Raw genomic sequence first — 112542 nt, 5'->3', positions numbered from 1 at the left:
CGCGTCCATCGAGATCGTGTGCGCGTAGTTGTCCTTCACCGCCTTCTTCCACGCCGAGCCCCACTGCGGCGTGCCCGGCGGCGTCGCGATGCCGCTGATCGGCTTCACGCCGGACTGGTTCACCCACAGCGGCGAGCCGCCGACGAAGCCGAGCGGGCCGTGGTCGAAGTTGTCCGAGTTGAAGTCGTCCACCGCGACGCCGTTGCCGCCCGCGCCGATGAACGGGTTCGTGTAGGTGTCCTTGTCGAAGAACGCCTTGATCGTCGACAGGTTCTGGTACGCGAAATTGCGGCCCACGACGCCTTCGCCCGAGATCAGGTCGTACGGCTTGCCGATGCCCGACAGCAGCAGCAGGTGCACGTTGTGATACTGGAACGCGGCGACGATCACGAGATCGGCCGGCTGATGCACTTCACGGCCGGCCGGGTCGACGTAGGTCACGCCCGTCGCGCGCTTCTTCGTATCGTCGAGGTCCACGCGCAGCACGTGGCACTTCGAGCGCAGCTCGAAGTTCGACACCTGCTTCAGCGCGGGCAGGATGTTCAGGTTCGGCGATGCCTTCGAGTACATGTAGCACGCGTAGCCGCTGCAGTAGCCGCAGAAGTTGCACGGCCCCATCTGCACGCCGTACGGGTTCGTGTACGGCCCCGACGTGTTCGCCGACGGCAACCGGTACGGATGCAGCCCGAGCGACTTCGCGGCATCGGAGAAGCGTTGTGCCGAATAGGTATTGAGCTGCGCGGGCAGCGGGAAGTTGTCGCTGCGGTTCGCCTCGAACACGTTGCCGTCGCCGACCACCTTGCCGCCGACCTTGTACGCCTGCCCCGACGTGCCGAACACCTTCTCGGCGAAGTCGAAATACGGTTCGAGCTCGTCGTAGCTGACGCCCGTGTCCTGGATCGTCATCCCTTCGGGGATGAACTTCTTGCCGTAGCGCTCTTCGTAGTGGCTGCGCAGGCGCAGCTCTTCCGGCGTGATCCGGAAGTGCACGCCCGACCAGTGCAGCCCCGCGCCGCCGACGCCCTCGCCCGGCAGGAACGCCGCGAGTTGCCGGTACGGCAGCGCGGTGTCCTGCACGCCGTGGCGAATCGACACGGTCGTCTTCGACAGGTCGAGAAACAGCTTCTTGCGGATGTTGTAGGTCAGCTCGTCGATCGTGTTCGGATACGCGCCGTCCGGATAGGTGTCGCGATACTCGCCGCGCTCGAGCGCGACCACGTTCAGGCCCGCTTCGGTCAGTTCCTTCGCGAGAATCGCGCCGGTCCAGCCGAAGCCGACGATCACCGCATCGACGTGCGGCTTCTTTTCTGCGGCCATCAGGTGCGCTCCCCGTTGATTGAAACCGGACCGTACGGATACGGCTTGCCGTTCTGATTGACGAAATCCATGAAGTCGGCGCGTGCCCCCGGAAAGCCGATCATCTTCCACGCGGCCATGTCGTGATTGCCGCCATGCACCGGATCGCAGAAGTAGCCTTCGCGCGTGTTCTGCAGCAACTGGCCGAAGAACACGGTGGACGGCACGTCGTCGATCTGCACGCTGCCCTTCTCCAGCCCGCCGAGCACCGTGTCGCGGGTCGGCGCGTCGAGCTCGGCGAACGCCTTGCCGTGCGCCTTTTCGCAATAGCGGTTGACCGCCGCGATGCCGAGCCGGTAGATGTCGCGCGGCACGAGCTTCAACTGGTAGCCGAGTTCGGGCACGCCCTGCTGGAACGGTCCCTGCATGTACCACGTCGCGCCGTGCGCGTACGGGGTTTCCATCTGGCGATCGATGAATTCGGGCGCGCCGGCGTCGAGCGCGCCGGGGCCTTCGGCGTCCGCCGGAATCAGCCGGTCGACGGCGGCCTGGACGAACGCCCACTCCTTCGCATCGAAGAAGGTCGGCTTGTACGGCGTGCGTTCGGCGCCGGCCGACGCGTTGGAGGCATTGCCGGCCGTGGTGGCGGACGATGACGGCGCGCGCAGGTCGCAACCGGCGACCGACGCGATCGGCACGAGCGCGACCGACGTGCGCAGGAAGCGGCGACGCGAATTGGGTTTGTCGGGTGGCGTGGACATGGTCGGATGTTGATCGTTGGGGAGCGTAGCGGGCATTCCACATGCGGCATGCCCGACACGGCAGCCATGCCGCACGCGGCCGGCCGTCCTGTTCTTGCTGTGTTGCGCACAAGCTCGCTGCGGATGCCGGCCGCGCAACGCGCGGCGGCGCCGTCATGCAACCGCGTTGGCGCCGATTCCTGCGCTGAGCGGTGTCGACCTCTTCACGGGTCTGATCGTCGGACAAAACCAGGCACTCGGCCCGCCTCTGCCCGTCGTCGCCATGACCCCTGTTCAACTTAGATGCCGCGCCCGCCGACGGCAAGCGCAACGTGCACGACCCTCATTCGGGAGCTGGCGACAAAGTGGCGCCGATTATAGATGGAACCGGTTCCAGTTCCAAAGGGTTCGGCGCAATTTATTGCATCGAAAAACGCAACAATTGAAAAATCCGGGCGCCGATATGCACAACGATGGTGCAACGGTCGGCCAAGGCACCCGCGAAACCTGCGATTGTTCTGCAGCCGACGCGGGCCGCCGGCACGCGCGACGGCCGAAGGCGTTGTCCGGATCGACGCCGCTGCATGCGGCGCCCCCGCTCGTCACGCCCGGAACATCGACGCAATGGCGAATGCCAGCATCGCGCAAAGCGGCGAGTAACAGAGCGTATCCATTCGCGCGAACCGCGACCCGCGGATTCGCTTGAAGAAGCCGACGTAGCGGAAATCGCCGACCGCCCGCACCGCGAAGATCAATGCGAGCGCAACGATCGCGAACGCGATCGCGGCGGGATACCGGTTCGGCCACCACCAGCCGGCACGCGACGCCACCGCGCACGCGCCCGCCAGCAACGCCACCGCGACGCCCAGCGTGCCGAGCGCGGTCGGCCGCAGCAGCGGTACGCCGTCGTGTTCCGGAATCGCCGCACGTTTGCCGCGCTGTCCGCCGAACGCCCAGTAGACGTGAACGAGTGCGATCGCACAAAGCGTCGGCACGCTGAAGTACGCGCCGGTCATGTCGGTAAGGCTCCCCGTCTCATCGTGTCTCCGTCAGTCTTGTCGTGATTCGGCCGGCACGATACCGGCGCGCGGCCCCGTTCCGCGCCACGCAAGACGATACCGAAAGCGCGTGCGGCATGCATTGCGACGTCCGGTCGCAATGCGCCGCATGGCGTGTTGCGGTGCGGNGCACCGCAACACCGGGCCGCCGCTTGACTTCCCTCCGGCCACCGCTACCCTTTTATTCCGATACGGCAATCGGACCATGCATGCGCAACGCCCCCGTCCGCACCGTCCAGGGCGCGCGGGCACGACAAGCGATAACGATGACGATTCCCCATGGAGGCGACTCATGCTGATCGGCGTGCCGAAAGAGATTAAGAACCATGAATACCGCGTGGGCCTCACCCCGGCCGGCGCACGCGAGCTCGCGCGGCATGGTCATCACGTGCTCGTGCAGCACGGCGCGGGTGCCGCGATCGGCCTGCACGACGACGACTACACGGCCGCCGGCGCCGCGCTGTGCGACGACCCGCGCGACATCTTCGCGCGCGCCGACATGATCATCAAGGTCAAGGAACCGCAGCCGGCCGAATGCGCGATGCTGCGGCGCGGGCAAATCCTCTATACCTACCTGCATCTCGCGCCCGATCCCGAGCAGGCCGCCGCGCTCGTGAAATCCGGCGCCGTCTGCATCGCGTACGAAACCGTGACGGGCGCCGGCGGCGGGCTGCCGCTGCTCGCGCCGATGAGCGAGGTCGCGGGACGCATGTCGATCCAGGTCGCGGCGACCCACCTCGAAAGCCCGCGCGGCGGCCGCGGCGTGCTGATGGCCGGCGTACCCGGCGTGCCGGCCGCGCACGTCGTGGTGCTCGGCGCGGGCGTGGTGGGCACCGGCGCGCTGCAGATGGCGGTCGGCCTCGGCGCGCGCGTCACCGTGCTCGACACAAACGTGGGCCGGCTGCGCCAGCTCGACCTGATCTTCGCGAACCGGATCGCGACCGTCTGTTCGAACGCCCATACGATCGACGAAGCCGTGCGCGACGCCGACGTCGTGATCGGCGCCGTGCTGGTGCCGGGCGCGTCGGCGCCGCGGCTCGTCACGCGCGACATGATCGCGACGATGCGCACGGGCGCCGTCGTCGTCGACGTCGCGATCGATCAGGGCGGCTGCTTCGAGACCTCGCATGCGACGACGCACGCGCAGCCGACCTTCGTCGTCGACGGCGTCGTGCACTACTGCGTCGCGAACATGCCCGGCGCGGTCGCGCGCACGTCGACGTTCGCGTTGAACAACGCGACGCTCGGCCATGCGCTCGCGCTCGCCGACAAGGGCTGGAAACACGCGATGACCGACGACCCGCATCTGCGCGCGGGACTCAACGTCTGCAACGGCCACATCACGTACGAGGCGGTCGCGCTCGCGCTCGGCCTGCCGTACGTGCCGGCCGAGGCCGTGCTGGTCTGACCGCGGCGCGCGCACCGTCGAGCACTTGCACCGTCACGCGCCCTTCGGGTGGCCGCGCTTCGACGCGCCGTGCCCGCCCATCGTGCGCGCCAGCAACGGCCGCAATTGCGCGAGCGTGCGCGTGTTGAGCACGTCCTGCCGCGTGAGCCAGCCGCGCCGCGCGTGGCCGACGCCGTCGCCGAGACGATCGAGATCGTCCGCGCACGGCGCATCCGAGCCGATCGCCACCAAGACACCGGCTTTCGCGGCTTCGCGGCACCACACGTCCGGCAAATCGAAGCGCCGCGGGTCACTATCGAGTTCGACGAAGCAGCGGCGCGCGGCGGCCGCGGCGATCACGCGCGGCACGTCGAGCTCGCACGCGTCGCGTTCGCCGAGCAGCCGGCCGGTCGGATGCGCGAGGATCGTGAAATACCGATGATCCATCGCACGCAGCAGCCGTTCGGTCTGCGCGTCGCCGGCCAGGTCGAAGCCGTCGCGCACCGCGCCGACGACGAGATCGAGCCGGCCGAGCACGTCGTCGGACAGGTCGAGGCTGCCGTCCTCGCGAATGCCGGCCTCGACGCCCTTCAGCAGCACGAAGTCGTCGAACGACGCATTCAGGCGGTCGATCTCGTCGATCTGCCGCACGAGCCAGTCGCAATCGGCGCGGCCGCCGTCGCGATCCGGCGTGCGGTCGGTGACGGCCAGATACGCGAGCCCGCGCGCGCGTGCGGCGTCCGCCATCACGCGCAGGCTGTCGCGTCCGGCTGACGCGTCGGTATGCGCATGCAGATCGCCGTGAAGGTGCTTGCGTTCGACCAGCGCCGGCAGCCTGCCGACGCGCGACGCATCGATCTCGCCGCGATCCTCGCGCAGTTCGGGCGGCACCCAGTGAAGGCCGATCGCCTCGTAGACGGACGCCTCCGTCGTGCCCGCGATCCGCTCGTCGCCGCGAAACACGCCGTATTCGTTGATCTTCAGCCCGCCGGCTTGCGCGATCCTGCGCAGCGCGATGTTGTGCGCCTTCGATCCGGTGAAGTAGACGAGCGCCGCGCCGAACGCGCCGGCGTCGACGACGCGCAGGTCGACCTGCAGTCCGTTGCCGAGCATCACGCTCGAACGCGTCTTGCCGTTCGCGAGCACCCGCGCGACCTCGCCGTAGCCGACGAACGCATCGGCCACCGCGGCCGGATCGCGTGCGGTCACGAGGATGTCGAGATCGCCGACCGTCTCGCGACAACGGCGGACACTGCCGGCCGGCACCGCTTCGCCGACGCCCGGCACCGCGCGCAGGCGGTCGAGCAACGGCAGCAGCGAGTGCGCGGCGGCCGGCAGCAGGAAACGCTGCGGTTCGCGTTGCAGGCGGTCGTCGATCGCGTCGAGCAGATGCGTTTCGGTCTTCGCGCCGAAGCCCGGCAGTGCGCGCACGTGTCCGCTCTTCGCTTCGGCGCGCAGCTGTTCGAGCGAGTCGACGTGCAGCGCATCATGCAGCGCCTTCACGCGTTTCGCGCCGAGGCCCGGCACGTCGAGCAGTTCGACGATCGCGCCCGGCAATGCGTGGCGCAACGTTTGCTGCAGTTCGCAGGTGCCGGTCGCGGCGATCTCGCGCAGCTTCGCCGCGAGATCGGTGCCGATCGATGGAATCTGGCCGAGATCGCCGCCGTTGGCGATCATCGTTGGAATGTCGCGTCCGTAGTCCGCGATCGTGCGGGCCGCATTGCGATACGCGCGCACCCGGAACGGATTCGCGCCCTGGATTTCGAGCATGTCGGCGATTTCGGCGAACACGGCCGCGCACTCGGCATTGTGGATCGGCATGATCGGCGTGGCTCCCTTCCACGTGGATGGCGCCGTGCGCTGGCGCGACGGCGTCTGCCGGCCCGGCGCCGCCTGTCGACGGCGGCGGGCACCCGTTGGTCATCCTGCGCCGACTGCCCGTATCGGGTCGCGCGGAGCACGCCGATCGCGCGGCCCCGGTGCCGATGTCAGAGCGATGCGCGTGGCGTCGTCGCGTACCGCCGCTCGTACACCGACTGGCAATGCGTGCAGCGCTCGGCCGTCGGCCGTGCGAGCAGCCGTTCGTAGCCGACCGCCGCATCGCAATCGATGCATTCGCCGTAGCTGCCGTCGCGCATGCGCTGCTGCGCGCGCCCGATCGCGCGCAGTTCGGCCAGCTTCATGCCGATCAATGCATGGTCGACGTCGACGAACAGATCGGCGTTCGCCTCGTCGCCCTCGTCCGGCGCCGCGCCGGCGAGCTCGGCATAGGACTCGGACGCGCGCTGGTCCTCGCTCGTCCGGATTTCCGTTCGCAACGCCTGCTCGCTGTCGGTCAGCCGCCGCTGCAGCGTCTGACGTTGTTGTTGGTCGAGCGCCATCGCCGTTTCTCCTTTTCCGGGTTTCGCGCAATCAGGCATGCGGTGCGCGGTTGTCGCGCCGCATGCCTTCGACGCAGGATAAACCCATTGAACGCGCATGTGTTGACCGGCGTCGGCCCCTGCGCCGATGCGCGAAAAGCGGGGACCGACGCGAAAAGGCCGCGGCGCCCATTCGTCTGACGCGGCGGCCGTTGAGGTCGATCAATCCCCTGCACAAAGTTGCGTCATAGATTGAACGCATGCGCGGCATGCCCGCGGCTTTCCGGGAGAACATCATGTTGTTCGGCGTCGTCATCTGGGTGGCCCTCGCGGCCCTGTTCCCGACGATGGTCGTGCCGACGATCCAGCACGCGGTGCAGCCGTCGAGCGTGCAAGCCGCGCCCGCGGCCAGCCCTGCCGTCGCGCCGGCCGCGTTGCCGGCGGCCGGCCAGCCGCCGGCGGACAGCTGACCCGCGGTTCCGCGTGCGGTGTGGCGACGCGCGTCGTATCGCGGCTTCACTCCGTCCCGTCGATACTTCGCAATCCTCTTCGACATGATCAGAATGCATTGCGCCCGATGAAGCCGCGCATGACCGTCAACAGAATGATCTTCATGTCGAACCAGAAACTCCAGTTCTGCATGTAGAACAGGTCGAACTTCACGCGCGCGGCCATTGCCTCGACCTTGCGCGTCTCGCCGCGATAGCCGTTCACCTGCGCCCATCCCGTGATCCCCGGCCGCACGCGATAGCGATACATGTAGCAGTCGATCAACTGCCGGTAGAAGTCGTCGTGCTCGATCGCGTGCGGACGCGGGCCGACCACCGACATCTGGCCGAACAGCACGTTGAAGAATTGCGGCAGCTCGTCGAGTGACGTGCGCCGCTATCGCTGCCCCGCTCCGTTCGAAACGCGCGGCCGCAGGCACTTCTTACCTTTTCGCACGCACGCAGCCGGCAACGATGACCGCCTTTTTCGCGCGCCGCGCAAGCGCGCCGAAAAAAGATCATATGGATCGGTAGAAACACCGATGCTGTAGTCAAACTACATTCGTACGATTAATCGCTGCAGAGAATCGCTACATCCGATTCGGCATTGTCGGGCGGTCCGCGTCGCCGCCCGCATCGACCGGTCGAGCCCAACCGGCCGTAACGATTCCCCGCCTGGCCTGGCATGCCGACGCGCAACCACCCTGCATCGCCAGCCGAATGCGTCCGGTGCGAATCCACCGGACGCGCGCAGCTCCAGACCTCATCCGAACAACCGGCAATACGATCATGGAGAGCAACATGCGGGACACACTCTGGCCGGCCGCCGTGCTGGCAGCGACCCTCTGCACCAGCGTCTATGCAGGCAACGCCGATTTCGATTCGCAGGGCGATGCCGCCAATACGTTCGCGTCGTCCGCCGCGCAGCAGCGCGCCGATCGCCTCGTGCGCAAGATGACGCTCGACGAGAAACTTCAGTTCATCCATTCGCAATACGAAATGTCCAAAGTGCCGGGCGGGGGTGCCGGCTACATCCAGGGCGTGCCGCGGCTCGGCATTCCCGACCTCGACATGGTCGACTCGGCAACCGGTTCGGGCAGCACGTCTCAAGCCAGCACGACCTTCCCCGCGACGCTCGCCGTCGCCGCGAGCTGGGATCGCCGGCTGTCGTACGACTACGGCAAGCAGGTGGCGATCCAGTTGCGCGCGCAAGGATTCGGCATGGGTCTCGGCGGCGGCACCAACCTCGCGCGCGAGCCGCGCGGCGGGCGACTGTTCGAATATCTCGGCGAGGATCCGCTGCTCGCCGGCGACCTGCTTGCCGAACGCACGCTCGCGACGCAGCACCAGAAAGTCATCGCGACCATCAAGCACTATGCCGGCAACGAACAGGAACACGGCCGGATGGGCGGCAACACACAGATCGACGAACGCACGCTGCGCGAGCTCTATCTGCTGCCGTTCGAGATCGCGGCGAAGCGCGGGCAACCAGGCAGCGTGATGTGCAGCTACAACCGCCTGAACGGCGCGTATGCCTGCGAGAACAGTCACCTGCTGAACGACGTGCTGAAGAACGAATGGGGCTTCCAGGGCCAGGTGCAATCCGACTGGGGCGCGACGCACAGCACCGCCGCCGCGATCAACGCCGGGCTCGACGAGGAGGAGGATGTCGGTTCGACCGTCTACCTCACACCGGCCGCCGTCAAGCAGGCGATCGCGAACGGTTCGGTGTCGACCGCGCGTCTCGACGACATGGTGCGCCGCAAGCTCGCCGTGATGATCCGGGTCGGCGTGATGGACGATCCGGCCAGGGGCGGCGGCACGATCGATTTCGCGGCCGCGAACCAGTTTGCGCAGCGCGTCGCCGAGCAGTCGATCGTGCTGCTGAAGAACGACGGCAACCAGTTGCCGCTGGCGGCGTCGGCACTGTCGCGTATCGCCGTGATCGGCGGCCATGCCGATGCGGCCGTGCTGTCGGGCGGCGGCTCGGGCAACACGCGCGATCCGGTCAGCGGTGCGTTCGCCGGCTGCGGCGGCCTGACGTTCGGATCGTCGACCGGCTGCAGCTGGTGGCGCAATCCGTGGCTCAAGGTCGACGTGCCGATCGTCGCGGCGATCCGCGCGCTCGCCCCGGCCGCACAGGTGACCTTTGCCGGCAACAGCGACCAGCAATCGCCGTTTCGCGCGTACACGCAGCAGGAAATCGACCAGGCCGCGGCGCTCGCGGGCCGCTCGGACGTCGCGATCGTCGTGGTCGCGCAGCCGGCCGGCGAGGACTTCGGTGACCTGCAAAGCCTGAGCCTCGCGAATCCGTCGAACCAGGATGCACTCGTCGAAGCGGTCGCACGCGCGAATCCGCATACGATCGTCGTCGTGCAGAGCGGCAATCCGGTGCTGATGCCGTGGAAGGACAGCGTGTCGGCAATCGTCGAGGCGTGGTATCCGGGCGAAGGCGGCGGCAAGGCAATCGCGAACGTGCTGTTCGGCGCGGTCAATCCGTCCGGCAAGCTGCCCGTCACGTTCCCGGCACGCGACCAGGACACGCCGACGTGGGGGCAAGGCGGCGCGTTCGAGAACGATCCCGTCTATGCGGAGAAGCTGAACATGGGCTATCGCTGGTACGACGCGCGCAACATCAAGCCGCTGTTCGAATTCGGCTACGGCCTGTCGTACACGCACTTCGCGTATTCGGGGCTGTCGGTGTCGCGGCAGCGGGACGGCTCGCTGAGCGTCGCGTTTACCGTGCGTAACGACGGCCGCGTCGCCGGCGCGGAAACGCCGCAGGTCTATCTCGGCGTGCCGTACAAGGACGAACCGCCGAAGCGGCTGGTCGGCTGGGAAAAGATCCGGCTGAGCCCGGGCGAGGCGCGGCACGTCCGCGTGACCGTGTCGCCGCGGATGCAGAGCGTGTGGGACACGTCGCGCAACGGCTGGAAGGTCGTGCCGGGCGGGACGGTGTATGTCGGCGCGTCGTCGCGCGACATCCGGTTGCAGGGTAGCTGAGCAATCGGTCCGGCGCTGGCCGAGCGTCAGGCGGACCTCGCCCGACGCTCGCGCGCGGCGCCGATGCCCGCGACGAATGATCCGCCACTGGCCGGGCGGGAATCAGGAATCGCCGCGCGACTTTCGTATTTGCCGACCCGATGTCGGCAATCCGAGAGAAGCGCGCACACGCATGAAAATCCGGAACGCCATCCATTCCCGGATTGACTTGTTCGTCGCTCCCGTTCAGGTACGATATGAACGTTCGATTTACCGGAGCCGGTGCCGGCCAGCCATCGCCCGCATGTCATGGCGTGGTGAAACAGCGGCACGATCGCTAGCGTGCTTCGTCGTCAGTTGTCATTGCAAAGGAGTTCCCCCATGTGGACCAAGCCTGCCTACACTGATCTGCGTCTCGGTTTCGAAGTCACGATGTACGTGTCGAATCGCTGATTCGGGCATGGCATCCTGAAAGGAAAGCCTCGGCCTGCCGAGGCTTTTTCTTTGTCTCGCATCGCGGCCTCGCGCCGGACAGCCATGCTCATACATATCCTCGGATCGGCCGCGGGCGGCGGCTTTCCTCAATGGAACTGCAACTGCGCGAACTGCGCGGGGTTTCGCGCCGGCACGGTCGACGCGCACGCGCGCACCCAGTCGTCGATCGCCGTGTCGGACGACGGCACGAACTGGGTGCTGTGCAATGCGTCCCCCGACATTCGCGCGCAGCTGCAGGCCTTCCCGTCGTTGCAGCCGGGCCGCGCGCCGCGCGACACCGGCATCGGCGCGGTCGTGCTGATGGACAGCCAGATCGACCATACCGCCGGCCTGCTCAGCCTGCGCGAAGGCTGCCCGCTGCAGCTATGGTGCACCGACATGGTCCACCAGGACCTGACCAGCGGCTTTCCGCTGTTCAACATGCTCGAGCACTGGAACGGCGGGCTGGCCTGGAACCGTATCGCGCTTGACGGCGGCTTCGTCGTGCCGGCCTGTCCGAACCTGCGCTTCACGCCGCTGCCATTGCGCAGCGCGGCACCGCCCTACTCGCCGCACCGTTTCGATCCGCATCCCGGCGACAACATCGGCCTGCTCGTCGAGGACTGCCGCACCGGCGGCACGCTGTTTTATGCACCGGGGCTCGGCACGGTCGACGACGCGCTGCTGCAACGGATGAACGACGCGGACTGCGTGCTCGTGGACGGCACGCTATGGGATGACGACGAGATGCGGCGACGCGGCGTCGGCGTCCGTACCGGTCGCGAAATGGGTCACCTCGCGCTGCACGGTCCGGGTGGCATGCTCGACGTGCTGGCCCGGGTGCCGCGCCCGCGCAAGGTGTTGATTCACATCAACAACACCAATCCGGTTCTCGACGAACGTTCTGCCGAACGCGCGGAGTTGCGGCAGCGCGGGATCGAGGTCGCCTTCGACGGGATGGACATCGTGCTATAAGCATCCATGGTTCCGCCGTCACGCTGCCGCGACGCGCATCGCGCTCGCACGACGTCGACAGCGGTGTGTCGCGCGCCCCTCCACCGTCCCCAACGTCACGGAACCGTCGATGAGCCAACCCGCTCTCACTCCCGCCCAGTTCGAACAGGCACTGCGTGCCAAGGGCGCCTTCTATCACATTCACCACCCGTATCACGTCGCCATGTATGAGGGCCGCGCGACGCGGGAACAGATCCAGGGCTGGGTCGCGAACCGCTTCTACTATCAGGTCAACATTCCGCTGAAGGATGCGGCGATCCTCGCGAACTGTCCGGACCGCGAGGTTCGCCGCCAGTGGGTCCAGCGCCTGATCGACCATGATGGCGCCGCGGGCGACGACGGCGGCATCGACGCATGGCTGCGGCTCGGTCAGGCAGTCGGGCTGGACCCCGCGCAGTTGCGCTCGCAGGAACGCGTGCTGCCCGGCGTGCGCTTCGCCGTGGACGCCTACGTCAATTTCGCGCGCCGCGCGAGCTGGCAGGAAGCGGCCAGCAGCTCGCTCACCGAGCTCTTTGCGCCGCAGATCCACCAGTCGCGTCTCGACACCTGGCCGCGCCATTACCCGTGGATCGATCCGGACGGCTACACGTATTTCCGCACGCGCCTCGGCCAGGCGCGCCGCGACGTCGAGCACGGGCTCGACATCACGCTGCGGCATTACACGACCTACGAAAGCCAGCAGCGGATGCTGGAGATCCTGCAGTTCAAGCTCGACGTTCTGTGGACGATGCTCGACGCGATGTCGATGGCTTACGAACTGCATCGGCCGCCCTATCACACCGTCACCGGCCAGCCGGTCTGGCACAAGGGAATCCCGCTATGAGTTTCGACCGGAATCGCGTGCCGCGCTGGCGGCCGGGTTTTCGCTTTCAGTTCGAGCCGGCCCAGCATGCGCACGTGCTGCTGTACCCCGAAGGCATGGTCAAATTCAACGAAAGCGCGAGTGCGATCGGCGGGCTGATCGACGGCACACGCACCGTCGCGGACATCGTTGCGCATCTCGAACGGCAATTCCCCGACGTGCCCGAGCTCGGTGTCGACGTCGAAGGCTTCATGGAGACCGCCTGTGGCCAACGCTGGATCGAACTCGCGTGAACCGGTGACGCCCGACGCGGCACGGCCCGCAACCGGGTTGCCGCTGTGGCTGCTGGCCGAACTCACGTACCGCTGCCCGCTGCAGTGCCCGTACTGCTCGAACCCACTCGATTTCGCCCGCCAGGGCGAGGAGCTCGACACGGCACAGTGGTTCAGGGTCATGGCCGAAGCACGCGAGATGGGCGCCGTGCAGATCGGTTTCTCGGGCGGCGAACCGCTCGTCCGGCCGGATCTTGCCGCGTTGATCGGCGAGGCGCGCCGCCTCGGCTACTACACGAACCTGATCACGTCGGGCATCGGCCTGACCGAGCAGAAGATCGTCGAGTTCCGCCGCGCCGGCCTCGATCACATCCAGATCAGCTTCCAGGCAAGCGACGCGACGGTCAACAACGCGCTGGCCGGATCGGAAAAGGCCTTCGCGCAAAAGCTCGCGATGGCCCGCGCGGTCAAGGCGCACGGCTATCCGATGGTGCTGAATTTCGTCACGCACCGGCACAACATCGACGACATCGACCGGATCATCGAGCTGTGCATCGCGCTCGACGCCGACTATGTCGAACTCGCGACGTGCCAGTACTACGGATGGGCGTACCTGAACCGCCACGGGCTGCTGCCCACCCGCGCGCAGCTCGAACGCGCGGAGCGCATCACGAACGAATACCGCGCCCGGCTCGCGGCCGCGAACCATCCGTGCCGGCTGATCTTCGTCACGCCCGACTACTACGAGGAGCGGCCGAAGCCCTGCATGAGCGGCTGGGGCAGCCTGTTCCTGATCGTCACGCCGGACGGCACCGCGCTACCGTGCCACGGCGCACGACAACTGCCGATTGCCTTTCCGAACGTGCGCGAACACGATCTGCGACACATCTGGTACGAGTCGTTCGGCTTCAACCGCTTCCGCGGCGACGACTGGATGCCCGAACCGTGCCGGTCGTGCAACGAGAAAAAGAAGGATTTCGGCGGCTGCCGATGCCAGGCATACATGATGACGGGCGATGCGAGCCTCACCGATCCGGTGTGCGGCAAGTCGCCTCACCATGACTTGATCCTGAACGCGCGCGAAGCGGCGCTCGAGCCGCTGCAACCCGTCGCGCAACTCGTGTTTCGCAACCCGCGCAACTCGCGCGACCTGACGAAGACCTGAACCGCTCCCCACGGCGCGACGCATTGACCGGGACGACTCCAGCGCACGGAACGCTACTTCGACGTTCGGCCGGCGAGAACGTCGTGTTCTGCGTCGTTCAGCCCGCGTCCTTCGAACGACAGATCTCGGCCAGGATATCGAGGCCGCGTGCCGGTTCCCGGACGAACGGATTCGTCTCGTCCCACGCGTAGCCGGCCAGAATCGAGCAGACCATGCGCTTCACCTCGGACGCCTTGTCCTCGTGAAACACGATGTCCTGCAACGCACCTGAATACCAACGCTCGACGAACGCCCGGAAGGTGTCGATGCCCTTGCGCAACGCGACGTCGTAATCGCGCGCCCAGTCGACCGCCTCGCCACGCAACTGCCGTTCGAGCGCGGCGACCGCCAGATGAGCCGAGCGCATCGCGATCGTCACGCCCGACGAAAAGATCGGATCGAGGAATTCGCCCGCGTTGCCCAGCAGCGCATAGCCGCTGCCGTGCAGGCGTTCGACATTCGACGCATAACCCGCGATACGACGCACTGGCATCACGAACGGCTTGCTGCCGACCAGCCGCGACAGCGTCGGCTCGCTCTGCAGCAATTCGCGCAACAACGATTCCTGCCGCGGTTCCGGCACGTCCAGAAACGCCGCATCGGCCACGCAGCCGACCGACGAGCGCCCGTTCGTCAGCGGGATCATCCAGAACCATACGTCGCGCCGCTCCGGATGGACGGCAATGCAGATCTTGTCGCGATCCGTCGATCCGGCCGGCAGGCTGTCTTCGACGTGCGAAAAGAGGGCCGCGCGCGTCGGCAGCCCGGTCGGCGCCTCGAGACCCAGCAGTCGCGGCAACACGCGAGCGAACCCGCTCGCATCGAGCACGAACGACGCTTGAACCGCATATTCGTGACCGGCTTCGTCGACGACGTCGAGCCGCGGCGACGCGCCGGGATGGAAGGCGCGCACCGCATGACCGAATCGCACGTCCGCGCCCTGTCCGGCCGCGCAGCGGATCAGCAGGTCGTCGAATGCCGCGCGTTCGACCTGATAGGCCGTCCCCCAGCCCTCGGAAAACTTCTCGCGAAAGTCGAACGACGACATCCTGTCGCGATGAACGAAATACGCGCCGTTCTTGAACTGGAAACCGGCCTCGACGACCGCCTGCAGCATGCCCGCTTCTTCGAGGTACCGCATGCTCTGGGGCAACAGGCTTTCCCCGATCGAAAAGCGCGGAAAATGCTGGCGCTCGAGCACCAGCACCGAGCGGCCGGCCTTGCGCAGCAGTGCGGCCGCGACCGCACCCGAGGGTCCTGCCCCAATGATCGCGACGTCGATGGAATTCGATTTCATTTCACTCATGCTTGCCAATTCAGTTCGATTGATTGGGTATCTTACGTTTCTCACGCCACGATCGGGCGTTGCAAACTACAATAAGCGCTCAACAAATCCAAGATTCCGACGAGAGGCCCATGACGTCCTGCCGCACGCACGCCCCCGCCTATGTTCCCGAAACCCGGTTCGGCATCTGGTTTCTTCGCACGCATACCTGGGAACATCACGTGCTTAGGGTGGCCATCGACGATCTGAAGCGGCTCATCGCGGCGCCGCTGCCGAAGGCCCCCGTCATCCTCGATGCAGGATGCGGTCAGGGCAAGTCGTTCCGCCTGCTGAGCGACGCGTTTTCGCCCGACCGGATCATCGGCATCGATTGCCACGACGACTCCCTCGTGCATGCATCGGACGCCGCGCAGCACTGCGCAACGCCGGTCGAGCTGCATCATGCCGACTGCACGCGGATTCCGCTCGCCGATTCGAGCGTCGACATCGTGTTCTGCCATCAGACCTTTCACCATCTCGTCGATCAGGAACGTGCGCTGGCCGACTTTCGTCGTGTACTGAAACCCGGCGGGCTGCTGCTGTTCGCCGAATCGACCGACGCGTACATCAAGTCGTGGGTGATCCGGCTGCTGTTCCGGCACCCGATGGAGGTTCAGAAAAGCGCCGACGGCTACCTTGCGATGCTGCGCCATGGCGGGTTCACGTTCGACACCCGCAACGTGTCGTTTCCCTACCTGTGGTGGAGCCGCGCGAAAGACTTCGGGCTCCTCGAGCGCATCGGCCTGTACGCACCGAAGCCGGGCAAGCGGCGCGAGACGCTCGTCAACGTCGCCGCGCGCAAGCCCGCCTGAGCGAGCCGGGCCGCCCGCCGGCGGCCCCGGCGCGTGCGGCTTAGCGCTTCAGCGTCACGACCTCGCCCGTCAGTGCCGCGCCGGCCACGATCGCGCCGGCGCCACACGTGTACTCGGTCGTGCTGGAGCGCAACACGTTGCGGTAGTTGCTCTTGATGCCGACCACCGCATTGCCGCCCTCCTTGCGCGCGCGCGCCTGAAGTTCGATCACGGCCGACAGGAACACGTGCTGGCACGCCGCCTCGTCGCTCTTGCCGAACGAATTGGTCTTCTTGTTGGTCGCGAACGTGCCGTACGACTTGAGTACGCGCGGATGCGACTGATCGCCGAAATAGAGCGCGACGCCGTCGTCGAGCTTGCCTGCCTCGCTCTTCAACGCGCTCTCGATCGGATAGTCGTTGATCGTGTCCCGTGCGTGCGCGGCCGAGGCCGCGAACGTCGCGCCGAGCAGTGCCAATGCAATGCGATATTTCACGTGCTCTCCCGTTATTGCGCGTTCAGCTGGACGACGTCGCCCGACACGCCGATCGCGCCGGCACTGCCGCTCACGCCGCACGTATATTCGGTCGTCGAATTCGAACGCTTTTCATGAAAACGCGTCGTCACGTTGATGACCGCATTTCCGCCGTGATTCTTCGCATAGAGGCGAAGACGGTTCAGCGCTTCGGCCAGCGCCTGCTCGCACGTCGGCTGTTCCGCTTGCGTCCCGCGCGACACACGTACCGACTCCGAACGCGGACCGATGCTGGTCTTGACGGCCGGGTGCGGCTGCGCACCGAAATAGAGCGCGATACCGCTCGCATCCTGTGCCGTCGCCGTCGCCGGCAGCGGCAGCGAACGGACCACGGTGCCGCACCCCGTCAGCAACGATGCGGCGATCAACATGCCGGCCAGATGTCCTTTGTGCTTCATTGTTATCGTCCTCTCAGCTCAGTAAGTTCACTTCAATCGCCCTTCCAGGCGTCCAACAACACACTTGCACAGCTGCCGCCGAACCCGAACGACACCGACAGCGCACGCTCGATCGCGAATTCGCGCGCATCGCGCACGAGCGGCATGCCGGCGATCGCCGGATCGGGCTCGTGGCCGACGGCCGTGCCCGCGACGAAACCGTCGCGCATCATCAGCATCGTGTAGATCGCTTCGTGCGCACCGCTCGCGCCAAGCGGATGCCCCGTCATGCCTTTCGTCGACGAAAATGCCGGCACGTCGCCGCCGAATACGTCGCCAAGCGCCTTCAGTTCCTCGATGTCGCCGAGCGGCGTCGACGGCGCATGCGTATTGACGTAGTCCGGACGCCGTCCATGGCCGTCGAGCGCACCGCGCATCGCCCGCGCGATCCCCGGCGCATGCGGCATGGCCATGCCGGCGCTGTCCGTACCTTGGCCGAACCCGCTGATCTCCGCATGAATTCGCGCGCCGCGCGCGCGGGCATGCTCGAGCGATTCGAGCACGAGGATGCCCGCACCGGACGCGATCACGAAGCCGTCGCGACCGAGCGCATACGGGCGGGACGCGCGGTCCGGCGTTTCGTTGCAACCGCTGGATAACGCCCCCATCGCGTCGAACATCAACGTCATGTTGTCGTGCAGCGCCTCGCTGCCGCCGGCCAGCACGATGTCCTGACATCCGGAGCGGATCAATTGCGCCGCTTGTCCGATCGCGAGCGCCCCGCTCGTACAGGCGGACGACGGCGAATACGACACGCCTTCGATGCCGAACAACTGCGCGACGCATGCCGACGCCGTGCTGCTCATCGCTTTCGGCACGACATAGGGCGGCGTCTTGCCGATGCCGCGCTGCCGCGCGATCGCCATCGCGTCGTCGTAGTCGGCCATCGAGCCGATGCCGGACCCGACGATCGCGCCCGCCCGCGGCGAACGGAGCAGGTCGACATCGAGGCCCGCATCGTCGAGCGCCGACGCAGCCGCATGCGCGGCGAAGCGCGCCGTATCGCCCATGAAGCGCTCGTGCTTGCGCGCGAACCGCGCCGTCGCGGCGACGGATGCCACGCCGGCGACCTGACTGCGAAAGCCACGCTCGCGCCATGCGTCGATGCGCGTGATATGCGAACGGCCGGCACGCAGCGCGGCCGATACTTCGTCGAGCGAATTGCCGACGCACGACACGATGCCGAGCCCCGTGACGACGACGCGCGACGTCGCGCTCCGAAGCACCGTCATGCGGCGATGCGCCGGAAGATCAACGACGTGTTGATCCCGCCGAACGCGAAGTTGTTGCTCATCACGAATTCCGCATCGATCCGGCGGGCGTCGCCGATGATGTAGTCGAGCGGCGCGCAGGCAGGATCGACCGTCTCGAGATTGAGCGTCGGCGCATACCAGTTACGCTTCATCATCTCGATCGTCCACCACGCCTCGAGCGCGCCGCATGCGCCGAGCGTGTGCCCCACGTAGCTTTTCAGCGAGCTGATCGGCATGCGTTCGCCGAACACGGACGCCGTCGCGTGACTTTCCGCCACGTCGCCGCGGTCGGTCGACGTGCCGTGCGCGTTCACGTAGGCGATCGCGCCCGCATCGAGTCTGGCGTCGCCGAGCGCGAGACGCATCGCGACCGCCATCGTCCCGGCAGTCGGCTGGGTGATGTGCGCACCGTCGGAATTGCAGCCGAAGCCGACGATCTCCGCATGGAGCGTCGCGCCGCGCGCGATCGCGTGCTCGTATTCCTCGAGCACCAGCGTCGCCGCGCCCTCGCCGACCACTAGGCCGTCGCGCGCGGCGTCGAACGGGCGCGGCGTCAGGTGCGCGGCATCGTTGCGCGTGCTGGTCGCATACAACGTGTCGAACACGGCGACCGCCGGGCCGGACAGTTCTTCCGCGCCGCCCGCGAGCATCAGCGCCTGCCTGCCCGTCGCGATCGCCTCGTACGCATAGCCGATCGCCTGGCTGCCGGACGCGCAGGCGGACGACGTCGGCACGATCCGGCCTTTCAGATCCCAGAACAGGCTGACGTTGACGGCCGTCGTATGCGGCATCATCTGCACATAGCTGTTCGAGGTGACGTCCCGCATCGAACCCGTCTCGATCATCGTGCCGAATGCCCGGATCGGCTCGACCGATCCCGACGACGATCCGTACGCGACCCCCATCCGGCCGTCGCTGATCGACAGGTCGTCGGCCAGCCCCGCATCCGCGAGTGCCAGCTCGCTTGCGCGCACCGCATACATCGACACCGGCCCCATCGAACGCGTCTTCTTGCGCGGATACCCGGCCGGCAGCTCGAACGACGGCAGCGGGCACGCGAGCCGCGTATGCAGCGCTTCGTAGCAATCCCATTCCGGCATGCGCCGCACCGCGTTGCGCCCGTCGCGCAGGCGCGCCTCGATTTCCGGCCAGCCTTGACCGAACGCGGTCACGCCGCCCATCCCCGTCACGACGACTCGCTTCATCACACCATCCCGCCGTTCACGCCGATCACTTGCCGGGTGACGTAGCTCGCCGCATCCGACATCAGGAAACCGACCACCGCCGCGACTTCGTCGGGCTGGCCGACGCGGGCCATCGGTACCGCCTTCAATGCATGCTCCAGCGGCACGGCGTCGAGCATGCCGGTGTCGACCAGTCCGGGCGCGACGCAATTGACGGTGATCTTGCGCGACGCCAGCTCGACGGCGAGCGCCTTGGTCGCGCCGATCAGGCCGGCCTTTGCTGCGCTGTAATTGACCTGGCCGCGATTGCCCGTCACGCCCGACACGGACGCGATCGTCACGATGCGGCCGCCGCCGCGCAGGCGCACCATCGGCATGGTCAGCGGATGAACGACGTTGTAGAAGCCATCGAGCCCGGTTTCGATCACGATGTCCCAGTCCTCGTCGGACAGCGCCGGAAACGCGCCATCCCGCGTCACGCCCGCATTGCAGACGATCCCGTAGTACGCGCCGTTCGCTTCGACGTCGGCCTCCAGTTCAGCCCGGCACGCCGCGCGGTCGCGCACGTCGAACTGCAGCACGCCGGCCGTGCCGCCCTGCGCGCGAATCGTCGCGACGACCGCTTCCGCTTCGTCGCGGCCGGTGCGGCAATGCACCGTCACGGCGAAACCGTCGGACGCCATGCGCAGTGCCACGGCGCGGCCGATGCCGCGGCTCGCCCCTGTCACGAGAACTCGCCGAGTCATGAGTTGAAGCTCCCTTCGATAAAAGATTGAAAATCGTTCGGTTGGTACACCTTGACGACGGCTTCCGCGCAACATGTGCCGTCGGCATGAATCGCGCACTCGTACGCGCCGTGCCCCTCGTCGCCGCGCAGCAGTTCCCGCGCGACGATGCGCAGCGTCGTCTCCGCGGCGAACGCGGTGCGATGCGCGACATAGCGGTTCGCACCGAGCAACACGCCCGGCTTCGCGCGGCCGCCCGCATGCGCGGCGAGCAGGCCGACATGCGCGGCGATCGCCTGCGCCATCAGCTCGATGCCGATCCATGCCGGCATCGCACCGTTGCCGTCGGCGTACCACGCATCGCGTCGCGCGCGTGCGCTCGCCTCGATACCGGTTTCCGAGCAGCGCTCGATTGCGTCGAGCAACAGCATCGTGCCGCGATGCGGCAACACGTCCCGCACGTTGCCGACGGGAATATCCGCGCCGCCGTGCAGCGCGTCGATCAAGGGTCCGGCATCCATGTCAGGTTCCCAGAATCAGGCTGGCATTGCTGCCGCCGAAAGCGAACGAATTGCTCATCACGTAACGTCCCGTTGCGTCGCCGGCCAGACGGCGCTCGCCGACGACGAGGTCGAGTTCCGGCAGCGCNCGCGCGCCAGCGTCAGCCAGCCGAAGCCGAGTTCGGTCGCGCCCGCCGCGCCGAGCATGTGCCCCGTCAGCGGCTTGGTGCCGCTCGCCGGCACGCCGTGCGGAAACACGCGCGCCGTCACGTTCGCTTCCATCTCGTCGTTCAGGCGCGTCGCCGTCGCATGCAGATTCACGTAGCCGATCGCGGACGAACCCACGCCGGCATCCGCGAGCGCGGCACGCAGCGCGTCCTCGGCGCCGTATCCCGCCGGGTCCGGCGCCGAGATGTGATGCGCATCGCTCGACTCGCCGACGCCGGCCAGGCGGACCGCCGCTTCGTCGCGACTCATCACGAACAGCGCGGCGCCTTCGCCGATGGTGATGCCGCTGCGGTTCCGGCTCAGCGGATTGGTCCGGCCCGGGCTGACCGATTCGAGCGACGCGAAACCCTGCAGCGTCAGCTCGCACAGCGAATCCGCACCGCCGACCACGACCGCGTCGCACAGCTTCAGCCGCAGCAGGCGGCGTGCCGCCGCGAACGCCTTCGCGCTCGACGTGCAGGCCGTCGACAGCGTGTAGGCCGGCCCGCCGACACCCAGCACCGCACGCACGAACGGTGCCGCCGTGCCGATTTCCATCTGCCGATAATCGAACCCGGCGGGCAGCGCGCCGGTCGCGGCACGCTGCGCGAGCGCCTGCTCCGCGGCCTGGATCCCGGACGTGCTCGTGCCGATCACGACGCCGACCCGGCGCGGGCCATGACGCGCGATCGCCGCGTCGACGACGGATCCGATCTGCGCCAGCGCGGCGAGCAACAGCCGATTGTTCCGGCAGTCGAAATGCGCGAGCGCGGCAGGCGGCGCGAGGTCGAGCGCCGATCGCACGCACCCGACCCAGCCGCCGCCGGCACCATCGGCACGCGGCGCCATGCCCGGTGCGACGCCGCTGCGCATGGCGTCGACGATCTCGTCGGTCGTCGCGCCAAGCGCGTTGATCATGCCGGGCGCGGACAGGTAGACCGGCGTCTGTTTCGCATTCATGCGCGACACTCCTTCGCGGATGGCGTGGCGAGCGGCGCGAACAGCACCGACAAGACGATGCCCATCGCGAGGGTCGTGCCGAAGCTGCGCAGCGCCGGCATCGCGCTCGCGCCGAGCATGCCGAACGACAGCAACGTCGTGGCCGCCGACAGCAGCACGCCGGTCCACACTGCGCCGATCCCGGCCGGGTCGCGCAGGCATCCTTCACGGAGGAACACCGCGTAATTGGCGCCCACGCCGAGCACCAGCATCAGGGCCAGCCAGTTGAACAGCGTGAGCGGCACCCGCGCATAGCCGAACGCGGCCAGCGTCAACACGATGGCGAACACGACCGGCAACGTGGTCGCGATGCCGCCGCGCATGCCGTATCGCCACATCAGCAGTGCGGCGACCACGATCAATGCACCGATCAGCCACAGGCCGCTGTCGACCCGATAGGCCCCGAACAGGCGCGATACGCTCGCGGCCTTGTCAACCCACGACACGCCCGGCAGCGTGCGCGCGAGGGCCGCGAACGTCGCCGCGTTCGTCGCATCGACCCGCTCCGGAATCGCGAGTGCCGCATCGACGGGACCGGCGCCGCCGTCCACGCGCCCGAGCCACAGATGCCGGAACGGCGCCGACCAGCGCGCCGCCAGCCAGGTGTCGACCGACAGCGTCGTCGGCGCATGGCGGGAAAACGCCTGAATCCATGCGTCGGCAACGTCGTCGCGGAAACCCGCCTTCGTGAGCGTCTCGCGCAGCGCGGCGACATCGGCAAACACGTGCGTGTCGAGCACGGCGCGGTCATAGGCCTGCTGCTTCGCCGACGGCACGAACGTCGCGATCGACTGCACGCGGCCCGCCTGCTGCCGACCGAGCGCCCCGACGAGCGCCTCCGAGCGCTCGAGCACCTGTTCCTGCGACGCACCCTGGATGACGAAGAACTGCGCCGTGTTCGCCAGTCCGACCGCCGCCCGGATATTGCCTTCCTGTCGGGCAAGACTCGCATCGCGCTCGACCAGCAGATGAATGTCGTCGTCGCTCGTCAGGCGTGCCCAGCCCGGAATCGCAACCAGCGCGACGAGCACGGCGGCGGCCACCGCGCGCCGGCCGGCGAGCAGCGCCTGCCATCCGCGCAGCAGCCGGGCAGCGCCCGAGAAAACGCCGGACGGGACGCGCCGGGGCACTTGCGTCAACCTGAGCGGCAGGAATCCGGTGACGGCGGCAAACGCGCAGACGATCCCGACGATCGCAAAGCATGCGATCTGTTTCAGCGCCGGAAACGGCACCCACATCAGGATCGCGTAGCCCAGCAGACTGGTCGCCAGCGCGACCGCCAGCGCCGGCCGGACCGCCGCCGCGCCGCGCCGCGCGTCCCATTGCCGCCCCGCAGACAAATACGCGACGAAGTACTGGATCGAATAATCGACGGCCTCGCCGATCAGGCTCACGCCGAATACCAGCGTCAGCAGGTGCAGCTTGCCGAACACGAGCAGCGTCGCCGCCAGCGCGCAGACGATGCCGAAAGCCGTCGAGGCAAACGCCAGCACCAGCAGGCGCGGCGAACGAAATACGCTCATCAGCAGCAGCGCGATGCCGGCCAGCGACACCGCGCCGATCACGTGCACGTCGCGCTCGGCACTGGCACGCGCCGCTTCCGCATAAAACACCGCGCCGGCCCGGTCGACGCGAACGCCGCGGAAGTCGGCCGCGAGCGCACGCTCCGCATCGGCCGTCGCGACACGCACCGCGTGCTGGACCTTCGATTCATAGGCCGAGCCCGGCAGCGACGTCATCACGAGCACGCCGGTTGCGCCGCCGCGATGCGACACCAGCATCCCGTCCTCGAGCGACAGGTTCGATGCCGCGAGCGGCAGTTCGCCGAGCCAGTGCTGCAGCCAGCCGAACGGATCGTCGGCCACGGCCGTCTGCAAGCCGTCGACGGGCGGCGCATAGAGCCGCCGGACCAGCTGTGCGCCGAGCGCGGCATCGCCCTGTTCGAGCGACCTGCGATCCTCGGCCGTCAGCAACCCGAAACGGGCCGGCAGGTAGGTTGCCGCGATCTGCGACAGGTCGAACGGCGGCACCTCGACCGTCACCGAACGGAAGGCACCGCTCGCGTCGAGCCGCGCACCGAACTGCTTTGCCGCAGCCTTCGCGCGGGCGGCATCCGGATCGGTCACCAGGTAGACGGTGCGATTGCCGAGCGCATCGCCGAGCAGGTCGACGGCCCGTTCGGCAACCGGATTGGCTTCGGTGGCCGGCAGCAACGCGAGCAGGTTCGTCTGCAGCGGCGCCGGCCCGCTGAAGCGCCACACGCTGTACGCGAGCGCGACCAGCGCGACGAGCAGCCATGCCGCGCACAGCATGCGCCGCCGGGTGCGCTCGCCCGAGGTGCCGATCACGTCGCGGGCCATATTCATTAGCGCGCCTCCAGCCACGCGCGCTCGGCCGGCGCAGGCGCGTCGACCGGGGTCGGCCGCGCAAACTCCAGCGCGGTCACGTTGCCGTTGGCGAACGTCATGTCGAGCCGGCCGAGATACATGCCGCCGCTCATTTCGAGCACGCGGACGGCCTGCGCGAGCTGCGGCTGATTCGGCCGCAACACCATCCGCCACCGCTCCGGCGTGCCGCTCGCCTCGACGTCGAACTGCGCGTACAACGCCGACAGGTCGCCGCCGAGCATGTCGCGCATCATCCGCGATACCTGCGCGACGCCCCGGCTGCCACTGCGGGACGCGACGAGTTGTCCGTCCGTGCCGGCTTCGCGCACGCCGCCGTCGGTGATCACGTAAGTCGCCTTGTACGGCGTGTCGATGCGCCAGATGACGCCCGACTTGCGATCGAACAGCATCGATCCGGTACTGACGAGCGGCTGCTTCATCGCCGCCAGTGTCTGGGTCTGCCGAAAATCCGCGCGAATCGCGCCGACCCGCGCGAGCCGCGCCGCGATGTCGGCCACGAGTGCGGCGTTCGCCGGCCGGGGCGCCGCTGCGGCCGCGGCCGGCACCGGGGCGGCCGTCGCGGCGCCGCCGGCGAGCGTCATGCAGGCCGCGAGCATCGTGGCCGCCATTCTTCCGGTGTGCGAAATCAGGCCCATTGCGCATGCACCCTTTCGATCAGCGCCGGCGGCGACACGAACTGCAGTTCGCGCGTCGTCGCGTCGACAGCCAGTTGCGTCGTATAACCCTTCGTCAAGCGCTCGCCGGAGGCCGCGTCGACGATGTCGTAACCGATCTTCAGCCGGTTCTCGAATTCGAGCAGCGTGGCGCGCACGTCGAGCCGCTGGCCGTAAAGCGCCGGGCGAACGTACTTCAGATGGACCTCCACGACCGGCCACATGTAACCCGACGCCAGCATCGCCGGATAGTCGTAATCGATCATGCGCAGCAATGCCGCGCGACTGCTTTCGAAGTACTTCAGATAATGGCCGTGCCAGCAGACGTTCATGGCATCGACATCATGAAACTGGACCTCGACGCGAGCCGTCGCGCTCAGCGGCGCACGAGCCGCGTTCATGCGGCCTCCCCGTGCAGGAGGCCACCGGATGCGCCGCCGATCGGTTCGCATGCGGCCAGGCGCGCGGTCAGCGCGCGCAGCTCCGCTTCGAGCGGGCGATCCTCGACCACCAGCGGCGATTGACGACCGATGTCGTCGATGAACGCGCGCAGCGCAGGCGACAGCTGGGCCCGCGGATCGTCGCGCAGTCGCAGACGGACGGCCTGCACGGTCGCGAGCACATGCGCGGCGGCGACCTGTTCGGTCAACGCCAGCACGCGCAGGCAATCGCGCGCGGCGATCGTGCCCATGCTGACCTTGTCCTGATTGTGCGACTCCGTCGAGCGCGAGAACACGCTCGCCGGCATCGTGTGCTTCAGCGCCTCCGCCGTCCACGCGGAAGACGAGATCTGCACGGCCTTGAACCCGTGATTGATCGCCGCCCGTTCCGGGGCCGCGCCCGTCAGGTTGCGCGGCAGTCCGTTGCTGAACTTGTCGTCGACCAGCAGCGCAAGCTGGCGATCCATCAGGTCCGCGAGGTTGGCCACCGCCGTCTTCAGCGCATCCATCGTGAACGCGATATGGCCGCCGTAGAAGTTGCCGCCGTGCAGCACGCACCCTTCGTCCGGATCGATCAGCGGATTGTCGTTCGCGCTGTTCAGCTCGTTCTCGATATCGCGGCGCATCCACGACAGCGCGTCGCGCGCCACGCCGATCACGTGCGGCGCGCACCGCACCGAATAGCGATCCTGCAGGCGACGCCCGGGCAATTCATCGCGCCCGGCCAGGTCGGCGCGAATCCAGGCGGCCGCCTCCGCCTGCCCCGCATGCGGCTTCGCCTCGAACAGGCGCGCATCGAAGTGTCCCGCTCGCCCGTCGAGGGCGACGGTCGTCAATGCCGTCAGGCGCGTCGCGATCCGCGTCAGGTGATCGGCGCGCGCAAACGCGAGACAGGCCAGCCCCGTCATGACCGCCGTGCCGTTCATCAGTGCGAGCCCTTCCTTCGGCGCGAGCGTCAACGGCACGCGATCGATCGCATCCCATACGTCCCGCGCGTTCCGTTCGTCGCCCTCGAACACCACGGTGCGCTCGCCGACCAGCGCCGCGGCGACATAGGACAGCGGTGTCAGGTCGCCGCTTGCGCCGACCGACCCTTCCGACGGAATGCGCGGCAGGATGCGGTGATTCACCAGGTCGGCCAGCCGTTCGAGCAACGTGAACCGCACCCCCGAGTAGCCGAAGGCCAGCGAGTTGAGCCGTGCGACGATGATGGATAACGTTTGCGTCGCGTCGAACCAGTCGCCCATCCCGCATCCGTGATAACGGGTCAGCTGCAGCGGCAGCGCTTCGACGAGCGACGGCGGCACCTCGACCACGCAGGCATCGCCGTATCCGGTCGTGACACCGTACAGCGTGCCGCCATGCGCGAGATAGTCGCGCAGCCAGGTTGCGCCGCGCTCGATCCTCGCGCGCCATTCGGCGCCGTCATTCAATGCAAGCGGCGCGCCGTCGCGGGCAATCGCGACGACGTCCTCGATCGTCAGATGCCGGCCGCCGATCACGACGGCCGGCCGGTTCGCGTTCGTGTCGCCGTCCGCGGTTGCCGCGACGTCGTTCATGTCATGCTCCGCCACGCGGACCTCCATCGGGCCGCGCCCAGAAATCGAAGAAGTTGAACCATTGATAAGGTGCCTTGCCGCAATAGTGTTCGAGCCGCGCGGCATAGCGCTGCGCCCATGCCGCGACGTGTGCGGCGCGCTCGCGCCGCGGCAGCGCGATCCGCTCGGCGAACGGCTCGAAATAGAGCCGGTAGCCGCGCGACTCCTTCAGGCAGAAGAACAGGTAGACCGGGCAGCCGAGCGCGTGGGCGAGGATGTACGGACCCTGTGCGAACGGGGCCGTCGCGTCGAGAAAACGCGCGTCGACCGTCTTGCCGGAATCGTGCGGCGGCACGCGGTCGCCGACGATCACGAGCAGTTCGCCCGCGTCGATGCGCGACTGCATCATCATCGCCGTATCCGGCCCGAAGTCCGACACCTCGACGAGCTGCTTGCCGAATGCCTGGTTGACGCCGGCCAGCAGGCCCGTAAAGCGCTTCGCATGTTCGGTGTAGACGATCGCCGTCACCTTCGTGTGCGCATCGCGCAGCGCGAGCGCCCGCGTCATCTCCAGATTGCCCAGATGCGCGCCGATCACGAGCGCGCCGCGCCCGCTCGACGCGAGCGCATCGAACGCGGACGCGTCGTCGAAACGCACGTCGAGTTCGTCGAGGCGGCCGGACCATGCGACGAACTTGTCGAATCCCGCCTGCGCGAAGGCCAGCATGTGCCGGTAGGCACTGCGCCATCCCGGCTTCGGCACGGCCGCGGCCTGCGCGTCGCGCAGTCGCGCGAGATACGCATGCGACGCGGTGCGCGCCGAGCGATTCGTCAGCACGAAATAGCCGACGATCGGATACAGCCAGAACGATGTAAAGCCCTTGCCGAACCAGCGGCAGCTGAGGGCCAGCAACGCCATGCCGATCCGGCTGCCGCGTTCCGGCATGCGCCACCATGCGCGCGTGCGCTCCGTCGGCGCCGCGCCGCGCCGTCCGATGACCCGGCGGGTCAGCAGCATCGGCGCGCGCGCGAGCATCCCCGCGACGAGCCGCGTATGACTCGCGCTGATGCGCACGTTGTCGCGCCACACGTCGAAATGCGACACGCCGTCGGTCGGGTAGATCACGCGCGTCGGAATCGTCCTGAACGCCAGGCCGCGCCAGTGCAGCCGGACCAGGATTTCGCTGTCGAACGCCATCCGCGTCGGCAGCGCTACCGCGTCGATCAGTTCGCAGACGGCGTCGACCGGATAGAGACGAAACCCGCACATCGCATCGGGAATGTCGAGCGACAGCGTTTCGACCCAGACCCATGCATGCGTGAGGTAGCGGCCGTACAGGCGCGCCTTCGGCACGCTGTCGTCGAAACGCGGCCGACCGAGAATCACGGCATCCGGCTCGGCCTGCGCGGCCGCCACGAACTTCGGCACGTCGGCGGCGTCGTGCTGGCCATCGGCGTCGATCTGGATCGCATGCCGATACCCACGCGCGCGTGCGGCGCGCAAGCCTTCCATGACCGCCGCGCCCTTGCCGGCGTTGACGGGCAACCGCAGCAGCGTCACGGCGTTTGCATACCGCGCCGCCTGCGTGGCCAGCTCCTGTTGCGTCGGCTCGTCGCTGCCGTCGTCGACCACGAGGATCGGCAGGTCGTGCACGGCAAGGCGCGCCAGCGTGCCGCCGATCGCCGCGCGATGGTTATAGATCGGAATGACGATGCAGGTATCGCTCATCACGCCGCCGCGCCGTAGACCAGCACGCCGGACGTGCATTCGCGTCCAGCGCAGCGGAACGTGAAACGCGCGCAGCCGCGTACCGGGTCATGCGCGATACGCAGCGCCAGCACCGCACCCGGCGGCACCGGTGCCTTGAATTTCAGGTGTTCGATGCAACGGATGTCGCGCGCGGCCGGCATCTCGCGGCCGGCAAGACGCGCGGCCCAGTCGATTTGCACGACCCCGGGCAGGATCGGCAGCCCCGGAAAATGCCCTTCAAAATGCGCGAGCGCGGCCGGCACGCGCAGCTCGTAATGCAGCGCGTCGTCGCTGCGCCATGACGCGAGCAGTTCGAAACCTTCCGGCGTGGCCGTGAAGGCGGCCGTCAGCGCGGCGGCCGGCAGTTTGCCGCGCGCATCGAACGGCATCGCATGCCGGAATCGCCAGTAGCGCGGCAATGCGGCCGCGTCGACATAATCGCCGAGCGCATGCCGCAAGGTCGTGGCAACGGCCACCCGTCCGTCCGCGACCAGCGCGTCGCGCCCCGCCGCGGTCAGGACCGCGACGACGCCCACGTGCGTGCGCGTCGTGCCGTCGACCACCACGGCCGCCGCCTGTTCGACGTATGCGTGCGCGAGCAGCCGCGCCTCGAGTTCCGGCAGCGAAACCCGCTTGCCGTCGAGCTTGACGACGCGATCGCGCCGGCCCGCGAGTACGAAGCGACCGTGCGCGTCGAACCGGGCGGTGTCGTCGGTGCGATGCCAGCGATCGTGACCGAGATGGGCCGAGCGAACACCCAGCACGCCGTCGTCGTCGCAGCGCACGTCGACGCCCGTCAGCGGCTGCCATGCGGACGAGACATCCTGACGCCGCCACGCGATGCCGCCGGTTTCGGTACTGCCGAAGATCTCGAGCGGTGCCGCGCCGAACGCGCTCGCATAGGCCGACGCCGCATCGGCCGACAGCGGGCCGCCCGACGAAAAGAACGCGCACGGCGCGGGCGCGTGCATCGGAAAGCCGGGCAATGCCGGCCAGCGCATCAGCTGCGATGGCGTGGAAACCACCACACCGCCTCCGTATTCGGCCAGCCGCTGCTGGAGTTGCAGTGGCTCGAGCACCGTCGTCCGGTCGAATGCCCGGCCGGCCGCCAGCGGCCACAGAATCCTGAACAGCAGCCCGTAGATATGGTGATGCGGCACGCTCGACAGCGTCACGGCCGCACCGACCTGGCCGGCCCATTCGCGCTGCAGCGTGCGCACTTCGGCATCGAACTGCGCGAGCGACTTGCGCACGGGCTTCGCGGTGCCGCTGCTGCCCGACGTGTAAAGCGTCACCGCGGCAGCCGCGTCGATCGGGCGGGCGGCGACGGTCGATTCGCGTTCCGTGTCGCGCACGCACGCGGCCAGTGCCGGTGCATCCAGCATCAGGTCGTAGGCATGCGCGAGGTCGCCGAGATAACCGGGCGCGTTGCTGGCCGGCATCACGATTTCCGCGTGCGCCGCCGCCACCGCGAAGAACGCGCACGCGAACGCGTACGGATCGTCCGTGCAGATCGCCACCCGTCGCGCACCGCTCGCCACGACCGCCTGCGCAATCGCGTCCGCGCGCGCCTGCAGATCGCCGAGCGTCAGCACGTCGGCGCCATCCCGGCAGACCGCCACGCCGCGATCCGCTTCGGCACCCAGCATGTCGTGCAGCGCGATCATGCGACCCCTGCCCGTTTCTGCCTGGCGGCGATGAAGACGCTGCGCCACAGCCACTCGCCCGCGAGCAACGCGCCGATCAGCACGTAGGCGATCAGCCCGTTGTAAAGCGCCCATGCCGCACTGCTCCAGCACAGCGCCGTATAGACCGAGAAGCCGCCGTTCGCGATGAAGAACGCGCACCACACCTGGGTGACACGCCGCGTGTACCGGACGATTTCCGGGCTCGGCTCGGGATGGGTCAGCCGTGCGAATTTCTCGACCATGGTCGGACCGCCCCGCAGCGTCGCGCCGAACGCGACCAGCAGGCCGGCACTCACGCATGCGGGATAGAGACGAAGAAGCCGTGCGCTATCGGTCATGGCAATCGCGACGGACATCGCGGTCAAGGCGCCGGCCACGCACCAGTCGAGCGTCGTGAGCCGTTTGAGCGCCTGCGCCAGCGGGCCCTTGCCGATCGTGCGCTGCAGCCACAGCAACGCAACCAGCAGGCAACCGACATAGCGCGGCGACAGGCTTTGCCACGCGAACAGGATGACGAGCGGATAGGCCACGCGCAGCGCCGCCCTGGCCGCGACGCCTGCCCAGCGCGGCAAGCCGGTGCCGGTGGTCGCCCGCATGCCCGTCACCGCCGTCGTCACGCGCGCGCGAGCAGCGTGTGGACCGCGGCAATCACGTCGCCGACGGTCCGCACGGACTTGAACTCTTCGGGCTTGATGCGCTTGCCCGTCATTTCCTGCAGCTTGATGGCAAGATCGACCGCGTCGATGCTGTCCAGGTCGAGCGCTTCGAACAGGTGCGTGTCGGGTGTCACGCGCTCCGGCTCGATCGCGAAATTCTCTTGAAAGATGGCGCGGATGCGCTCCAGGATTTCTGCGTCGGTCACGAATGACTCCCTTTTTCCAGCACGGTTTCTTGCGAGGCCTGATGAGATTGCTGGTCGGCGATGAAAGCCGCCAACGTGTTGATCGAGCGGAAATGCGCCTTCGTGCCCGCGTCGTTCGCGGCGATCGTCAGCTGAAACTTCTTGCGCAGCATGATGCCGACTTCCAGCGCATCGACGGAATCGAGCCCGATCCCGTCGGTCGAGAACAGCGGCGCATCGTCGTCGATATCGTCGGCCGTCATGTCGCTGAGATCGAGCATCTCGATCAGAAGCTGCTTAATTTGCAGTTTTAAAGTATCCATGCTGAAACAGGCTTTGAGTAATGTGCACTTCCACTTCGCGGGCAATGCTGCGAGCGGCAATCGAGGGCGACGTCATGCTCGACGCCAGCCGGTTCAGGTCCATCGGCTCGAGCACGTCGATCCGCATGCGAAACGCACGAGTCGGCACGTGATACCAGCGCAGGGTCTTGGTGAATACCGGCGGATCGCAGTCGATCAGGACCGGCTGGATCCGGCTGCGCGACTGCAGCGCCATATGCGCGAAGCCGCGCGAAAACGCATGCAGACGATTGCCGCCGGGGCTGCGCGTGCCTTCCGGGAAAATGATCATCGTGTAGCCCGCCGCCAGTTGTCGTGCGCCGGCCTCGACGAGATCGACGGCATCCGCATTGCTCACGTACTCGGCGGCACGGACGATGCCCCAGAAACAGGGGTTGCCCCAGTGACTGCGCTTGACGACGCAGCATGCCTTCGGCGTCAGCGACAGCAGCACCATCACGTCGAGCCAGGTCGGGTGGTTGGCGACCACGATGGCCGGGCCGTCCTGGGCGAGACGGTCGACCCCGCTCAGCTCGAGCCGCATCACGCCGATACGCTGCAGCAACGCGACCAGCGCGCGGAAGAAATAATGAATGACCAGCGTCACGCCCCGCTGGCGCGAGCGCCGATGCGGCCATAGTCCGCCGACGACGATCGCCAGCAACGAGAACACCGATCCGCACAGCGCGAAACAGGCCAGGCTCGCACCGGTCGCGAACAGGCGCCAGCCGTAGTCAAGCCGCGCGATCATGCCAGCTCCATCGCCAGGCGGCGTGTGGACCGCGCCACGACGCCGTTGCGCGCGCCGACAGGCAACGCAGCACCGCCGCGCGTTGCGTACCGGCCGCATCACCGGCGGCCCGCGCGGCGTCGGCGGCGTCCACCGCCCCCTCTGCCGTCATTTCGCAGGTCAGATGGCCGGCCGGCTCATCGGCGCCAAGCAGAATGGCCAGCCCGATGCTCTCCGGGTCGTCATCGATATCGCCGTAAACGGGATCGGCCGGCTCGTGCGCATAGACGAGCAACACCGGCGAGGCCGGCGACGTTTCGTATTGGGAATAAGCTTCGAGCAGCGCGTAGCCGAGGGTTTCATGCCCGGCCGCAATGGCGGTCGCGGCCGATCGGTCGCGCCTGGCGATGCCGAATATGCCCGTCACCGCATTGAGGACCGAGAGACTGAAGGCCGTCGGCGAGACCGGTTCCGCCGCGCCGATGTCGGCGAGAATGCCGGTGGTACGCACCAGCTCACCGTGGCGCGACGCGAATACCATGCGCACCGGATTCTCCGATCCGGCGCAATCGCAGGCTGCCTGAAGCGCGAGCCGCGACAGCCGGCTCAGGCGGCGTCGCACCATCGGATCGAGGGCTTCGACGCCCGGCACCCCCGCGGTCGAAATCGACGTCCATCTGGCGATTGGCATGGTCCAATGCAAATCGGCCATTGTTGTTCTCGTTGAGGTGATTTCTCTTAAGTGTTTTTATATCGCCCCGCCCTGTATCGGGCAGTCGCGCTCCGCTTTCCATGAATCCCGCCCGTCTCGCGCATTGACCGCCGGGCTCGCGCCGTCCACTCACCGCTTTCCGCCAGGGTCGGGCAGAAAGGGGGAAATCGTCAGGTTTGCGAAGCCGGCGCCCGGATTATCAATCGCTGCGATTGGTAGGCGGCATCATGGTGCGGCGGAACTGTAACAGGGCTGTTACAAAAGATCAACGCCACTGCGGGGGTACCTCTTTCGATATTTAACCATTGGCCATTTTTCGGAAAACCGAATGCATCGTCGGTTATCGCGACAATGCCCGCCCCGCCTGCCCTGCGTCGATCCTGCACCGAAATGGCTCATAATGCGCTCGATGCAGAATCCCCGGTTTCCCGTTCAATGAGTTATTCACTCGCCACGACCTACACCCGCGAACTCGAGATCCGCAAGAGCCGCTTCATCGCGTTTGCGATCCCCGTGGAAGATCGCGATGCCGCGATGCACGCGCTGCAGCACCTGCGCGACGCGCATCCGGCGGCCACCCACGTCTGCTGGGCGCTGCTCGCCGGCGGCCAGTCGGGCATGTCGGACGACGGCGAACCGTCGGGCACCGCCGGCCGGCCGATCCTCGAAGTGCTGCGCCATCACGACCTCGACGGCGTGCTCGGCGCCGTCGTCCGCTACTACGGCGGCGTGAAGCTGGGTGCGGGCGGCCTGGTGCGTGCCTATACGGACGCGATCGCGTCGACCCTGCTCGATGCCGAGCGCGTCGAGCGCATTCGCCACACCCGCTTCGCGATCGAAATCGGGTACCCCGACGAAGCCCGCGTGCGGCGCTGGATCGAACAGGCCGGTTACGAACTGGTGGACAGCGCTTACGGGATGACCGTGAAGCTCGTGATCAAGCTGCCCGAAACCGCCGAGGCGGCGGCGAAAACCACGCTGTTCGACCTGACCCAGGGGCGCTCGGGCTTCCCCGACCTGTAACGAACGGGCGATCGCTCGCCGATCGAGATCACGCTTCGTACAGATTGCCGTGAAAATTCAGATACGTCCGATGGAAAAACCGCGTCCCGGTATCTAACCTTCCTGCGTCCCGGCTCGGCGCGTCGCCAACGGCCGTCCGGACAGTACCGAGGCAGCACGCCACGGCCGGGCGTGCAGACACGCGGCACCACGCCGCATCGCCGACAATCAGAAATCAGAATTCAGCTACGGGGATATCGGACGCATGCAACTGCACAAACTGCAAGCCCAGCTTGCGGAACTCGATCGACGCATCCGGGCGGCGCAGCGCCGCGAACGCAACGCGGTACTGGAGGAGGTCCGCCAGCTCGTGACGAACTATGCGCTGACCGCGCGGGAAGTCTTTGGGCAGGGCTACAATGATCGCGCGAAGCTGTTCACGACCGGCGCGAAATATCGCGATCCGGAAACGGGCGCCACCTGGAGCGGGCGCGGTCGCGCGCCCGCGTGGATCGCCGGCCGCGACCGCACCGCGTTCCTGATCCGGGCGTAACGCGCGCGGCGTTGCTCGGCGCGGCCGTTCGGCAAAGGCGGCAGGGGCAGCCGGGGCGGCCGGCCCCGCGCCTCAACCTGAACCGCTCAATAGGTGTCCGGGACGATCATGTCGTCCGGCACCGGGCGGCGAATGTAGTCCTCGTGATGCTCGCGCTGCGGCAGATCGATCGTCGGGCGCGGTACCTCGTGGTACGGCACCTGGGTCAGCAGATGGTGGATGCAGTTCAGCCGCGCGCGCTTCTTGTCGACCGCCTGCACGACCCACCACGGCGCCTCGGGGATATGCGTGCGCTGCAGCATTTCTTCCTTCGCGGCCGTATAGGCCTCCCAGCGCCGGCGGCTTTCGAGATCCATCGGGCTCAGCTTCCACTGCTTGAGCGGATCCTCGATCCGGCTCTGGAAGCGCAGTTCCTGCTCGTGATCGGTGATCGAGAACCAGTACTTGACGATCTGGATCCCGCTGCGCGCGAGCATCTTCTCGAACTCCGGTACCGAGCGGAAGAACTCCTCGTATTCGTCGTCGGAGCAGAAATTCATCACGCGCTCGACACCCGCGCGGTTGTACCAGCTGCGGTCGAACAGCACGATCTCCCCACCGGCCGGCAAATGCGCGACGTAGCGCTGGAAATACCATTGCGTGCGCTCGCGGTTGTTCGGCGCGGGCAGCGCCGCCACGCGGCACACGCGCGGGTTCAGGCGCTGCGTGATGCGCTTGATCGCGCCGCCCTTGCCGGCCGCGTCGCGCCCCTCGAAAATCACGACGAGCCGGTGCCCGGTGCTCACGACCCAGTCCTGCAGCTTCACGAGTTCGCCCTGCAGCCGGAACAGCTCGCGGAAATACGCCTTGCGCGCTTCGCGGCGCTCCGGCGAGAACAGCAGATCCTCGCCGTCGTCGAAGCGGCGGTCGTCGAGTTCCATTTCGAGCTCTTCGTCGTATGCGTCGACGAGGTCCTCCTCGAAACGTCGCTGGCGTGCCTCGCGCGACGTCGTATCGGTCAGGTTGTCGGTCTCGGTGCGGGTATCGTTGTCGCCCATGGGGCCTCCTTCCTTCGGTTGACGCAGTCAAACGCCTCCATTATCCCCGTGTCGCGCGTCAAATTGATGAAAAAGGGGCTGACCGGCCCGTCAGAAGCGGAACCGGGGCAGCACGCTCTCCAGCACGGGGGGGTGCGGAGAGGTCGAAGGGATCGGACGCCAGCGTCCGGTTCGGCTGGCCGGATCGTGCCGGCGCTGCCGCTGCCGCTGCTGATCTGCCGATCTGCTGACGCTGTGACGCAACCGCTCGACGCCACCGCCCCATGAAAAATGCCGGGCGTGTGCCCGGCATCGATCGCCGCCGACGCGACCGCCGCGGCGGTCGCGCATCCGGCCTGCTCCATCACCGAATGATTCGCGTGACCCCGCGCCCGCGCGGATCCGCCATCGCCTCCGGCGCCCTGCCGTCGATCTTGATCACCTGGATGTCGCCGCTGAAATCCTGCCCCTTCAGCGTGTAGCCGCGTTCCTCGAGCTGCTTCGCGAGTTCGCCCTCGATCGGGTGGTACGGCTCCCAGAAGATCGTGTTCGGCGGCAGCAGCTGATGGTGGAAACGCATCGCGCCGACGGCCTCCTTCAACGGCATCCTGAAGTCGTAGATGTTGTTGATCACCTGGAAGATCGACGTGAAGATCCGCGAGCCGCCCGGCGTGCCGATCACGAGCGACACCTTGCCGTCCTTCGTCAGGATCGTCGGCGACATCGACGACAGCGGACGCTTCTTCGGCTCGATCGCGTTCGCGTCGCTGCCGACCACGCCGAACATGTTCGCGACGCCCGGCTTCGCGGAGAAGTCGTCCATCTCGTCGTTCAGCACGATCCCGGTGCCGTCGGCGATCACGCCCGAACCGAAATAGCCGTTGATCGTGTACGTGTTCGACACCGCGTTGCCCCACTTGTCGACGACCGAGAAGTGCGTCGTTTCGGCCTTCTCCGGCATCGACGTGCCGAGGCCCGGCTGCACGCTCTTCGTATCGGACGGCGCTTTCGGGTTGACCTCGGCCGCGCGCTTCGCGATGTACGCGTCGTCGGTCAGCTGCGCGATCGGCACCTTGTAGAAATCGGGATCGCCGAGATACTGCGCACGATCGGCGAACACGCGCTTCTCGATTTCCGCGACGAGGTGGATGTACTGCGGCGAGTTGAGCTTCACGCCCTCGAAGTCCTGCTTGAGGTCGGCCTTCATCTTCAGCAGCTGAACGAGGCCGATGCCACCCGAACTCGGAGGCGGCGCGGTGATCACGTCGTAGCCGTTCCACTTCGCCTGCACCGGCTGGCGCCACACCGCGCGATACTGCGCGAGATCCTCGGTGGTGATCAGCCCGTTGCCGTCGCCCGTCTTCATCGAAGCGGCGATCAGCTCGGCCGTCTTGCCCTTGTAGAAGCCTTCCGCGCCGCCGTTCGAGATGCGTGTCAGCACGTCGGCGAGATCGGGCTGCTTGAAGTTCACACCCGCCTTCAGCCCGGAGAAATACTTGTCGAAGTTGGTCTTGCCGCCGAACTCCTTCGATGCATCGACACCGCGCTGCGCGAGTTGTTCGTCGACGACGAAGCCATCGCGCGCATAGTGGATCGCCGGCGCGAGCACCTGCTTCCATTTCAGCTTGCCGAAGCGCTTCTGCGCTTCCCACATGCCCGCGACCGTGCCCGGCACGCCGACCGCGCGCGGACCGTACAGGCTCATGCCCTTGACGACGTTGCCGTCCTTGTCGAGATACATGTCCTTCGTCGCGGCGAGCGGCGCGCGCTCGCGGTAGTCGATGAAGTACGGCTTGCCGTCCTTGTAGATCGTCATGAAGCCGCCACCGCCGATGTTGCCGGCCTCCGGATACGTGACGGCGAGCGTAAACGCGATCGCGACAGCCGCATCGATCGCGTTGCCGCCTTCCTTGAAGATCCGCTCCGCGGCATCGGCACTGTACTTGTCGGCAACCGCGACCGCCGAGCTCGTCAGGACGGCCGGCTGCGGCCCCTTCGCATAAGCCGGCGCATTCGGCAGGAAACCGACGCCGGCCACCGTCGCGAGCACGACGGCGGATGTTTTGAAGCGATTCAGCGTAGTCATTGCATGTCCCCCATGTGGATCTCCTTCAGGCAGGAAAGGCGCCTGATCCGCTGATGACCGCTGGCGCACCGACGGCCAACCGCGGCTTCGTAGTATAGGGGGACAAAAAGGGTCGAACACGCGACGCACGACGCACGCGTGCAATTTGTGCGCGGCCAGTCGCACAACCGGTAGCAACGGGCGCACATCGGCCGAAGTTGCATGCCCCGCTCGTCATCGCTCGATGCACAAATCCGAAAGTTGCAAACCTCACAACCGGCGACGTCGCGCATGCAAAAAAAACGCGACCGAACCGCCCGCTGTGCGGGCCGATCTGAGAACATAGCGCCCCGCTTTCGCGTCGTGTCACGGCTTTCGCTCGCACGACGCTTCACGTTTCCTCGCTCCGTATGGCATCACACAATGCACATCATGCGTCCGGCTTCGCGGCCGGCGTCGCCGCCGCCGTCCTCGTCGCGCAATCCGGCGCGACCGGCCTGTGGCACACGGGCCTGCTCGCCGCATTTGCGGCCGGCGTCGCGGGCGGCACCGCGCCCGACTGGCTCGAAGTCGCGTGGTGGTCCCGCAAGCGCCGCCTGTGGATCACGCACCGCACCGTCACGCACTGGGGCATCGGCTGGATCGCGCTGCTCGCGCTCGGGTGGCACGGGCTCACGCATCATCCGCATCCGCTGTGGGCCGCGCCGCTGTTCGGCTTTGCGTGCGGCGGCGTGATGCACCTGCTCGCCGACTGGCCGAATCCGCTCGGCGTGCCGTGGATCTGGCGGCGTCATTCGCTGAATCTGTGGAACAGCGGACATTGCGACCTGATCGTCGTGTTCGCCGCATGGGGCGGCACCCTGTGGCTCGCGCAGTCGCTGTGGACGCGCGCCCCGTTCCTCGAACACTGGCTCGGCTGGCTGCATCGCGTTTAGTTGCATTTGTTTGCGATTCGGCTCGACCTCGGCATGCCGAATCGCACGCAACTTTCCGTTTGTTGAAAGTGCGCTGCGGGCCCTCATCTCGAAGGGCATCGTCGCCACGCATGCCCGGTACGCGAACGCGACGTCTGGCACACTGACGATTCGCGCGCGGCCGCCCGCGCGCTCGCACCCCATTTCAACGCGCCGATGGACGTCACCGCCACCCGCCCCGCTCACGCGCTCGACGTGTTCCACCCGGCCGTCGCCGCGTGGTTCCGCCGCACGTTCGCCGCGCCGACCGGTGCGCAGGCGCTCGCGTGGCCGCACATCAAGGCCGGCCGGTCGACGCTCGTCGCCGCGCCGACCGGCTCGGGCAAGACGCTCACCGCGTTCCTGTGCGCGCTCGACGAGCTCGTGCGCGATGCGCTCGCGCACGACGGCACGCTGCCCGACGCGACGCTCGTCGTCTATGTGTCGCCGCTGAAGGCGCTGTCGAACGACATCCACGTGAACCTCGACGCGCCGCTCGCCGGCATCGCCGAGTCGCTCGCGCAGCTCGGCCTGCCGGTGCCGGCGATCCGCACCGCCGTGCGCACCGGCGACACCACGCAGGCCGAACGCGCGGCGCTGCGCAAGCGCGCGCCGCACATCCTCGTGACGACACCCGAGTCGCTGTACGTGCTGCTGTCGTCGACGTCGGGGCGGCAGATGCTGTCGAGCGTGCGTTCGGTGATCGTCGACGAGATTCACGCGCTCGCGTCGTCCAAGCGCGGCAGTCACCTCGCGCTGTCGCTCGAGCGCCTCGACGCGTTGACGGGCCACGCGCTGCCGCGCATCGGGTTGTCGGCCACGCAGAAACCGATCGACGCCGTCGCGCGCTTCCTGGTCGGCGGCCCCGCCGATGCACCGCGCGACTGCACGATCGTCGATACCGGTCACACGCGCGAACGCGATCTCGCGCTCGAGCTGCCGAACGTGCCGCTCGAACCGGTGATGGCGACCGACGTGTGGGAACAGGTGTACGACCGGATCGCGGCGCTCGCGGCCGCGCATCGCACAACGCTCGTGTTCGTGAACACGCGGCGCACCGCCGAGCGCATGGCGCGCCACCTCGCCGACCGCCTCGGCAAGAACGCGATCGCCGCGCACCACGGCAGTCTTGCGAAGGAACACCGCTTCGACGCGGAACAGCGGCTCAAGCGCGGCGAACTGAAGCTGCTGGTCGCAACCGCATCGCTCGAACTCGGCATCGACATCGGCGACGTCGATCTCGTGTGCCAGGTCGGTTCACCGCGCGGGATCGCGCCATTCCTGCAGCGCGTCGGCCGTTCCGGGCACCACGTCGGCGGCGTGCCGAAGGGCCGTCTGTTCCCGCTGTCGCGCGACGAGCTGGTCGAATGCGCGGCGCTGCTCGATTGCGTGCAACGCGGCGAGCTGGACGCGCTGCGGATTCCCGAAGCGCCGCTCGACGTGCTCGCGCAGCAGATCGTCGCCGAAGTCGCCTGCGCGGAATGGCAGGAGGACGCGCTGTATGCACGCTTCACGCGCGCGGCGCCCTACGCGCGCCTGTCGCGCGAACGCTTCGACGACGTGATGAAGATGCTCGCCGAAGGCTTCACGAGCCGCCGCGGGGTGCGCGGTGCGTACCTGCATCGCGACGTGGTCGGCGGCACGGTGCGCGGGCGCCGCAACGCGATGATGACCGCGACGACGTCGGGCGGCACGATTCCCGACATGGCCGATTACGCCGTCTTGCTCGAACCGCAGGGCCTCCAGGTCGGCACCGTCAACGAGGATTTCGCGATCGAGAGCCTCGCCGGTGACGTGTTCCAGCTCGGCAACCAGTCGTACCGGATCATTCGCGTGGAAACCGGCCGCGTGCGTGTCGAGGATGCGCAGGGCCAGTCGCCGGGCATTCCGTTCTGGCTCGGCGAGGGGCTCGGTCGCAGCGACGAGCTGTCGGCGGCGGTCGGCCGGCTGCGCGCGCGGCTCGACGGGCTGTTCGCCGAAGGCGATCGGCACCCGGCGGCCGGAGCACGCAAGCGCGCGAGCGACGATGCGGCGGGCAAGACGGGCACGCGCGGCAAAACCGGCAACGCGGCCGCCGGAGCCGGCGCATTGGCCGCCTTGCGCAGCGACACCGGCGGCACCACGCTCGGCGCGGCCGAAAGCCGTCTCGCACCGGCGCTGCGCTGGCTCGTCGACGATCTCCACCTGTCGCCCGACGCGGCGCGCCAGATCGCCGACTACCTTGCCCGCACGCGCGCGGCGCTCGGCGCCTTGCCGACGCAGGACACGCTCGTGATGGAGCGCTTCTTCGACGAGTCGGGCGGCACGCAGCTGGTGATCCATTCGCCGTTCGGCAGCCGCATCAACCGCGCGTGGGGGCTGGCGCTGCGCAAGCGCTTCTGCCGCAGTTTCAACTTCGAGCTGCAGGCCGCCGCGACCGACGACGCGATCATCCTGTCGCTGTCGCTCGCGCACAGCTTCGCGCTCGACGAAGTGTGGCGCTACCTGCGTTCGGCCAGTGCGGAACACGTGCTGGTCCAGGCGCTGCTCGACGCGCCGATGTTCGGCGTGCGCTGGCGCTGGAACGCGACGACCGCGCTCGCGCTGCCGCGCTTCACCGGCGGCCGGCGCACCGCCCCGCAACTGCAGCGGATGAAGAGCGAGGATCTGCTCGCGACCGTGTTCCCCGACCAGGTCGCGTGCCTCGAGAACATCGTCGGCGAACGCGAGATTCCGCACCATCCGCTCGTCGACCAGACGCTCGACGACTGCCTGCACGACGCGATGGATGCCGACGGCTGGCTCGCGCTGCTGCGCCGGATCGAAAGCGGCGCGATCGAACTGATCGCGCGCGACCTGCCCGCGCCGTCGCCGCTCGCGGCCGAGATCCTCAACGCCAAACCTTATGCGTTTCTCGACGATGCACCGCTCGAGGAGCGCCGCACGCAGGCCGTGCAGTCGCGCCGCTGGAGCGACCCGGAATCGGCCGACGATCTCGGCGCGCTCGACGCCGACGCCATCGATGCGGTGCGCGACGAAGCGTGGCCGCTCGTGCGCGATGCCGACGAAATGCACGATGCGCTGCTCACGCTCGCCTGTGTCGCCGACCGCGAAGCTCAGGCACACGAAGGTTGGCCCGGCCTGCTCGCGGAACTGGCCGAGCGGCGTCGCGCGACGAAGCTCGTCACGCCGGACGGCGCGGCGCTGTGGGTGCCGGTCGAACGGCTGGTCTGCGTGCGCGCGCTGCATCCCGATGCACGCATTGCGCCCGCGCTGAAGGTGCCGGCCGCCTGTGCGCAACCCTGGGAAGCGGACGCCGCGTGCGTCGACGTGATTCGCGCGCGGCTCACGGGCTTCGGCCCGCTGACGCTCGACGCCATCGCACAACCGCTCGGCCTGCCGCCGGCGGCGATCGCGACGACGCTCGCGGCCCTGGAGCGCGAAGGCTACGTGATGCGCGGCCGCTTCACGCCGGGCGCGACGACCGACGAATGGTGCGAGCGCCACCTGCTCGCGCGCATTCACCGCTATACGGTGAAGCGGCTGCGCCGCGAGATCGAGCCGGTCGAGCGTGCCGATTTCATGCGCTTCCTGTTCCATTGGCAGCACCTGACGCCCGACACGCGCGGCACCGGCCGCGATGCGCTCGCGGCCGTCGTCGAACAGCTCGAAGGCTACGAAGCCGCGGCGAGCGCATGGGAGGACGCGCTGCTGCCCGCGCGGCTGGCCGACTACACGGCCGGCGGCCTCGACGAGCTGTGCCGCTCGGGCAAACTCGTGTGGACCCGCATCGGCATACCGTCCCGCGCGGCCGGCACGCCGGTGAAGACGACGCCGGTCGTGCTGCTGCCGCGCCGCCACCTCGGCGCATGGCAGGCGCTGCGCGACCCCGACGCGCAACCGGCGCTGTCCGCGCGCGCGACACAGGTGCGCGACGCACTCGCCGCGCACGGCGCGATGTTCTTCGATGCGCTGCTCGACGAACTGCACATGCTGCCCGTCGAACTCGAGCAGGCACTGGGCGAACTCGTGTCGGCGGGCCTCGTGAACGCGGACAGCTTCGCCGGTCTGCGCGCACTGCTGAAGCCGGCGGTCAAGCGCAGTGCGACGTATGCGCCGCGCACGCGCCGCGGCGGCGCGCTGATCGGCGGGATGGACGACGCGGGCCGCTGGGCGCTCGTGCAACGCGTATCGCCACCGAACGACGCACCGCCCACGCCGGCTCCCGCGCCGAAACGCGGTGCGCCCGCGACCGATCCCGACGCACTCGAACACATCGTGTGGACGCTGCTGCGCCGCTATGGCGTCGTGTTCTGGCGGCTGCTCGAACGCGAGGCCGACTGGCTGCCGAGCTGGCGCGAACTCGTGCGCGTGCTGCAGCGTCTCGAGGCACGCGGCGAGATTCGCGGTGGACGCTTCGTCGCCGGGCTCGCGGGCGAGCAGTTCGCGCTGCCGGAAGCGATCCCGATCCTGCGCGAACTGCGTCGCCAACCGGGCGACGGCCAGTACGTGTGCGTGACGGGCGTCGATCCGCTGAACCTCGCCGGCACGCTGCTGCCCGGCGACAAGGTGCCCGCGCTGGCGGGCAATCGCGTGCTGTTCCGCGACGGCGTGCCCATCGCGTCGCTCGTGTCGGGCACGTTTCATTACTCGTCCGACCTGCCGCCCGCCGCGCGCGAGGATGCGCGCCTGCGACTCGCGCGCCGCTACTGACATCGGCTGACACGCGGCCCGTCGCGGACTACTGAACGCCGCGCGTCATCGGCGCGCGCGTTCGGGTAGCATCGAACGATTCACCCCGCGAGCGACCGCCCCCAGAACAAGCCTTCCGGAGACTGCCTTTCATGCCTTCGCATGCCGATTCGCCCGCGGTTCATCATGCGGGCTCGCTGACGATTTTCCAGGGCGCCGCGCTGTATATCGGCGCGGTGCTCGGCACCGGCGTCATTGCGTTGCCAGCACTCGCCGCCGAAGTCGCGGGCCCCGCGTCGCTGCTCGCATGGGCCGCGCTCGTCGTGCTGTCGGGGCCGCTCGCGGCCACCTTCGCCGCACTCGGCGCGCGCTACCCGGACGCGGGCGGCGTATCGACCTACGCGCGCCGCGCATTCGGGCCGAAGGCCGCGGCAATCGTCGGCTGGTGTTTCTATTTCGCGGTGCCGGCCGGTGCGCCGGCCGCGGCGATGTTCGGCGGTGCATACGTCGCGGCCGTCACGGGCGGCGGGCATGTCACGGTAATCGTCACGGCGGCCGCGCTGATCGCCACGGTATCGGCCGCGAATGCGTTCGGCGTCACCGTGTCGGGCCGCATGCAGCTCGTGTTGTCGGCGCTGCTCGTCACGCTGCTGCTGGCCGCCGTGCTCGCGTCGGCGCCGCATGCGAACCCGGCGAACCTGCATCCGTTCGCGCCGCACGGCTGGCTCGCGGTCGGCCAGGCCGCCGCGTTGCTCGTGTGGAGTTTCGCGGGCTGGGAAGCGATTACGCACCTCGCCGCCGAATTCCGCCGCCCCGCGCACGACATGCCGCGCTCGGCCGGCATCGCGGTCGTGGTCGTCGGGTTGCTGTATCTGTCGGTAGCGGCCGCGAGCGTGACGGTGCTCGGGCCGTCGGCCGGTGCGTCGGGCGCACCGCTCGCGGAATTGATCGCGGGCGGCATCGGCGGTCACGCGCAGGTGCTGGCCGCCGCGGCCGCGCTGCTGCTCACGCTCGGCACGATGAATGCGTATTTCGCGGGTGCGGCGAAACTCGGCGCGGCGCTCGGGCGCGACGGCGCACTGCCGGCGTGGCTCGCGCAAGGCAGCCAGGTCGGTGGCGTGCCACGCCGCAGCCTCGGCGTGATCGCGATGCTCGCGGCCGTCGCACTGGCCGCGACGACGTTGTCGGACGTCGGGCCGAAGCCGCTCGTGCTCGTGACGTCCGGGTGCTTTGTGATGGTGTACGGGCTTGGCGCGGGGGCCGCGCTGAAACTGCTGCCGCGCGGCAGCATCGCGTATCGCTGCGCATGGATTTCGCTGATCGCGGTCGCCGCGCTGTTCCTGACGACCGGGTGGTATATCTTGTGCCCGCTGCTGCTCGCGGGCGGTGCGCTGGTTTATCTGCGGATGGCGGGGCGACGCACCTGATCGCGCGCCGGCGCCCGTGTGCGGACGAACACGCGCCCGCTCGCCAGGATGCGGCGGGCTACCGCGAACCGGTCGCCCGCCGTTTGATCATCGGCGTCACGCCGGCACCAGCTCGAAGCTGAGCCGCTTGCCGAGCGCGGTGGCCGCGCTCGCGAGCGTCGCGAGCGTGAGGCTCGTGTCGGTTTCGTCGAGCAGACGGTTGAGCGCGGCGCGGCTGGTTTTCATCCGCGCGGCCATCGCGGTTTTCGTGATGTGCTGCGCCTTCATTTCCTGCCCGATCTGCCACGCGATCACGCGCTTGATCGCGGTGGCGGTGGCCGCTTCGAGATGACCGTCCTCCTCGAGAAAGGTATCGAAGTCGCTGCCGATATGCGGGTTGTTCGTGGTCGTCATGAGTACTCCAATGCATGGCGTTGCCGGCCGGCACATCGCCGATCGCATGTGCCGGCGCAACCGGGGAATTCAGATGGCGCGCGTCAGCGTTTTCAGGCGCGCGACGGTGACGTCGAGATCGTCGGACGGCGTGGCCTGCGACTGCTTGAAGAATGCGTGCAGCAGCACCATCGTGTCGCCGACGACCGTGAACAGCACGTGCGCGCTTCGCTGCGGCAACAGCACGCGGATTTCCCACAGATCCCGCGACATCTTCCGGACCAGCGGCATGCCGAGCGGCCAGCCCAGTTGAACGGTCTTGATCTCTTCGCCGATCACCCTGCGTTCGATCTGCCCGAGCGCCCTGAGCCATTCGCGCACCGGCTCGTTGCCACGCGCCGTGCGGAAGAACCGCACGCCGAGCGTGATCTGAATCTGCTGTCTCGCCATCGTCGTGTCATCAAGCGTACCAAAAACGATACGATATGCCAAGCACGACACCACTCGCTACTGACCGAACGGCCAACGAATGGCCCGCCCGAACCGCGGCCGGCCCCCACCCGACCCGACCCGGCCCCGCGTGTCAACGCGCGCGCCGAGCCGGTTTGCGCGCGCCGCGCGGCGNGCGATGCAAACGCGTATCGCCGAACCGCGCCTGCGCGATGTCGCGCACGGCGTCGATCAGCGTCCGCGCGACGGGTGACGGCTGCGCATCGGTACGCAGCACGAGCCCGACCGGCTCGTCGGTGCCGGCGGACGGCAGCGGCAGGCGCGCGAGCGCACCGGCCGACAGGTCGTATTCGGCGGCATAGAGCGGCACGAACCATACCGCGTCGTTCTCGAGCGCGAGCGCGCGCGCGACCGATACCGACAGCACCTCGATGAACGAATCCAGCGGCGGCACACCGCATGCCCCGAGCAATTGCTCGGCCGACTGGCGTATCAGCGTGCCGAACGGCGGCAGCACGACCGGATAGCGCGCGAGCTCGGCGGCCGGCGCGGTGCTCGCCAGCAGCGGATGCCCGGCGCGCACGACCGCGACGAGCGGCTCGTTGTACAACTGCTCGAACGCGAGCCCGATCATTCGCTCCGGCTCCGACAGGCGCCCGATCGCGCACTCGATCGCCCCCGCCTTCAGGCGCTCCAGCAGTTCGGTATTCGCGGCCGTCGCGATCCGCACGACGACGCGCGGCCAGCGCGCGGCGAGTGCCTTCATCAGCGCGGGCGCGAGCGAAGCCGCGACCGTCGGCAGCATGCCGATTTCGAGCGTTGCCGCGGCGGCCCCGCCCTCCCGCGCGAGCAGCCCGACCCCCTGCCGCAGCGCCAGCACGCACGCGTTCGCATGCGGCATGAACAGTTGCGCTTCGCGGGTCGGCTGCGCACCATGCCGCCCGCGTTCGAACAACTTCACGCCGAGGATCGACTCCAGTTCGGCGATCGTCTTCGACACGGCCGGCTGCGTGATCGACAGGCTTTCGGCCGCCTTCTGCACGCCGCCCAGTTGCGCGACCGCGAGAAAGCACTGCAGGTGCCGGAATTTGACACGGCCGTCGGCGATACGGTTATTCATAACGGGCGGTTATGCGAATGGGGATGTCACGCCATTTTGCATAACTTTCCGGAAAGGCCCAAGCGGCGCTTCCATCGGCACGGCAGAACATAACGAACCGTTATGCGATTTGCGAAAAAAGGTCACTTTTCATAACTTTCCGGATTGGCTAAAGTCCTGCCATCCCCTTCGTGAAATACCTATCAGGAGACGCCCGATGGATTCCCCCACGATCCTCACGCCGCGCGACTGGCCGTCGCATCCCGCGTATGTCCACCCCGAGTACCGTTCGTCGGTGAAGCGCGGCCCGACGCGCCCGATGATCCCGTTGAAGGAAAAGCTGCGCGACCAGTACGTGCCCGTCTATGGCACCGAGGATCTCGGCGCGCTCGACCACGACCTGACGAAGAACGCCGTGAAGAACGGCGAGCCGCTCGGCGAGCGCATCGTCGTCACCGGCCGCGTGCTCGACGAAGGCGGCAAGCCCGTGCGCAACACGCTCGTCGAGGTGTGGCAGGCGAACGCGGCCGGCCGCTACGTGCACAAGGTCGATCAGCACGACGCGCCGCTCGACCCGAACTTCCTCGGCGCGGGCCGCTGCCTGACCGACAACGAAGGCCGCTATCGCTTCCTGACGATCAAGCCCGGCGCGTATCCGTGGGGCAATCATCCGAACGCGTGGCGCCCGAATCACATCCACTTCTCGCTGTTCGGCGACTACTTCGGCTCGCGCCTCGTCACGCAGATGTACTTCCCCGGCGATCCGCTGCTCGCGTACGACCCGATCTTCCAGGGCACGCCGGAACAAGCGCGCGACCGCCTGATCTCGCGCTTCTCGATGGACATTACCGAAGAAGGCTATGCGCTCGGCTACGAATTCGACATCGTGCTGCGCGGCCGCGACGCTACCCCGATGGAGCGCTGAACCATGACGACGCTGAAGCAAACCCCTTCGCAAACGGTCGGCCCGTACTTCGCCTACGGCCTGTGCCCGCAGCAGTACGACTACGACCTGAAAAGCCTGTTCACGCCGACGATCGCCACGCCGGACGCCGAAGGCGAGCACGTGCTGCTGGTCGGCCAGGTATTCGACGGTGACGGCAACGTCGTCGGCGACGCCGTGCTCGAATTCACGCAGGTGGACGGTGCTGGCCGCTACCCCGCGTCGCGCGCCGACATCACGAAGTCCGGCTTCACGGGCTTTGCCCGCGTCGGCACGGGCACCGATCCGCAGCAACGCTTCGTCGTCGAGACGGTGAAGCCGGGCCGCATCGCCGCCGACGAAGCGCCGCACATCAATGTGACGGTGATGATGCGCGGGATCCTGACCCACGCGTTCACCCGCGTGTATTTCGACGACGAAACCGCGGCGAACGCGGCCGATCCGGTGCTGAACCTGGTGCCGGCCGAACGCCGTGCGACGCTCGTCGCGAAGCGCGACGCGCAGCCGGGCCGCCCGGTCGTGTATCGCTTCGACATCCGCATGCAGGGGCCGGACGAAACCGTGTTCTTCGACCTGTGACGCGTGAGCCGGCGCAGGCCGGCTCCCCCGCACCGAACCGCCGCGTGGCGCGATACCAACAGGTCTTGCGTCGCGCGGCGGTTTTCGTTTTCTCCGCCGATATTCGATGTTGCGTCGCGGCACATCCGGTCCGGATTGCGGATGCTGATGGCGGACGGGTTCCGTTCCCGGCACCCAACACGCGATTCAAACGCATGCTGCAACTGCACATGAATCGTCCGACACGCGCGATATCGCTTGCGCGTTATGCAGCGTATGCTTTGCTATCCGCCACGCACTGACGGGATTGAATCGGGAAAGGCAACAATTCCATGAGTCATACGCGATAGCGGCCAGCCCGCGGCCAACCCGCTGTTCGCGCATTTTTTCTGACCGAGTGCCTTTAAGCGCGTCTGACCGAAACCTGGCAGGCGCGTTTTTTTCGTCCTCGGCGGCGGCCGTGTGTGGCCGCCGCCGCATCCGTTCCGGCTAGCGGCGAATCTCCAGATACCGGCTCGGCGTATCGCCGAGGATGCGGCGAAACGCGGACGTAAAGGCGCTCGCGCTCGCATAGCCGAGATCGAACGCGACGCGCGTCACCGGATGCCCGTCGCTCAGGCGGGTAATCGCCGCGAGCATGCAGACCTGCTGACGCCACGCGGCGAAACTCACGCCGGTTTGTGCGCGGAACAGCCGCGTGAACGTTCGTCGGCTCACACCCGCATCGGTCGCCACCCGATCGAGATCGGCGGCGATCGACGGCGACGCGAACAGATGCCGGCAGATCTTCGCGAGGCGCGCGTCGGCCGGCAACGGTGCATGCAGCGACAGCCGCGGCATCGTCGCGATTTCCGCGACCAGCAGCGCCATCAGCTTGCCCGCCCGGCCGTCGACGTCGTACATCGCCGGCAGGTCGATCGCATCGTCGATCAGTTGCCGCAACAGCGGCGACACGCCGTACACGCCGCACTGGTCCGGCAGCGCCGCGGCCCGGGCCGCGTCGTCGGTCACGAACGTGTTGAGCATCGTGACCGGCCCGGTCATCGTCATCTCGTGCCGCACGCCGGCCGGCACCCAGCACGCGCGCTGCGGCGGCACGAGCCAGCGGCCGTGCGGCGTCGCCACGCTGATCGTGCCGCGCGACGCGAACGCGAACTGCCCGCGCCCGTGCGCGTGCTCCGGAAACGTCGTGCCCGCCGCGTAGTCGTTGGCGGTCACGACCACGCTACGGGGAATGTGTTCATAGGGATCTAGCAGCGTATTTCTCAAGGCCCGACTTCCATCATGAATGACCCGATCTCGAAGGCGGGTCACCTTCGCTCGGTCTACGATCCGCTCCACGCTTGCGCGACCGGCTGGCCGGCCGCAAGACCCGACAGCCGAATCGGCTGGATAGCGACTTCATCGGAACGGAGATGCCCAAAACGTTTCAGCGCGCGGGGACGGCCCCTGCGGCGGCATCCGGTCGGCGCGCGTCACCGCAGCATGAACGACATGGCCGACAGGCTGTTCAGCGTGCGCACGACGTGCTCGACCGACGGTCCGTCGAAGCGCAGCGTCACCGCGTCGACCCGTTCGAGCGACGGCAGCACGCCGAACAGATCGGCGAGCGCGGCCGTCTGTACGCGCAGCGTGCAAGCGGCCGGCGCGGGCCGATGCGCGCCCGCGCGCCAGCCGGACGACAGCGCCTGCGCGACCGTGTCGCGTGCGGCAGTCGCGATGCGCGCGCAGGACGCGGCGGGCGTAAGCGTATCGCCGCTCGATGCGCCGCCGGCCGTCTTGACCGTCTCGAACCGCGCGTCCGGAAACAGCGGCCGGGTTTCCTCCGCGAACACGTCGTCGCCCGATGCCAGCGCGACGTGCGCACCGTATTCGCGCGCCAGCGCGCCGTACAGCCCGGCTTCGCCGAGCTCGACGCCGTTCAGCCACACCTGCGTGAACGCGAAGCCGTTGATGGTGTGTGCGAGCACGCCGCGAGTCTGCGATTTCGCGTGAAAGCCGATCATGAACACCAGATCGGGCTGTTGTTCGAGGCCCGCCATCATCCCGAGCGTGCGCGGCTTGCCGAGCACGACACGCGCGCGCGCATCGAGCTCGTCGGGCAGCAGGTTGCGAAAGCCGCCATGCGAGTCGTTGACCCAGACGGCCTGCGCGCCGCCCGCGAACGCGCCTTCGATCGCCGCGTTCGCCTCGGCGGTCATCCAGCGGCGCGCGCGTTCGTATTCCGGATTGCCGGCACGCGTCTGCTCAGCGGCGAACACGCCAGCGACGCCTTCGATGTCGGTCGAGATCAGGATCTTCATGACGGAATATGACGTCCTTCGTTGCCTTCGTTGAACAGTCGGTCGAGATCGGGCACCGCGTCGCGCAGCGCTTGCCGCACGTGAGCGTCGCGCCCGACGACGGTCACCGCCTGCAGCAGCGCGTCGGCGATCGCGTGTTCGACGCTTTCGGCCGCGGCCATGAACAGCGGATCGAGCGCCGCATCGGCGACGAGGGCCGGCAATGCGAGGGTCGATGCATCGTGCGCGACCGTGTATGCGGTGGAAAACGCGAGCGCGATGTCGCCGCTGCCGTGCCCGTAGACCGACCCGGTACGGGCGAGCCCCGCGCCCGCGCGGCGAGCGAGCCGCGACAGGTGGCGCGCGTCGAGCGGCGCATCGGTCGCGAGCAGCAGGATGATCGAGCCTTGTTCGGGCGCGGCGACTGGGGTCGGCTGCGCGGCGGCGGCTTGCCGCTGCGCGACGATGCGCCCGACCGGCAGGCCGCCGAGCGTCAGCATCGGCAGCCGGCCGAAATTCGCGAGCACGAGCGCGCCGACCGTATACGGCCGTCCGGCCGCGATGGCCACGCGCGACGCGGAGCCGATCCCGCCCTTCAGGTCGAAACACGACATCCCGCGCCCGGCGCCCACCGCACCGCGTGCGAAATCGCGCGACGCGGCACCGCACGCTTCGTCGTAATGCGCGGCCGTCACCGCGAACGCCTGGATGTCGTTCAGATAGCCGTCGTTACACTCGAACACGAGCGGGTTGACGGTCGGCCAGTCGCGGCCGATCCGCGGATTCGCGGCCACCGCCGCGCGGATCTGCGCCTGTGCGACCGTGCCGACACCGAACGTGTTGGTGAGCGCGATCGGCGTCTCGAGCGTGCCGAGTTCGTCGACCTGCACGAGCCCGACGCTCTTGCCGAAGCCGTTGATCACGGCCGCGCCGGCCGGCACCTTGCTGCGGTACAGGTCGCCCGCGTGCGGCTTCACGACGGTGACGCCCGTCTGCACGCCGCCGGCGTCGAGCGTCGCATGCCCGGCCGTCACGCCCGGCACGTCGGCGATCGTGCCGCGCGGCCCGGCCGGCAGCGTCGTGCTCCACATGGGTGCTGCACGCATCAGCGGCGCTCCAGCTTCGGATCGAGCGCATCGCGCAGCCCGTCGCCGAGCAGGTTGAACGCGAGCACGGTGAGGAAGATCGCCAGGCTCGGAAAGATCGCGACGTGCGGCGCGGTCACCATGTCCGCGCGCGCCTCGTTGAGCATCGCGCCCCACTCCGGCGTCGGCGGCTGCGCGCCAAGCCCGAGGAACGACAGGCTCGCGGCCGTGATGATCGACGTGCCGATCCGCATCGTGAAGTAGACGACGACCGACGATACGGTGCCCGGCAGGATGTGCCGCATGATGATCGTCCAGTCGGATGCGCCGATGCTGCGCGCGGCTTCCACGTAGGTCATGTGCTTGAGCATCAGCGTGTTGCCGCGCACGAGCCGCGCGAACGCCGGGATGCTGAAGATCGCGACCGCGCAGATCACGTTGATCATCCCGTTGCCGAGGATCGCGACCACGCCGATCGCGAGCAGGATCCCCGGGAACGCGAACAGCACGTCGGCGATACGCATCGTGATGCGATCCCACCAGCCTTCGTAGTAGCCGGCGAGCAGCCCGAAGAAGGTGCCGATGATCGCGCCGAGCGCGACCGAGAAGAAGCCGGCCGCGAGCGAGATGCGCGTGCCGGCGATGATCCGGCTGAAGATGTCGCGGCCGAGCGCGTCGACGCCGAACCAGTGCACGGCCGACGGCCCCGCGTTCAGCGCGTCGTAGTCGAAATAGTTTTCCGGATCGAACGGCACGACGTGCGGGCCGACGAAGGCGAGCACGACGAGCGCGAGCACGAAGCCGCCCGCGACCAGCGCGACGGTCTGCTTGCGGAACTTGCGCCAGAATTCGCGCCACGGCGTGCGGATCGCGCTCGATGCGGCCGGCGCCGCGGGCTGGACAGTCGCGTTCATGGGCGCCTCACTTGAACCGGATGGTCGGATTGATGACCGCGTACAGCACGTCGACGGTCAGGTTGATCAGGATGAACTCGAGCGAGAACAGCAGCACGATCGCCTGGATCACCGGGTAGTCGCGCATCGTCACCGCATCGACCAGCAGGCGCCCGAGCCCCGGCCAGTTGAACACCGCCTCGACGACGATCGAGCCGCCGAGCAGGAAGCCGAACTGCAGCCCCATCATCGTGACGACCGGGATCATCGCGTTGCGCAGGCAATGCTTGAGCACGACCATCGGCTCGTGCACGCCCTTCGCGCGCGCGGTGCGCACGAAGTCCTCGTTGAGCACCTCGACGAACGACGCGCGCGTGAAGCGCGCCATCACGGCCGCGACCGCGGCGCCGAGCGTCAGCGACGGCAGCACGTAACTCTTCCACGTGCCGTCCGGCACGACGGGCAGCCAGCCGAGCTTCACCGAGAAGATCTCCATCAGCAGCATGCCGAGCGCGAAGGCCGGAAACGAGATGCCCGACACCGCGATCGTCATCCCGACGCGGTCGGGCCAACGATTGCGCCACACCGCCGACGCGATCCCGATCGCCATCCCGAACAGCGTCGCCCACACCATGCTGACGAGCGTCAGCAGCAGCGTCGGCATGAAGCGCTCGCCGATCTCGGTCGACACCGGCCGCTTGCTGCGCGTCGACGTGCCGAAATCGCCGTGCGCGATCTTCACGAAGAAGTTCGCGAACTGCGCGGGCAGCGGCCGGTCGAGGCCGAGATCGGCGCGCACGAGCGCGACCGTCGCGTCGTCGGCTTCCGGGCCGGCCGCGAGCCGCGCCGGGTCGCCCGGCAGCAGGTGCACGAACAGGAACACCAGCACCGCGACGATCGCGAGCGTGGGCAACAGGCCGAACAGGCGTTTGACGAGAAAATTCAGCATGGGGCACCGATCGAATCAGCGCGCCGGCAGCTTGCGCCGCCAGCGCCGCGCAGCGGCCGAACCGCCGTCATTTCACCGAGATTTCGTCGAAGTTGAACGAACCGTCCGGCATCACGTACATCCCGTGCAGCCGCTTGCTGCGCGCATAGACGATCTTCTCCTGCACCAGGAAGATCCACGGCGCGTCGGTCCACACCTGCTTCTGCGCATCGGCGTACAGCGCCGCCTTCTTCGCACGATCGGTCGTCTCGAGCGCCTTCGCGAGATCGTCGTCGACGGTCGGGTTCTTGTAGTACGCGGTGTTGTAGAGCTTCGGCGGCACCGACGTGGACGCGAGCAGCGGCGACAACGCCCAGTTCGCCTCGCCCGTCGACGCCGACCAGCCGCTGTAGTACATCCGCACCGGTGCGGTCGCCGGATCCTGCGCGCTCTCGACCTTCGCGACCCGCTCGCCGGCCTCGAGCGCCTGCACCTGCACCTTCACGCCGACCTGCGCGAGCTGCTGCTGGACGAACTGGATCAGCTTCTGCGCCGTCGAATGGTTGTACGCGGACCAGAGCGTCGATTCGAAGCCGTTCGGATAGCCGGCCTCCTTCAGCAGCGCGCGCGCCTTGGCCGGATCGTACGGCCAGGGCCCGAGCTTCGTCGCGTATTCGACGCCGACCGGTGCGACACCCGTTTCCGGGGTCGCGTAGCCGGCGAACACGACCTTCGCGAGCGCTTCCTTGTTGACCGCGTAGTTCAGCGCCTCACGCACCTTCGGGTTGTCGAACGGCTTTTTCGACGTGTTCAGCGAGATGTAGCGCTGGATGATCGACGGCCGCTCGATCAGCTCGACCTTCGGGTTGTTCTTCAGGTCGGCGGCCTGCTCGAACGGAATCGTGAATGCGAAATCCGCCTCGCCGGTCTTGAGCAGCGCGGCGCGCGTGTTGTTGTCGACCACCGGCTTCCAGTCGATCGAATCGACCTTCGGGTAGCCCTTCTTCCAGTAGCCGGCAAACTTCTTCACCTTCATGTCGTCGGTCTGCTTCCATTCGACGAACTCGAACGGGCCCGTGCCGACCGGATGCAGCGACACGTCGCGCCCCCACTTCTTCAGCGCGGCCGGCGAGATCATCACCGCCGACGGGTGCGCGAGCGTGTTGATGAACGCGGAGAACGGCTCGCGCAGCGTGAAGCGCACCGTCATCGGATCGACCACCTCGGTCTTCTCGATCACGCGGAACAGCCCGTAGCGCTTCAGCTTGTTCGCCGGATCGGTCACACGGTCGAAGTTGGCCTTCACCGCGGCGGCGTTGAAGTCGGTGCCGTCCTGGAACTTCACGCCCGGGCGCAGCTTGATCGTGTAGGTCTTCGCATCGGGGCTCGCTTCATAGCTCGTCGCGAGCACGTTGACGAGCTTCATGTCCTTGTCGAAACCGAACAGCCCTTCGTAGAACGACTTGACCACGGCTTGCGACACCGTGTCGTTCGCGTCGTACGGGTCCATCGTCGTGAACGTCGAGTACACGGCGACCACGACGTTCTGCTGCGCGAACGCGGGCACCGCGACCGACAGCGCGAGCGCGCCGGCCCCCGCAACGAGCAACGCGCGCGGACGGAACATCGGGAACGAATGCGGCTTGTTCATTGTGTCTGGCTCCTGTGGATGATTCGGTAACGCGGGGTGGAAATCGCGGCGTGACTGCATCCGCTCGGGAAAATGACGCCGTTGCCTGGCGCGTGCGCCGCTGCGGTCCATATGCGACTCGCCGTGCAATCAATACGCGCCGCCGACGCGATGCGTCGCGACGTAATGATCGGGACCGACCGCGACGAGCGGCGCGACCGTCGGCTCGTCGCCGGCCGCGCGGATCGGGCTGGGGATTTCGTCGGCCGCGAGCTGGCGCGGCGCATGCCGGCGCGCGGGGTCGGCCACCGGCACCGCGCTCATCAGCTTCTTCGTGTACGGATGCTGCGGCGCCTCGAACACCGCGCGGCGCGGGCCGATCTCGACGATCTGGCCGAGATACATCACCGCGACGCGATGGCTGACGCGCTCGACCACCGCCATGTCGTGCGAGATGAACAGGTACGCGACGCCGAGCTCGCGCTGCAGGTCGAGCATCAGGTTGACGATCTGCGCCTGCACCGACACGTCGAGCGCGGACACCGATTCATCGGCGATCACGACCTTGGGATTCAGCGCGAGCGCGCGCGCGATCGCGATGCGCTGGCGCTGGCCGCCGGAGAATTCGTGCGGATAGCGGCGCGCGGCCTCCGGCGGCAGGCCGACCTTGTCGAGCAGCCAGTCGACGCGCGCCTGTGCTTCGCGGCCGCTCGCGATGCCGTGCACGAGCAGCGGCTCCATGATCGAGAAGCCGACGGTCAGGCGCGGGTTCAGCGACGCGAACGGATCCTGGAAGATGAACTGGATGTTCCGGCGCAGCGCCTGCAGGTCATGGCCCTTCAGTGCGCTGATGTCGCGGCCGTCGAACTCGATCGAGCCGCTCTGCGATTCGACGAGGCGCAGCAGCGAGCGGCCGGTGGTCGACTTCCCGCAGCCCGATTCGCCGACGAGCGCGAGCGTCTCGCCCGCGCGCAGCTCGAAGTTCACGCGCTCGACCGCATGCACGTACTGCGACACGCGGCCGAACACGCCGCTCTTCACCGGGAACCGCGTGACGAGATCGCGCACGCGCAGGATCGGCGGCGCGGCCGGATCGACGTGGGGCTGCAGGGCGGTTGCGGCGGCGGGCTCGTTCGCGCCCGCCGCCGGCGTGACCGTGCCGTCCGCCTTCAGCAGCGGGAATTTCTCGGGGATATCGGTGCCCTGCATCGAACCGAGCCGCGGCACGGCCGCGAGCAGCGCGCGCGTGTAGCGATGCGCGGGCGTCGCGAAAATCCGCTCCGACTCGCCTTCCTCGACCTTCTCGCCGCGATACATCACGAGCACGCGGTCGGCCACTTCAGCCACCACGCCCATGTCGTGCGTGATGAAGATCACGCCCATGTTCATTTCGTCCTGCAGGCCGCGGATCAGCTGCAGGATCTGCGCCTGGATCGTCACGTCGAGCGCGGTGGTGGGCTCGTCGGCGATCAGCAGCGCGGGCCGGCACGACAGCGCCATCGCGATCATCACGCGCTGCCGCATCCCGCCGGACAGCTGGTGCGGATAGCGCGCGAACACGCGGCGCGCCTCCGGAATGCGCACGAGATCGAGCAGTCGCAACGCTTCCGCGCGGGCCTCGGGAGCACGCTTCGACTGGTGCAGCGCGATCGCCTCGCTGATCTGGTCGCCGACCGTAAACACCGGGTTCAGCGACGTCATCGGTTCCTGGAAGATCATCGCGATGTCCGCGCCGCGGATCCCGCGCATCGCCGCCGCGCTCGCCTGTGCGAGATCGACGAGCGCGCCGCCGCGCCGCCGCAACGCGATCCGGCCGCTCGTGATCTCGCCGCCGCCGTGCTCGACGAGCCGCATCAGCGCGAGCGACGTGACCGACTTGCCGGAGCCCGATTCGCCGACGATCGCGAGCGTCTCGCCGCGATCGACGTGAAACGACACGTTGCGCACCGCGTCGAACGTCGCGTGCTCGCGCCGGAACATCACCGACAGGTCGTCGACGGCGACGACGCGCTGTTCCGGCAGCACCAGCGCGGACGTGTTTCGGCTCGAAGTCATGCGAAGGTCTCCTCGTGCGATCCGGAATCAGGCCGCATCGTCGCGGTAGATGCCGACCACCGGCGTCTCGCCGACGCGCGCGTAGCCGCGATACATCCCTTCCGTGTTGAACGGCATCGCGACGTTGCCATGCGCATCGACCGCGATGATCCCGCCGCGCCCCGCCAGGCGCGACAGCTTGTTCATCACGACATCGTGCGCGGCGGCGGCGAGCGACGCACCGCGATAGGCGATCTGCGCGGCCATGTCATGCGCGGTCGCGAGCCGGATGAACGTCTCGCCGGTGCCCGTCGCGGAGACCGCGCAGGTCGCGTCGTCCGCGTAACAGCCGGCGCCGATGATCGGCGAATCGCCGACGCGCCCCGGCTGCTTGTTCGTGATGCCGCCCGTCGACGTCGCCGCCGCGATATGGCCGTGCAGGTCGCACGCGACCGCGCCGACCGTGCCGTGCTTGCGGTCGGGATCGAGCGGCTCGGGCGGCTGCCCGTCGCCGAACGCGAAAGTCGCCGCATCGTGATCGAGCATCGTGCCGGTCGTCCCGCGCGCCTTGAGCCACTGCGCATGGCGCGCCTCGGTGTCGAAGTAGCCGGGCTCGGCGAGTGCGAGCCCCTGCGCGGCCGCGAACGCATCGGCGCCCGTACCGGCGAACAGCACGTGCTCGCTCGCTTCCATCACGCGCCGCGCGGCGAGCACCGGATTGCGCACGCGGGTCGCGCAGCAGATCGCACCGGCCGCGAGCGTCGTGCCGTCCATCACTGCCGCGTCGAGTTCGTGCTTGCCTTCGGCCGTATAGACCGCGCCGCGCCCGGCATTGAACAGCGGACAGTCCTCGAGCATCCGCACCGCGACGGTGACGGCGTCGAGCGCGCTGCCGCCGTCGGCGAGCACCTGCTGCGCGGCCTGCAGGATCGCGGTCAGCTCGGCGCGGTACTGGCGCTCGGTGTCGGTATCCATCGCATCGCGCAGGATCGTGCCTGCACCGCCGTGTATCGCGACGATCGCGGGTGAAGTCATGATTTTTTCGGCCCGGTGGAAGAAGGGTTGGCGGCCGGCAGCGCCGCTTGCGGCTGGATCAGCCACGGCAGCAGGAATTCGGTCATTTCGGCGGCGGACTTCGCGGAGCGGTGCGTGCGCAGCGCAACCGCATCGATCAGCGCCTCGATCATCGTCAGCACCGCCGCTTCCGACGTGGCCGCGAAACGCCGTTCGGCCTTCACGTACAGATTCAGCGACGCGATCGGCGCAAGCGGCGAACCGGGCCCGTCGGAAATGCCGAGCACGCGTGCGCCACGCGCCGCCGCGCGGCGGGCCAACTCGATCGTGTCCTTCACGTAACGCGGAAACGCGAGCGCGATCACGAGATCGCGCGCGTCGGCCGTATACAAGCGCCGCGCCGCATGCGAAGGGCCGCCGAGCAGCGCCAGCGACTGCACGTTGTCGTGACACACCGACAAGCCGTGTTCCATCAGCCCGGTCAGAAACGCGCTCGAACCGGCGCCGAGGATCAGCACGCGCCGCGCGCCGACGATCGCCTCGACGGCCGCCTCGACGTCGGCCGCATCCAGCTGCGCACGCGTGTTCTCGATGTTCGCCACGGCCTGGTCGAATACTGCGTCGATCCACGCTGCGCCACGCACACCCTGCTCTTGCTCCTGTTCCTGCGCGGAACGCAGCCGCTCGACCGGGCCGAGCGTCGCCTCGAAGCCTCGCACGAGCGCCGCGCGCATCGCCGGATAACCGTCGAAGCCGAGCGCCTTCGCGAAGCGGTTCGCGGTCGCGATGGATGCATTCGCGGCCTGCGCGAGCTCGTCGATCCGCATCGTCGCCGCGCGAAACGGATTCGCAAGCACGAACTCGCCCATCCGGCGGTGGATCGGCGTCATCCGCGGCATGGCCGTTGCGATGCGCTCCGCGATCGCGGATTCGCCCTGACCGACATCGTGCGGAACGAGAGGCGTCATACGAAAGGTTTTGCAAGGTGGATGAAAATCAATTTACACAATCTATCGACAAGAAAAAAATAAATTTTCATCAGGGTTGTCACGCCCCTGTCGTGCCCGTTCGGGCCGGCCAGGCGCAAGACGGCTGCCGACGCTTGTCGCGAGGCCATGCGGCACGCCGTCGTCGTGCGTCGAGGCGCGCAACCGGCACCTCGTTCATCGGGAAAACCCCGAGCACGTTCGCATGCGGATTCACGGCGAGCGGATCCCATTGGACGACCCTGCGCGCACGACGCGAATGGTGATACGGTCTCCCCGATCCTTCCGTCGTTCGCGCGCCGTGCGGCGCGTGCGGGTTTTCCCGATCGCACCGGTACCCTACAATTCGTCAGGTTTATCCCTGCATGTCCCCTTCTTGCAGTCCTGACACCCAGGTACACTCGACGCACGCCGTATCAGGGTCCGACGCGCGACGAGCGCGCCGGGCGGCGTTGCGCGTCGTTGCGCCCACAACTGGATGCCAGCCATGCCAGATTCCCGACCCTCGCCCCGCACCACCTTCAAGCCGCAGATCGTGCTGCCCCCGCTCGCGGTCATCGGCGCACTGCTCGTCGTGTGCGCGCTGCGCCCAAGCGAAGCCGGCGCGCTGTTCTCGGCCGGCCAGCAATGGGTCGTCGCGCGCTTCGACTGGTTCTACGTGCTGGCCGTCACGACCTTCCTGGTCTTTCTCGTGCTGATCGCGGCGAGCGACTTCGGCAACATCCGGCTCGGCCCGGACGATGCCGAGCCCGAGTTCAGCTTCCTGTCGTGGACGGCCATGCTGTTCGCGGCCGGCATGGGGATCGGCCTCATGTACTTCGGCGTCGGCGAGCCGATGCAGCACTTCCTGAAGCCGCCGACCGTCGACCCCGGCACGCCCGCCGCCGCACGCGAAGCGATGCTGATGACCTTCTTCCACTGGGGCTTCCATGCGTGGGCGATCTACGGGCTGATGGGGCTCGTGCTCGCGTACTTCGGCTTCCGCTACAACTTGCCGCTGACGCTGCGCTCCGGGCTGTATCCGGTGCTGCGCGAGCGCGTGAACGGCTGGATCGGCCACACGGTCGACGCGTTCGCGCTGGTCGGCACGGTCGCGGGGATCGCGACGACGCTCGGCTACGGCGTGATGCAGTTGAGCGCGGGCCTGCATACGGTCGCGGGCTGGGACACGAGCGGCAACGCGTTCCGCATCGGGCTCGTCGCGATCGTCGTGGTGCTCGCCGGCGCATCGGCCGCGAGCGGCCTCGACAAGGGCGTGCGGCGGCTGTCCGAGCTGAACCTGCTGCTCGCGTTTCTGCTGCTCGCGTTCGTGGTCGTCGCGGGCCCGACCGCGTTCCTGCTGCGCGCGCTCGGCGACAACATCGGCCAGTACCTGTCGAATCTCGTCGACCTGTCGTTCCGCACCTATGCGTACGCGCCGCCGCGCGAGGAAGGCTGGTTCGGCGGCTGGACGATTCTGTACTGGGCGTGGTGGGTGTCGTGGTCGCCGTTCGTCGGCATGTTCATCGCGCGCATCTCGCGCGGCCGCACGATCCGCCAGTTCGTGATCGGCGTGTTGCTCGTGCCGACCGCGTTCAACCTGGTGTGGATGACCGTGTTCGGCAACAGCGCGATCTGGCTCGATACGCACGACGCCGCCGGTGCGCTCTCGCAGACGGCCACCAGCGTCGACGCGCTGCTGTTCCGCTTCTTCGATTTCCTGCCGCTGCCGCAACTGCTGTCGATCGTCGCGATCGTGCTGATCGCGGTGTTCTTCGTCACGTCCGCCGATTCCGGCGCATTCGTGATCGACCAGATCGCGCCGCGCATTCGCCGGTCTGGCAGCGGCTGTTCTGGGCCGCGCTGCTCGGCGTGACGGCGGCCGTGCTGCTGGTCGCGGACGGGCTCGGCGCGCTGCAGGCGATGACGCTGATCGCCGCGTTGCCGGTCGCCCTGATCATGCTCGCGCTGTGCTACGGGCTGTGGCGCGGGCTTGCGGCCGATCGCGCGCACTATTCGCAGGACGTCGCGCCCGCGACGAGCTTCTGGACCGGCCAGCACTGGCGTCATCGCCTGACGCACATCCTGCGCCAGACGACCGAAGCCGACGCGCGCCAGTTCGTCGCGGAAACCGTCGAGCCCGCGCTGCGCAAGGTCGCCGACGAACTGCGTGCGGGCGGCGTCGACGCGCACGTGCAGCGCGACAGCGACGACGCGGTACGGCTGACCGTGCCGACCGCCGAACACCGCGATTTCGTCTATGGCGCGCGCGTGACGGCGAAATCCGCGCCCGCCTTCCTCGTCCGCGAGGCGGCCGACCCGGAGGCGGACCGTCCGCACGTGTTCGGCATCGTCACGTTCTTCGCGGACGGACGGCTCGGCTACGACGTCGAATACCTGCGCGGCGACGAACTGATCGCCGACGTACTGCGTCAGTACGAACGCTACGTGTCGCTCGCGGCCGACCAGCGTACGCATCTGCTGAGCCGCGCGCCGGGACACGCAACGGAGGCCGAATGAGCGGGCTGCTGCAAAGCCGCGCGGCCGACGTCATCGCGCTCGGCACGCTCGCCGTGCTCTACCTCGGCGGCGCCGGCATCGCGCTGTGGCGAATCCGCGCCGCGGCGCCGGTCGGCAAGGTCTACTGGATCGTCTGGGCGGCGCTGCTCGCCGGCGGTGCCATCGCGATGGGCGGCAACCTGTCGCCGGTGCCGAACAGCGGCGAGATGCCACCCGGTTTCGCGCTCGGCGCCGAGGCCGTCCTGCTCGGGCTCGCGCTGGTGGCCGGTGGCTGCGCGTGGCTGATGCTGCGGGCGCGGAAACGCTGACGCACGTACCTCGCCCGCCTCCCCTTCGTTACGCGCCAACAGCCGTGCGCGACGCGAACCGGCGGGCGCCGTTTCCCTGCTTCGCCGCTTTCACGCTACGCGTCGTGCACGCGGCGCGCGCGCCGTCACGAGCCAGCACGCCGCATTGAAGCGCACCTCGGCGCCGTGCACGTACCGCTCGAACGCCGCGCGCATCGTATCGATCACGCGCCGCCGCGTCGCTTCGTCGGCTTCGAGTAGCGCAAGGCCGACCAGGCCCAGCCGGGCAATGTCGTCGTCGAGCGCCGGCTCCGGCAGCACGCACGCCCGATCGACCGGTTCGATAGCAACTTCGACCCAGCCGCTGTCCGACAGCACCGACGCGAGCTGCCGCCGGTCGCCGAACGCGAACTGCCCCGGCGCGCCGGGCTGCCGCGCGGGCAGGTTCGGCAGCAACGGCGCGGCCGCCCGCTCGGCCGTCGTCATGAACGGGTTGTCGGCCGCGCCGCGCCACGAACCGCATCGGCGCGCCCGGACGCGCCGCAGGCCGCAGGTTCGCGAACGCCCGCACCGGATCGTCGAAGAACATCACGCCGAGGCGCGACACGATCAGATCGACGCTCGCAGGCTCGAACGCATGCGTCTGCCAGTCCGCACACGCGAAGCTGGCGCACACGTCGCTGCGTTCGGCACGCGCCCGTGCCGCATCAATCATCCGCGCCGAGATGTCGATGCCCATGCAGCGCGCGTGCGCACCGAGCCGCCGGGCAATCGCGCCCGTGCCGCAGCCGACGTCGAGCACGCGGGTGGCGGACGATGCTGCCGCGGCATCCGCGAGCGGCGTCTCGAACGGCTCGAACATCCGGTCGAGCGGCGACTGCGCATCGACCCATGCGCGCCCCGACGGACCGTTCCATAGCACCGATTGCGCTTCGTTGGGCCGGTTGGCTTCCATCGTCGATCCCCTTCCGATTCATTGATGACGAACCGGACTGCGCTGCTTCAAGCCGGCTTGAAGTCAAGAAAAGGGATCGCGACTGGCGGCCATACCTGCCTCGCGTAGCGCCGGTGCTGCGGTACGCGAGGCACCCGGCCTCAGCTCGCAACCGGCCGCCCTCGTGCGGCTGGCCCACCTTGCCGGAACTCCAGAATGCCGATCACGGCAAGAATCGCCGCCAGGCCCAACAAAACGGGCGTGGCGCCTTGACCAACCGCCCAAATCTGGCAAAGTACCACCATCAATCTCAGCCAGGCATCGAGACGCGCGAGTTCCCGGCCGGGATTGCGCAAGCGCGCCAGCGCCCAAATCACATACGCACACCCGCCGAGATTGATCAGGAAATGCGATGTTGGATCGAGCGATGCGAACCGAGTATTGAACCCAAGCGCCTCATCCAACGCCTGAATCGATGACAACACGTACGTCAGCGAAAAGGGAACAGCCAATGCAACGGTGGCGAACAGATCGTAGATCGCGCCGACTTGCACAACGCGTTTGTCGAAAGTCGAAATCATGTGAAAGCCTCGGTAGAACATCACGCAAGAAAAGGAATCAAGTTACGGATCTCGTGAAACTGACCAGATATGACCCCCAGGCGGTCTCGCTGGTCGACGACCGCCGCTACATGAATGGCTCGGTCCTTTGCGCTCGCCAGATATCCTGGTTGCATCGCTCGTTCTCGCAACGAGAATAGCTCCGGGAAAGTCGGACCGACCGCCCTCACGGCACTTGCAAGCGCCGTATCGACCGAGCACAGTCCCAGTACCGCGAAGAACACGTCAGGATGCTCCTGTCGATACACCTGCGCCAATGTATTTAGCGCGGCTTTCGACACCGCATAGGACAACATGCCCGCACGTGGACGTATCGCAGATATGGACGAAGAAATCACGATGCATTGGGGTTTTTTTGCGCGCGAGAAACAAACGTCAAGCACCGCTTTGTTCGCGATCAGGTTCAACGCGAGCACGTCCTCGAACTGACTGAGCGTCGTCTCGTGCGCCAATCGCGGCGCATCCCCGAACTTTCCGGCATTAAGAAATACGATTTCGGGCAGAGTGTGGTCGACCTGATCCAGCAGACGACCCGTGATCTCCTGCGCTTGATGCAGATTCCGCATGTCGCAGGCAGCGAAATGCATGTTGGGGTGCTCCGCGAGCTCGCCCGGTGGGCGCCTAGACATTCCGCATACCTGATAACCTCGCTCAAGATAAACCCCCGCCAACGCCTTGCCGATGCCAGCGCTGACCCCCGTCACCAGGACAGATTTCATAGACCCGACTCCATTCAGCATTTGCCTGCTTGATAACCACCGTCGACATTCAGAATCGTCCCGGTGACATAGGACGATTCCCTTCCCAGTAAATAAACAACGCTGCCCGCTATCTCCTCAGGTTCTGCAAAGCGCTTCATCGCAGTGGACGCCGCCTTGCGTTTCGCCCGTTCCGGGTTCGCCGCAAGCCTCTCGGGCGAGTTCATACCGCCATAGGTCGGTCCCGGCGCGACTGCGTTGACGCGTACCGCATAGCCGTCCGCACTGTCACACGCACACTCCATTGCCACCGCCTGCGTCAATGCATTGAGCGCCGCCTTGCTGGCCACGTAAGCCGCCTGATTGGGAATGGGTACAACCCCAGCACACGACGAGACGTTGACAATCGCGCCGCCGTGCAACCGCCTGATGTGTTGCAACTCACGACGCATGCAATACAACGGACCGGAAACATTGACGCGCAGCACATGCTCCCAGCTCGCCGCCGAAATCTGCGAAACTGGGCCATAAGGTGCTGTGACACCCGCGTTGTTCACCGCCAGTTCAAAATGCTCGAAGCGGTGCTCTATCTCGTCGAACGCCGCTTCCACTGAGGCGAGATCTCCAACGTCACATGCGACGAAAGCCGCCGACGAGCCCAAACGCTCCACGGCCCTTCGTCCCTTGTCCCCGTCACGCCCCAGCATGACGACGTACGCACCCTCGTGAACCATCCTCTCGGCCACCGCCAAACCGATGCCGCTTGTACCGCCAGAAATTACGCAGGTTTTACCGTTGAACGTCATGACTGCCCTCCAATGAATATTTGATATGCGCGGGGCGCCGATAATTTGGATTGACACAGCAATAGACACGATCGAGATCCGGATTACCCTTATCCCTAAAGCAATTGCCGTCGAATCGACATGCGTCGACGAGATGCGCTTGCCCGGCAACGGATTTCCGGATCAAGTCGTTATCGGCAAATAGCGCGCGTGTCATACCAACCAAGTCGGTGGTGCCATCTGCGACAAGGGTTTCAACCTCGCTCAGCGAACCGACGAAGCCCGCGAAGCCGATCGGAATAGACACCGTCGAACGAATAGATCGAACGCCCTCGAGCAACAACCGGCGTGTCTCCGGTGTCGGGTGTATCATCCGGTCGAAGGTCTCGCCAATCGAGATGGAGCACATGATCGCCGCCACACCGGCTTGCTCCAATGCACGTGTCACTTCATGCAGTAAATGCGGCCGCTGTCCGGCGTCACCGAGGCAATCGTCTATGCCTAGGCGAATGCTTATATCGAGCGAATTACCGGTCGCCGAACGGATATCATCGATGACCTCGAGTAGCAGTCGGGCCCGACGCATGGGCGTTCCGCCATAGTCGTCCGTTCTCCTGTTGGTATACGGCGACAGAAAGCTGCTGAGCAGGTAGCCATTCGAGGCCTGTAGTTGCACCAGATCCGCGCCCGCCTGCCGGGCAAGGCCGGCCGCGCGAACAAATTGCGCGCGCACTATCGCGATGTCCGACAGATCCATGGGCCGCACACGGTATGTCGGATCGATGTTCTGCATTCTTCGGCACGGAATCCCGCTCGGGCTCAACAACGGCGTGCTGGTATGCTGGCAGTTGCCTTGGGCACCATAGTGCTGGAGTTGCACAGCGACTCGGCAATCGTGATCAGCACCATAGGCGATCACCAGGGCAATGCGATTCGCGTGCCGGGTCGTGTACAGACACAGCCCCCGGCTCTGCAAGCGCGTCGATGGATCGATCGACGAATTGCCGAGTACCACCATACCGCAACCACCCTGAATCATTCCCTTGTAAAAGTCGAGCATCGGCTCGGATAACGATCCGTCGTCATCCGCAAGATCGATTCCCATTGGGGCAAAATAAACGCGGTTCTTCACCCTCTCCATCCGCCCGATTCGCAACGGCGACAATGCTGCCGAATACCGATCTACGTCGACATGCGTAGTCATTGCATATCGCTCCCCTGGACGGCCGGCAACGCGGCGATGCATGAGCCGGGCGCTGGGTCGGGCTCACTTGCACATCCCGCAAAAAAACAGTGGCACTTGATCGTCTCCTTGAGAGCGATCATCTGTTCGCGAGACAAATCTCCAAACGTTACCGTGATTTCGTCTTCATGCGCAGAGGCCTCGATCGACTCCAGCGGAAATGACAGGAAACCGCTTTTTTCGACGTGAATGGACAGGTGCTGCGCGGCCTGCAACATATCGACCAATCCATGGCTGATACGCAGTCGACCGCCGCGCAACGACAAGGCCGTTAACGTCGTTTGAATCGGCAGACAACCCTGTATGCCGATCAGCGCCTGGATCGACAATCTGGAAGACGGTACAAACCAATGACTCTCGGGAACATTCAGAACGCGCATCCTGCGGAACACATGAGCTTTCATCGCGCCGCCTACCAAGTGCACTCGTGCCACCAACCTACCGTTCTGGTAGAAACTCGCGGTCTTGTCAATGAATCGTGGCTTACTTCGGCGCATGCCATCCGTCTGAGTAACCAGTACTTCGACGTCGTATGCCGATTCGACATAGCTCATGAAGCGAATATCGAGCTCCGACATAGAAATCGATACGTCTCCGCGTTCGTAACCACTAAAGTTATAGACGTAGTGATACATCGACTGCCGAGCCACTTCGATCAGCATCAAGCCGGGAACATGCTCATGGGGCTTACGATAGAAGAAGTAATTTTCCGTGTCGTTCACCATCCGGCAACTGCTCACTGGCGCGGCGCTCCAATCCGGAGCATGCGCGAGAAGCGTGGCGACGTGCGCGATGACTTGATCGCTCGGGGGCTCCTCCGCGGGTAAGAATCGACGGCGCAGACACGCCTCGACCGATCTAGGGAGATAGCGCGCATTGAGCCGGCATCGTCCTTCGCTCAACGAGTAGTACTCCAATAGATTGATATCAAAGTCCTGCTCACCTTCCACTACGCTACGATTCAGATACAGCGGGATGCCCCTCAACGCGAAAATCCCGTCTTCTTCACGATAAACCGCATTGAATCGATCGATATCATCGGCCGACCAATGTTTCGCTAGCGTTGTGCTCTGTGTTTTTTCCATCCATGCCGGAACGATATGCGTTGCGTCCGCAATCAAAACATCATGAATGCTGTCTTTGTGAACGATATCCGGCGTAATAGGTTTTAACGATGTCATCGCGAGCCCTCCTTGCTTGCACCGGCGACCACCTCCACTTTTCTCAACATGTTGCGAACGATATGTCGATGAGCCACCGCGACCGGAACCATGTAAAGTCGCCCAAACTTGTTGTAGGTTTCAACCGAAGTCGTCACGTGCATTGATCTTGTATGGCCGATCGCGGTCGCGCAGTCGGCGCGGGGCGCGATGTCGACGGATACCATGACAGCTAGGTGCCGGTCCCGGGACGACAGCACCAGTTGGTGGTCCTCACTTCTTTCAACCGTGAAGAAATCGAGCCGACCACCGGCCGAAGGCGTCGACTTCGTCCTGTTTCGCGAAAAACCTCTGATTTCCTGGACGGCGAAGAGCCTCGATATCTTGTCGCGCAGGAAAAATGCTCCTCGCAACGGCAACGAAATGTCTTTCGTCATGATGCAGTAAGCCTCGAACGCCGTAAGCCGATCATTGAGCAGCGCGCAATCGACGTGAAGAAAGTCCAAATTACTCATATTCCCGACTAGGCACGCACCAGCCGGGATATTGGCCACAGGAATTTTTTTCATCGAATGAGCGCAATCTCCGCCGACTCGGCCTTGCAAAGCAATTTTTCATAAACAAGATCTGGCGCGTCATAACTGCGCTTGATCTCCCCTACGGTTTTCTCGACCGCATCGGCGAGCGCGTCGTCACTCAGAAACACCGATTCGTAAACCGAGACGAATCCCAAATATCGTGCCTTTACATAGCGCACCGTCTGCTGCAGCGGCCGAAGCAGTTCATCGATCGTATGATTATTGAATCCCCCAGCCCCATAAGCCGATTCCGGTGCGCCAATCGTAGTGACGACCAGAAATTCCTTGTCGCGCAACTTGTCTCCACCACGGGCATAGGCGAAGCCGGGGGTAAATACATCATCGATCCATTGCTTCATCAGAGCCGGACAGGAATACCAATACATTGGAAATAACAGGACGATTCGATCGTGGCACGCCAGCCGATCCTGCTCCGTCGCAACATCAAACTCGCGGTTTAAAAAATACTCAGCAAGACAGTGCAACGTGACCGTGCTGTCGGCCCGCAATGCACTGACCATTTCTCTATTGACACGCGAAACCTCTAGATTCGGGTGGCCGCAAACCACCAAAATTTCGCTCAAATATCACCCCACTTATTTAAATAATAAATATCAAACGGAAGATGCCCTCGTGGACGATGCATTTCGCAACGCACCAAGCCCTGTTATTGAACTGGACATCGCACAATCTGTAACCTACAATTTTTTATAGGTTTGTAGAAAAATCCTGATGCCCGCCTTTACCATCAGACTTCACCTATATTTCGCGACCCGATGCGCGGATCACACCAGAGCTTCGCACAATCTTTCAAACTGTCACATTAAGCGCGCGCCTGCCCTACTTCAATCGGCAGAACACCCATACCCAGCCATCCCAATATTTCAAAACGCCTACATTCAGCTAGACTATCGTCAGTTCAGCGAAGGTCTGCCATGAATCATCTTGATAAATTGATCGAGTTAGTCGATTGCAAGACGGTCGACTCGTGGGCGTCATGCCTATTCTCATTGGTCGAGTCGTTCGGATTAGCCGGCGTGGTATATGGAGTCAAGAAAAGTAAGGCAGCCGCGTTTTCTTCTGCGTTCATCCAGACCAATCTGTCGGCGAAATGGCTACAGCGCTACGAACACAAACAGTTCTACCGCGTTGACCCCATCATCGACCATTGCATGAGGCACAAATTGCCGCTGATCTGGGACGACAAAACCTATGTAACACCGGCTCAGCGGGCGCTATATGAAGATGCCTTCGAACACGGGCTGAGATCGGGCATCGCCTTTCCTGTCCACGGTCCGGATGGTCAGTTTGGCGTGGCGAGCTTCGTTTCCAGCGAAGCAAATGCGGGAAGCCTATTCGCGTGCAAAAAACTGCATGCCTCGCTATCGATGCTGAGCGACTACGCAACCGAAACATCGACTGCCTTCTCGGCAAGCCATTTCAATATGGATGGTGCGCTCAAACTGACGGCGCGCGAGCTCGAGTGCCTGACATTACTCGGCATCGGCAAGACATCGTGGGAAATATCGCGCATCCTGACGTGTTCGGAAGCCACCGTGAATTTCCATGTCTACAATCTGACCAGGAAATTTGGCGTAAGAACCCGACAGCAAGCCGTTATCAAAGGGATTTGCCATGGCCTCATCACTCCAATCTAAAATACTCCCGCCCACTCGAAGCCATCCATCCGATTCGTGGCAAGCACATTAGCGTCCACCACCGCAGAATCCGCGCGATGGACGACCGCGCAGCCATGGAAAACGGCAGCACTCATCGACCCGGCGTCTGCCGTTCATCATTTCTCGAGCCGCGACGCCGCGTCGTCATGCGCGAACCGCCTTCTGTTTTCACATTTCTTACATTCGCGCTGCGTATCGTTGACGACTTTCCTACGGTGCCTGTCCCTCCCATGCGACGATTCCTCACGCGCGCGCAGCTCGTGCGCTGCGCTCCCCTTGCTGCCCTCGCCGCGCTGTCCGCGTGCTCGAATCACATCGATACGCCGGACGATCCGGCCAGCGCCTCGGCCAGCGTCCAGGCCGCATGGGTCGAGATCGGCGATGCGAACCAGGCGATCGCGCGCGCGATCACGAACTACACGCCCGCGTCGGCCGGCGATCCGCTGTGCCCGCAACTGACCGTCGACGGCAAGGTGTCGCGCATGGCGCTGCGCGCAGGCGCCGCGACCGTCGCCCAGCGGCCGACCGCCAGCGACCCGGCCGATTCGAAACCGTCGAGCTTTCCCGTGTCCGTCTGCGAAATCACGCTGCCGGCCAATGCGCAGGCGGCAAGCGTCGCGGGCCGCACGCTGCCGCTGCCGAAAGCGCAGCCGCAGCGCATCGCGATCATCGCCGACACGGGCTGCCGGATGAAGAAGGCCGACAACGCATGGCAGGCGTGCAACGATGCCGCAGTCTGGCCGTTCGACACGATCGCGGCGAGCGTCGCGAAGCTGTCGCCGGATCTCGTGCTGCACGTCGGCGACTATCACTATCGCGAGAACGCATGCCCGCCGGACATCGCCGGCTGCAAGGACAGCCCGTGGGGCTACGGCTGGGATACGTGGCAGGCCGACCTGTTCCGCCCGGCCGCGCCGCTGTTCGCGAAGGCGCCGTGGGTGGTCGTGCGCGGCAACCACGAGGAATGCGCGCGGGCCGGCCAGGGCTGGTACCGCTTCCTCGATCCGCACCCGTATTCGGCGGCCCGTTCGTGCGACGATCCGGCCAACGACAACGACGCGAACTACTCGGATCCCTATGCGGTATCGCTTGGCGGCGGCACGCAGGTGATCGTGTTCGACACCGCGAAGGTCGGCCGCAACCCGCTGAAGACGACCGACGCGCAGTTCCGCATCTATCAGAAGCAGTTCCAGACGGTCGCGTTGCTCGCGTCGAAAGCCGGCATGACGACGACTATCTTCACGAACCACCATCCGATCCTCGCGTTCGCGCCGATCGCCGGCAGCACGCCCGCGCCGGGCAACCTCGCGCTGCAGTCGGTGATGTCGAGCCTGAACGCGCAGGCGTACTACCCGCCCGGTATCCACGTCGCGCTGCACGGGCACGTGCACGATTTCCAGGCGATCAACTTCTCGTCCGGCCATCCGGCGACGATCGTGTCCGGCAACGGCGGCGACAACCTCGACGTCGCGCTGCCCGACCCGTTCCCGGCCGGACTGATGCCCGCGCCGGGCGCCGTGATCGAACGGCTGTCGCACAACAACAGCTTCGGCTTCCTGATCATGGAACGACGCGCGGCGCCGGCGACGGGCTGGGTGTTCCATGCGTATTCGGCGGCCGGCAAGCTGCTCGCGTCGTGCGACCAGTCGGGCACGACGCTCGCATGCGACAAGACGGGGTTCATCGCGCCGTGAGCGACGGAGTTCGATTGAATGACGGTTTGGCGGGTTTGATCGACCGCCGCAGGCGGATCGCCGGAGCGCGGATGCGGCCGGTTTCGGCGGCGGCCGCTTCCGAGCGTCGGATTTGGGCTTCGGGTTCGGCTTCGGGTTCGGCTTCGGGTTCGGCTTCGGGTTCGGCTTCGGGTTCGGCTTCGGCTTCGGCTTCGGCTTCGGCTTCGGCTTCGGCTTCGGCTTCGGCTTCGGCTGCCGGCGGCGGCTCGCCGGTGCGCATCCTTGCCGCTGCCGTGCTCGCCGGCGCGGCGCTTGCGGCCCGAGCCGCGCCTTCCGAAACGACCCTGCTCCCCGGCGCGCCGCCGTCGCGTGTCGTCGGCACGATCGGCAACGGCACGCCGCAGGTGACCGGCAAGATCGACGCGGCGACCGCCCGTTTCGCGCCCGACCCGACGCTCGTCGCGCTCGGCCGCCGGATCTTCTTCGATCCGCGGCTGTCCGAGCCGCGCGGCATGTCGTGCGCGGGCTGCCACGATCCGGGGCGCGCGTTCGCGCCGACGCTGTCGGCGGCGTCGCTCGCGGGGCCCGACGTGCCGGAAGGCAGCCGCCCCGGGCGCTTCAGCCAGCGCAACGCACCGTCGCTGCTCTACGTGCGCTACGTGCCGCGCCGCCACTTCTATCAGGACGACGACGCGCCCGCGCCGTCGCCGTTCGGCGGACTCTTCGGCGACGGCCGCGCGGATACGCTCGCCGAGCAGATCCGCGGGCCGCTGTTCGATCCGAACGAGATGAACAACCGGTCGCCGGCCGCACTGCTGCGCAAGGTCGGCGACACCGAGCTGGCGGGCGATCTCGCCGCGCGCTTCGGCGCATCGGTGCGGCGCGATCCCGGGCAGCTGGTGCGCGCGCTGGGCGCCGCCGTCGAAGCCTATCTGCAGAGCGACGAGATGGCACCGTTCACGTCGCGCTTCGACGCGTTCCTGCGCACGCGCACGCCGCTCGCGCCGGCCGAGATGCGCGGCCTGGCACTGTTCCGCAATCCCGACAAGGGCAACTGCATGAGCTGCCATACGCTGACGGAGACGTCGAGTCGGCCTGAGCGCTCGCTCTTCACCGACTTCGGCTACGACGCGATCGCGGTGCCACGCAACCGGGCGCTGCCCGCGAACCGCGATCCTCGCCATTTCGACAACGGGCTGTGCGACACGGCCGCGCGGCTGCACTGGCCCGACCCGACGCAATGGTGCGGCTATCTGCGCACGCCGGGGTTGCGCAACGTCGCGGTCAAGCAGACGTTCATGCACAACGGCGTGTTCACGACACTGCGCGACGCCGTCGCGTTCTATAACACGCGTTCGACCGACCCGGGCTACTGGTATCACGGCGCCAGGACGTTCGACGACGTGCCGGCCGCCTATCGCGGCAACATCAACGTCAATTCGACGCCGATGAACCGCCGGCCGGGCACGCCGCCCGCACTGACCGATGCGGAAATCGACGACATCGTCGCGTTCCTCGGCACGCTGACCGATGCGCGCTACGCGCATCTCGCCGCGCCGGCCGCCCGCGAGGAGCCGGCCGCCCGGATCGCCGCGCCGGCGCGCTGAACCCTGGCCTGACGGCCAGGTGCGTGCGCGCCTGCTTGCAGTCGCCGCAACTACTGGTTATATTTACAGTACTGTATTTATGAACAGTGAGGTGCGCGATGGAACATCTGGTCCGGATCGTCAACGACACCGATCGCCAAGTACTGGCCTGGCTGCGTGCGCAGCTTGGCGACGCCCGCGTCGAGCGCGCGGCGCGCCAGCTCGGGCATACGCGCAAACCCTTTCCGTCCGCGGTGTGCCGGTATCTGGGCGTGAGCGCGCCGGCCACGCTGCGCCAGGCGGAGCGGCCGCGCGCCGCGCGCGACTTCACGGTCGGCGATCGCTACCTGTCGTTGATCCGTCAGCACCTCGCCGCGCACGCGGTCGGCCGATGAAAGCGCCCAAATCGTATCGCTGGCGCGTCGTCGCGCGGCGCCCGGTCGGCGGAAGCGCGACGTGCCGGATCGGCCGGCCCGTGCACCCGTCACGAGCGCCGGGGCCGCAAGCCGATCCACCGGCCCGGCCGGCACCCGGCCCGCTTACGCAGCGGCCGCCGCGGCGCGTATCAACTGGCCGAGCGTTTCGATTGCCGCTTCGTGCGTCGAGTCGAACACCCGCGTGCAGGCAAGCCGGATATACGCGTCAAAGCGGTCGGAATTCGAAAAGATCGAGCCAGGCGCGATCCTCACCCCGCGCGCCAGCGCGGCATCGAACAATGCTTCGGAGCGCACGCCGTCCGGCAACGCGATCCACAGCAGCATGCCGCCCGGCGGCCGGTTCATCCGCGTGCCGGCCGGAAAATGACGCGCGATCGCGTCGATCGTCACGTCGCGCTGCACGCGAAGCTGTTCGCGAAACCGGTGCAGGTGGCGATCGAACGCACCCGAGCCGACGAATTCGGCCGCGACGGCCTGCAGCAACGCGGCGTTGTGCCGGCTGTGCGCGAACTTGAGCATCTTCACGCGCGCATGCCAGCGGCCCGCGCTCATCCAGCCGAGCCGCATCCCGGGCGCCAGCACCTTGTTGAACGACGGGCAGTAGATCACCGTGCCGTCGCGGTCCCATGCCTTCACGGGCTTCACCGCGTGCGGCGCTTCGACGAGCTCGCGATACGGCTCGTCCTCGATCACGGCCACGCCGCGGCCGGCGCACAATGCCACCAGCGCAGCCTTGCGCTCGTCGGGCATCACGCTGCCGAGCGGGTTCTGCAGGTTCGGCACGACGACCACTGCCCGAATGTCCGGGTAGGCGGTCAACGCCACGTCGAGTGCCTCGATCGACAACCCGGTCGTCGGGCTGGCCGGAATTTCCAGCGCGCGCAGGCCGAGGCTTTCGAGCAGCTGGATCAAGCCGAAAAAGGCCGGCGATTCGATCGCGATCGTGTCGCCGGGGCGCGCCACCGCGCGCAGCGCGAGATTCACGGCATCGACGCCGCCGCTCGTCGACATCACGTCGTCCGGCGAAACCGTCACACCGTACGACAGCGCGCGCCTGGCCATCGCCTGCCGGAATTCGGGCGAACCGCCGACCGGCCCTGCATCGGTCAACAGCGTGGGCTTGCGCCGCAACAGGCGGATCGCCAGCGTCTGCAGGCGTTCGGCCGGATACAGCGTCGCCAATGCGGACGCGCCGCCGAGATTCAGCGCATCGGGCGCCGCGTTCGCGCGATCGATCACACGCGACACGCGTTCGTGCAGCCCCGCGAACGGCGGCTCGACGCTCAGTGGCGGCCCGTCGCTTTCCGGCAGCGTGTCGAGCGCGGCCGCTGCGCGCCGCCGCACGAAATAGCCCGAGCGCGGCTTGGCCTCGCACCAGCCCGTGTCCTCGAGCCGCCGGAATGCCTGGATCGCGGTCGACAGGCTCACGCCGTGCTGCGCCATGAACGCGCGCACCGATGGCATCCGGTCGCCAGGCGACAGCGTGCCGGCCGCGATGATGCGGCGGTAATGTTCGGCGAGCCGTTCGTAAAGCGGCTCGCCGGTCATCGGCAAAGGCGTGCGGGACGGGTCGGTGATCGAGGTCATGCGGGTGATCGTGCCCGCGCGCTGCGGCGCACGCCAGATACAGATTCCGGGGAAACCCACCGATACAGCGACACACAATCCGCACCTGCACCGTAACAGATTCCCGTCCCCTGAATCTGTCCTGACCGCGCGCGCTTCCCTAACCTGATTGCACGCCGTCGCCTCGCCATCGCGAGGTTGCGTCAACCGGGAAAACGGGAAAAGGACTCGCGATGCGAACGCAGGACATCCGGCTCGATGCCGGGCAAAGCCACTTTGCGTGGTTCGACAAAGGCAGCCAGGTCGTCGTGCTCGACGGCGCGCTCGCGATCACGTTGCGCCAACGCGGGCTCGACTGGCTGCCGGATGCGCCGCAACACGTTCGCCGCGTGCTCGGCGAAGGCGAATGCCTGACGATCGAGGCGGCTGGCCATGTGGCGTTGTCCGCCAGCGGCGCCGGCCCGGCCAGCGCGACCGTCGTGGAACCCACGGCTCGGGGCGGCGGGTTCGCCGCGTGGCGCGCATGGGTGCAGCGGGTCACCGCCCGGTTATCCAGCGCGCGGTACGTACGAGAGCAGTCCTGACGCGGTGGCTCGCACCGTCGCCGGTGGCGTCATGCGGCCAGCCCATCGCCGCACCGGGCAGCATGCGCGATCTTGCCCCGCATGCTCTCCAGAGGCGAATCAATTGAACCCATCCGCGTGATCCGGCCACCGCACCCTCGCCGGCCCGCGACGTGCCGCCCCTCCCGCTACCGCACCTTCCGCAGGCGCTCGATCCATTCGAACAGCGCCATCCCGGCCAGCATCGCGACGACGAACGCGATGCCCTTGACCGACCCGAACCCGATCGACACGAGCGCCGGCCCCGGGCAAAACCCGGCGATTCCCCAGCCGATGCCGAACACGGCACTCCCGGCGACGAGCCGCACGGTGATCGTCCGCGCGGCCGGCCACTGGATCGGCAGACCGAGCCACGAGCGCGTCCGGCGCTTCGCCCATGCAAACGCGAACACGCCGACGCCGATCGCCCCGGCCATCACGAATGCGAGCGACGGATCCCAACGGCCTGCCAGATCGAGAAAACCGAGCACCTTCTGCGGGTTGGCCATCCCCGACACGATGAGGCCGGCGCCGAACAGCAACCCCGCCAGAAACGCAAATCCTGCCTGCATGTCAGCCTCCGAGCACGTGCCGTCGCACGAATACGGTCGCGAAGCCGGCGACCATGAACACCGCCGTCGCGACAATCGACCGCGTCGCGCCGCGCGACAACCCGCAAACGCCGTGACCGCTCGTGCATCCGCCCGCATAACGCGTACCGACGCCGACCAGCAGGCCAGCCGCCAGCAGTGCGCCCCAGCCCGCATCGACCTGCGGCATCGCGGCGGCCCCGGCGATACGCATCATCAAGGGCGCGGCGATCAGCCCCGCGACGAATGCGGCGCGCCAGCCGCGCTCCGCGGCACCGGCCGTGAACAGGCCGCCGACGATGCCGCTGATGCCGGCGATCCGTCCGTTGAATGCGATGAGCCACGCGGCGGCGAGCCCGATCAGCACACCGCCGGCAAGCGACAGCCACGGCGTGAAATGAAGCGCATCAAGCTGCATGGCGCGTCCCCTTCGCGGCCGGTCCGCAGAACTGTTCGTACAGCACGCCCATCACCGCGATCGCCGCCGGGCTGTCGAGCGAATAGTGGATGTTCTTGCCTTCGCGGCGCGTGCGGACCAGCGCGTTGTCCCGCAGCACGCCGAGCTGCTGCGACAGCGTCGGCTGGCGAATATCCAGCCGCGCCTCGAGTTCGCTCACGCAGCGTTCACCCTGCGACAGTTCGCACAGCAGCAGCAGCCGGTCGGGATTGGACAGCACCTTGAGCAGCGCGCACGCCGATTCGGCGGCGGCGCGCATCTGGTCGGGCTCGGGCAGCCCGGTCGAAGGGTCGGTGGTCATGAGGAAGGTCGCATACGATTAACGGATCAATATTATATCATTGTATATAATATTGCCACCCGCGATCATCCGGCGCCATCGGCGCCGCCTGCCCGCCCCCACCGCTACGCCTGCCCGCCGGCAATCGCATCAACAGCCGTCCGCTTCGCGCTGGCCCGCACCACACCGAGCGCCAGCACCGCGACGAAGGCGAATGCGGTCGACAACGGCAACCTCATCGCGAGCATCGCCCCGCCCGCCATCGAACCGACGCCCGCCGCGTCACTGCATGCGAGCACGCGATGCGGATCGAAGCGGTCCATCAGCCAGCCTGGCACGATCGCACCGAGCGTGCCGCCGACCTGAAACATCGCGGTCACGCGATGCAGCTCGAGGGCCAGGGCGCGGTGTCGATCTACTGGTACCCGGACAGCGCGAATCGCGCGGCCGTGGCCGTCGCGATCGAGTGCCTGCGGGCCTGTGCGGCGCCGCAGGTCGGCGGATGGGAGAAAGTGAAGGCGGCGTGAGCGATGAGGCGGCCCGGCGCGAACCGTGCCGCCTCGCCCTGGCGCGTCAGGCGCCGTCGCAGGACGCCGTGTCGTCCAGCATCAGCGTGCCGACCCGCGCAGGCACGAGCGGCGTACGCGGCACCGGCGGCGTCCAGCCGAACAGCGCTTGCGCGGCCGCGCCGCACACGCGGCCCTGGCATGCGCCCATCCCGCAGCGCGTCTGCAGCTTCGCAACCGTCCAGCCCGACGCCTCCGCGACCGCATCGGCGACCGCGTCTGCGACCGCGTCGAAACGCACGTCCTCGCACCGGCACAGCAGCGTATCGGGTCGCGCGAGCCGGCGGATCGGCTCGCGAATCGCGAAGCGCTCGCGCACCGCGTTCGCGAACGCCTGCCAGTGCGCACGCCGCGCAACCCGCGCGGCCAGCGGCGCCATCTGTCCGGTGGCCGCGTAGCCGGCGATCTCGCCTTCGACCATCGCCAGCTCGCTGCCGCCGACACCCGTACACTCGCCCGCCGCGAAATAGCCGTCGCGGCTCGTGCGCTGATGCGCGTCGACCGCGACCGCGCCGTTCTCGATCCGGCAGCCGAGATGGCTCGGCAGCACGGTGTTCGGCACGAGACCGAAGCCACACGCAAGCCGGTCGCAGTCGATCTCGAACTCGCGCTCGCCCTGCCGGATCCTCACGCGTTCGAGCCGCTTGTCGCCGAACGCTTCGACGACGTGCGCGTCGGGCCGGTAGGCGGCCGTGACGAGCTTCGCCGCTTGCGCGAGCTTCGACGGCCAGCGCCACAGCCCCGCGCCGAAGCCGGCGACGTCGCGCCACGCCGCCTGTTCGAGCACATGCGACACCTGTGCGCCGGCCTGCCGGGCCGTCGCCGCGCTCGCGAGCAGCAGCGGGCCGCTGCCGGCGATTACCGTGCGCTGCCCGCGCACGTCGAGGCCGTACTTGATCAGCGCCTGCAAACCACCCGCGCCGGTGACGCCCGGCAGCGTCCAGCCCGGAAACGGCAGCAGCAGTTCGCGCGCGCCGCAGCAGAGGATCAGCGTGCGGAATTCGAGCAGCAAGCCGCGTTCGTCGTCCTCGAGCAGGAGCGTACCCGGCTGCGTTTCGGCGACGATGCGCGTGGCCGCGAGATGCGTGACGTTCGGCGGCCGCAGCACGGCCAGGCGTTCCGCGGCGGCCGGCACCGGCGTCGCGGCGGCCGCCTGGCGCCAGATCTGGCCGCCCGCGCGCGGGTTATCGTCGACGATCGCGATCGTGGCACCGCTTCGTGCGGCGGCCCGCGCGGCCGACAGCCCGGCCGGGCCCGCACCGACGATCGCGACGTCGACGCTCAGTCGTTCCTGTTTTGCCGAGCTCATCGCGTCCGCTCCACCCGCATCCCGTCGCGGCACAGCGTCTGGCAAGCCAGGCGGCGGCGGCCGTCGATCGTCATCCTGCACTCCTGGCAGATGCCCATACCGCAAAACGGCGCGCGCGCCGCACCCGTGCACGACACGCGCGTCATGTCGTCGCCGCTCGCCGCGACGGCGGCCGCGACGGTCGCACCGTCGGCCACCGTCAGCGCGCGGCCGTCCAGATGGATGATCATGTCAGCCTCCGTCGGGCCGCCCCAAGGGGGCTGACCGCCCCCGCGGAGGGCAGCGAACAAAGTGAGCGTGGGGGTCGTTTCATGTCAGCGCTCCGGCTACAGGGGACGTCGTCAGGAAACGTCCCGGCAAATACGGTTCGATGTCGATGGGCGGCCGCTCGCCGGTCATCAGCGCGGCGACGAGCCGCGCACTGCCCGGCGCGGTCGTCACGCCGAGCCCTTCGTGCCCGACCGCGAGCCACACGCCCGGCCGCGCCGGATGCTCGCCGAGCAGCGGCAGGCCGTCGGGGCTCGCGGACCGGAAGCCCGTCCACGCGCGAATCCCGTTCAGGTCGGCCAGATCGGGCAGATAGCCGACCGCGCGGCGCAGCATGCGCGCGAGCACCGGCGGTTCGATGCGCGCGTCCTCGGTGTCGAACTGGCGCGACGAGCCGATCAGCAGCTGGCCCGTGGGCCGCGGTTGCACGTTGAACGCGACCGACGTGCCGTCGCTCGCATGCGCGCTCGCCGCATAGCCGAGCTCGACGAGCTGGTGCGACACCTGGCCCGGATAACGGTCGGTGATCAGCAGATGGCCCTTTTTCGGGCGCAGCGGCAGTTCGGGCAACAGCGCGCGCGCGGCGACGCCGTTCGCGACGACGACGCGTTCCGCGCGCAGCGTATCGCCGCTCGCGAGCGTCACGCTCGGGCCGTCGACCGCCACCGCGCGAGCGCGCCGCAACGTGATGCCCGGCGCACGCTGCAACAGCCAGCTCGCGGCGACGGGCGCATAGAGAATCGCATCGCCGGGAATCTTCAGCGCGCCGCCGAGACCGGCACGCAGCATCGGCTCCAGCTGCGCGAGCGTTGCCGCGTCGATCAGCTCGCCCGCGACGCCGTGCGCGGCGAGCGTCGCCTGCTTGGCGCGCGCGAGGTCCATCTCGTGGGCATCCGCCGCGAGCCATAGCGTGCCGCAATTGCGGTAGGCGCAGCCTTCCGGCATCTCGCCGAAGAGCGCGCGCCACAGCTCGATCGAGTAATGGCTCAGCGCGAGCTCGGCCGCGTTGTCGTCCATCGCGACGAGGTGCCCCATGCCGGCGCCGGTCGCGCCGCCGCTCGCGTCGTCGACGACGAGCACGCGCAGCCCGCGCTGCGCGAGTTCATGCGCACATGCGGCGCCGACGATGCCGGCGCCGATCACGACGACGTCGGTCCTGGTCTCGCTCACGACACGATGCCCCAGCCGAACGGATCGTCTTCCTCGATCAGCAAGGTCGCTTCCGCGCTCAGGTGCGCGCTGCCGCGGATCGTCGGCACGATGCCGCCCTCGGCCTGCGCATAGCTCGCCTGGAACACGCTGCCGATCACGCTCGCCTGATGCCATACGGCGCCCGGTTCGAGCTTGCCGTCGGCCGCGAGGCACGCGAGCTTCGCACTCGTGCCGGTGCCGCACGGCGAACGGTCGTACGCGTGGCCCGGGCACAGCACGAAGCTGCGGCTGTCGTGCTCCGGATCGTCCGCGAACAGTTCGATGTGGTCGATCTCGCCGCCGTTCGCGCCGGTGATGCCCGCGCGTTCGAGCCCTGCGCGCACCGCGGACGAATAGGCGGTCAGCGCGGCGACGTTGTCGCCGGTCACGCGCTGGCCGTGATCGCTGATCAGGAAGAACCAGTTGCCGCCCCACGCGATGTCGCCCTTCACGGAGCCGTAGCCCGGCACGTCGACTTCGACGGCCTTCGCGTGGCGATACGCGAGCACGTTGCGCACGCTGACCGACAGGTCGTCGTGCAGCGTCGCCTCGACAGTGCCGACCGGCGTTTCGATCTGGTGCACGCCCGGCTCGATGCGGCCCATGTGATGCAGCGTGCGCACGACGCCGATCGTGCCGTGCCCGCACATCCCGAGATAACCGCTGTTGTTGAAAAAGATCACGCCGGCCGCTGCCGCCGGCGACACGGGTTCGCACAGCAGCGCGCCGACCAGCACGTCGCTGCCGCGCGGCTCGAGAATGCACGCGGTGCGGTAGCGATCGTGCTCGCGCGCGAGCACGTCGCGACGCTCGGCCATCGTGCCGTTGCCGAGCGAGGGGAAGCCGGACACGACGAGCCGCGTGGGTTCGCCGCCCGTGTGCGAATCGATGATCTGGATGCGCTTCATCATGAGCCGTCCGAAGTGGGGAAAGGAGCATAGCTTCCTCCGTCGCGCGTCCGTCCGCTTGTGGCTTTTCGATGACGACGGCGACGAAATCGGCATAGTGCGGAACGCCTGTCGCGGCCCTTCCGGCCACTGTGCCGATTTCGTCATTCTGCTCCGCGATACGACTCAAGCGTGATGGGTGTTTGCACGGCGATACTGGTTGCACGTCGACGCGTCTGTCGTCGATCGATACGAAGCAGGAGATTGCAGTGAACCGAATCGCCAACCCGCGGACCAGCGTTTTCCCCGCCGTCAGCAACCGGTTCGTCCCGGGCGCTTTCATCGCCTTCATCACTTTCGACGCCGCGGAACGCGCCGGACAGAACCGGTGAACCGCTGATCGCGCCGCCCGATTTCGCCCGGCGGCGCAACGGCCTCCCCCCGTCGCGCCGCCACTTCCGGTCCGGCATGGCCCACACGGGCCCGCTCGCTGCAACGCCCGCCCGCGCTGCGCACGAACGGCCCCAGGCCCGCCCCGGTCGTTCGAACCGGTCGCACGCCGGCCGGCAGGTGTGTGCCGCGGCTCCGCCGGAGCGCGACGCAAACCTCACCTGCCCCGATATTTCCCAGGAGACAAACCCATGCCAGGCCAAGGCAACACACACTCGTCCATCCCGCTTTCCCGTTCCGTGCCCGCCGACGGCGGTCACGGCAAGTTCAAGAAGCAGCTGTCGCTGACCGACCTGACGTTCATCGGCCTCGGCGCGATCTTCGGTTCGGGGTGGCTGTTCGCCGCGAGTCACGTGTCGACGATCGCCGGCCCGGCCGGCATCTTCTCGTGGCTGCTCGGCGGCTTCTCGGTGCTGCTGCTCGGCATCGTCTACTGCGAGCTCGGCGCCGCGCTGCCGCGCGCGGGCGGCGTGGTCCGCTACCCGGTGTTCTCGCACGGCCCGCTGCTCGGCTACCTGATGGGCTTCATCACGCTGATCGCGTTCTCGAGCCTGATCGCGATCGAAGTGGTCGCGGCGCGCCAGTACGCGGCCGCATGGTTCCCCGGCCTGACCAAGGCCGGCTCGAGCGACCCGACGACGATCGGCTGGCTCCTGCAGGCCGCGCTGCTGTGCTTCTTCTTTTACCTGAACTATTCGAGCGTGAAGACCTTCGCGAAAGCGAACAACATCATCAGCATCTTCAAGTTCATCGTGCCGCTGTCGGTGATCGCTGTGCTGTTCACGTTCTTCAAGCCCGCCAACCTGACCGTGCACGGTTTCGCGCCGTTCGGCATGCCGGGCATCGAGATGGCCGTGTCGGCCGGCGGCATCATCTTCGCGTATCTCGGCCTCACGCCGATCGTGTCGGTCGCGAGCGAGGTGCGCAATCCGCAGCGCACGATCCCGATCGCGCTGATCCTGTCGATCCTGCTGTCCACGCTGATCTACGTGCTGCTGCAACTCGCGTTCATCGGCAGCATCCCGACCGACATGCTCGCCGCCGGCTGGCATGACGTCAGCAAGGCCTTCTCGCTGCCGTACCGCGACATCGCGCTCGCGCTCGGCGTGGGCTGGCTCGCGGTGATGGTGGTGGCCGACGCGATGATCTCGCCGAGCGGCTGCGGCAACATCTACATGAATGCGACGCCGCGCGTCGTCTACGGCTGGGCGAAGACGGGCACGTTCTTCAAGGTGTTCACGCGCGTCGACGAAGCGTCGGGCATCCCGCGCGCGGGCCTGTGGCTCACGTTCGGTCTCGCGATCTTCTGGACGATGCCGTTCCCGTCGTGGGAAGCGCTGATCAACATCGTGTCGGCCGCGCTCGTGCTGAGCTATGCGGTCGCGCCCGTGTCGGTCGCCGCGCTGCGCCGCACCGCGCCCGACCTGCCGCGGCCGTTCCGCGCGGTGGCGTTCGGCATCACCGGCCCCGCGTCGTTCGTGATCGCCGCGCTGATCGTCTACTGGTCGGGCTGGGGCACGGTGTCCTGGCTGCTCGGCCTGCAGATCGTGATGTTCGTGATCTATCTCGCATGCCGCCGCTGGGTGCCGACCGCGCACCTGAGCATCGCCGAACAGGTCCGCTCGTCCGCGTGGCTGATCGCGTTCTACGCGGCCATGATCGTGCTGTCGTACTTCGGCGGCTTCGGCGGCACCGGCCAGCTCGCGCATCCGTACGACACGTTCGTCGTCGCGGCCGTCGCGCTCGTCATCTTCTACTGGGGCGCCAACACCGGCGTGCGTTCCGACAAGCTGCAGCTCGAAGACGACGAAGACTGACACCCCCGCTTTCCCCTATCTACTCCGGCCGGGCACGCCACGCCCGGCCCCGTCTTTTCCGAGGAAACACCATGCAACTCACAGGTCAGCTCCTGATCGGCCAGTCGGCCATCGCCGGACAGAACGGCACCCTCCACGCGATCGCCGCCGCGACCGGCGAAGCGCTCGAACCCGCGTTCGGCGGCGCGAGCCTGCACGACCTGGAGACGGCCTGCGCGCTCGCCGACGACGCATTCGACACGTACCGCGAAACGGGCCCCGAGCAACGCGCCGCGTTTCTCGACGCGATCGGCCGCAACATCATGGCGCTCGGCGACGACCTGATCGAGCGCTGCGTCACCGAAACCGGCCTGCCGCGCGCACGCATCGAAGGCGAACGCGGCCGCACGGTCGGCCAGCTCGCGCTGTTCGCGTCGCTCGTGCGCGACGGCGCTTACGTCGACGCGCGCATCGACCCGGCCCGCCCCGACCGCAAACCGCTGCCGCGCGTCGACCTGCGCCTGCGCAACGTCGCGATCGGGCCGGTCGCCGTGTTCGGCGCGTCGAACTTCCCGCTCGCGTTCTCGGTCGCGGGCGGCGACACGGCATCGGCGCTCGCGGCCGGCTGCCCGGTGATCGTCAAGGCGCACTCCGCGCATCCGGGCACGTCCGCGCTCGTCGGCCGCGCGATCCAGCAGGCCGTGCGCGAGTGCGGGCTGCCGGCCGGCGTGTTCTCGCTGCTGTTCGATGCTTCGCGCGAAATCGGCCAGGCGCTCGTCGCCGATGCGCGCATCAAGGCCGTCGGCTTCACCGGCTCGCGCCGCGGCGGCGTCGCGCTGATGCACATCGCGGCCGCGCGCCACGAGCCGATTCCGGTCTATGCGGAAATGAGCTCGATCAACCCGGTGCTGCTGTTCCCGGCCGCGCTCGACGCGCGCCACGCCGCAATCGCGCCACAGTTCGCCGCGTCGCTCGCACTCGGCGCCGGCCAGTTCTGCACGAACCCGGGCCTCGTGCTCGCGATCGACGGCCCCGCGCTGCGCGCGTTCGAAGCGGCAGCGGCCGCCGCCGTTCAGGCAACCGCCGCGCAGACGATGCTGACGCCGCACATCCACGCGAGCTATGCGCAAGGGGTTGCCGCGCTCGCCGCGCACGACAAGGTCGAGCGGCTCGCGCAAGGCGCGGACGGCGGCCGCTACCAGGCGCGCGCGGCGCTGTTCGCGACGTCGGCTGACGCGTTCATCGCTCACCCCGAACTGCGTGACGAAGTGTTCGGCCCCGCGTCGCTGATCGTGCGCTGCCCGGATGCCGACACGCTGCATCGCGTGCTGAAGTCGCTCGAAGGCCAGCTGACGATTGCCGCGCATCTCGCCGACGGCGACGCCGCGCTGTTCGCCGCGCTGCGCCCGACGCTCGAGCGCAAGGCCGGCCGCATTCTCGTCAACGGCTTCGGCACCGGCGTCGAGGTCGGTCATGCGATGGTGCACGGCGGCCCGTTCCCGGCCACGTCCGACACGCGCACCACGTCGGTCGGCGCACGCGCGATCGAGCGGTTCCTGCGGCCCGTGTCGTACCAGGACGTGCCGGACGCGCTGCTGCCCGACGCGATCCGCGACGGCAACCCGCTGAACGTGCCGCAACGCATCGACGGCGTGCCCGCGCCGCGGGAAGCGCGCGATGTCTGAGCCGCTCGCCGACGTCGTCCTGCCGCTCGATGAGGTCCACGCACTCGCGCTGCGGGTGCTGACCCATCACGGGATGTCCGATGCGCACGCGCGCGCGATCGCCAACGTGATCACGCAGGGCCAGCGCGACGAGTGCCACTCGCACGGCGTGTACCGGCTGCTCGTGTGCGTGCGCTCGCTGAAAAAGGGCAAGGTCGATCCGCAGGCCGTGCCGACGCTGCGCCGGCTGTCGTCGTCGATCGTCGCGGTCGACGCGCATCGCGGCTTCTCGTTGCTGAGCTTCGAAACCGGCCTGCCGGTGCTCGTCGAGATGGCGAAGCAGCACGGGATCGCCGCGATGACGATCAACCACTGCTACCACTTCTCGGCGCTGTGGCCCGAGGTCGAGGCGATTGCCGCCGAAGGGCTGGTCGGCATCGCGATGAACCCGAGCCACAGCTGGGTCGCGCCGGAAGGCGGCCGCGAACCGGTGTTCGGCACCAACCCGATCGCGTTCGCCTGGCCGCGCCCGGACGGCGTGCCGTTCGTGTTCGACTTCGCGACCAGCGCGATCGCGCGCGGCGACATCGAATTGCACGCAAAACAGGGCAAGGCGATTCCGTCGCACTGGGCGATCGATGCGCACGGCCAGCCGACCACCGATCCGAAGGCCGCGCTGCAAGGCGCGATGCGCACCTTCGGCGGTCACAAGGGCTCGGCGCTCGCGGCAATGGTCGAGCTGCTCGGCGGCGCGCTGATCGGCGACCTGACGAGCCAGGAGTCGATGGACTTCGACGAAGGCGTCGGCGCGACGCCGTGCCACGGCGAACTCGTGATCGCGTTCGATCCGAAGGTGTTCCTCGGCGACGAACTCGACGCGGGCCTCGCGCGCGGCGAGCGGATGTTCGCGTCGATCACCGGGCAAGGCGCGCGGCTGCCGTCGCAGCGGCGCTTCGATGCGCGCGCGCGCAGCATGGCGCACGGCGTGCGGATTCCGAAGGCGCTGTACGACGAAATCCTGACGTTGCTCGACTGACCTGCGATCGAGGGGGGCGGCACGGCTTCATCGTCGGCAGAACGCGATGAAGCCGCTGCCCGGTTCCGCCGGCGGTGGCCTGCGTGCGCGTTCGGTGCGTTCGGTGCGTTCGGTGCGTTCGGTGCGTTCGGTGCGCTCGGTGCGCTCAGGTGCTGTCCGGCGCACCACCCCGCCCGCGCCGTTCGCCCGCTCCCGCGGCGGCCGCAGGCCCGGCGGCTGTGGGATAATCGCCAAGTTTGCCCAGGGCGCAGCTCAAGAGGTTGTTCGCACGGGCGCGCGAGAGGCCTTTATTCCCGTGCCTCCACCCTTTTCCGCGATATTTCTTCAGCCATCACCATGCCCACATACCGTTCCAAAACCTCCACCGCCGGCCGCAACATGGCAGGTGCGCGCTCGCTGTGGCGTGCCACCGGCATGAAAGACGACGATTTCTCGAAGCCGATCATCGCGGTCGTCAACTCGTTCACGCAGTTCGTGCCGGGGCACGTGCACCTGAAGGATCTCGGCCAGCTGGTCGCGCGCGAGATCGAAGCCGCGGGCGGCGTCGCGAAGGAATTCAACACGATCGCGGTCGACGACGGCATCGCGATGGGCCACGACGGCATGCTCTATTCGCTGCCGAGCCGCGACATCATCGCGGACTCGGTCGAATACATGGTGAACGCGCACTGCGCGGACGCGATGGTCTGCATCTCGAACTGCGACAAGATCACGCCGGGGATGCTGATGGCCGCGATGCGCCTCAACATTCCGGTGATCTTCGTGTCGGGCGGCCCGATGGAAGCCGGCAAGACGCGTCTCGCGAACCCGGTCACCAAGACCGTCGAACTGAAGAAGCTCGACCTCGTCGACGCGATGGTGATCGCGGCCGACCAGTCGTATTCGGATGCCGACGTCGCCGAAGTCGAGCGCTCGGCCTGCCCGACCTGCGGTTCGTGCTCGGGCATGTTCACCGCGAACTCGATGAACTGCCTGACCGAAGCGCTCGGCCTGTCGCTGCCCGGCAACGGCACGGTCGTCGCGACGCACGCCGATCGCGAGCAGCTGTTCAAGCGCGCCGGCCGCCGGATCGTCGAACTGACCCGCCAGCACTACGAGCAGGACGACATGCGCGTGCTGCCGCGCGCGGTCGGTTTCAAGGCGTTCGAGAACGCGATGACGCTCGACATCGCGATGGGCGGCTCGACCAACACGATCCTGCACCTGCTGGCGATCGCACGGGAAGCCGGCATCGACTTCACGATGAAGGACATCGATCGCCTGTCGCGCATCGTGCCGCAGCTGTGCAAGGTCGCGCCGAACACCAACAAGTACCACATCGAGGACGTGCACCGCGCGGGCGGCATCATGGCGATCCTCGGCGAGCTCGACCGCGCCGGCAAGCTGCACACCGACGTGCCGACCGTGCACGCGCCGACGCTGAAGGACGCGCTCGAGCAGTGGGACATCGCCCTCACCCAGGACGAAGCGGTCCGCACGTTCTACCTGGCCGGCCCGGCGGGAATCCCGACGCAGGTCGCGTTCAGCCAGGACACGCGCTGGCCGAGCCTCGACCTCGATCGCGCCGAAGGCTGCATCCGCTCGTACGAGCATGCGTTCTCGAAGGAAGGCGGCCTCGCCGTGCTGACCGGCAACATCGCGCTCGACGGCTGCGTGGTGAAGACGGCCGGCGTCGACGAAAGCATCCTCGTGTTCGAAGGCTCGGCCCACGTGACCGAATCGCAGGACGAAGCGGTCGAGAACATCCTGAACGACAAGGTCAAGGCGGGCGACATCGTGATCGTGCGCTACGAAGGTCCGAAGGGCGGCCCCGGCATGCAGGAAATGCTGTACCCGACGAGCTACATCAAGTCGAAGGGCCTCGGCAAGGCATGTGCGCTGCTGACGGACGGCCGCTTCTCGGGCGGCACGTCGGGTTTGTCGATCGGTCACTGCTCGCCGGAAGCGGCAGCAGGCGGCGCGATCGGCCTCGTGCGCGACGGCGACAAGATCCGCATCGACATCCCGAACCGCACGATCGACGTGCTGGTGTCGGACGAGGAACTCGCGCGCCGCCGCGAAGAGCAGAACGCGAAGGGCTGGAAGCCGGCGCAACCGCGCCCGCGCAAGGTGTCCGCGGCGCTGAAGGCCTACGCGAAGCTGGTGATGTCGGCCGACAAGGGTGCCGTGCGCGACCTGTCGCTGCTCGACGACTGACGCAGGACGACGGGCCGCACGAGCGGCCCGCCCGCCTGGCCCAGAAGCCGCTCTCCGGAGCGGCTTTTTTTCGTCCGGCACCGGCCGCGAGCCGCGGCAACGGCGCCGTCAGTCATCGGCGGTAGTCGTCGCTGCCCGCACCGCCGCGGCCGCCATCGCCGTGGCCGCCCCCGTTGTTTCCGCCACCTTGCGACCGGCCGCCGTAACCGCCGCCGCCCGGATTCCCTTGCGGCGGCATCATCCGGGGCCCGCCGCCCTGCGGGGGCGCCGGATGCGCGACGGCCGCCGGCGGTCGGGCATTGCCCGCCGGTCCGGGCATCGGCGCAGGCGCGGCCTGTGGCGCGGGTGCGCGGTTCGGGCCATTCCAGCCGCCGCGCGTGGCCGACGGCCGCGCGTCATGCTGCGCGGGCGGCTCGCCGCCCGGTGCGCGCTCGATCGGCCCGCCCGGCTGCGGGTGGCCGTATCCGGGCGGTCTCCCGCCGGGGCCGACACGCGGCTCGGCCCGATGCTCCCAGCGGTCGCGGTCGTGGAACCACGGCCGGTTGCGGTAGTGGCGGTCCCAGTACGCGCCGATCGCGAATCCGGTCACCGGCACGCCGATGACCGCGCCGTATTCGAGCAACGGCACGTAATTGCCCTGATACGGATAGTCGAGCTGCTCCGCGTCGATCCAGCCGCGCACGCCCGGCAACGCGACGTCGCACCACGAGTAGTCGCTCAGGCAGCCGAACACGTCCAGCGCGGTGCCGGGCGGGACCTGGGCGACGACCGGGTAATCGGGTGCCGGCCCGGCATAGAGCTCGGCGCCGGAATTCGTGTATGCGCTGCTTTGCGCGTTGGCGATGCCCGGTACGGCAGCGATGCCGAACAGGACGACGCACAGACTTCGGATGATCGTGTTGCTCATGGTGCTCTCCCGCGCGGAGCCGCCGCGCGTCGGTCAGTGTCGATGGCCACCGCCCCAATGTCCGCCACCCCGGTGGCCGCCGCCCCACGGACGGCGCCAGTAGCCGCCACCCCAGTGCCCCCAGAAGCCGAGGCCGATCGTGACGGGCGGCCCGTACCAACCCGGGTAGTACGCGGGATACGCAGGATAGTAGACCGGGTAACGCACATAGGCCGGCGCGCCATACACCGGCGCCGGTACGTAAGCGTCATCGTCGGCCGGCGGCGGCACGGCCGGCACCGCGGGTGTCGATGGAGCGACCGACCCGGCGTTTGCCGGCGCCACCGGGATCTCGCGCTGCGTCACCGTGGCGGGCACGGGTGCGTAATACGGGGCGTAACCGTAAGGGCCCGTGTAATAGCAGCCACTCAGCGCGAGCGTCGCCAGCACGACGAAGCCTGGCCTGGCGGCTGGAATCGGGGTCATGTGAAGCTCCGGAAAAATCCGCGCGTCGCCGCATGGCGCGCGCCTGCCTCTAGCTTACGTCCCCTGCATATTTCCGCGGGTTTGATCGGTTACTTTTTGTTTCCGCCATCGAAAGCGGTGCCGGGGCCGCCGCGGGCATGTCGCGTGCTTGCGCGTTCGCCGTGCCGGCGTTGATATTGGCGCAAATGCCCTCACGTTGAATATCGAGTCAGGCTGGCCGGCGCGGACGGGCGTTCGCGGCCCCCGGCGGCCTGAAACCCGCGGACCCCGGCCCGCCCAGACAGGAGCGCGGCTCACGCCGCCATCGACATGACTACGCCACGCCCCACGCTTCGGGCGGACACGCCCCTCGATCCGATCATCCAGCTGCTGGCGCTCGCCGGCGAACAGGGTTATCTGACGCACGCCGACCTCGTCGACACGCTGCCGCCGGAAAGCGACAGCCCCGACGCGCTGGACGTCGTGCGCGCCGCGCTCGCCGACATCGGGATCGCCGTGCTCGACGAGCCGGCCACGCCGGCGCCGTTCGCAAGCGCAACGCCGGCCGACGTCGATCGCGACGCGCTCGACGAGGGCCGCGCGCTGCTCGGCGAGCTCGCCCGCGGCACCAGCGCATCGACCGATCCGCTCGCGCTCTACACGCGGCGCATCCACGCGGTGCCGCTGCTCAAGCGCGAGGATGAAATCGTGCTCGCCCGCGAAATCGAAACGGGCCGTCATCAGATCCTGCATGCGCTGGCCGGCTATCCGGCGGCCGTCGATGCGCTGCTCGCGCGCCATGACGCAACGGGTGCAACGGGCGCGTCCGGCGACGAAGGCGATAACGGCAACGATGCCGCCGACGCCACGCCGGCGCCGGTGCGCCACGACACGTTGCGGAACGCAGTCGCGGCCGTGCGCGCCGCGTTGCACGCGCACGGCTGCCGCTCGGCCGAATACCGCGACGCCCGCAACGGCCTGGCCGCGCTGCTCGGGTCGCTCGCGTGGGTTGCACCGGCGGTCGACGACGCAAGCCGCGTCGTGCGCGCACTCGCCCGCGCGCCCGTCAACCCCGCCGCGGATGCCACCGCCAGCGCCGACGACGCGTGCTTCGATACCGTCGCGCGGCGTGCGCTCGGCGCCGCATTGAGCGACGGCCAGCAGAAGGTGCGCGACGGCACGCGCGCGATGCTCGAAGCGAACCTGCGGCTCGTGCTGTCGATCGCGCGCAAGTACATGAACCGCGGCGTCGACCTGCCCGACCTCGTGCAGGATGGCTGCCTCGGCCTGCTGCGCGCGATCGAGAAGTTCGAATACCGGCGCGGCTTCAAGTTTTCGACCTACGCGACCTGGTGGATCCGGCAGGCGGTCGCGCGCGCGGTGGCCGACCGCTCGCGCACGATCCGCGTGCCGGTGCACGTCGGCGACCAGTACCAGCGCGTGCAGCGGCAGGCGCTGCGCTTTCGCCAGCGCACCGGCCGCCGCGCGACGCCGGCCGAGCTCGCAGCCGAAACCGGGCTCGCCGAGGACAAGCTGCGCGCAGTGCTCGCGCTGCCTGCCGAGCCGCTGTCGCTCGACACGCCGCTGCCCGATGCCGACACCGGCCTCGTCGACCTGATCGAGGACCAGGCGGCGGCAAGCCCGTTCGAGCGCCTGGCGGACACGCGCATGCGCGAATGCGTGACGTCGCTGCTGCGGACGGTCACGCCGGCGGAGGCCGACGTGCTGCGCCGGCGGTTCGGCCTCGGCGGCGCCGAGCCCGACACCTACGACGCGATCGCGCAGGATGCCGGAATGTCGCGCGAACGCGTGCGGCAGATCGAGAAGCGCGCGCTCGCCACGCTGCGCACGGCCGCGGAGGCCGAGGGCGCGCAATCGTTCCTCGACGCGTAACCGGTCGCGNNNNCGCGACCCGGTTCCCGCCTGTACAACGTTTGCCATTGACGCGCATCAAGTTTTGTTCGCCGCTTGCCGCGACAATGTGCTGAAATAAAAGACGAACCGGCGCATTGCGCCGTGTCCGATTCGTTTGCGCTTCCACGGGTCCCTCACCATGCAGACGACCTTCAGCCAGACGCACGAGGAAAACCGGCAGATCGCGGCCTGCCTGCGCGAAGCCGCGCAGTTGCTTGCCGAACAGGGTGCGAATCCTTATCGGGTTGCCGCCTACCGCACCTCGGCCGATACGATCGAGTCGCTCGACGGCGGCGTCCGCTCGCGGTTCGACGCGGGCGGCGTCGAGGCGCTCGGCGCGTTGCCGGAGATCGGCACGGGCGTCGCGCAAGCGATCGCCGAGCTGCTGGTCACCGGGCGCTGGCGCCTGCTCGACCGGCTGCGCGGCGACGCCGAGCGCGTCTCGGCCTTCGAAGCCGTGCCGGGCATCGGTCACGCGCTCGCACTGCGGATTCACGATCAATTGCACATCGATACGCTCGAGGAGCTCGAACGCGCGGCCCGCAGCGGCCAGCTCGAAGCCATCGCGGGGGTCGGCCCGCGGCGCGCGGCCGGCATCCGCGCGGCGCTCGACGACGTGCTGAGCCGGCGCCGGCGCTGGCAAGGCCACGCGCGCAACGCCGATCTCGGCACGGAACCGCCGGTCGAGTTGCTGCTGTATATCGACCGCCTGTACCGCAACAAGGCCGCCGCCGGCATCCTGCCCACGCTCGTGACGCGGCGCCTGAATGCGGACGTCAGCATTCAGCCGCCCGTGATGCACATGACGAAGGGCGGCTGGCATTTCACCGCGCTGTGCCCGTATCCCGCGCGCCCGCAGGAATCCGGCCGCACGGCGGACTGGGTCGCACTCTACTTCTACGATGCGTTGCAATGCGAGCACCAGCGGACCGTCGTGACCGAGACGCTCGGCACGCTCGTCGGCAAGCGCGTCGTGCGCGGCCGCGAGATGGAATGCCGCGTGTATTACGCAGGTTGATGCGCGCGAGCCACTAGCCGCCGCGCTGCGCGCCGGTCAGCCGTGGCACGCCACCGCCGTCACTCGCCGCCGCTGTCGATCAGGTTGTGGCGCACGCGCCCGAGCAGGCGCACCAGCGTGTCGCGCTCGTCGCGCGTGAAGCCGCGCAGCCCGTTGTCGGTGACGGTGTCACCCACTTCCAGCATCTGCGGAAAGATGTCGCGCGACTTGTCGGTCAGCCGGATCACGAACGCGCGGCGATCGTCGTCGTTCGCGATGCGCTCGATCCATCCGCAGCTTTCCATCCGGTCGAGCAGCCGCGTCAGCGAGATCGGCGTGATCTCGAGCCATTCCGCGAGCCGCGCCTGATTCATCTCGCCCTTCCACGTCAGGTACGCGAGCACGCGGCTTTGCGCGCGCGTCAGGCCGATACGCTTCGCGCGCCGGTCGAACAGGCGTCCCTGGAGGCGGGCCACGTCGGAAATCAGGTAGCCGATCCGGTTCTCGTAAGTCTTGTCCATCCGGCGATTATAGGGGCAGGCCGCGAATGACCCGCGGCTCGGGTCAAGCGATGAGCACGAACATAATAAGCGTGCTTATAATTCGAGCCATACCGGATCGCCGCCCACGGCGGCCGTCCCACGGAGACACCTGCTTGAATCCCGCCGCCGCCACCGACACTCCCGCCTCGCCGCCCGCCCTCAATCGACCGATGCTGACCCTGTCGATCATGCTCGCGACGCTGATCCAGACGCTCGACAGCACGATCGCGAACGTCGCGCTGCCGCACATGCAGGGCACGATGTCCGCGTCGCAGGACGAAATCACCTGGGTGCTGACCTCCTACATCGTCGCCGCGGCGATCGCGACGCCGCTGACCGGCTGGTTGTCCGACCGGCTCAGCATGAAGCGGCTGCTGACGATCTCGATCGCGGGATTCACGATTGCGTCCGCGCTGTGCGGATTGTCCGAGTCGCTCGTGCAGATCGTCGGCGCGCGACTGCTGCAGGGCGTGTTCGGCGCCGCGCTGGTGCCGCTGTCGCAGTCGATCCTGCTCGACATCAACCCGCGCGAGAAGCAAGGCCAGGCGATGGCGATCTGGGGGATGGGCGTGATGGTCGGCCCGATCCTCGGCCCGACGCTCGGCGGCTGGCTCACCGACAGCTACAACTGGCGCTGGGTGTTCTTCATCAACGTGCCGATCGGCGCGTTCGCGCTGGCCGGCGTGCTGACCTTCCTGCCCGCGCGCGCGCCGCGCCCGCACGTGAAATTCGACGCGTTCGGCTTCGCGACGCTGGCGCTCGCGATCGGCGCGTTCCAGGCGATGCTCGATCGCGGCGAACAGCTCGACTGGTTCGGCTCGTACGAGATCCGCATCGAGGCCCTCGTCGCGGCCCTGAGCTTCGCGTTCTTTCTGGCGCACACGGCGACCGTCGGCAAGGCATCGTTCTTCAAGTCGGAATTGCTGCGCGACCCGAACTTCGCGACCGGCACGCTGTTCATCTTCGTCGTCGGCGCGGTGCTGTACGCAACCCGCGCGCTGTTGCCGCCGATGCTGCAGAACCTGATGGGCTATCCGGTCGCGACGACGGGCCTCGTCACCGCGCCGAGCGGTGCGGGCACGATGATCGCGATGCTGTTCGTCGGACGCTTGTTGAAATACGTGGACGCGCGGGCGCTGCTGTTCGCCGGGCTGGCGATTTCCGCGTTGGCGCTCTGGCAGATGATGCAGTACACGATCGTGCTGTCCGAGGCGGACATCGTGTGGCCCGGCGTGGTGCAGGGCTTCGGGCTGGGGCTCGTGTTCGTGCCGCTGAGCGCGCTGTCGTTTTCGACGCTGACACCCGAGTTGCGCGCCGACGGCACGGCCACCTACAGCCTGATGCGCAACATCGGCAGCAGCATCGGCATCTCGATCGTGCAGACGCTGATGACGCGCAACACGCAGGTCGCGCATGCCGACCTCGCGACCCACATCACGCCGTTCGACCCGGCCGTGCAGGCGATGGCCGGCAGCCACCTCGACATCGCGCTGCTCGACCGCACGATCAACCAGCAGGCCGCGATGATCGCGTACCTGAACGACTTCAAGCTGATGTTCGTCGCGACGCTGCTGATGATCCCGCTGTTGCTGCTGATCCGCCCGCCGCAGAAGACCGCGAGCGTCGACGTCGCGCACGCGGCGATGGATTGACGCTGCGGCGGGCGCCCACGCAACGCACGTCCGCCGCAGGCCGCGGCGTCAGGCCTTCATCGTCCCGGTGCGCACGTAGCGCTCGTGCCACGACAGCGCCTCGGCGAGCAGGTGCGGCGTGTGCTTGCCGAAGCTCTCGCGCGACGCGCGCTCGAAGTAGTCCTCGAGCATCGGCCGGTAGTCGGGGTGCGCGCAGGTCGCGATGACCTTGCGCGCGCGCTGCTTCGGCGACAGGCCGCGCAGGTCGGCCAGCCCCTGCTCGGTGACGACCACCGCGACGTCGTGCTCGGTATGGTCGACGTGGCTCGCCATCGGCACGATCCGCGAGATCGCGCCGCCCTTCGCGGTGCTGGCCGACATGAAGCACGACAGGTAGCCGTTGCGCGCGAAGTCGCCCGAGCCGCCGATGCCGTTCTGGATCTTCGTGCCCATCACGTGCGTCGAGTTCACGTTGCCGTAGATGTCGGCTTCGATCATCCCGTTCATCGCGATGCAGCCGAGGCGGCGCACGAGTTCCGGATGGTTGCTGATCTCCTGCGGACGCAGCAGGATCTTTTCGCGGAACGTCGCGATCTCGTCGGCGAAACGCTGCACGGCGGCCGGGCTCAGCGACAGCGCGGTGGCCGACGCGAAGCTCAGCGTGCCGTCGTCGAGCAGGTCGAGCATGCCGTCCTGGATCACCTCGGTGTACGCGGTCAGGTTCGAGAAGCCGGCCGAGCTCAGTTCCGCGAGCACCGCGTTCGTGATGTTGCCGACGCCCGACTGCAGCGGCAGCAGGTTTTCCGGCAGGCGGCCGCGCTTCACTTCGTGGCGCAGGAAGTCGATCAGTTGCAGCGCGATCTGCTTCGACGTGGCATCCGGCGCGGAGAATGCGTTGCTGCGGTCCGGCGCGTCGGTCTCGACGATCGCGACGATCTTGTCGGCCGGGCAACGCAGGTACGGCTCGCCGATCCGGTCGTCGCTTTTCGTCAGCGGAATCGGCTTGCGGTGCGGCGGCAGCGCCGTGCCGTAATAGACGTCGTGCATCCCGTCGAGGCCCAGCGGCTGGCGCGCGTTCACTTCGAGGATCACGTGCTTCGCCTGCTCGAGCCACGTCTTGTTGTTGCCGAGCGATGCGGACGGAATCAGCAGCCCGTCCTCGCGGATGCCCGCGACTTCGACGATCGCGACGTCGAGGTCGCCATACAGCCCGAACCATGCGTATTGCGCGACGTGGCTCAGGTGGACGTCCTGGTAATCGACTTCGCCGCCGTTGATCTTGTCGCGCAGCGTCGGGTCGGACTGGTACGGCAGGCGCATCGAGATGCCGTTGGTGCGGGCGAGCGCGCCGTCGAGTTCGGGTGCGGTCGAGGCGCCCGTCAGCACGTTGATCCGGAAGTCCTCGCCGCGCGAGTGGGCCGCGTCGATGTGGGCGGCGAGCGCGGCCGGCACGGCCTTCGGATAGCCCGAGCCGGTGAAGCCGCTCATGGCGACGGTCATGCCGGGGCGGATCAGCGCGGCGGCTTCGTCGGCGGTGCGGACGAGCGAACGCAGGGCGGGAGCGAGGATGCGTGAAGAAGACATGGCTGGATATCTGACGCTTTTGATCTGTCGTTGACGTCGCGGGGGGTGTCTCCTGAGCGACGCGAAGCCCTTGGGGCCGCGAGGGCGGCCCGGCACCACAGGCATGGTCGGAGTATCGCAGAGGCCATTGCCGCGAAATGTCCGCCGAATGCAAAAGATACTTACTGAATGCGCCGGGTATCGAACGGCCGTTCTGTGACAGGCATCGCGGCAGCATCGAATGCACTCGAAAGGTGCGCGAAAGCAAACCGCCAATTTGCCGCGCCTGCATTACGAAAAGCTGAACGGTAATCGACGACCAGCTTTCCGGATTGACGGCATGAACGCGAAGAATCGCATGCCATCACGCCCCGGCGATCGCCGCGGCCAATTGTCGCCCGGCGGCCCTCTTCGGGCGTGATGCGCATCAAGCCGTCCGCACGCGCGAATTGCCGCCGGACGAGCGTGCAAGGCCCGTCAGGGCTTGACAGCCGCGCGATGCGAACCACACTGGATCAGGTATGGCCCGACTGCGCGAAGATCGCTTCGCGGACCCGGTTTGCAACCGGCCGATGCCCTGAATACGCGGTAACACTCCCGCATGTCAGTACATTGATCGAATAAAAAGCAACAAATTACAATTCCGTATATATTTCGCCGATGGACCAAAGAAAAACCGCAACACGTTCCGAACCGCCCCTGCCGCGCACCTGGGATGCGCGGCTGGCGCGCACGCTCGTCCGACCGCTGATCGACACCCCCGTCACCCCGAATCACCTCACCACCGTTCGCCTGCTGATCGGCCTCGCCGGCGCCTGGTGCCTGGCGCAAGGCGGCTTCGGCTGGAGCAATGCGGGGGCATTCCTGATCGTGCTGTCGAATTTCGTCGACCACACCGACGGCGAACTCGCGCGCATCAGCGGCAAGTCCAGCAAGATCGGTCACTTTTACGACCTCGCGGCCGACGCGCTCGTCACGGTCGCGCTGTTCGTCAGCATGGGCCTCGGCATCGTCGCCCAGGGCGGCCAGATGGCCGCCTCGCCGGTGCTGCTCGGCGCATTGGCCGGCGCGGCCGTCGCGCTGATTTTCTTCCTGCGCATGCGGATCGAATCGACCGCCGGCAAGGCCGGCACCAGGCAGGCATTCGCCGGCGGCTTCGAAACGGAAGACGTGCTCTACCTGCTGCCGATCGTGACGCTCGTCGACGGCGTCGAGCCGTTCCTGCTCGCCGCGTCGATCGGCGCCCCGCTGTTCGCCGCATGGGTCGTGATCGACTGGTGGCGCATCGTGCGCCGCGGCCACGTCCCGCAGAATTCGAATTCAACCGAAATCCAGGCTTCCAAATGACTAGCACGCGCGACGATTCCGTGCTGAGCCCGGCACGCCCCGCGCCTGCGCGCGCGGCTGCGGCCGATCCCGATCGCACCGTGGCCGACAGCGTCGGCCATCTCGACCTCGACCGCCTGCGCAACGACTACACGCGCCAGGGGTCGTTCCTGTATCTGGACGCATTCCTGCCGTCCGACGCGCACGCGAAACTCGCGGCCGCCGCCCGCGCGATGCAGCCGGGCCTGAACCGCAATTACCTGCCCGGCCACAAGCAGGGCGGCAGCGTGAGCCGGCACACGATCGACGAACAGGCCCCGTACATCGCCGAGCTGTACCGCTCGAAGGCGCTGATCGGCTTCCTCGAGAAGGTCACGGGCGACAAGCTGATGGTGTCGCCGGACAACGATCCGCACGCGTACGCGCTGTACTACTACACGAAGCCGGGCGACCACATCGGCTGGCACTACGACACGTCGTACTACGACGGCCGCCGCTACACGCTGCTGATCGGCGTGATCGACGAATCGTCGTGCCGGCTCGATTACGAGCTGCATACGCGCAACCCGGACGTGCCCGACGAACCCGGCTCCGTGCAGATCGCCGACGGCGGCATCGTGCTGTTCGACGGCGACAAGCTGCGCCATCGGATCACGCCGCTCGGCCAGAACGAGACGCGCGTGTCGCTCACGTTCGAATACGTGACCAACCCCGGCATGCGGCCGTGGAAGCGCTTCATTTCGAACATGAAGGACGCGATCGCGTATTTCGGTTTCCGCCAGGTGTTCAAGCAACTGGCCACGCGCCGGTCGGCCGGATCATGACACGCGCCGGCCTGATCCTGCTGTCCCTCGGAACGGCACTGTTCGTCGCCCTGCTCGCGTGGCAGGGCGTCGGCGCGGTTGCGTCGACGTTCCTCGCGGCCGGCTGGGGCCTCGCGCTCGTCGCGGCATTCCACGTCGTGCCGCTCGTGATCGATGCGTTCGCGATTTCCGTGATGTTCCGCCGCGGCCAGCCCGGCGCCGAGCTCGGCAACGCGCTGCGCGCGCGCTGGGTCGGCGAATCGGTGAACAGCCTGTTGCCGGCCGGGCAGATCGGCGGCCCGGTGCTGATGGTGCGTCACCTCGCGCAGCGCGGCACGCGGATGGCCGATGCGGCCGCCGCGGTCACCGTCAGCACGACGATGCAGGCACTCGCGCAGATGGCGTTCGCGCTGATCGGCATCGCCGCGTTCAGCCTTTATGCGACGCACGAGTCGGTCGCGCACCTGCGCACGCCGGCGCTGATCGCCACCGGCGTGCTCGGCGCCCTCGCCGTCGCGTTCTACGCGGCGCAGCGGCGCGGGCTGTTCGGCCGCGGGCTGCGTCTCGCGTCGAAGCTGCTCGGCCCGCGCGACTGGTCGTCGCTGGCGACCCGCGCGGACGCGATCGACGACGCGGTCGGCGCGCTGTACCGCGATCGCGCGAAGGTCGCGAAGACCTTCGCATTGAGCCTCGTCGGCTGGATCGTCGGCACCGCCGAAGTGTGGCTCGCGCTGCGCTTCCTCGGGCACCCGGTCAGCTGGCTCGACGCGCTGCTGCTCGAGAGCGTCGGCCAGGCGATTCGCGGTGCGGCGTTCGCGATCCCGGGCTCGCTCGGTGCGCAGGAAGGCGGTTACCTGCTGCTCGCGCCGCTGGTCGGCCTGCCGCCCGACGCGGCGCTCGCGCTGTCGCTCGCGAAGCGCGCGCGCGAACTCGCGCTCGGCCTGCCCGGCCTGCTCTATCTGCATTTCAGTGAAAGAAACTGGCAGCGGCGCCGTGCGCCGCAGCCGCTCGCCGACTGATCGTTCAGATCCGCCGGCTTTTTGGTTGGAGAACCCATGCGAGCCATCATTCTTGCGGCAGGCCTCGGCTTGCGCCTGCAACAACCGCCCGAGGCGCAATTCCCGAAGTGCCTGCTGCGCTTCGACGACGTGTCGCTGCTCGAGCGCCATCTGCGTGTGCTCGACGCCGCGGGCGTCGATGAAATCGTGCTCGGGCTCGGCTTCCAGTCCGAGAAGGTCGAGCAGGAACTGAAGCGCCTCGGCCGCCATGCCGAGATCGTGATCAACACGCGTTACGACCTCGGCAGCGTGCTGACCGTGCACACCGTCGCCGATGCGATGACGCGCGGCGGTGACGTGCTGCTGATGGACGCGGACGTGCTGTATGACGAGAACATCCTGCACGCGCTGGTGGCCGATGCCGATCGCGCGGTCGACCGCCTGCTGATCGATCGCGACTTCGAGGCCGGCGACGAGCCCGTCAAGCTGTGCCTGAAGAACGGCGTGCCGGTCGAGTTGCGCAAGCAGCTCGCGGTCGACCTCGACTACGACACGATCGGCGAATCGGTCGGCTTCTTCCGCTTCACCGAAGGCACCGCGCGCCGCCTCGCGACGATCGTCGCGGGCTACGTCGACAGCGGCCGCGCGAACATGCCGCACGAGGAAGCCGTGCGCGACCTGCTGCTCGAAGGCGGCCATTCGTTCGACGTCGCCGACGTCACGGGTTCGCCGTGGATCGAGATCGACTTCCCGAACGACGTGGCACGCGCCGAGCAAGAGATTCTCCCCCTGATTCAACGCACTACCGCAGGAGCCGCACGATGAACGCACGCGAACCCAACTTCACCGAATCGCGCAGCGCACGCCTGCGCCGCATGCTCGTCAGCGGCGACCTCGAATTCCTGATGGAAGCGCACAACGGCCTGTCCGCGCGCATCGTCCGCGAAGCCGGCTTCAAGGGCATCTGGGCATCGGGCCTCGCGATCTCCGCGCAGTTCGGCGTGCGCGACAACAACGAAGCGAGCTGGACGCAAGTCGTCGACGTGCTCGAGTTCATGGCCGACGCGAGCGACCTGCCGATCCTGCTCGACGGCGACACCGGCTACGGCAACTTCAACAACGTGCGCCGCCTCGTGAAGAAGCTCGAGCAACGCGGCATCGCCGGCGTGTGCATCGAGGACAAGCAGTTCCCGAAGACGAACAGCTTCATCGACGGCGAACGCCAGCCGCTCGCCGAGATCGACGAGTTCTGCGGCAAGATCAAGGCCGGCAAGGATTCGCAGACGGACCCGGACTTTTCGATCGTCGCGCGCGTCGAGGCGCTGATCGCGGGCTGGGGGATGGACGAGGCGCTGCGCCGCGCGAACGCGTATGCGGAAGCCGGTGCCGACGCGATCCTGATCCACAGCAAGCTGTCGCGCCCGGACGAGATCCTGCAGTTCGCACGCGAATGGAGCGGCAAGGCGCCGCTCGTGATCGTGCCGACCAAGTACTACAGCACGCCGACCGACGTGTTCCGCCAGGCCGGCATCAGCACCGTGATCTGGGCGAACCACCTGATCCGCGCGTCGGCATCGGCAATGCAGGCCGTCGCACGCGAGATTCACGCGAACGAGACGCTGATCAACGTCGAGGACCGCGTCGCATCGGTCAACGAGATCTTCCGCCTGCAGGACGCCGACGAATACTCGGCCGCCGAGCGCATCTACCTGTCGTCGTCGTCGCGTGCGTCGAACGCCGCGATCGTGCTCGCGGCCAGCCGCGGCAAGGGGCTCGAGGCCGTCACCGAAGACAAGCCGAAGGTCATGCTGCCGGTCGCCGGCAAGCCGCTGTTGCGCTGGCTCGTCGACGGCTTCAAGAAGCATGGCGTGAACGACATCACCGTGGTCGGCGGCTATCGCGCCGACGCGATCGACACGTCGGGCATCAAGCTCGTCGTCAACGAGCGCCATGCGCAGACGGGCGAGCTCGCGTCGCTCGCGTGCGCGGCCGAACGCCTGAACGGCGACACCGTGATCTCGTACGGCGACCTGCTGTTCCGCAGCTACATCCTGCGCGACCTCGCGGAGAGCGAGGCCGAGTTCAGCGTCGTCGTCGATTCGTCGCTCACGGAGACCAACCAGAGCGTGCGCGACTTCGCGCTGTGCTCCGCGGCGGACGACCGCGGCCTGTTCGGTCAGAAGACGTATCTGCAACGCGTGTCGAGCGACGTCGCCGCCGGCACGCCGCATGGTCGCTGGATCGGTCTGCTGAACGTGCGCGGCGCGGGCGTCGAGCGCCTGAAGGCGATGCTTGCGACGCTGCAGGCGCGCCCGGATTTCGACACGCTCGACATTCCGTCGCTGCTCAACGAACTGATCGCCGCCGGCGAGAAGATCGAGGTGCAATACGTGCACGGCCACTGGCGCGGCGTCAACGATCTCGAGGATTTCCGCCGCGCGGGCGATTTCGCGCACGGCCAGACGCCGCTGTCCGAGCCGGGTGCCGGCAACGGGAGCGCGCAATGATCGAAGCGGCCCAGTTCGTCGAGGCCGCGCGCGAACGCGGCTTCGACTGGTACGCGGGCGTGCCCTGCTCGTATCTGACGCCGTTCATCAACTACGTGCTGCAGGACCCGACGCTGCACTACCTGTCGGCCGCGAACGAAGGCGACGCGGTCGCGCTGATCGCGGGCGCGACGCTCGGCGGCAAGCGCGGGATCGCGATGATGCAGAACTCCGGGCTCGGCAATGCGGTGAGCCCGCTCACGTCGCTGACCTGGACGTTCCGGCTGCCGCAGTTGCTGATCGTCACGTGGCGCGGCCAGCCGGGTGTGTCCGACGAGCCGCAGCATGCGCTGATGGGGCCGATCACGCCGGCGATGCTCGACACGATGGAAATCCCGTGGGAGACGTTCCCGACCGATCCCGAACAGGTCGGCCCGGCGCTCGACCGCGCGATCGCGCACATGGACGCAACGGGCCGCCCGTATGCGCTCGTGATGCAGAAAGGCAGCGTCGCGCCATATGAGCTGAAGTCGAACCCGGCAGCGACGCCGCGTGCGCACGTTGCCGCGCAATCGGCAGCACGCGCTGCGTCGCCGGCCGCGTGGCCGAGCCGCCACGACGCGCTGCAGCGCGTGATCGCGCACACGCCGGTCGAGTCAACCGTCGTGCTTGCGTCGACCGGTTTCTGCGGCCGCGAACTCTATGCGCTCGACGATCGACCGAACCAGCTGTACATGGTCGGCTCGATGGGCTGCGTGACGCCGCTCGCGCTCGGTCTCGCGCTTGCGCGCCCCGACCTGCGCGTGGTGGCCGTCGACGGCGACGGCGCCGCGCTGATGCGCATGGGCGTGTTCGCGACACTCGGGACCTACGGCCCGTCCAACCTCACGCACGTGCTGCTCGACAACGGCGCGCACGAATCGACGGGCGGCCAGGCAACGGTGTCGCGGCATGTGTCGTTCGCGGGCGTCGCGGCCGCGTGCGGCTATGCGTCGGCGGTCGAAGGCGACACGCTCGACGTGCTCGATGCAACGCTTGCCGCGTCGGCCAATGGCGCGCAGTTCGTGCGCGTCGCGATCCGCACGGGCGTGCCCGATGGCCTGCCCCGCCCGACCGTCACGCCGGTCGAGGTCAAGACTCGCCTGATGCGGCATATCGGCGCCGCGCAGGCTGAATCCCACGCCGAAGGAGCTCATTGATGCTGCTGCTGAACCCCGGCCCGGTCACGCTCACCGAACGCGTGCGCCGCAGCCTGCTGCAACCCGACCTGTGCCATCGCGAAAGCGAATTCTTCGATCTGCAGGATGAAGCGCGTGCGCGCCTCGTCGCCGCGTACGCGCTCGATCCGGCCGAATGGGCCGCCGTGCTGATGACGGGTTCGGGCACCGCCGCCGTCGAAAGCATGATCGCGGCGCTCGTGCCGCAGGACGGCAAGCTGCTCGTGATCGAGAACGGCGTTTATGGTGAGCGGATTACGCAGATCGCGACGCAGTATGGGATCGCGCATGATGTGCTGAAGCATGGGTGGATGGAAGCGCCGGATCTCGTGCAGATCGGCGCGCGGCTTGATGCGGGTGGGTATTCGCATGTTGCCGTGATTCATCATGAAACGACGACCGGCCGGTTGAATGATCTCGGTGCGATCGCCGACGTGTGCCGTGCGCGCGGTGTGAAAATGCTGGTCGATGGCGTCAGCAGCTTCGGTGCCGAGGCGATCGACTTCGCCGGCGGCGTGATCGACGCGGTCGCCGCGACCGCGAACAAGTGCCTGCACGGCGTGCCGGGCGCAGCGTTCGTGATCGTGCGCCGTAGTGCGCTCGCGAAGGCCGCGAGCCGCACGTACTACCTCGATCTCGGACGGCTTGCGAAGCTGCAGGATCAGCGGAATACGCCATTCACGCCGTCCGTGCATGCGTATTACGCGCTTGTCGAGGCACTGCGTGAGTTCGATGAGGCTGGCGGCTGGCGTGCGCGGCATGCGCATTACAAGGCGCTCGCGGATCAGGCGCAGGTTGGGCTCGCGGCGCGCGGGATGCCGCTGGTGTTGCCGGAAGGCGCTTCGTCGGTTGTGCTGCGCGCGTATCGGCTGCCGCAGGGCGTCACGTACGAGACGCTGCACGACGGGTTGAAGGCGCGCGGCTTCGTGATCTATGCGGGGCAAGGCGGGTTGTCGAAGGAACTGTTCCGGATTTCGACGATGGGCGCGATTCAAGCGGCTGATGTCGAGCGGTTGCTGGAGGGGTTTACGGCGTTGACGCGGTAACGCTGCTCCGTTCGTCGACAAAAGGCCCGCAAGGGCCTTTTTTGTTGTTCGCAGGGTTTCGGGAAGGAACAAACTTATTGGCGGCGTTTGGCGGGCAGCAGGTGAAAAGCGACTGGCTGGGTATTCAGTGGACTCAACATGCTCGCGTGAGCGGCTCGGCGCCATTTCGATGGTTGCTTCAGTTGACGGTTGCCCGCCAAACGCGCACAAGATCATGCGCGCGGCCGCAGGCGTTTCGGTCGGCGCCCTTAGCCAGGGCTCGTCATCGCGTGACAACGAGCCCGGGATTCCGCGAGCTACTCGTCACGCAAACTTTCATTCAAACGCTCGAGTACCGACCAGCAGGGAATCGGCATCTTGACGACTTGCGATGCCTTGCCGCCCCGTTTCACCCACGAACTGGTGACGATGCGACGGATCGTGTGATCGATCCTGTAGTGCGCCGTATAAATCTGATCGAGCATGCTCAGGACAAACGTCCCGTCCGCACATGGGCATAAATTGCCGACCTCGGGTGCGTTGAACTGCTGCTTGTCGAAATCGTGATAGATCCACGTCGGACGCGCAATCTTGCCTTGCTTGCATTTGAGCATCGAGGCATGCGTTGCGCACGCGATGCCCCCCTTTCCGAACAGCCAGACATAGTGCGCGTCGACCTCGATTCCGTTGTAGCTGGTCCAGTGTTCTGGACCCTCCACGGTGGCTTTCTCAATCCACTCCATCACATGCAGCTGATTACTATTGCGAATCCCGCCATACGTGAGCACCGAATTCGGTTTGGGCCGGTTTTCGCCGGTCAGGGCATCGGCGTCCGGGTCGTCCGGTAAAGCATTCGCCGGAAGATATACGGAGCGAATTTCCGCCACGCCGGTCAGAAACTGATTTCGAGTCAGTTGGGTTCTCTTCTGGTCTTTGTCGATCGCGTAATAGTGCATGTAGCGCACAGATACCTTGTTTTCGATCGCAAGCGAAACCAGTGTCTTGGTGTGACTGGCATAGACCTCGGGTGTGTCATCGTTGAACGCGAGCCCACTGACGTCGAGGAATCTTTCCCCGTGGGCGAGAAAAGGTTCGATCACGACAACGCCGTCGGACAGGTCGCCTCTGACCGCATCGAGAAGATGACGCGAAACTCGGCTGGGTCCCTCCTCAACCGTCAGGACCTCGTATTTGGGGGTGAACGAGTCGACCTGAGTCTTGGGGGTGTTGATGGATAGGCTAACAAGCCAACCTGTGTTTCTCTTGTAGTCCCACGCGAGCGAGTCGGGTTTGCCGTTACCCCGGGCGACGTACAGGATGAGGCCACCCCTCAAATATCCGATGTGAGCATAGAGTCCGCGCTCGCGCGCAACGGGCCGTACGGCTGTCACGATCTTGAGCATTTCCTTTTTATCCGATTCCCACGAAGCGGGAAGTGCTTTCACGAGTGCCGCAAGATGAAGCACGGCGTCATGGCACCGACGTCTAACCCCATCGGAAAGGGGGCTTGCCTTGTTCGTGTCTTGGGTTGCAGCTAACAGCGCTTCCAGTTTTCCTGGACTGGCCATGCAACTGAGCATCGTGTTTGCCGTCAGCAATTCGATATAGGTCTGGCACCACAGGCCGAGGACTTCAGGCCATCCCTCCTTGCTCTGGTTCGACTCCTTCAGAAGATATCCCGCCACTTTCCAGTTCCAGAAAACCGGGGTGTCGAGTTTCGCCTGATCCCTGTCAAGTCCCCAACCGAGTCCTATCAGCGCCATCATGAAAGTGTCGGCTTCGTCCTCGTTCGTGAGGGGCATGTCCAGAATTTCGTCGATGCTTCGTTTCACTATCTTCCGGCGCAGGTACTTGCATGTGCCGCTCGACAGCGATGTTTCGGTGTATGCCATTGCCAGAGTCAAACTCGTATCGCTGGCAATCTTCTCGATCTTGTAGGGTTTTGGCGGCGTATCGGAATCGAACGTGAGCCACTGACCGACCTCGGTAGTCGTGCTGAAGTTCGTACCGGTTCCGACGACTTCTTTTGAATGTTGCGTCAGCGAAACCGTGCCGGGAAGCGTGACTGCCGCTGCCCACTTCTGCTCACCCATGCATTTCGAACGCAGCGACGATGTGTAGCTGCTGACACCGAGGCCGAACCCCTTGATCGACTCGATTTCCTCGTCGGTCTTGAGCTGATCCAGCATTTTCTGAATCTTGCTTTCGAGCGAGGGTTGTTGCGGCGCGAAGAAACTGAGAATCTGTGCCACAACCGACAGCAGCGCGCCGATCAACACGCCCACCGGCCCACCGGTTGCCGTCGCGGCAGTCAGCATCGGGAGCACGCTCGCGCAGATGCTCATCATCGCTGCGGAGCCCGAGATATAGTCGCCCTTCTTGAATGCCTTGTCGGCTGCGTAAATGCCATTCACGAGAGCCGGAAGGTTCTTTGCGATGGAATCGCTGAGGTCCTTGTAGTAGGCGGATTTTTTTCCCCTTGCCACCGCCAGTTCATATTGCGCTTCGATCTGCCGTATATTGCTTGTCAAATTCGCCTGGTCGGCGGCGTCCATGCCATCCAGTTTTAGTTGCAAGAGCAGATCAACTTGCGCTCGGATTTGTTCTTCTACAGGCGTCGGCATGATTGGGTCCCCGTCTTGATTGTTGAGTGCAACATCGGTGTTCGCAGCTCATGGCTCTTGATCCGGCAGCGGCATATTCACCGCGTATGGATGATAGGTGGGAATTCTTTCGGAAACATAATCTGCAACCCCGTCGCTCAGTGCTTTCATCAATTCGTTGCATCGACGGGTTGAATCCGCAGCCGCTAGGCGACATCCACAGCAATCTGTAAAAAATGCTCTCCCTCACAGCTCCGAGAATCCTTCGTTTCGCCCCGCTTCTTGCGCTCGCCGCCGCCCCCGTGGTCCAGGCCGCCGACAATCAGCCCTGCGACGACGCAACCGTCACCGCCGTCGCCCGCTGGGCCGGCATCGCGAGCGCGCGCATCGCCACGCGCGACGCGGACCGGCTCGTCATCGCATCGGCGTGCAAAGTCATGCCCAACGCGCCGCAAACGACGATCGCGGCCGTCGCGTTCGATTCGCTGCCGAAAAGCAAAAACCCCGACGACAGCAACAAGCTGCAAGTCATCGCCCTTGTCGAAGGCGGCAAGGTCGTCACAGCAGAGCGGTCGGTGGTCGAAGAGGATGCGGCGACGGAAATCGGCGAGAACAGCTATCGCATCGACACAGCGCCCTATCGGCTGTCGCCCGACGTGCGCGCGTTCGGCGTCGTGTTCACGAGCAGCGCGCGCGGGCCGAGCTGCCCCGATGCGGATGCGAGCGAAGAACTGACGTTGTGGGTTCGCGAAGGCAATCGCATCCGTCCGGTGTTCGGCACGAATCTGTACGGCTGGGTCAGCGTCGAAGGCGAAGCCTGCGGCCCGGGCGTGGGCGACGCGCGCAGCGAAGAGGCACGCATGACGATCGCCGTCGAGAAAACGTCGAGCCACGGCTTCGCGGATCTGTCGATCACCGCCCACATCACGAAGACGCAGCGCAAGGACGGCGATTACTCGGATACGGGCAAGCGCACGGCGCGCACGATCGCCCACTACGACGGCAAGTCATACGGGATCGATATGTTCCGAAACTTCTGGTATTCGCCTGCCGCGATGAAGCGCTTCAAGTAAAGCTGCGGCGGCCCGCCCGCCTACTCCGCCACCTTCGGCCCGATCGCGTCGGTCGACGCCGGCATCCGCAGCGCGTCGTCCCGCACACGTCGCGCTTCACGCGCCGCGAAGCGATCCTTCAACCGCAGAAACGGCTTCTCGACGAGGAGGTAACTCGCCGTCGCGGCAATCAGCGCCCACACGATGCCGAGCGGAAACGCATGCGCGACCGGCAGATCCGGATTCGCGAACGGCTGCTGCCACAGATAAAGACTGAACGAGATCGTGCCGACGAACACGACCGGCGCGGCCCGCAGCCACCGCGCACACCAGAACTCGTTGCGGAAATTCAGCACGACGATCACGATCGCGATCAGCGCGGCTTCGATCGTCACGCCGTAGGTGGCATTCCAGAAGCCGCCGAGCCGATGTTCGGCGAGCGGCATCCCGAACAGCACGATGAAGATGAGCGCCGTCACGATCCGCGCTTCTCCATGCCACGAACGAATCCACGCTTCGAGCCGTTCGCGCTCGAGCGCCGCATAGCAACCGATCAGGATCGGATCGACGCCCGTATGCAGCATCATCCCGAGCTGTCCGCGCAGCGCCGGCGCGACGAAATACGTCAGCGCGCGCACCAGCGGCACGACCAGGATCAGCGCGGCCAGCCAACGCGTGCCGCGACGCCGGGCGCCGTACACGAACAGCAGCGGCCAGAACCAGTAAAACTGCTCCTCGAGCGCGAGCGACCAGAAATGGCCGAGATACCACGCGCCGTCCGGATGCAGCGCGTTATCGGCGGCCAGCCCGAACCATGCCGAGTAGTTCCACAGATGCAGCGCGGCATACAGCCACTGCCGCCGGTCGACATCGAGCCACCCGACGACGGCGAGCACGCCGACGGTCGCGAGATACACGTAGCAAGCCGGCCAGATCCGCAGCGCACGGCGCACGTAGAACGACGTCAGCGCGATCCCCCCGGTGCGCGCGAATTCCGCGCGCAGCACGTTGGTGATCAGGAAGCCGCTGAGAACGAAGAAGATCAGCACGCCGAGCCGGCCGTCGGCGATCAGCCGCAGCGGTGCGAACCAGCCGGTGTAGCCGCCGGGCAGCACGTGCTCGGCATGTCCGACCACCACCATCGCCACCGCGACGGCGCGCAACCCGGTCAACTGCGTGACGCGATGGTTCATCGACTGATTCCCGTTGGCACGGTGGAGGGACGATGCGCTGGCCGGCGCCCGCGAACGGCACGCCGATATGCCGCCGGGATTTTGTCTGAAAAATATCGGAATGAAATTGCTTAAAAAATTCCGCTGCCCATCCGGCCCGGAGCACCGGGCCGCGCCGCCCCCGCCGATCCGCACGCAATGAGCGGATTGAATGGGCATAATGACAAGCCTTGTCCGGCGGCGACCGGCCCGATGCAGACACAACGAATTTTGCGGCACCGCAATATCGGCGCGACCGGTACGGCGCCCGCACACCGGCCCGCGCCTCGTCCGCCCTCCTGTCGACCCATCCGGAGCCTGCCTGTGTACCCACCGATCGAACCCTACGCCCACGGCCACCTCGACACCGGCGACGGCCACCGCATCTACTGGGAGCGCTGCGGCAACCCGTCCGGCAAGCCCGCCGTATTCCTGCACGGCGGCCCGGGCGCAGGCTGCAGCCCCGACCATCGCCGCCTGTTCGATCCGGAGCGTTACGACATCCTGCTGTTCGACCAGCGCGGCTGCGGGCGCTCGATGCCGCACGCGAGCCTCGAGCACAACACGACGTGGGATCTGGTGGCCGACATCGAGCGGTTGCGCGAGATGGTGGGCGCCGAGCAGTGGCTCGTGTTCGGCGGCTCGTGGGGCAGCGCGCTGGCCCTCGCCTATGCGGAAACGCATCCGCAACGCGTGAGCGCACTCGTCGTGCGCGGCATCTTCACGATGCGGCGCGCGGAATTGCTGTGGTACTACCAGGAAGGCGCGTCATGGTTGTTCCCGGATCTGTGGGAAGCGTTTCTCGCGCCGATTCCGGAGGCCGAGCGCGGAGACCTGATGGCCGCGTACCATCGCCGGCTGACGGGCGACGACGAAGCCGCGAAGCTCGACGCCGCGCGTGCGTGGAGCCTCTGGGAAGGCCGCACGATCACGCTGCTGCCCGATCCGGCACTGGCCGCGCACTTCGCGGACGGCCACTATGCGCTCGCGTTCGCGCGGATCGAAAACCACTATTTCGTGAATCGCGGGTTCGTCGACGAAGGCCAGTTGCTGCGCGATGCGCATCGTCTCGCCGGCATTCCGGGCGTGATCGTGCAGGGGCGCTACGACATCGCGACGCCCGCGCGCACGGCGTGGGATCTCGCGAAAGCCTGGCCCGACGCGACGTTCGAGATCGTGCCGGGCGCCGGGCACGCGTACAACGAACCGGGCATCCTGAAGGCGCTGCTCGCGGCGACGGACCGGTTCGCCGGGTAAGCAATCACGCACGCGCCACGCAACGCCACGCGGCGCGTGGCAGCCGGCCATGCCGGCCTGCCCGCGCCGCCGCATTCAAAGCGCGGCTTCGACGATCGTCCGGCCGCTGATCGCCCGCTCGACGAGTTGTTCGTCGCCCACCTTGCGGATCGCATCGTCGAGCAATCCTTCCGGCTCTTCGGTCGCCACCTTCAGCAGGCCCGACAGGCCGCGCGCGTCGAGCACCACCAGCGTCTCCATCGAATCCGCGCGGCTCACGAGCACGCGGCGAAACGCCGGGCCGGCGCCGAAGCTCGCGCAAAGCGCAATCGTCTCGTTGCCGAGCGTGTAGTCGAAGTTCTTGATCATGTCCGCCGCCGTTGCAAGGGGATGGCGACGCGCGACGGCGCGGCGCCGTGACGTCGACGCACCCGCGCGTGCCGCCGGCGCCGGACCGGGGTCCGATCCGTTCGCCGGCAACACCATGCTAGGCGGGCAGTATTAACGGCGGCTTAAACGGCCGGCACAGCATCGCGTCCGGGTTTGGACGAACGTGGTGGAAGCCGGAATCTTCCGTCATCGCGCAACCCAAGCTCACCACGAATAGCCTTGCATGCCGTAATCGGTGTCGTGGCGGCGGCCCCACCACGGCAGGTAAGCGTTGTTGCCGCCGCGTGCACGGAACCAATCCTGGTTCGGATCGACCGGCGTGAGCTTCGACGGCGGCCTGACGACGACCGCGACGGGATGCTCCGGGTCGGTCGTGCCGGCAACCAATGCATTGCCGCCGAAGTGATTGATCCGGCCGATCGCAAGTGCGACGTTCGTCAATGCGCTACCGGTTCCCATGTCGCCGAGCAGCGCGGCCGTGTTGAAGGTCTGCTTCGTGTAGTCGTATTCCGGAAGGGTTTCGGTCAACGTCCGTGCGAGTGAAGCGATGCGTGACGACGCCGCGTCGCTGGCTTTACCCGCGTCGTGGAAGATGTACTGGAGGTCGGGAACCGCGACACCGGCATTGCGTGCCGCCTGATCGATGGTTGCCTTCCATGCTTGCACGGCACGCGTCGTGCCGACCTGCGGCGGAAAATCATGCGTATTGCCCGTTACAGCCTTGCCGATCCAGGCGAGCGGTTCGCGCTGCGTGTTGAAGTTCGGGCCGGCGAGGAACAGCACGACAAGGTTCTCGTTGATCTGCGCATCGGTGGGCGGGAAGCTGGGCGCGTCCCAGTTGATCGCCCACGCCGTCTTGTCGGGGTTTTCCTGCAAGTAGTCCAACGCGTTGTTCAGCGACGTAAAACCGGCGTTCGCGCCGCCTTGCGTGACCTGAATGTCCGGGAGCGTATCGCGACTCCACATCGTCGGGAAATGCGGATTTCCGATAGAAAATGACCTTCGGATCGAATCTCGCAAGTAGCTTTCCGATTCCACCGCATCAAGTCGATTTGGAATCGCAAGTTCAACATGAATGCCCGCCAGTTCGCGCCAGTCATTTTTATGGTTTGGCGCGACCGTGTAGAAGTATTTGGGATTGGCGGCATAGCGCGAACTAAGCAGTAGAGGAAACTTGAACATGTATTTACGATAGAAGCCTCTCAAGGTCTCTTTCCCCCGATTGCCGTACACCAACGCTCCGATCGACTGAAGCGTCGCAAATGATTTCGGGTCGGTACGCACCATGTCATCGTTGTTGTTCGGCGCGACTAACCCTTGAGTCCACAACAATTGCCATTCGGTCGGATAGTCCATACGCTGCAATGGATTCAACCAGACCATACCGACAATCTGCGCGACGAACGGCTTCGCCGACTCTTCGGCTGCTAGTGCTGGATCCCCCGCAGGCTCTTTGGCCGGTATGGCTTGCGCCGGCCGCATCATGGCCGTGGTGAACAGAAACACCATAAGTGCAGCCAAGCCGGGTACCACAACGAATCGTTTCATCCAATCTCCTATTTCCAAATGCGCCGGGTCGGGTTGCGCTACGTGCGCCATCAGCGTGGCCATGAGCACGGCGGTGATCAGCCATGTCGAAACGGCGATGGCAACGCGTCGCGGCCATGTAGCGATCAGTGCCTTCATACGAGCCCCCCGACCTTCAGATAAAACTCACCTTTACGTTCATCCGTTATCGTGTCAGGCATCTTGCCTTCGCTATCTTCGGCATGTATCCATTCATGCATCGACAGATCGTCAAGTTTTCCGCGCGCGAAATATTCGAAGTACTTTTTGTTTGGATCGTCATCGGCGAGGCCCTCTCCCATCCGCCAATCCGCCTCAATCCGCAAGTCGTAGAACTGTTCGGGCGTCAGGTAGCACAAACCCACAGCAACGTCATAAGCAAGCGCCTTCTCGGCATGCTCGGGATTGGTCATCGTCGTGGAGTGATTGGTCGGGCTATTCGTCGCACCACGATCGAGCCAGTCGACGATCTGCTTGTCGCGCCATTCCTTGTAGCCTTCC

At 67.2% G+C, this 112542-nt stretch carries 102 protein-coding genes and 6 pseudogenes (1 of these 108 only partly in view); 41 read left to right on the top strand and 67 right to left on the bottom strand.

Annotated features, from left to right (window positions below; genetic code table 11):
• From ACTJKF_RS03880 to ACTJKF_RS03870, 3 genes are all read right to left on the bottom strand, one after another.
• A protein-coding gene (locus tag ACTJKF_RS03880; protein WP_440622250.1) for a GMC family oxidoreductase crosses the window boundary here: on the bottom strand, positions 1–1317 show its 5' portion. 462 nt of this gene lie to the left of the window's left edge; only the first 1317 of its 1779 coding nucleotides appear in the window; the start codon lies at positions 1315–1317; the stop codon falls past the left edge of the window.
• Entirely contained in the window at positions 1317–2057 is a 741-nt protein-coding gene (locus tag ACTJKF_RS03875; RefSeq protein ID WP_440622249.1) for a gluconate 2-dehydrogenase subunit 3 family protein, read from the bottom strand. Before ACTJKF_RS03875 ends, ACTJKF_RS03880 begins: the two co-directional genes overlap by 1 nt.
• 581 nt (positions 2058–2638) lie before the next feature.
• Positions 2639–3052 carry a DUF3995 domain-containing protein gene (locus ACTJKF_RS03870; protein WP_440622248.1) on the bottom strand — a complete coding sequence of 138 codons (414 nt, stop codon included), beginning with the start codon at positions 3050–3052 and terminating at the stop codon, positions 2639–2641.
• 334 nt (positions 3053–3386) lie between these two features.
• Here ACTJKF_RS03870 and ald point away from each other — a divergent pair, with 334 nt between their 5' ends.
• A complete protein-coding gene (gene ald, locus ACTJKF_RS03865) occupies positions 3387–4502 on the top strand; it encodes an alanine dehydrogenase (RefSeq protein ID WP_440622247.1) in 1116 nt (371 codons plus the stop codon).
• Between the two features lie 33 nt (positions 4503–4535).
• On the opposite strand, the gene polX is transcribed toward ald, so the two are convergent.
• Both polX and ACTJKF_RS03855 read right to left on the bottom strand, forming a co-directional pair.
• Positions 4536–6302 (bottom strand): DNA polymerase/3'-5' exonuclease PolX, encoded by a 1767-nt coding sequence (polX, locus tag ACTJKF_RS03860; protein ID WP_440622246.1) that lies wholly within the window; start codon positions 6300–6302, stop codon positions 4536–4538.
• Positions 6303–6469: 167 nt separating this feature from the next.
• The gene (locus ACTJKF_RS03855) at positions 6470–6862 is read right to left on the bottom strand and encodes a TraR/DksA family transcriptional regulator (RefSeq protein ID WP_440622245.1); all 393 of its coding nucleotides are present in this window, start codon (positions 6860–6862) and stop codon (positions 6470–6472) included.
• A gap of 275 nt (positions 6863–7137) precedes the next feature.
• On the opposite strand from ACTJKF_RS03855, the gene ACTJKF_RS03850 reads away from it, so the two are divergent.
• A complete protein-coding gene (locus ACTJKF_RS03850; RefSeq protein WP_440622244.1) occupies positions 7138–7311 on the top strand; it encodes a hypothetical protein in 174 nt (57 codons plus the stop codon).
• A gap of 88 nt (positions 7312–7399) precedes the next feature.
• Here ACTJKF_RS03850 and ACTJKF_RS03845 read toward each other — a convergent pair.
• Positions 7400–7726, bottom strand: a pseudogene (locus tag ACTJKF_RS03845) (sugar transferase); the annotation flags it as partial.
• A gap of 404 nt (positions 7727–8130) precedes the next feature.
• Between ACTJKF_RS03845 and ACTJKF_RS03840 the strand changes: the two are divergent.
• The 6 genes from ACTJKF_RS03840 (at position 8131) to pqqE (ending at position 14038) form a co-directional block, all read left to right on the top strand.
• Positions 8131–10332, top strand: a complete 2202-nt coding sequence (locus tag ACTJKF_RS03840) for a glycoside hydrolase family 3 C-terminal domain-containing protein (RefSeq protein ID WP_440622243.1) — start codon at positions 8131–8133, stop codon at positions 10330–10332.
• A 360-nt stretch (positions 10333–10692) separates the two neighbouring features.
• Positions 10693–10764, top strand: coding sequence for a pyrroloquinoline quinone precursor peptide PqqA (gene pqqA / locus ACTJKF_RS03835; RefSeq protein ID WP_124485082.1), 72 nt, complete (start codon positions 10693–10695; stop codon positions 10762–10764).
• Positions 10765–10848: 84 nt separating this feature from the next.
• On the top strand, positions 10849–11760 hold the full coding sequence (gene pqqB, locus ACTJKF_RS03830; protein ID WP_440622242.1) for a pyrroloquinoline quinone biosynthesis protein PqqB: 912 nt from the start codon (positions 10849–10851) through the stop codon (positions 11758–11760).
• A gap of 109 nt (positions 11761–11869) precedes the next feature.
• Positions 11870–12622: a pyrroloquinoline-quinone synthase PqqC gene (gene pqqC, locus ACTJKF_RS03825; protein ID WP_440622241.1), complete on the top strand. Its 753-nt coding sequence runs from the start codon at positions 11870–11872 to the stop codon at positions 12620–12622.
• A complete protein-coding gene (pqqD, locus tag ACTJKF_RS03820) occupies positions 12619–12894 on the top strand; it encodes a pyrroloquinoline quinone biosynthesis peptide chaperone PqqD (RefSeq protein WP_440622240.1) in 276 nt (91 codons plus the stop codon). The genes pqqC and pqqD overlap by 4 nt, the downstream gene beginning before the upstream one ends.
• Positions 12866–14038, top strand: coding sequence for a pyrroloquinoline quinone biosynthesis protein PqqE (pqqE, locus tag ACTJKF_RS03815; RefSeq protein WP_440622239.1), 1173 nt, complete (start codon positions 12866–12868; stop codon positions 14036–14038). The genes pqqD and pqqE overlap by 29 nt, the downstream gene beginning before the upstream one ends.
• 97 nt (positions 14039–14135) lie before the next feature.
• On the opposite strand, the gene ACTJKF_RS03810 is transcribed toward pqqE, so the two are convergent.
• Positions 14136–15383 (bottom strand): NAD(P)/FAD-dependent oxidoreductase, encoded by a 1248-nt coding sequence (locus ACTJKF_RS03810; RefSeq protein ID WP_440622238.1) that lies wholly within the window; start codon positions 15381–15383, stop codon positions 14136–14138.
• A 110-nt stretch (positions 15384–15493) separates the two neighbouring features.
• Between ACTJKF_RS03810 and ACTJKF_RS03805 the strand changes: the two genes are divergently transcribed.
• Complete coding sequence (locus ACTJKF_RS03805; protein WP_440622237.1) at positions 15494–16213, top strand: class I SAM-dependent methyltransferase; 720 nt, start codon at positions 15494–15496, stop codon at positions 16211–16213.
• Positions 16214–16253: 40 nt separating this feature from the next.
• Here ACTJKF_RS03805 and ACTJKF_RS03800 read toward each other — a convergent pair whose 3' ends face one another.
• The 18 genes and pseudogenes from ACTJKF_RS03800 to ACTJKF_RS03715 form a co-directional block, all read right to left on the bottom strand.
• Positions 16254–16688 carry an excinuclease ABC subunit A gene (locus tag ACTJKF_RS03800; protein ID WP_440622236.1) on the bottom strand — a complete coding sequence of 145 codons (435 nt, stop codon included), beginning with the start codon at positions 16686–16688 and terminating at the stop codon, positions 16254–16256.
• Between the two features lie 11 nt (positions 16689–16699).
• Positions 16700–17125, bottom strand: a complete 426-nt coding sequence (locus tag ACTJKF_RS03795; protein ID WP_440622234.1) for a signal peptidase — start codon at positions 17123–17125, stop codon at positions 16700–16702.
• Between the two features lie 32 nt (positions 17126–17157).
• Positions 17158–18396 (bottom strand): beta-ketoacyl synthase N-terminal-like domain-containing protein, encoded by a 1239-nt coding sequence (locus ACTJKF_RS03790; protein WP_440622233.1) that lies wholly within the window; start codon positions 18394–18396, stop codon positions 17158–17160.
• A complete protein-coding gene (locus ACTJKF_RS03785) occupies positions 18393–19622 on the bottom strand; it encodes a beta-ketoacyl-ACP synthase (RefSeq protein ID WP_440622232.1) in 1230 nt (409 codons plus the stop codon). The genes ACTJKF_RS03790 and ACTJKF_RS03785 overlap by 4 nt, the downstream gene beginning before the upstream one ends.
• Positions 19622–20347, bottom strand: a complete 726-nt coding sequence (locus ACTJKF_RS03780) for a 3-ketoacyl-ACP reductase FabG2 (RefSeq protein ID WP_440622231.1) — start codon at positions 20345–20347, stop codon at positions 19622–19624. The genes ACTJKF_RS03785 and ACTJKF_RS03780 overlap by 1 nt, the downstream gene beginning before the upstream one ends.
• Positions 20344–20847: a hotdog family protein gene (locus ACTJKF_RS03775; RefSeq protein ID WP_440622230.1), complete on the bottom strand. Its 504-nt coding sequence runs from the start codon at positions 20845–20847 to the stop codon at positions 20344–20346. The genes ACTJKF_RS03780 and ACTJKF_RS03775 overlap by 4 nt, the downstream gene beginning before the upstream one ends.
• 1 nt (position 20848) lies before the next feature.
• Positions 20849–21993: pseudogene (locus tag ACTJKF_RS03770) on the bottom strand (beta-ketoacyl-[acyl-carrier-protein] synthase family protein).
• Positions 21990–24398 (bottom strand): MMPL family transporter, encoded by a 2409-nt coding sequence (locus ACTJKF_RS03765; protein ID WP_440622229.1) that lies wholly within the window; start codon positions 24396–24398, stop codon positions 21990–21992. Before ACTJKF_RS03765 ends, ACTJKF_RS03770 begins: the two are co-directional and overlap by 4 nt.
• Positions 24398–25075: an outer membrane lipoprotein carrier protein LolA gene (locus tag ACTJKF_RS03760; protein WP_440622228.1), complete on the bottom strand. Its 678-nt coding sequence runs from the start codon at positions 25073–25075 to the stop codon at positions 24398–24400. The genes ACTJKF_RS03765 and ACTJKF_RS03760 overlap by 1 nt, the downstream gene beginning before the upstream one ends.
• Entirely contained in the window at positions 25066–25494 is a 429-nt protein-coding gene (locus ACTJKF_RS03755) for an acyl-CoA thioesterase (RefSeq protein ID WP_440622227.1), read from the bottom strand. Before ACTJKF_RS03755 ends, ACTJKF_RS03760 begins: the two co-directional genes overlap by 10 nt.
• Complete coding sequence (locus ACTJKF_RS03750; RefSeq protein ID WP_440622226.1) at positions 25491–27107, bottom strand: HAL/PAL/TAL family ammonia-lyase; 1617 nt, start codon at positions 27105–27107, stop codon at positions 25491–25493. Before ACTJKF_RS03750 ends, ACTJKF_RS03755 begins: the two co-directional genes overlap by 4 nt.
• A complete protein-coding gene (locus tag ACTJKF_RS03745; protein ID WP_440622225.1) occupies positions 27094–28800 on the bottom strand; it encodes a glycosyltransferase family 2 protein in 1707 nt (568 codons plus the stop codon). Before ACTJKF_RS03745 ends, ACTJKF_RS03750 begins: the two co-directional genes overlap by 14 nt.
• A complete protein-coding gene (locus tag ACTJKF_RS03740) occupies positions 28800–30488 on the bottom strand; it encodes an AMP-binding protein (RefSeq protein ID WP_440622224.1) in 1689 nt (562 codons plus the stop codon). Before ACTJKF_RS03740 ends, ACTJKF_RS03745 begins: the two co-directional genes overlap by 1 nt.
• Positions 30485–31105, bottom strand: a complete 621-nt coding sequence (locus tag ACTJKF_RS03735) for a hypothetical protein (protein WP_440622223.1) — start codon at positions 31103–31105, stop codon at positions 30485–30487. The genes ACTJKF_RS03740 and ACTJKF_RS03735 overlap by 4 nt, the downstream gene beginning before the upstream one ends.
• A 17-nt stretch (positions 31106–31122) precedes the next feature.
• The gene (locus tag ACTJKF_RS03730; RefSeq protein WP_440622222.1) at positions 31123–31371 is read right to left on the bottom strand and encodes an acyl carrier protein; all 249 of its coding nucleotides are present in this window, start codon (positions 31369–31371) and stop codon (positions 31123–31125) included.
• Positions 31368–31673, bottom strand: coding sequence for a phosphopantetheine-binding protein (locus tag ACTJKF_RS03725; RefSeq protein WP_440622220.1), 306 nt, complete (start codon positions 31671–31673; stop codon positions 31368–31370). The genes ACTJKF_RS03730 and ACTJKF_RS03725 overlap by 4 nt, the downstream gene beginning before the upstream one ends.
• A complete protein-coding gene (locus ACTJKF_RS03720; RefSeq protein WP_440622219.1) occupies positions 31648–32442 on the bottom strand; it encodes a lysophospholipid acyltransferase family protein in 795 nt (264 codons plus the stop codon). The genes ACTJKF_RS03725 and ACTJKF_RS03720 overlap by 26 nt, the downstream gene beginning before the upstream one ends.
• Positions 32426–33133: a beta-ketoacyl synthase chain length factor gene (locus tag ACTJKF_RS03715; RefSeq protein WP_440622218.1), complete on the bottom strand. Its 708-nt coding sequence runs from the start codon at positions 33131–33133 to the stop codon at positions 32426–32428. The genes ACTJKF_RS03720 and ACTJKF_RS03715 overlap by 17 nt, the downstream gene beginning before the upstream one ends.
• A gap of 435 nt (positions 33134–33568) precedes the next feature.
• Here ACTJKF_RS03715 and ACTJKF_RS03710 point away from each other — a divergent pair, with 435 nt between their 5' ends.
• Both ACTJKF_RS03710 and ACTJKF_RS03705 read left to right on the top strand, forming a co-directional pair.
• Entirely contained in the window at positions 33569–34156 is a 588-nt protein-coding gene (locus ACTJKF_RS03710) for an IMPACT family protein (protein ID WP_440622217.1), read from the top strand.
• Positions 34157–34400: 244 nt separating this feature from the next.
• Positions 34401–34688: an H-NS histone family protein gene (locus ACTJKF_RS03705; RefSeq protein WP_440622216.1), complete on the top strand. Its 288-nt coding sequence runs from the start codon at positions 34401–34403 to the stop codon at positions 34686–34688.
• An 86-nt stretch (positions 34689–34774) separates the two neighbouring features.
• On the opposite strand, the gene ppk2 is transcribed toward ACTJKF_RS03705, so the two are convergent.
• Together ppk2 and ggt are read right to left on the bottom strand one after the other, a co-directional pair.
• Positions 34775–35725 carry a polyphosphate kinase 2 gene (ppk2, locus tag ACTJKF_RS03700; protein WP_440622215.1) on the bottom strand — a complete coding sequence of 317 codons (951 nt, stop codon included), beginning with the start codon at positions 35723–35725 and terminating at the stop codon, positions 34775–34777.
• 343 nt (positions 35726–36068) lie between these two features.
• Positions 36069–37790 (bottom strand): gamma-glutamyltransferase, encoded by a 1722-nt coding sequence (gene ggt / locus ACTJKF_RS03695; protein WP_440622214.1) that lies wholly within the window; start codon positions 37788–37790, stop codon positions 36069–36071.
• Between the two features lie 389 nt (positions 37791–38179).
• Between ggt and ACTJKF_RS03690 the strand changes: the two genes are divergently transcribed.
• From ACTJKF_RS03690 to ACTJKF_RS03680, 3 genes are all read left to right on the top strand, one after another.
• Positions 38180–38704: a metal-dependent hydrolase gene (locus ACTJKF_RS03690; RefSeq protein WP_440622213.1), complete on the top strand. Its 525-nt coding sequence runs from the start codon at positions 38180–38182 to the stop codon at positions 38702–38704.
• A gap of 195 nt (positions 38705–38899) precedes the next feature.
• Positions 38900–43414 carry a DEAD/DEAH box helicase gene (locus ACTJKF_RS03685; RefSeq protein WP_440622212.1) on the top strand — a complete coding sequence of 1505 codons (4515 nt, stop codon included), beginning with the start codon at positions 38900–38902 and terminating at the stop codon, positions 43412–43414.
• A gap of 131 nt (positions 43415–43545) precedes the next feature.
• Positions 43546–44820 carry an APC family permease gene (locus tag ACTJKF_RS03680; RefSeq protein ID WP_440622211.1) on the top strand — a complete coding sequence of 425 codons (1275 nt, stop codon included), beginning with the start codon at positions 43546–43548 and terminating at the stop codon, positions 44818–44820.
• A 96-nt stretch (positions 44821–44916) separates the two neighbouring features.
• On the opposite strand, the gene ACTJKF_RS03675 is transcribed toward ACTJKF_RS03680, so the two are convergent.
• The 3 genes from ACTJKF_RS03675 to pcaQ form a co-directional block, all read right to left on the bottom strand.
• A complete protein-coding gene (locus ACTJKF_RS03675) occupies positions 44917–45213 on the bottom strand; it encodes an XRE family transcriptional regulator (protein WP_006758577.1) in 297 nt (98 codons plus the stop codon).
• A 69-nt stretch (positions 45214–45282) separates the two neighbouring features.
• Positions 45283–45642, bottom strand: a complete 360-nt coding sequence (locus ACTJKF_RS03670) for a type II toxin-antitoxin system RelE/ParE family toxin (RefSeq protein ID WP_440622210.1) — start codon at positions 45640–45642, stop codon at positions 45283–45285.
• A 133-nt stretch (positions 45643–45775) separates the two neighbouring features.
• The gene (pcaQ, locus tag ACTJKF_RS03665; RefSeq protein WP_440622209.1) at positions 45776–46762 is read right to left on the bottom strand and encodes a pca operon transcription factor PcaQ; all 987 of its coding nucleotides are present in this window, start codon (positions 46760–46762) and stop codon (positions 45776–45778) included.
• A gap of 196 nt (positions 46763–46958) precedes the next feature.
• Here pcaQ and pcaH point away from each other — a divergent pair, with 196 nt between their 5' ends.
• Entirely contained in the window at positions 46959–47666 is a 708-nt protein-coding gene (gene pcaH / locus ACTJKF_RS03660; protein ID WP_440622208.1) for a protocatechuate 3,4-dioxygenase subunit beta, read from the top strand.
• 3 nt (positions 47667–47669) lie between these two features.
• Positions 47670–48263, top strand: coding sequence for a protocatechuate 3,4-dioxygenase subunit alpha (gene pcaG / locus ACTJKF_RS03655; protein ID WP_440622207.1), 594 nt, complete (start codon positions 47670–47672; stop codon positions 48261–48263).
• A gap of 468 nt (positions 48264–48731) precedes the next feature.
• On the opposite strand, the gene ACTJKF_RS03650 is transcribed toward pcaG, so the two are convergent.
• The 9 genes from ACTJKF_RS03650 to ACTJKF_RS03610 form a co-directional block, all read right to left on the bottom strand.
• Positions 48732–49511, bottom strand: coding sequence for an AraC family transcriptional regulator (locus ACTJKF_RS03650; protein WP_440622206.1), 780 nt, complete (start codon positions 49509–49511; stop codon positions 48732–48734).
• 206 nt (positions 49512–49717) lie between these two features.
• Positions 49718–50545, bottom strand: coding sequence for a M55 family metallopeptidase (locus ACTJKF_RS03645; protein WP_440622204.1), 828 nt, complete (start codon positions 50543–50545; stop codon positions 49718–49720).
• Positions 50542–51630 (bottom strand): DmpA family aminopeptidase, encoded by a 1089-nt coding sequence (locus ACTJKF_RS03640; RefSeq protein ID WP_440622203.1) that lies wholly within the window; start codon positions 51628–51630, stop codon positions 50542–50544. Before ACTJKF_RS03640 ends, ACTJKF_RS03645 begins: the two co-directional genes overlap by 4 nt.
• Positions 51630–52523, bottom strand: a complete 894-nt coding sequence (gene gsiD / locus ACTJKF_RS03635) for a glutathione ABC transporter permease GsiD (protein WP_440622202.1) — start codon at positions 52521–52523, stop codon at positions 51630–51632. Before gsiD ends, ACTJKF_RS03640 begins: the two co-directional genes overlap by 1 nt.
• A 7-nt stretch (positions 52524–52530) precedes the next feature.
• Complete coding sequence (gene gsiC, locus ACTJKF_RS03630) at positions 52531–53451, bottom strand: glutathione ABC transporter permease GsiC (protein WP_440622201.1); 921 nt, start codon at positions 53449–53451, stop codon at positions 52531–52533.
• A gap of 67 nt (positions 53452–53518) precedes the next feature.
• On the bottom strand, positions 53519–55081 hold the full coding sequence (gene gsiB / locus ACTJKF_RS03625; protein WP_440622200.1) for a glutathione ABC transporter substrate-binding protein GsiB: 1563 nt from the start codon (positions 55079–55081) through the stop codon (positions 53519–53521).
• A gap of 129 nt (positions 55082–55210) precedes the next feature.
• Entirely contained in the window at positions 55211–57115 is a 1905-nt protein-coding gene (locus ACTJKF_RS03620; protein WP_440622199.1) for a dipeptide ABC transporter ATP-binding protein, read from the bottom strand.
• Positions 57116–57142: 27 nt separating this feature from the next.
• Complete coding sequence (locus ACTJKF_RS03615; RefSeq protein ID WP_440622198.1) at positions 57143–58129, bottom strand: isoaspartyl peptidase/L-asparaginase family protein; 987 nt, start codon at positions 58127–58129, stop codon at positions 57143–57145.
• A complete protein-coding gene (locus ACTJKF_RS03610; RefSeq protein WP_440622197.1) occupies positions 58126–59076 on the bottom strand; it encodes a MurR/RpiR family transcriptional regulator in 951 nt (316 codons plus the stop codon). Before ACTJKF_RS03610 ends, ACTJKF_RS03615 begins: the two co-directional genes overlap by 4 nt.
• A gap of 505 nt (positions 59077–59581) precedes the next feature.
• On the opposite strand from ACTJKF_RS03610, the pseudogene ACTJKF_RS03605 reads away from it, so the two are divergent.
• A pseudogene (locus tag ACTJKF_RS03605) lies at positions 59582–61593 on the top strand (BCCT family transporter).
• On the top strand, positions 61590–61901 hold the full coding sequence (locus ACTJKF_RS03600) for a hypothetical protein (RefSeq protein ID WP_440622196.1): 312 nt from the start codon (positions 61590–61592) through the stop codon (positions 61899–61901). Before ACTJKF_RS03605 ends, ACTJKF_RS03600 begins: the two are co-directional and overlap by 4 nt.
• A 90-nt stretch (positions 61902–61991) precedes the next feature.
• Here ACTJKF_RS03600 and ACTJKF_RS03595 read toward each other — a convergent pair.
• From ACTJKF_RS03595 to ACTJKF_RS03560, 8 genes and pseudogenes are all read right to left on the bottom strand, one after another.
• Positions 61992–62835 (bottom strand): annotated as a pseudogene (locus ACTJKF_RS03595) (class I SAM-dependent methyltransferase).
• Between the two features lie 140 nt (positions 62836–62975).
• Positions 62976–63395, bottom strand: a complete 420-nt coding sequence (locus tag ACTJKF_RS03590; protein ID WP_440622195.1) for a hypothetical protein — start codon at positions 63393–63395, stop codon at positions 62976–62978.
• Between the two features lie 20 nt (positions 63396–63415).
• A complete protein-coding gene (locus ACTJKF_RS03585) occupies positions 63416–64153 on the bottom strand; it encodes an SDR family NAD(P)-dependent oxidoreductase (protein WP_440622194.1) in 738 nt (245 codons plus the stop codon).
• Between the two features lie 14 nt (positions 64154–64167).
• Positions 64168–64938, bottom strand: a complete 771-nt coding sequence (locus tag ACTJKF_RS03580) for an SDR family NAD(P)-dependent oxidoreductase (RefSeq protein WP_440622193.1) — start codon at positions 64936–64938, stop codon at positions 64168–64170.
• A complete protein-coding gene (locus ACTJKF_RS03575) occupies positions 64922–66121 on the bottom strand; it encodes an oxidoreductase (protein WP_440622192.1) in 1200 nt (399 codons plus the stop codon). The genes ACTJKF_RS03580 and ACTJKF_RS03575 overlap by 17 nt, the downstream gene beginning before the upstream one ends.
• Positions 66118–67341, bottom strand: a complete 1224-nt coding sequence (locus tag ACTJKF_RS03570; RefSeq protein ID WP_440622191.1) for an AfsA-related hotdog domain-containing protein — start codon at positions 67339–67341, stop codon at positions 66118–66120. Before ACTJKF_RS03570 ends, ACTJKF_RS03575 begins: the two co-directional genes overlap by 4 nt.
• The gene (locus tag ACTJKF_RS03565; RefSeq protein ID WP_440622190.1) at positions 67338–67889 is read right to left on the bottom strand and encodes a DUF2867 domain-containing protein; all 552 of its coding nucleotides are present in this window, start codon (positions 67887–67889) and stop codon (positions 67338–67340) included. The genes ACTJKF_RS03570 and ACTJKF_RS03565 overlap by 4 nt, the downstream gene beginning before the upstream one ends.
• Positions 67886–68482, bottom strand: coding sequence for an NAD(P)H-dependent oxidoreductase (locus ACTJKF_RS03560; protein ID WP_440622189.1), 597 nt, complete (start codon positions 68480–68482; stop codon positions 67886–67888). The genes ACTJKF_RS03565 and ACTJKF_RS03560 overlap by 4 nt, the downstream gene beginning before the upstream one ends.
• Positions 68483–68833: 351 nt before the next feature.
• On the opposite strand from ACTJKF_RS03560, the gene ACTJKF_RS03555 reads away from it, so the two are divergent.
• Entirely contained in the window at positions 68834–69556 is a 723-nt protein-coding gene (locus ACTJKF_RS03555) for a helix-turn-helix transcriptional regulator (RefSeq protein WP_440622188.1), read from the top strand.
• A gap of 251 nt (positions 69557–69807) precedes the next feature.
• Positions 69808–71271, top strand: coding sequence for a metallophosphoesterase family protein (locus ACTJKF_RS03550; RefSeq protein ID WP_440622187.1), 1464 nt, complete (start codon positions 69808–69810; stop codon positions 71269–71271).
• Here the strand turns inward: ACTJKF_RS03550 and ACTJKF_RS03545 are convergent.
• Positions 71258–71530 (bottom strand): hypothetical protein, encoded by a 273-nt coding sequence (locus ACTJKF_RS03545; protein ID WP_440622186.1) that lies wholly within the window; start codon positions 71528–71530, stop codon positions 71258–71260. The two genes, ACTJKF_RS03550 and ACTJKF_RS03545, sit on opposite strands and share 14 nt — an antisense overlap.
• Here ACTJKF_RS03545 and ACTJKF_RS03540 point away from each other — a divergent pair.
• Together ACTJKF_RS03540 and ACTJKF_RS03535 are read left to right on the top strand one after the other, a co-directional pair.
• Positions 71523–72857 (top strand): cytochrome-c peroxidase, encoded by a 1335-nt coding sequence (locus ACTJKF_RS03540; RefSeq protein WP_440622185.1) that lies wholly within the window; start codon positions 71523–71525, stop codon positions 72855–72857. The genes ACTJKF_RS03545 and ACTJKF_RS03540 overlap by 8 nt on opposite strands.
• A 98-nt stretch (positions 72858–72955) precedes the next feature.
• A complete protein-coding gene (locus ACTJKF_RS03535; protein WP_440622184.1) occupies positions 72956–73231 on the top strand; it encodes a hypothetical protein in 276 nt (91 codons plus the stop codon).
• A gap of 144 nt (positions 73232–73375) precedes the next feature.
• Here ACTJKF_RS03535 and ACTJKF_RS03530 read toward each other — a convergent pair whose 3' ends face one another.
• The gene (locus ACTJKF_RS03530) at positions 73376–74860 is read right to left on the bottom strand and encodes a PLP-dependent aminotransferase family protein (RefSeq protein WP_440622183.1); all 1485 of its coding nucleotides are present in this window, start codon (positions 74858–74860) and stop codon (positions 73376–73378) included.
• Positions 74861–75072: 212 nt separating this feature from the next.
• Between ACTJKF_RS03530 and ACTJKF_RS03525 the strand changes: the two genes are divergently transcribed.
• Positions 75073–75423, top strand: a complete 351-nt coding sequence (locus tag ACTJKF_RS03525) for a hypothetical protein (protein WP_440622182.1) — start codon at positions 75073–75075, stop codon at positions 75421–75423.
• 167 nt (positions 75424–75590) lie between these two features.
• On the opposite strand, the gene ACTJKF_RS03520 is transcribed toward ACTJKF_RS03525, so the two are convergent.
• From ACTJKF_RS03520 to ACTJKF_RS03505, 4 genes and pseudogenes are all read right to left on the bottom strand, one after another.
• On the bottom strand, positions 75591–76013 hold the full coding sequence (locus ACTJKF_RS03520; protein WP_440622181.1) for a DUF6691 family protein: 423 nt from the start codon (positions 76011–76013) through the stop codon (positions 75591–75593).
• Between the two features lies 1 nt (position 76014).
• Positions 76015–76449, bottom strand: coding sequence for a YeeE/YedE family protein (locus tag ACTJKF_RS03515; RefSeq protein ID WP_440622180.1), 435 nt, complete (start codon positions 76447–76449; stop codon positions 76015–76017).
• A complete protein-coding gene (locus ACTJKF_RS03510) occupies positions 76439–76789 on the bottom strand; it encodes an ArsR/SmtB family transcription factor (RefSeq protein WP_440622179.1) in 351 nt (116 codons plus the stop codon). The genes ACTJKF_RS03515 and ACTJKF_RS03510 overlap by 11 nt, the downstream gene beginning before the upstream one ends.
• Positions 76790–76893: 104 nt before the next feature.
• A pseudogene (locus ACTJKF_RS03505) lies at positions 76894–77151 on the bottom strand (aromatic acid/H+ symport family MFS transporter); the annotation flags it as partial.
• Here ACTJKF_RS03505 and ACTJKF_RS03500 point away from each other — a divergent pair.
• Positions 77152–77295 (top strand): annotated as a pseudogene (locus ACTJKF_RS03500) (LysR family transcriptional regulator); the annotation flags it as partial.
• A 46-nt stretch (positions 77296–77341) separates the two neighbouring features.
• Here the strand turns inward: ACTJKF_RS03500 and ACTJKF_RS03495 are convergent.
• The 4 genes from ACTJKF_RS03495 to ACTJKF_RS03480 form a co-directional block, all read right to left on the bottom strand.
• Positions 77342–78643: an FAD-dependent oxidoreductase gene (locus tag ACTJKF_RS03495; RefSeq protein ID WP_440622178.1), complete on the bottom strand. Its 1302-nt coding sequence runs from the start codon at positions 78641–78643 to the stop codon at positions 77342–77344.
• On the bottom strand, positions 78640–78873 hold the full coding sequence (locus tag ACTJKF_RS03490) for a 2Fe-2S iron-sulfur cluster-binding protein (protein ID WP_440622177.1): 234 nt from the start codon (positions 78871–78873) through the stop codon (positions 78640–78642). The genes ACTJKF_RS03495 and ACTJKF_RS03490 overlap by 4 nt, the downstream gene beginning before the upstream one ends.
• Positions 78874–78952: 79 nt before the next feature.
• Complete coding sequence (locus ACTJKF_RS03485; protein WP_440622176.1) at positions 78953–80080, bottom strand: NAD(P)/FAD-dependent oxidoreductase; 1128 nt, start codon at positions 80078–80080, stop codon at positions 78953–78955.
• Positions 80077–81009: a 4-hydroxyproline epimerase gene (locus ACTJKF_RS03480; RefSeq protein ID WP_440622430.1), complete on the bottom strand. Its 933-nt coding sequence runs from the start codon at positions 81007–81009 to the stop codon at positions 80077–80079. Before ACTJKF_RS03480 ends, ACTJKF_RS03485 begins: the two co-directional genes overlap by 4 nt.
• Before the next feature lie 248 nt (positions 81010–81257).
• On the opposite strand from ACTJKF_RS03480, the gene ACTJKF_RS03475 reads away from it, so the two are divergent.
• The 5 genes from ACTJKF_RS03475 (at position 81258) to ilvD (ending at position 88130) form a co-directional block, all read left to right on the top strand.
• Entirely contained in the window at positions 81258–81380 is a 123-nt protein-coding gene (locus ACTJKF_RS03475) for a hypothetical protein (RefSeq protein WP_440622175.1), read from the top strand.
• Between the two features lie 249 nt (positions 81381–81629).
• The gene (locus ACTJKF_RS03470) at positions 81630–83255 is read left to right on the top strand and encodes an APC family permease (protein ID WP_440622174.1); all 1626 of its coding nucleotides are present in this window, start codon (positions 81630–81632) and stop codon (positions 83253–83255) included.
• A gap of 71 nt (positions 83256–83326) precedes the next feature.
• On the top strand, positions 83327–84919 hold the full coding sequence (locus ACTJKF_RS03465) for an aldehyde dehydrogenase (NADP(+)) (RefSeq protein WP_440622173.1): 1593 nt from the start codon (positions 83327–83329) through the stop codon (positions 84917–84919).
• Positions 84912–85934 (top strand): Ldh family oxidoreductase, encoded by a 1023-nt coding sequence (locus ACTJKF_RS03460; protein WP_440622172.1) that lies wholly within the window; start codon positions 84912–84914, stop codon positions 85932–85934. The genes ACTJKF_RS03465 and ACTJKF_RS03460 overlap by 8 nt, the downstream gene beginning before the upstream one ends.
• Before the next feature lie 336 nt (positions 85935–86270).
• Positions 86271–88130: a dihydroxy-acid dehydratase gene (gene ilvD / locus ACTJKF_RS03455; RefSeq protein WP_440622171.1), complete on the top strand. Its 1860-nt coding sequence runs from the start codon at positions 86271–86273 to the stop codon at positions 88128–88130.
• A gap of 112 nt (positions 88131–88242) precedes the next feature.
• On the opposite strand, the gene ACTJKF_RS03450 is transcribed toward ilvD, so the two are convergent.
• Complete coding sequence (locus ACTJKF_RS03450) at positions 88243–89037, bottom strand: SH3 domain-containing protein (protein WP_440622170.1); 795 nt, start codon at positions 89035–89037, stop codon at positions 88243–88245.
• A gap of 33 nt (positions 89038–89070) precedes the next feature.
• Positions 89071–89502, bottom strand: a complete 432-nt coding sequence (locus tag ACTJKF_RS03445) for a hypothetical protein (protein WP_440622169.1) — start codon at positions 89500–89502, stop codon at positions 89071–89073.
• Positions 89503–89811: 309 nt separating this feature from the next.
• Between ACTJKF_RS03445 and ACTJKF_RS03440 the strand changes: the two genes are divergently transcribed.
• Both ACTJKF_RS03440 and ACTJKF_RS03435 read left to right on the top strand, forming a co-directional pair.
• Positions 89812–91374 (top strand): sigma-70 family RNA polymerase sigma factor, encoded by a 1563-nt coding sequence (locus ACTJKF_RS03440; RefSeq protein WP_440622168.1) that lies wholly within the window; start codon positions 89812–89814, stop codon positions 91372–91374.
• Between the two features lie 160 nt (positions 91375–91534).
• Entirely contained in the window at positions 91535–92413 is an 879-nt protein-coding gene (locus ACTJKF_RS03435) for a helix-hairpin-helix domain-containing protein (RefSeq protein WP_440622167.1), read from the top strand.
• Positions 92414–92472: 59 nt separating this feature from the next.
• On the opposite strand, the gene ACTJKF_RS03430 is transcribed toward ACTJKF_RS03435, so the two are convergent.
• Positions 92473–92913: a MarR family winged helix-turn-helix transcriptional regulator gene (locus ACTJKF_RS03430; protein WP_440622166.1), complete on the bottom strand. Its 441-nt coding sequence runs from the start codon at positions 92911–92913 to the stop codon at positions 92473–92475.
• 191 nt (positions 92914–93104) lie between these two features.
• On the opposite strand from ACTJKF_RS03430, the gene ACTJKF_RS03425 reads away from it, so the two are divergent.
• The gene (locus ACTJKF_RS03425) at positions 93105–94586 is read left to right on the top strand and encodes a DHA2 family efflux MFS transporter permease subunit (protein WP_440622165.1); all 1482 of its coding nucleotides are present in this window, start codon (positions 93105–93107) and stop codon (positions 94584–94586) included.
• Positions 94587–94634: 48 nt separating this feature from the next.
• Here ACTJKF_RS03425 and ACTJKF_RS03420 read toward each other — a convergent pair whose 3' ends face one another.
• Positions 94635–96149 (bottom strand): acetyl-CoA hydrolase/transferase family protein, encoded by a 1515-nt coding sequence (locus ACTJKF_RS03420; protein ID WP_440622164.1) that lies wholly within the window; start codon positions 96147–96149, stop codon positions 94635–94637.
• Between the two features lie 161 nt (positions 96150–96310).
• Positions 96311–96556, bottom strand: a complete 246-nt coding sequence (locus ACTJKF_RS03415) for a hypothetical protein (protein WP_440622163.1) — start codon at positions 96554–96556, stop codon at positions 96311–96313.
• 232 nt (positions 96557–96788) lie between these two features.
• Between ACTJKF_RS03415 and ACTJKF_RS03410 the strand changes: the two genes are divergently transcribed.
• From ACTJKF_RS03410 to ACTJKF_RS03380, 7 genes are read left to right on the top strand one after another with little or no spacing between them, the layout of a single operon-like run.
• The gene (locus ACTJKF_RS03410; RefSeq protein ID WP_440622162.1) at positions 96789–97475 is read left to right on the top strand and encodes a CDP-alcohol phosphatidyltransferase family protein; all 687 of its coding nucleotides are present in this window, start codon (positions 96789–96791) and stop codon (positions 97473–97475) included.
• On the top strand, positions 97472–98278 hold the full coding sequence (locus tag ACTJKF_RS03405; RefSeq protein ID WP_440622161.1) for a HalD/BesD family halogenase: 807 nt from the start codon (positions 97472–97474) through the stop codon (positions 98276–98278). Before ACTJKF_RS03410 ends, ACTJKF_RS03405 begins: the two co-directional genes overlap by 4 nt.
• Complete coding sequence (locus ACTJKF_RS03400; protein ID WP_440622160.1) at positions 98275–99276, top strand: HpnL family protein; 1002 nt, start codon at positions 98275–98277, stop codon at positions 99274–99276. Before ACTJKF_RS03405 ends, ACTJKF_RS03400 begins: the two co-directional genes overlap by 4 nt.
• A 36-nt stretch (positions 99277–99312) precedes the next feature.
• Positions 99313–100080 (top strand): NTP transferase domain-containing protein, encoded by a 768-nt coding sequence (locus ACTJKF_RS03395; RefSeq protein WP_440622159.1) that lies wholly within the window; start codon positions 99313–99315, stop codon positions 100078–100080.
• Positions 100077–101762 carry a phosphoenolpyruvate mutase gene (gene aepX, locus ACTJKF_RS03390; protein WP_440622158.1) on the top strand — a complete coding sequence of 562 codons (1686 nt, stop codon included), beginning with the start codon at positions 100077–100079 and terminating at the stop codon, positions 101760–101762. The genes ACTJKF_RS03395 and aepX overlap by 4 nt, the downstream gene beginning before the upstream one ends.
• Positions 101759–102940 (top strand): phosphonopyruvate decarboxylase, encoded by a 1182-nt coding sequence (gene aepY / locus ACTJKF_RS03385; protein WP_440622157.1) that lies wholly within the window; start codon positions 101759–101761, stop codon positions 102938–102940. Before aepX ends, aepY begins: the two co-directional genes overlap by 4 nt.
• Positions 102940–104004 carry a 2-aminoethylphosphonate aminotransferase gene (locus ACTJKF_RS03380; RefSeq protein ID WP_440622156.1) on the top strand — a complete coding sequence of 355 codons (1065 nt, stop codon included), beginning with the start codon at positions 102940–102942 and terminating at the stop codon, positions 104002–104004. Before aepY ends, ACTJKF_RS03380 begins: the two co-directional genes overlap by 1 nt.
• 296 nt (positions 104005–104300) lie before the next feature.
• Here ACTJKF_RS03380 and ACTJKF_RS03375 read toward each other — a convergent pair whose 3' ends face one another.
• On the bottom strand, positions 104301–106607 hold the full coding sequence (locus tag ACTJKF_RS03375; RefSeq protein ID WP_440622155.1) for a hypothetical protein: 2307 nt from the start codon (positions 106605–106607) through the stop codon (positions 104301–104303).
• Positions 106608–106822: 215 nt separating this feature from the next.
• Here ACTJKF_RS03375 and ACTJKF_RS03370 point away from each other — a divergent pair, with 215 nt between their 5' ends.
• Complete coding sequence (locus ACTJKF_RS03370) at positions 106823–107659, top strand: multidrug ABC transporter ATPase (RefSeq protein WP_440622154.1); 837 nt, start codon at positions 106823–106825, stop codon at positions 107657–107659.
• Between the two features lie 20 nt (positions 107660–107679).
• Here the strand turns inward: ACTJKF_RS03370 and ACTJKF_RS03365 are convergent, their stop codons facing one another.
• The gene (locus tag ACTJKF_RS03365; protein ID WP_440622153.1) at positions 107680–108831 is read right to left on the bottom strand and encodes an acyltransferase family protein; all 1152 of its coding nucleotides are present in this window, start codon (positions 108829–108831) and stop codon (positions 107680–107682) included.
• 342 nt (positions 108832–109173) lie between these two features.
• Here ACTJKF_RS03365 and pip point away from each other — a divergent pair, with 342 nt between their 5' ends.
• A complete protein-coding gene (gene pip / locus ACTJKF_RS03360) occupies positions 109174–110106 on the top strand; it encodes a prolyl aminopeptidase (protein WP_440622152.1) in 933 nt (310 codons plus the stop codon).
• Positions 110107–110181: 75 nt separating this feature from the next.
• Here pip and ACTJKF_RS03355 read toward each other — a convergent pair whose 3' ends face one another.
• The 3 genes from ACTJKF_RS03355 to ACTJKF_RS03345 form a co-directional block, all read right to left on the bottom strand.
• Positions 110182–110454 carry a hypothetical protein gene (locus tag ACTJKF_RS03355; protein ID WP_059450605.1) on the bottom strand — a complete coding sequence of 91 codons (273 nt, stop codon included), beginning with the start codon at positions 110452–110454 and terminating at the stop codon, positions 110182–110184.
• 225 nt (positions 110455–110679) lie between these two features.
• A complete protein-coding gene (locus ACTJKF_RS03350; protein WP_440622151.1) occupies positions 110680–112161 on the bottom strand; it encodes a virulence factor in 1482 nt (493 codons plus the stop codon).
• The coding region (locus ACTJKF_RS03345) for an effector protein Tle3 domain-containing protein (protein WP_440622150.1) at positions 112158–112542 on the bottom strand (385 nt) is incomplete at its 5' end. The genes ACTJKF_RS03345 and ACTJKF_RS03350, both read right to left, overlap by 4 nt.

This window comes from Burkholderia sp. 22313 (genome assembly GCF_052045245.1).
Classification (GTDB): Bacteria; Pseudomonadota; Gammaproteobacteria; order Burkholderiales; family Burkholderiaceae; genus Burkholderia.
The sequence above is the reverse complement of the archived record's forward strand: the minus strand, read 5'-3'. Positions and strand labels throughout refer to the sequence as shown.

Excerpts from the sequence above, each read along its gene's own strand:
- ACTJKF_RS03380 (WP_440622156.1), top strand. The coding sequence starts at position 102,940 with ATGCTGCTGCTGAACCCCGGCCCGGTCACGCTCACCGAACGCGTGCGC.
- ACTJKF_RS03445 (WP_440622169.1), bottom strand. The coding sequence starts at position 89,502 with ATGACCCCGATTCCAGCCGCCAGGCCAGGCTTCGTCGTGCTGGCGACG.
- ACTJKF_RS03590 (WP_440622195.1), bottom strand. The coding sequence starts at position 63,395 with ATGATTTCGACTTTCGACAAACGCGTTGTGCAAGTCGGCGCGATCTAC.
- polX (WP_440622246.1), bottom strand. The coding sequence starts at position 6,302 with ATGCCGATCCACAATGCCGAGTGCGCGGCCGTGTTCGCCGAAATCGCC.
- pqqB (WP_440622242.1), top strand. The coding sequence starts at position 10,849 with ATGCTCATACATATCCTCGGATCGGCCGCGGGCGGCGGCTTTCCTCAA.
- ACTJKF_RS03405 (WP_440622161.1), top strand. The coding sequence starts at position 97,472 with ATGACTAGCACGCGCGACGATTCCGTGCTGAGCCCGGCACGCCCCGCG.
- ACTJKF_RS03375 (WP_440622155.1), bottom strand. The coding sequence starts at position 106,607 with ATGCCGACGCCTGTAGAAGAACAAATCCGAGCGCAAGTTGATCTGCTC.
- ACTJKF_RS03580 (WP_440622193.1), bottom strand. The coding sequence starts at position 64,938 with ATGACGTTCAACGGTAAAACCTGCGTAATTTCTGGCGGTACAAGCGGC.
- ACTJKF_RS03555 (WP_440622188.1), top strand. The coding sequence starts at position 68,834 with ATGAATCATCTTGATAAATTGATCGAGTTAGTCGATTGCAAGACGGTC.
- ACTJKF_RS03720 (WP_440622219.1), bottom strand. The coding sequence starts at position 32,442 with ATGATCGCGCGGCTTGACTACGGCTGGCGCCTGTTCGCGACCGGTGCG.
- ACTJKF_RS03495 (WP_440622178.1), bottom strand. The coding sequence starts at position 78,643 with ATGAGCTCGGCAAAACAGGAACGACTGAGCGTCGACGTCGCGATCGTC.
- ACTJKF_RS03780 (WP_440622231.1), bottom strand. The coding sequence starts at position 20,347 with ATGACTCGGCGAGTTCTCGTGACAGGGGCGAGCCGCGGCATCGGCCGC.
- ACTJKF_RS03460 (WP_440622172.1), top strand. The coding sequence starts at position 84,912 with ATGTCTGAGCCGCTCGCCGACGTCGTCCTGCCGCTCGATGAGGTCCAC.
- ACTJKF_RS03875 (WP_440622249.1), bottom strand. The coding sequence starts at position 2,057 with ATGTCCACGCCACCCGACAAACCCAATTCGCGTCGCCGCTTCCTGCGC.
- ACTJKF_RS03395 (WP_440622159.1), top strand. The coding sequence starts at position 99,313 with ATGCGAGCCATCATTCTTGCGGCAGGCCTCGGCTTGCGCCTGCAACAA.
- ald (WP_440622247.1), top strand. The coding sequence starts at position 3,387 with ATGCTGATCGGCGTGCCGAAAGAGATTAAGAACCATGAATACCGCGTG.
- ACTJKF_RS03760 (WP_440622228.1), bottom strand. The coding sequence starts at position 25,075 with ATGGGCCTGATTTCGCACACCGGAAGAATGGCGGCCACGATGCTCGCG.
- ACTJKF_RS03465 (WP_440622173.1), top strand. The coding sequence starts at position 83,327 with ATGCAACTCACAGGTCAGCTCCTGATCGGCCAGTCGGCCATCGCCGGA.
- ACTJKF_RS03640 (WP_440622203.1), bottom strand. The coding sequence starts at position 51,630 with ATGCGTGCAGCACCCATGTGGAGCACGACGCTGCCGGCCGGGCCGCGC.
- gsiC (WP_440622201.1), bottom strand. The coding sequence starts at position 53,451 with ATGCTGAATTTTCTCGTCAAACGCCTGTTCGGCCTGTTGCCCACGCTC.
- ACTJKF_RS03705 (WP_440622216.1), top strand. The coding sequence starts at position 34,401 with ATGCAACTGCACAAACTGCAAGCCCAGCTTGCGGAACTCGATCGACGC.
- ACTJKF_RS03520 (WP_440622181.1), bottom strand. The coding sequence starts at position 76,013 with ATGCAGGCAGGATTTGCGTTTCTGGCGGGGTTGCTGTTCGGCGCCGGC.
- ACTJKF_RS03645 (WP_440622204.1), bottom strand. The coding sequence starts at position 50,545 with ATGAAGATCCTGATCTCGACCGACATCGAAGGCGTCGCTGGCGTGTTC.
- ACTJKF_RS03570 (WP_440622191.1), bottom strand. The coding sequence starts at position 67,341 with ATGACATCGTTAAAACCTATTACGCCGGATATCGTTCACAAAGACAGC.
- ACTJKF_RS03870 (WP_440622248.1), bottom strand. The coding sequence starts at position 3,052 with ATGACCGGCGCGTACTTCAGCGTGCCGACGCTTTGTGCGATCGCACTC.
- ACTJKF_RS03675 (WP_006758577.1), bottom strand. The coding sequence starts at position 45,213 with ATGACGACCACGAACAACCCGCATATCGGCAGCGACTTCGATACCTTT.
- ACTJKF_RS03435 (WP_440622167.1), top strand. The coding sequence starts at position 91,535 with ATGCAGACGACCTTCAGCCAGACGCACGAGGAAAACCGGCAGATCGCG.
- ACTJKF_RS03850 (WP_440622244.1), top strand. The coding sequence starts at position 7,138 with ATGTTGTTCGGCGTCGTCATCTGGGTGGCCCTCGCGGCCCTGTTCCCG.
- ACTJKF_RS03745 (WP_440622225.1), bottom strand. The coding sequence starts at position 28,800 with ATGAGCGATACCTGCATCGTCATTCCGATCTATAACCATCGCGCGGCG.
- pqqC (WP_440622241.1), top strand. The coding sequence starts at position 11,870 with ATGAGCCAACCCGCTCTCACTCCCGCCCAGTTCGAACAGGCACTGCGT.
- ACTJKF_RS03735 (WP_440622223.1), bottom strand. The coding sequence starts at position 31,105 with ATGCGGGCGACCACCGGCACCGGCTTGCCGCGCTGGGCAGGCGTCGCG.
- ACTJKF_RS03600 (WP_440622196.1), top strand. The coding sequence starts at position 61,590 with ATGAGCGGGCTGCTGCAAAGCCGCGCGGCCGACGTCATCGCGCTCGGC.
- ggt (WP_440622214.1), bottom strand. The coding sequence starts at position 37,790 with ATGACTACGCTGAATCGCTTCAAAACATCCGCCGTCGTGCTCGCGACG.
- ACTJKF_RS03775 (WP_440622230.1), bottom strand. The coding sequence starts at position 20,847 with ATGGATGCCGGACCCTTGATCGACGCGCTGCACGGCGGCGCGGATATT.
- ACTJKF_RS03545 (WP_440622186.1), bottom strand. The coding sequence starts at position 71,530 with ATGCGCACCGGCGAGCCGCCGCCGGCAGCCGAAGCCGAAGCCGAAGCC.
- gsiD (WP_440622202.1), bottom strand. The coding sequence starts at position 52,523 with ATGAACGCGACTGTCCAGCCCGCGGCGCCGGCCGCATCGAGCGCGATC.
- ACTJKF_RS03420 (WP_440622164.1), bottom strand. The coding sequence starts at position 96,149 with ATGTCTTCTTCACGCATCCTCGCTCCCGCCCTGCGTTCGCTCGTCCGC.
- ACTJKF_RS03855 (WP_440622245.1), bottom strand. The coding sequence starts at position 6,862 with ATGGCGCTCGACCAACAACAACGTCAGACGCTGCAGCGGCGGCTGACC.
- ACTJKF_RS03400 (WP_440622160.1), top strand. The coding sequence starts at position 98,275 with ATGACACGCGCCGGCCTGATCCTGCTGTCCCTCGGAACGGCACTGTTC.
- ACTJKF_RS03480 (WP_440622430.1), bottom strand. The coding sequence starts at position 81,009 with ATGAAGCGCATCCAGATCATCGATTCGCACACGGGCGGCGAACCCACG.
- ACTJKF_RS03440 (WP_440622168.1), top strand. The coding sequence starts at position 89,812 with ATGACTACGCCACGCCCCACGCTTCGGGCGGACACGCCCCTCGATCCG.
- ACTJKF_RS03765 (WP_440622229.1), bottom strand. The coding sequence starts at position 24,398 with ATGAATATGGCCCGCGACGTGATCGGCACCTCGGGCGAGCGCACCCGG.
- ACTJKF_RS03365 (WP_440622153.1), bottom strand. The coding sequence starts at position 108,831 with ATGAACCATCGCGTCACGCAGTTGACCGGGTTGCGCGCCGTCGCGGTG.
- ACTJKF_RS03840 (WP_440622243.1), top strand. The coding sequence starts at position 8,131 with ATGCGGGACACACTCTGGCCGGCCGCCGTGCTGGCAGCGACCCTCTGC.
- gsiB (WP_440622200.1), bottom strand. The coding sequence starts at position 55,081 with ATGAACAAGCCGCATTCGTTCCCGATGTTCCGTCCGCGCGCGTTGCTC.
- ACTJKF_RS03785 (WP_440622232.1), bottom strand. The coding sequence starts at position 19,622 with ATGAAGCGAGTCGTCGTGACGGGGATGGGCGGCGTGACCGCGTTCGGT.
- ACTJKF_RS03575 (WP_440622192.1), bottom strand. The coding sequence starts at position 66,121 with ATGACTACGCATGTCGACGTAGATCGGTATTCGGCAGCATTGTCGCCG.
- ACTJKF_RS03585 (WP_440622194.1), bottom strand. The coding sequence starts at position 64,153 with ATGAAATCTGTCCTGGTGACGGGGGTCAGCGCTGGCATCGGCAAGGCG.
- ACTJKF_RS03690 (WP_440622213.1), top strand. The coding sequence starts at position 38,180 with ATGGCATCACACAATGCACATCATGCGTCCGGCTTCGCGGCCGGCGTC.
- ACTJKF_RS03470 (WP_440622174.1), top strand. The coding sequence starts at position 81,630 with ATGCCAGGCCAAGGCAACACACACTCGTCCATCCCGCTTTCCCGTTCC.
- ACTJKF_RS03525 (WP_440622182.1), top strand. The coding sequence starts at position 75,073 with ATGCGAACGCAGGACATCCGGCTCGATGCCGGGCAAAGCCACTTTGCG.
- ACTJKF_RS03510 (WP_440622179.1), bottom strand. The coding sequence starts at position 76,789 with ATGACCACCGACCCTTCGACCGGGCTGCCCGAGCCCGACCAGATGCGC.
- ACTJKF_RS03450 (WP_440622170.1), bottom strand. The coding sequence starts at position 89,037 with ATGAGCAACACGATCATCCGAAGTCTGTGCGTCGTCCTGTTCGGCATC.
- ACTJKF_RS03680 (WP_440622211.1), top strand. The coding sequence starts at position 43,546 with ATGCCTTCGCATGCCGATTCGCCCGCGGTTCATCATGCGGGCTCGCTG.
- ACTJKF_RS03795 (WP_440622234.1), bottom strand. The coding sequence starts at position 17,125 with ATGAAGCACAAAGGACATCTGGCCGGCATGTTGATCGCCGCATCGTTG.
- ACTJKF_RS03515 (WP_440622180.1), bottom strand. The coding sequence starts at position 76,449 with ATGCAGCTTGATGCGCTTCATTTCACGCCGTGGCTGTCGCTTGCCGGC.
- pcaH (WP_440622208.1), top strand. The coding sequence starts at position 46,959 with ATGGATTCCCCCACGATCCTCACGCCGCGCGACTGGCCGTCGCATCCC.
- ACTJKF_RS03755 (WP_440622227.1), bottom strand. The coding sequence starts at position 25,494 with ATGAACGCGGCTCGTGCGCCGCTGAGCGCGACGGCTCGCGTCGAGGTC.
- ACTJKF_RS03535 (WP_440622184.1), top strand. The coding sequence starts at position 72,956 with ATGGAACATCTGGTCCGGATCGTCAACGACACCGATCGCCAAGTACTG.
- ACTJKF_RS03415 (WP_440622163.1), bottom strand. The coding sequence starts at position 96,556 with ATGCGCATCACGCCCGAAGAGGGCCGCCGGGCGACAATTGGCCGCGGC.
- ACTJKF_RS03550 (WP_440622187.1), top strand. The coding sequence starts at position 69,808 with ATGCGACGATTCCTCACGCGCGCGCAGCTCGTGCGCTGCGCTCCCCTT.
- ACTJKF_RS03490 (WP_440622177.1), bottom strand. The coding sequence starts at position 78,873 with ATGATCATCCATCTGGACGGCCGCGCGCTGACGGTGGCCGACGGTGCG.
- ACTJKF_RS03610 (WP_440622197.1), bottom strand. The coding sequence starts at position 59,076 with ATGACGCCTCTCGTTCCGCACGATGTCGGTCAGGGCGAATCCGCGATC.
- ACTJKF_RS03740 (WP_440622224.1), bottom strand. The coding sequence starts at position 30,488 with ATGATCGCGCTGCACGACATGCTGGGTGCCGAAGCGGATCGCGGCGTG.
- ACTJKF_RS03350 (WP_440622151.1), bottom strand. The coding sequence starts at position 112,161 with ATGAAGGCACTGATCGCTACATGGCCGCGACGCGTTGCCATCGCCGTT.
- pcaG (WP_440622207.1), top strand. The coding sequence starts at position 47,670 with ATGACGACGCTGAAGCAAACCCCTTCGCAAACGGTCGGCCCGTACTTC.
- ACTJKF_RS03425 (WP_440622165.1), top strand. The coding sequence starts at position 93,105 with ATGCTGACCCTGTCGATCATGCTCGCGACGCTGATCCAGACGCTCGAC.
- ACTJKF_RS03370 (WP_440622154.1), top strand. The coding sequence starts at position 106,823 with ATGCTCTCCCTCACAGCTCCGAGAATCCTTCGTTTCGCCCCGCTTCTT.
- ACTJKF_RS03715 (WP_440622218.1), bottom strand. The coding sequence starts at position 33,133 with ATGGCCGATTTGCATTGGACCATGCCAATCGCCAGATGGACGTCGATT.
- pqqD (WP_440622240.1), top strand. The coding sequence starts at position 12,619 with ATGAGTTTCGACCGGAATCGCGTGCCGCGCTGGCGGCCGGGTTTTCGC.
- ACTJKF_RS03810 (WP_440622238.1), bottom strand. The coding sequence starts at position 15,383 with ATGAGTGAAATGAAATCGAATTCCATCGACGTCGCGATCATTGGGGCA.
- ACTJKF_RS03685 (WP_440622212.1), top strand. The coding sequence starts at position 38,900 with ATGGACGTCACCGCCACCCGCCCCGCTCACGCGCTCGACGTGTTCCAC.
- ACTJKF_RS03430 (WP_440622166.1), bottom strand. The coding sequence starts at position 92,913 with ATGGACAAGACTTACGAGAACCGGATCGGCTACCTGATTTCCGACGTG.
- ACTJKF_RS03805 (WP_440622237.1), top strand. The coding sequence starts at position 15,494 with ATGACGTCCTGCCGCACGCACGCCCCCGCCTATGTTCCCGAAACCCGG.
- ACTJKF_RS03565 (WP_440622190.1), bottom strand. The coding sequence starts at position 67,889 with ATGAAAAAAATTCCTGTGGCCAATATCCCGGCTGGTGCGTGCCTAGTC.
- ACTJKF_RS03790 (WP_440622233.1), bottom strand. The coding sequence starts at position 18,396 with ATGACGGTGCTTCGGAGCGCGACGTCGCGCGTCGTCGTCACGGGGCTC.
- ppk2 (WP_440622215.1), bottom strand. The coding sequence starts at position 35,725 with ATGGGCGACAACGATACCCGCACCGAGACCGACAACCTGACCGATACG.
- aepX (WP_440622158.1), top strand. The coding sequence starts at position 100,077 with ATGAACGCACGCGAACCCAACTTCACCGAATCGCGCAGCGCACGCCTG.
- aepY (WP_440622157.1), top strand. The coding sequence starts at position 101,759 with ATGATCGAAGCGGCCCAGTTCGTCGAGGCCGCGCGCGAACGCGGCTTC.
- ACTJKF_RS03355 (WP_059450605.1), bottom strand. The coding sequence starts at position 110,454 with ATGATCAAGAACTTCGACTACACGCTCGGCAACGAGACGATTGCGCTT.
- ACTJKF_RS03710 (WP_440622217.1), top strand. The coding sequence starts at position 33,569 with ATGAGTTATTCACTCGCCACGACCTACACCCGCGAACTCGAGATCCGC.
- ACTJKF_RS03725 (WP_440622220.1), bottom strand. The coding sequence starts at position 31,673 with ATGGATACTTTAAAACTGCAAATTAAGCAGCTTCTGATCGAGATGCTC.
- ACTJKF_RS03410 (WP_440622162.1), top strand. The coding sequence starts at position 96,789 with ATGGACCAAAGAAAAACCGCAACACGTTCCGAACCGCCCCTGCCGCGC.
- ACTJKF_RS03670 (WP_440622210.1), bottom strand. The coding sequence starts at position 45,642 with ATGGCGAGACAGCAGATTCAGATCACGCTCGGCGTGCGGTTCTTCCGC.
- ACTJKF_RS03615 (WP_440622198.1), bottom strand. The coding sequence starts at position 58,129 with ATGACTTCACCCGCGATCGTCGCGATACACGGCGGTGCAGGCACGATC.
- ACTJKF_RS03620 (WP_440622199.1), bottom strand. The coding sequence starts at position 57,115 with ATGACTTCGAGCCGAAACACGTCCGCGCTGGTGCTGCCGGAACAGCGC.
- ilvD (WP_440622171.1), top strand. The coding sequence starts at position 86,271 with ATGCCCACATACCGTTCCAAAACCTCCACCGCCGGCCGCAACATGGCA.
- ACTJKF_RS03530 (WP_440622183.1), bottom strand. The coding sequence starts at position 74,860 with ATGACCTCGATCACCGACCCGTCCCGCACGCCTTTGCCGATGACCGGC.